Below are 115343 nucleotides of genomic sequence, written 5' to 3'. Positions count from 1 at the left end.
GATCATTGGTGTTGTCGTTTTATGAATAAAGACGGCACGGAAATAAAGCATTTAGATATAACAAGGTTGCTTGAAGCTTTAGGCAAAGCAAATATTGATTTTATCAAAGTAGAGAATTTATTTGAGTTTGACGGGGTTGCAGGGTATAGCTTGGCTCAGGGTGAGTAAAGCGTCATTGCGAGCAGCTGTAGGTTGTGTGGATTGATTTTCTGTTGTCATCCCGCGACTTGATCGCGGGATCCAGTCTTTTTTAATTTTTTTGGATCCCGTGGTCAAGCCACGGGATGACAACGATAACATAACAAAGAAATAACAAAAATGACACTATACTATATCGGAATATTATTAGTAATTATTGGATTATTTGCTATATTTTCAGGGATAATCGGTTTTTTTAGATTTCCTGATTTTTATACTAAATTACATGCAGCAAGTGTTATTGAGAGTTTTGGAGTGCCTGTTTGCTTAATAGGTTTTGCGTGCATTGAAGCAGATATTGTTAACTCCGGTAAATTAATTTTAGCGGCTTTATTGATTTTCCTATTAAATCCAGTAGCAACCCATGCACTCGGTAAAGCATCTTTGCTTTCAATGTCATCCTTTAGAAAGCAGGAATCCAGAAAAAAATTAAAAAAGACTGGATTCCCGCTTCCGCGGGAATGACATTAGACTATACAGTTAACCCCTTATAAAACTAATGAAAACAACTTTAATTTTTGATCTCGGCAATTACCTACTTAACTTAATTGCTTTTTTATTGATTTTAATATCCATAAAAATAATTTTTGCTAAAGATTTACTAAATGCAGTTATTGCTGCGTCAATATTTAGCTTATTAATCGGTGTATCTTATCTTATTATGGATGCTCCTGATGTCGCAATGACCGAGGCAGCACTTGGGGCTTGCTTATCAACATGTGTATATTTGAATTTGTTACGTAAATTACCTCCTTATTTAAAGAATATTGAGAGAACTAATATTATTCCCGCAAGTTTAATATGTTTATTGTTTGTAGTAACTCTTGCTTATATGGGGTTAGAATTACCGAATTACGGTGATGATAATGCTCCTATTCATATGTATTCAAGTAAATATTATCTCGAAAATACCTCTAGAGATATAGGTGTACCTTCTTTTGTTGCGGCTATTCTTGCAAGCTATCGTGGATATGATACTTTAGGTGAAACTAGCGTAATTTTAATTGCAGGAATTGCTGTGTTGTTGGTGTTTTCAAAGGAGGATGTCATACCGTGGCTTGACCACGGTATCCAGAAAAAAATTAAAAAAGACTGGATGCCGTGGTCAAGCCACGGCATGACAAAACTCAAAGTTTATCCGATAATAAAATATATCACTAGTTTTATAATACCTTATATAATTTTATATAGTATATATATTCAGCTTAACGGTGAGTCTTCGCCGGGTGGTGGGTTTCAAGCAGGTGTTATATTTGCATCTAGCCTTATTGCTTATGATTTAGTTCACGGCAATCGAAAATTAAGCAGATATTTTCCTCCTAACATGCTAATTTCTATTGCTGTTTTAGGTGTAGCAATATATGCAATCGTAGGAATGATATCACTATTTTTTAACGATAATTATTTAAATTATTATTCACTAACAAATTTTATAAATGATAAGTTACTTGCCCAGCATATCGCTATAGTTATTGTTGAAATAGGAATAGGTTTAACTGTTTCTGGAGTAATGTACTTAATTTATAACCTATTCAATAATCATGAGTAATCTGTTTTTACTAGTCAAGCGTGAATTTATAGTGCAGAATCGTATTAATAATATGATTAAATATTTAGTTATATTTTTTTTGTTTTGCTTAATTAGTACTGTTTTAATTAATAGTCAGAAAGATATCACCAAATTCGGCTTAATTTTTTCAGTAATTTGTTTATTAATCTCACTAATAGGTTTTTCTTCAATAATATTCAAAACTGATTTAGAAGACGGAAGCTTAGAGTTATTATTATCAATTGTTAGTCATGAAAAAATCATATTAGCTAAATTTTTTGCTATATTTATCAGTAGTACTATAGGGATGATTTTAACCTTGCCTATTATCTATATTTTTTTCGACCAAACTTTGTTTGAGGTAATGTTTTTCTTTATTAGTGTATGGATGATGTTAGTTTTATCGAGTAGTTTAGTAGTTTTATCGGGTAGCGTGCAATGTTATTTTAAGAAGAATGCTAATTTTATTGGCATGCTTATTATGCCGTTATTAATCCCAAATATTATAATGATAGGGTTAATATTACAAGGTAATAACTTACAATTAATTTTTATTATGATAGGAATTAATTTAATATTTTTACCGTTTTCATTCTTCTTAGGCTCTTATTTAATAAAAAATATTTACAATATTACGTGATTTTGCTTTATTTTTATTGATGTAGTGATATAAAATAAAGATGAATATTATTAATAAATTTTTTTGAGAAAAATATATGTGGCAGGCTTTACGAAGGTTAATTGCAGCAAATCCTATGGGATTTTTTCTGTGGTCTATTATAATTAAATGGTATTTAATTATAGCAGTTGCTTCCTTAATTACTTTATATTATACAGTATTGGGCTTAAAAAAAATTGGGTTTATAGATTATTTTACTGAAACTACAGTCGAGATATTAGATACAACTAAAGCAGTTGCTCAAAATTGTACTACAAAACTCGGTCCTAATTGGAATCATTTAGTTAGTTTTTGGAATTGCTTAAGTAATCCCGGAGAATATAAGCATGAAGAAGGAACAGGAGCAAAAGTGTTAGAAGATGAAATAAATAAGCTTACGCCAAAACAAGCAGATAGTGCTGCAGATGCTGAACCTCCTATAATAAACCCTTATGAAGAACTAGAAAATCCAAATAATCTTAATAATACCCAAAGCGGTAGTAATAATAATCGTTAATTTATGTCACTTTAATATTATATGTCGGATACTGAAGATAATAAAAACAAACAAACTACACGTCGTGATTTTATGGTTCTAACGGCTAGTAGTGTTGCAGCAGTCGGGGCTGTGTGTACGCTTTGGCCTCTCGTTGATTCCTTAAACCCTTCCGCAGACGTGCTTGCTTTATCATCAATTGAGGTTGATCTATCAAATATTGCGGTAGGGCAAACAGTTACGGTTAAATGGCAAGGTAAACCGGTTTTTATCACAAACCGTACTCCTGATAAAATAGCTGAAGCAAGAGCCGTAAAGATGTCGGAGCTTATTGATCCTGAGACTGATGAAGCACGTGTGAAAGCAGGTCATGATAATTGGTTGGTGACGATAGGGATTTGTACTCATTTAGGTTGTGTGCCGCTTGCTAATCAAGGTGAGTATGATGGATGGTTCTGTCCGTGCCATGGCTCACAATATGATTCTTCAGGTAGGGTTAGAAGAGGTCCTGCTCCTTTAAATTTAGCAGTGCCGCCTTATAGTTTTATTAGCGACAAAAAAATTAGAATCGGGTAGTTAGTTATGAATGAAGATATTACCCCTAAAAAGCCTAATGCCATTGTCGAATGGATAGATTATCGCCTACCCATTTTCTCTTTCCTAAAGCATTTTAGCCATTATCAGACTCCAAAAAATCTTAGCTATTTATGGAATTTAGGCTCTATTGCCGGTATTGCACTAGTAATTCAGATAATTACCGGTGTGGTGCTTGCTATGCACTATACCCCGCATGTAGATCATGCTTTCGATAGTGTTGAGAGAATCATGCGTAATGTTAATTACGGCTGGTTACTGCGTTATACTCATGCGGTAGGTGCATCGATGTTTTTTGCTGCCGTATACTTACACATAGCAAGAGGTTTGTATTACGGCTCTTATAAAGCACCGAGAGAACTGCTTTGGCATATCGGTATTATCATTTTTCTAACTATGATGGCTACTGCCTTTATGGGTTATGTGCTTCCTTGGGGGCAGATGAGCTACTGGGGTGCTACGGTAATTACTAATTTATTCTCGGCTATTCCATTAATAGGAGAATCCATAGTTACTTGGCTTTGGGGTGGTTTTTCCGTTGATAACCCAACATTAAATAGATTCTTTTCACTGCATTATTTATTGCCGTTTATTATTGTTGCTCTTGTGATGCTGCATTTAGTAGCCTTACATCAGCATGGTTCAAATAATCCGAAAGGTATCGACGTTAAAAGTCCTAAAGATACTATTCCTTTCCACCCTTATTATACCGTAAAGGATTTTGTCGGTTTCGGAGTTTATTTCATAATATTCGCTTATTTTATTTTTTACGAACCTAATTATTTAGGACATCCCGATAATTACGTTCCGGCAAATCCTTTAGTTACGCCTGCTCATATCGTACCTGAATGGTATTTTCTACCGTTTTATGCAATCCTTAGAGCCGTACCGTCTAAACTCGGTGGAGTGTTATTAATGTTCGGAAGTATATTCGTGTTATTCTTACTACCGTGGCTTGATACTTCAAAAGTCAGAAGTAGCAATTATAGACCGATATATAGAATTGCTTTTTGGATATTTATGGCAGATTGTTTATTGCTTGGTTATTTAGGCGGGCAGCCGGCAGAAGAGCCGTATATTACAATTAGCCGCTTTGCTGCTTGTTATTACTTTTTCCATTTCTTAGTAGCTTTGCCGTTGATAGGTAAATATGAGAAGCCACTACCGCTACCGGAGGAGTTGTAATACTGTCATGCTAATCGTCATTGTGAGCAGGTAGTTCTATGTCATTCCCGCATGGTATTGTTGCGTGGACCGGTAAATGCTCTTTTGTCATCCCCGCGTAGGCGGGGATCCAGAAAAAAGTATAAATACAGCAAATTTTTAAAATTAAAAGCTCGATTTATCTCGCTTTATGCTGGATTCCCGCCTACGCGGGAATGACATAAAACCACGCAACAATGCTTTGTAGGACTGACATCGTCACGAAGATATAAAAATTTTATGAAAACAAAACTAATTATCTCTATCATCATATTAATAACTTCTAGTGTATGCTTAGCAGGTGAAGAAGCATTACACCCAAAAAAGATGAAATGGTCGTTTGACGGCGTATTTGGCACAGTTAATCGTGAAGCAGCACAAAGAGGTTTTCAGGTTTATAAAGAAGTTTGTAGCGTTTGCCACGGTTTAAACAATTTATATTATCGAAACCTTAAAGATATCGGTTTTTCGGATGATGAGATAAAAGAGATTGCCAAAGGCTATACGGTAAAAGACGGTCCAAATGATGACGGTGAGATGTTTGACCGTCCCGCTCTTCCATCCGATCGTTTTGTACCTCCTTACCCTAATGAACAAGCAGCAAGAGCAGCTAATAACGGAGCACATCCTCCTGATTTATCATTGATAATAAAAGCACGTCATGATGGAGCTAATTATATATATTCGTTGCTTACCGGTTATACCGAACCGCCGGCAGATTTTAAGTTAATGCAAGGGGCTCATTATAATCCGTATTTCCCAGGTGAGCAAATAGCAATGCCGCCGCCTCTTACAGACGGGCAGGTAACCTATATGGACGGTACTAACGCAAGCGTAGAGCAGATGTCGCATGATGTTGCAGTATTTCTACAATGGGCAGCTGAGCCGGAAATGGAACATCGTAAATCTATGGGTCTTAAAGTTATGATGTTTTTGGTAGTGTTTACTATCTTTTTCTATATTGCAAAAAACCGCATTTGGTCTAATTTAAAGTAGTTCAAAAATCAATCGTCATTGCGAGAAAGCCTTGTTGCGTGGATCAATTTCACCTCTGTCATCCCGTGGCTTGACCATGGGATCCAGTTAAAAATACTAAAATTATTAGTATTTTTTATTGTTTTTATGGACCCCGTGGTCAAGCCACGGGGTGACACAGTGGGTTTTACCGATCCACGCTGGAATGAGACATCGAGTAGGTTTTACAGGTCCATGCAACAACGCCTTCAGTCGCTCGTAATGACGACTTGGGTATCCATGCAATAACGTTCCTCTCTTAGTATGATGACTTATCTTTGCTATACTTATCTTAAATTATATAGATAGGTATTTATGATTACTTTATGGGAGTGTTGAGCTATGAAGAGTAAAAGGTTATAATGTGATAAAAAAATAAGAAAGTAAAAAATGTCAGAGCATCAAATAACAATGGTCAGTTTAGATGAATTAGTTAGCCCGGAACATCAATATCGTAAATTTAAAAGTTAATTTAATTTCAAAGCAGTTGCAAGAGAGTTATTAGCGATAGAAACTGAAGCTAATTATAAAGGCTATGGAGCATTGAGGTTATTTAAATGTTTACTTCTACAATTTATGGAAGACTTATCTGATCGAGAATTAGAACGTTATTTGGCTGATAGTAATGCCGGCAAATGGTTTTGTGATTTTGCTCTTACAGAGACGACTCCAGATTATAGTGTGTTTAGTAAAATACGTAAGAAAATAGGTACTAACTTACTATCAAAAATATTTGCAAACTTTAGAGAACAACTACGAAAGCAAGGTTATATGAGCGAGGTATTTACCTTTGTAGATGCCTCTCATTTGATCTCAAAAGCTAGTCTTTGGACAGAACGTGATGAGTTGAGGAAGCAAAAATATGACAAGCTAAATAATGAGACTTTGCCCAAAGTTGCGAATGATAAACAAGCTAAAATTGGTTGTAAAGGAGGTAATAAGTTTTGGTATGGTTATAAAAAACATGTTAGCGTTGATATCCAATCAGGGATTATTAATAAGGTTGCAGTTACCTCTGCAAATGTTACTGATAGCAAAGGTTTTAAACACGTTATGCCACGCTCCGGTGCTGCATATGTAGATAAAGCATATTGTACAAAGTCTACCAAAGATACAGCAACTAGGCAAGAAGTGCATCTTTGTGCTGTAAAGAAAAATAACATGAAAGATAAAAATTTTGACCTTGATAGATATTATACAAAAATTAGAGCACCTTTTGAAAGAGTATTCTCACAAGATAATAAACGTGTCAGATATATTGGTATTGCCAAAAATCAATTCTCGGAATTTATGAATGCTATATGTTTTAATTTGAAACGCTTAACCGTTTTAACGGCTAGCTAATATTATAATGGATAACGCATAGATAATAACAAAATCTCCACTGATTTTTACTAATTTTGTATATATACTTCTTTTACCTGAAAAATTGGTAGTATTAGATATTAATTATCCATAAGAACATTGATTATTCGCTCATCTAAATATTCATTTTCCAACTTTTCAAGTTAAAGAAGTATATAAGAACGTATACCTCTAGTAAATGAAAAATTGTCAAAGAAGTCAGCAAGTGTTATTAAGTAAGAATGGATTTATAGAAAATTAACATCAGTAGAAAAAGAAGAATTAAAGCTTTACCATAGAAGCGAAAGGGATAAGAGGATTTGTGATAGAATCAAAGCTGTTTTCATGTATGATGATAGCTATAGTATTGATGAGATATCGAAAGTGTTATTACTGAGTGATGGGGAGGGATAAGAAAACATTTAATAGATTATCATAATGCTCAGAAGCTTAAGCCTGGAAATGGCGGTAGTGATAGTAAACTTACTAGACAGGAGGAAGCAGAGTTAATAGTTCATCTAGAAAATAATAATTATGTGTATGCTAGAGATATAGGTTTGTTCATAGAACGTCAATATGGAGTAATCTATACATTAGCTGGGGTAATCAAGCTGTTACACAGACTTGGTTTTAGTTATCAGAAACCTAAGTTAATTCCTGGAAAAATAGATTTAGCTAAGCAAGAGGAATTTAAGCTGCAATATAGTTTGCTAAAAAATAATTTAGCTAAAGATGAGTCTATTTATTTTATGGATAGTGTTCATCCTCAATACCAAACTCGAGCAAGATTTGGTTGGATTAGAAAGAATGTAGTTAAAACATTACCAAGTTTCAGTGGTTGGAAGCGTAAACATATTATTGGTGCTATTAATCTTAAGGATTTAGAGGTAGTAACAACTGACAATCCTAAGGTTAATGGTGATTATATTATTGAATTTTTAAAGAAATTAGAAGCAAATAATCAAGATAAAAGTAAGATTTATTTGATATGCGATAATGCTGGATATCATAGGTCAAAAAAGGTAAAAGAATATCTACAATACGGTAAAATAGAGTTACTATTTTTGCCAGCATATAGTCCTAATTTGAATCCAATTGAACGACTGTGGAAATTTATGCATTCTGTTGTAAGTAACAATAAATTTTATGCGAATTTTGAGACATTTACTGATTCTATACGAATATTTTTTGAAAATATTGAAAAATATAAAAATAAAATTTCTTCATTGGTAAATGACAATTTTCAAACCATTGTGCCTAATCATTTTAATAACTCTTCATGTTGAAGAAGTATATATACTGAACAAAAATTATCTTAATTTTAAACACTATTTCTTCCAAAAAAATATCCTTCCTATAATTCTCTACTTAATTTCTTATCTCTCAACACTTCCATAATATTCTTAAAAAGGCGTGCTATTTGCTCTTCATTTTTCCAACCTAATTTATTACTTCTAGGAATACCTCCATCAGCTCTATAGAAAATTTTTGCTCAAGCCTAGCTTTTTCTTTATCACGTTCGTCATATGAACTAAAACGGCGATTTTGTATATTACGTGCTATTAAGCTGCCTAGCTTCTCCCCGATATAATTATGCGAATGTCCTTTAACCAATGTCCCGTCAAAATCAAATATAAATAGTGCTATATTATCGTTCATTAATTTCTCTTATTTTAAAGTTTAAATATTCTTAGTAATTTTTATTTTGTAGTTAAATCAATTAGTTTTTCAAGAACTTTATTCCAATTTTTGGTATTTTAGTGTATAATACGGAAAACTATTGTAAACTTGAGAGAATTTTTAAAGATGACATCTATTCGTAATATAGCAATTATTGCCCACGTTGATCATGGGAAAACTACGCTTGTTGATAACATGCTTAAACAAAGCGGAACATTTAGAACTAACCAAGCAGTAGCCGAGTGTGCTATGGACTCTAACGACCTTGAGCGTGAGCGTGGAATAACAATACTAGCCAAATGCACTGCTCTTATGTGGAACGATATCCGTATTAATATCGTTGATACACCTGGACATGCTGATTTTGGCGGTGAAGTAGAACGCATATTAAGCATGGTTGACGGTGTTGTGTTACTTGTCGACGCTTCTGAAGGACCAATGCCGCAAACAAAATTCGTGCTTTCTAAAGCTTTAAATCTCGGCTTAAAACCTATCGTTGTTATTAATAAAATCGATAGAGACGACCAAAGAATTAAAGAAGTTATCGACGAAGTATTCGAGCTATTTGTGGCACTTGAGGCAAATAACGATCAGCTTGATTTCCCTATAGTTTACGCATCAGGTAGAGCAGGAAAAGCTTCTTTAACATTTGATGATAAAATTAATCCTTTAGACAATTTAGCAGAGGATCTAGCACCGCTGTTTGATCTCATAGTAAAACATGTACCAAAACCCGCAGCTGACGATAAAGCACCGTTTTCTATGCTTGTTACTACTAGAGAATATAATTCTTTCTTCGGTAGGGTTTTAACGGGGCGTGTACAAAGCGGTACTGTTAAAATCAACCAAAACGTAAAAGTATTAAATCGTGAGAATAAAGTACTTGAAACCGGACGTATCACTAAAATATTAGCATTTAGAGGTTTAGAGAGAATCGCTATAGATGAGGCTACAGCCGGCGATATTATTGCCGTAGCAGGCGTTGAAAACGCCAACGTTGCCGATACTATTTGTTCACCTGAAGTAACCGAAGCTGTACCGTCTCTACCTATTGACCCCCCAACTTTATCCATGACTTTTAGCGTTAATGACTCACCGCTTGCAGGAAGTGAAGGGACAAAAGTTACATCAAGCTTGATTGGAGCTAGGTTAATGCGTGAGCTTGAGAGCAACGTCGCACTAAAAGTTACCGAAGCTGCTGAAAAAAATGCTTTCCAAGTTGCAGGACGAGGAGAATTACAGCTTGGTATCTTAATTGAAACTATGCGTCGTGAAGGGTTTGAGCTATCTATCAGTAGACCCGAAGTATTATTCCAAACCGATGAGAAAGGTAATAAACAAGAACCGATGGAAGAAATTCAAGTTGACGTTGATGATGATTATGTCGGAGTGGTCGTAAAATCTTTAGCACTTAGAAAAGCCGAAATGACTGATATGAGACCGTCAGGCGGAGGTAAAAGCCGTGTTACGTTTATCGGACCCTCTAGAGGGTTAATCGGCTATCACAGTCAGTTTTTAACCGAAACACGAGGCACGGGGATTATGAATCGTATTTTCCACGGATATGCCTATTATAAAGGAGCTATCGAGGGAAGACGCAACGGCGTACTTATCTCTAACGGTGACGGGGCAGCAGTCGCATATGCTCTATGGAATCTAGAAGAAAGGGGAAAAATGTTTATAAACCCTAGCGATAAAGTATATAGAGGCATGATTATCGGCGAACATAATCGTGATAATGATTTAGAGGTAAATCCGCTAAAAGCAAAGCAACTCAGCAACGTTAGAGCATCGGGTAAAGATGAGGCTATAAGACTAACGCCGCCGATGCTTTTAACTCTAGAGCAGGCAATCAGCTATATACAGGATGATGAAAGGGTTGAAGTAACACCGAAATCTATTCGTCTGCGTAAGGCTCTACTTGACCCTAACGACCGTAAAAGAGCTGCGAAGTAGAAAGATATTACTAGTTAAAAATGTAACCTTGTTGCGGCGATCCCACTGTCATTCCCGCGAAAGCGGGAATCTAGAAAAAATAGCCTTAATATTGATACAAACATTATATATTTGATAAAATAAACCTAAAAAAACTAGTTTTTTATAGGTTTTACTGGATCCCCGCTTTCGCGAGGAGGCATTGTTGCGTAGACCGGTAAAACCTACTGTGTCACCCCGTGGCTTGACCACGGGGTCCATAAAAACAATAAAAAATACTAATAATTTTAGTATTTTTAACTAGATCCCGTGGTCAAGCCACGGGATGACAGAGGTAAAATTGATCCACGCAACAATGCCTAGCGGGGATGACATAAATATCCCTAAACACTATAATAACAAACCTTTTTAACGGCTTCTATTACATCGCTCTCGCTCGGCAAAGCTAATTTTTCTAAATTAATGGCATAAGGAAGCGGTACGTCTTTACCGCTGACAATCTCTATCGGTGCATCTAAATAATCAAATGCTTCTTTCATAACAATAGAGGCTATACTTGCTCCAACGCCGGCAAAAAACCAACCTTCTTCTACTATAACTACACGATTAGTTTTTTTCACTGATTCTATTATTATATCCGTATCAAGCGGTTTAATAGTGCGAAGATCAATAACTTCACAATCAATATTATCATTCTGTAAAATATTTGCGGCATCTAGGGCAAGTTTTACTTGAATCGAGAAAGTTACTATAGTGACACTACTACCTTCTCTTAAAATTTTTGCCTGACCAAAAGGTATAGGCTCGATTGTTTCCGGTACGTCAAAACTATGACCGTATAAAATTTCATTTTCTAAAAAAATAACGGGATTATCGTCCCTAATAGCCGTAAGCATAAGTCCTTTATGATCTTCGGCACTATAAGGGGCTACTACTTTTAACCCTGGAACATGAGAATAACAAGCTGTATAATTTTGGCTATGTTGAGCGGCTACTCTACTTGCTGCTCCGTTTGGTCCTCTAAATACTATCGGACATTTGACCTGCCCACCTGACATGTAATGCGTTTTTGCAGCTGAATTTACTATATGATCAAAGGCTTGCATAGCAAAGTTAAAGGTCATAAACTCCACAATCGGGCGAAGTCCCGCAAAAGCTGCTCCAACTGTAAGCCCTGCAAAACCATATTCCGTTATCGGTGTATCAATTACCCTCTTAGGACCAAATTGCTCTAGTAATCCTTGAGTTACCTTATAAGCTCCTTGATATGCTGCAACTTCCTCGCCTATGACAAAAACCTTGTCGTCTCTTATCATCTCTTCTTGCATCGCATCACGCAATGCTTCACGTACCGTTATTTGCATTTTTCTTTTTTATTTGAATTAAAGTTTGTGTCATTCTTATAGTGCCTATGTCATTCCCGCGTGAACCGAAAAATCCGTTCGGTGTCATCTAGTAGCTTGACCACGGTATCCAAAAAACAATAAAAATACTAATAATTTTAGTATTTTTAACTGGATCCCGCTACAAGTGAGCTAGGATGACAACAATGGTGGTTACTGGATACCGTGGTCAAGCCACGGTATGACAAATATTCGTATACAACTCCCTCTCATCAGGTAGTGGTGAGTTTTCTGAAAATTCTACTGCTTCTTTCACAATTTCTTTTACCGACTGTTCTATTTCTTTTAAATCCGCTTCAGTTGCATATTTATTATCGAGTATCGTTTTTCTTATTATCACTAGCGGATCACGTTCTTTATATTGCTCAACTTCTTCTTTACTACGATATTTTGCCGGATCGGACATCGAATGCCCACGATAACGATAAGTTTTTACCTCCAATATTAACGGAAAGCTATTTTCTCTAACATATTCTGCTGCTTGTTTAGCTCCATTATACACTTCTTCAAAATCCATACCGTCTAGCTGAAATCCTTTAATCCCAAACGATTCCCCTTTCTTATATAAATCACGCATAAAGGTAGAACGTGCTACAGACGTTCCCATCGAATATTCGTTATTTTCGATAATATAAACTACCGGCAAACCCCATAAAGCAGCCATATTAAAGGCTTCATATACTTGACCTTGATTAACCGCACCGTCACCTAAAAAAGTAAAGCAAATATTATTCGTACCATTATATTTCTCAGCAAAAGCAAGCCCTGTGCCTATAGGTACTTGAGCTCCGACTATACCGTGCCCACCGTAAAATTTGTTCGGTACGTCAAATAAATGCATCGAACCACCCTTACCTTTCGAGCAGCCTGTAGCTCGCCCCATAAGCTCGGCAAGAACATATTTAGGCTCTGTTCCTGCTAAAATAATATGAGCATGGTCACGATAGCTAGTAATAGTGCTATCGCCTTTTTGTTTAACCATATCTACCGCAGAAATTACTGCTTCTTGTCCTATATATAAATGACAAAAACCGCCTATTTCTCCCATACCGTATAACTGCCCGCATTTCTCTTCAAAACGACGCAGTAGTAGCATATCTTTAAAGCTTTTTATATATTCTTCCTTTGTCGGCTTATATTTTTTTGGTTTAATATCCACTAATTACTCCTTAAGATTTTTAGTTCTATGTCATTCCCGCGTAGTGTTGTTGCATGGTTCAGTTTTACCTCTGTCAAGCCACGGGGTGACACAGTAGGTTTTACCCGCTTCCGCGGGAATGACATCCAAAGTCACAAAATACGGTACATGATCCGAAGGTGGCGACCAATCACGTGCTTCCGACAACAAATGGATAGAAAATAATGCATCTTTTAAATTATCGCTAACCCAAATATGATCAAGCCTTCTACCTCTGTTAGATTTTTTCCAATCTATATTTCTATAGCTCCACCAAGTATAGAATTTTTCATCAAACGGAACAAAATGTCTACTACTGTCAATAAAACCTAACGAGTTTTGTAGCTCTACCAATAACGAGCGTTCAATATCGGTATGGCTGATAACATTTCTCAACTGCTTACTAGACCATACATCATGTTCTAGCGGTGCAATGTTCAAGTCCCCAACAATGATAATTTTATCGTTTTTAGTACGGTTAGTAGTTAACCATTCCTGCATTAACCTTACATATTCGAGCTTATGCTTAAATTTTAAGTTTACCTCTATATCAGGTATATCACCACCGGCAGGAACATAAAAATTATGTATTTCTATATCATTAACTATAGCTGCTATATGCCTTTTATCACTATTATATAACTCCAATGAAAAAACATTATTCAAAGGAAATTTTGAAATAATAGCAACACCGTTATATGATTTCTGCCCTGAATATATGACATGTTCATAGCCTATATTTTTAATAACTTCAAGAGGAAATAGCGAATCATCTACTTTTGTTTCCTGAAGTAAAATAATATCCGGCTGATGTTCATGTGCTAACTTTCTTAATAAATCGATCCGCAGACGCAATGAATTAATATTCCAAGTAACTATCTTCATTAAACTTGTTGTATAACCTCCTTCTAAAGGTAATTTGTATGTCAATCCGGTACTCGCATCCTCACGTACTAAATGTACGCTGCGGTGCTGCATTCCGTGTTTCCTTCAAATTTCTCTTTATAAGATAGGTTATACAACAAGTCTATTTAATTCTTTATAGCTGCCCCTATTATTGCATCTCTGAAATAAATTATTCCAAGTTGATTTAAAGGATTCTTCATATCAATTTTATCTTTTTCCTCTTCAGGAATTTTAATCATAGTATTGCTGAGTATAGCAAAATAAAGATTATCAGGCAAAACATATCCTACTTCACTTTGTATTCCAAGGGCTTTTCCGGTATAATGAACCATTAAATGCTTAGAATCAAGATCCGTAAGGAAAATACCGTAACCCATATAAGACTTACGCCCTTCTATATCTTTTGCTAAAAAATATTTAGTAGTCATAAGTTTATACGACTTCTTAGAAAGAATTTTCCCCTCATTTAATGCCCTATACCATTTAACTAGATCGTTTGGTGTTGATATTATACCGCCATCAGTACAAGGAACTGCTAAAAAATTAGCAGTTACAGGAGTAAATATAGGTTTATTACTATTATTAGGCGTTAAAAAATATCTTACCGGATAATTAGAACTAATAACATTTTTTTGTATTCTAGCGGCTTCACTATATGAAGCAAAGCTAGTAGATTTCATATTAAGAGGTTTAAAAAATTCATCATAAAAAAAGTTAGCTAAATCTTTTTTAGCCACCTTTTCGATAATCATACCGAGTATAACAAAATTAGTATTACTATATTTAAATTTTTTCCCTATAGATATTTCTAAAGGTTTAGGAGAAACAAATTGTAATATTTTCTTGTGAATCTCTTTCTTAGGCATATTTAAATCAAGTTTAACAAAACTAAAATATTCAGCAATACCGCTACTATGCGTTAATAAATTATGGATAGATATTTTATACGCCCAATCCGGTACTTTTCCACCCCACATTTCCGGATCAAGATATTTATAGATTTTATCGTTAATATTTAATAATTCCTGTTCTTGTAATTTTAAAATTCCTGCTGCTGTAAAAGGCTTTGTAGCAGAAGCAATAGGCATCATTTCATTTGCTTTTAATTGCTCACCGTTTAAAGCAAAGATTCCTTTAGCACCGGTTAATAAAGGTTTATAATCATCAGCAAACATAAAAACGGCATTTAAAAATCTATTACTTATATATTCTTTTTCTGCTTCATTGATTCTTTGCTGTATATCTGCAAAACAATCAATACTATTAGTAATAAAAAAAAGCAGCAATAAAAAATATCTACGAATCATAACTTCAACACTCCACAAACTTATCAGTAAAATAAAACGGTAATTTTGCTTCTAAATTAATCTCTTTACCAAAAATCTTTTCAGATAAACATATATTATTAGCATGCAAGAACATATATTTACTATACGGCATTATTTCTTTATTACCATATTTATCATCCCCAACTATCGGGCAACCTAATAATTTAGCATGCAACCTTAGTTGATGCATTCTACCTGTAACCGGTGTAAATTCAATTAAAAATAAGTTATTATCAAGTGATTTAAGTAATTTATAATAAGTAATGGCAAGTTTACCATTTTCACTATAAATATCAGTAATTTTAGGTGTACTTCCCTTACTCTTCTCTATATTACTTCTAACTTCTCCTACATTTTTAATTGGCTTTCCATAGGTTACAGCAAAATATGTTTTTACAACCAATTTTTCTTTAAAAGCATCATGAAGTTTTACACTACTTAAATAATTTTTGGCTATTAAGAGCAAACCGCTTGTTTCTTTATCTAACCTATGTACTAGCTTAAAATCAGCACCTTTATAATTCAAATATTTTAATGCAGAGTCAATGGATAAATTTATTTTACTGCCACCTTGAGTAGCAAGACCTGCAGGTTTATTTATAGCTATTAAATTATCATCTTCATATATCAGATAATCGGTAGTAATTTTTTTCGCTAGTTTAATTTCAGCATCGGTAAAAACTAATTTTTCGGGTTGCTTAACAGGTAAATTAAACTTATCGTTAATAAAAATTTTATCGCCGCCCTTTACTCTTAAACTCGCTTCTGCTTTCTGAGAATTAACGGTAATTTGTTTTTGACGTAATGCTTTCTCTATTACTCCTTGAGTCAATAACGGATATAGACGTTTTAAATATTTATCTAATCTAGAAGAAATAGGAGTATTGACATCGATGATCATTTAGAGCTTTTTATTGTGTTGTTGTATGGCATTGGCATCATTGCATGGATCGCAAAACCTACTCGATGTCATCCCCGCGTAGGCGGGGATCCAGAAAAACAACTTCAAATATCGATGTAGAAACTATTTATTTTAAAAATAAACCTATAAAAACAAGTTTTTTATAGGTTTTACTGGATTCCCGCCTACGCGGGAATGACATAAAACGATCCACACGGGTAACACCGACTTAACCACAGTAATATTTTAACTAGTTTTTATTAAAAAATAGCACCAAATTATTATAGATAAAAGGATTATAGCAAAAAGCTGATGTATAGAGGCAATTATTATAGGTACAGAGTATAAAAGAGTAATTATTCCGGTAGATATCTGCATCAATAATGCAATCATTAGAAAATACGCTATCTTATTTAATTTCGGATGTGCTATTTTTAACAAGCAAATTACCAAAACTACAACAACCAAAAATACGCTATAGCCGCCTAAACGATGTATGAATTGTATAAAAACCGGATCATGCAAATTTGCAAGATTAAAGAAATTATCTTTTATCTCCATCGGGATAAAACTATCACCCATGAGCGGAAAACTATTATATATCAGCCCTGCATCAAGCCCTGCAACCATCGCCCCTAAAAAAATTTGCACATATATTACAGTAATAGCAATACCGGAAAATATTAATGGTAATTTTAAATCTGTTTGTGACGGTATTAACAAAATATCACAATGATTTTTTATTAATTGATAAAAAAGTATGTGATAAATAATTACGGCAATAATTAAATGAAAAGCAAGCCGAAAATGACTAACGGACGGGCTATTCAATAACCCACTTTTAACCATATACCACCCCATAAAGCCTTGTACGCAAAATAATAGCAACGCAATTATATAAGGTAGTATGTCACGATTTTTTATAACATCTTTAAAATAGAAATATATTAAAGGTACAATATATATTAAAGCTGTAATTCTACCGAGTAACCGATGTATAAACTCTAACAGATAAATAAACTTAAACTGCGATAAAGTCATTCCATAATTAACGGAGTTATATTCAGGAAAAGCTTTATATTTAGCAAATTCCGCTTGCCAGCTTTCAAAACTAAAAGGCGGCAAAATACCGGTTACCGGACGCCACTCAACTATAGATAAACCAGAACCTGTAAGCCTTGTTATCCCCCCTATAACAATCATCGCTATGACCATTATACAACTTATAAACAACCATTTTGTAATTAAACTCTTCTGCACTTTTATTTTAAGTTTATGTTTTTATTTTGTTGCCTCGTCATTGCGAGCGGGTATTGTTGCGTGGATCAAGAAAAGTGTTCAATGTCATTCCTGCGAAAGCAGAAATCCACCATAAAGCAAGATATATCGAGCTTTTAAAAATCTTTAAAGTAGTATGGATTCCTGCTTTCGCAGGAATGACATATTAATCAAGACTCTACATTCTTTTCCGTATCTTCGGCGGTATTAGCAGGACGTTTCTTATTTGATTTTTTATTACGATATCTACGTTTTGTCTTTTTTGGAACAGCTTGTGCCTCTTCTAAGCCGGCATTACTTTCTACAACTTTCACCTCTTCCACAACGCTTACGGTTTGCTCTACCGGTTCTTTTACATCTAAACTCTTGTCTTTTACTTCATTAGCAATATTATTACTATTATTAGCTGTTTTCCATTTATGTTTATTTTTGCGTAACTGTTCTTTTTTCGGCTCTTCTTCAGTATAATCGGCACTATGATTCTGAATTACCGGCTTAACAGGATTAACATTATTATTATTTTTCTTCAACAGCTTCACTTTTTCAATCGAATAACTATCTGATGTAGCATTAGGATCAGAATAAAAATTAAGCTTTATATTATATTTTTCTTCAATAAATTTTATCTCAGCACGTTTATTATTAAGTAGATAAATAACTGAAACGATATTGGTAAAAACATTTATTACATCAATTCTTTCTTCAAAAATTTCATTCTCTATAGTACGTAAAATTAACATAGCATTAGCATCACTCGCTCTAATGACTCCTTTACCGTTGCAATGAGAACAAATTGCCGAATTAGTTTCTAAGAAAGAAGAACGTAATCTCTGCCTTGAGAATTCAAGTAGTCCCAACTGACTAATATTACCGGTTTGTATACGAGCACGGTCACGACTTAAAAACTCTTTAAAGGATCGTTCAATAATTTTACGATTCTTAGCTTCACTCATGTCTATAAAATCAACAACTATCAAACCTGATAGATCTCTAAGCTTTACTTGCTTCGCTACTTCTTTGGCTGCTTCTAAATTAGTTTTTAGTGCCGTTTCTTCAATATTTTTTTCAGAAGTTGATTTACCGGAATTTACATCAATTGAAATAAGAGCTTCTGTAGGATTAATAACGATATATCCCCCTGAAGGTAGTGTCACGACAGGCTGATATAATTTAACTAATTGCTCTTCTACTTGAAACTTAGTAAATATAGGAGTTTTATTTTTATGTTCTTTAAGTTTTGAAAGCTCTGAAGGTAATAAATCCTGCATAAATTTTGAAGCGTCTTCATAAGCCTCTTGTCCTTGAATTACCACCTCTTTAACATTGTGATCGCACATATCACGTATGGTTTTACGTATTATACTATCTTCTTCATGAATAAAACACGGAGCCGGAAATTTAATAGTACTTTTACGAATTTTATTCCATAACCTTGCTAAATAATTATAGTCCTTCTTCAAATCTAAGGTGCTACTCCCTCTACCAGCGGTTCTAACAATGACGCTGTAAGCATTTTTGTCACCGCTTACTATTTTATTTAAAATATCTTTCAGTCTTTTTCTTTCTTCCCCGTTTGATATTTTACGTGATATGCCGTTTTGCGAACCTTTATTAGGCATTAAAACACAATATTTACCAGCCAAGGATATATAAGTAGTAAAAGCGGCACATTTATTTCCTCGTTCTTCCTTAGTAACCTGTACTAATAATATTTGGTTTTTTCTTATTACATCCTGAACTTTATATTGTTTATATTGTGGAACGTTCTGCTCAACACCGCTTTGAATAATTTCAATATCGTCAGCCGCTTCTAAATTAAGTTCTGATTGGAATTTACTCTCTACTAAATCTTCTATGGTTTTTAGGTCAATTTCTTCACTATCAACCAAAGAATCATATATAGCAGCCGGTTTCTCTTTATCATCCTCAACCGTAATATTTGAAAGAGCTATTTCAGGAAAAGCATTAACCGGAAAATTTCTCTCTGAGGCAGATAAATTGTAATAGTTAGGATGGATTTCACTAAACGGTAAAAATCCACTTTTATCCATTCCGTACTCTATAAAAACAGCTTGTAGCGATGGTTCTATTCTTGTGACTTTTGCTAAATAAATATTACCTTTATTTTGTTGTCTTACAGTTGTTTGAAATTCAATATCTTCTATATTGTTGCTTTGTCCTAATAAAACTACTCTTGTTTCGCTTGGAAAATTAGCATCAATTATAATCTTTTTATTCATTTATCTTGCTCACTAACTTGAAGAACAAATAATTAATATAATGCTTGTATCTTAAGAAAAATCATTGTTTATCTTGTATTAATTTATTTAAATAGATAATTTATCTATGATTAAAGAGCAAAAATGAAATTCTAGATAAACTTCAAATAACACCTCTTTAAAATACTAAAAAATATATTATTATTTTTCTTACATTAAAATATTTTCATATTATTTAATTCATTAATTTTTTTAAAATTAAACAATAATTATATACAAATTATAAATAAGACTACCATACTTGATTAAAAGCTGATAATCTAATAACTATCCATATATACTTAAATAATGGAATTACGAATCTCTTTAATTTTTAAGATAATAATCTTAATCATTATAATTATGAGTTATATACCATGTATTTATGTTTAGCAAACACTTAATTTATGACTTTAAAAAACAATTATAAAACTATTTTTTTCTCGCTTTTGGGAATATTTATTTTTTCCTGTATCAATGCTATAAATTTTTATAATTTTAAAATCTTTTTACTGATAAATAAAAATCTAAGCGGAGAACAAATAAATCATATAAATCAAACTAAATTTATAGGTTCGATAATCGCAGGCTTTGCCTTAACACAGTTAATTAATAGATTAAGTAATAAGAAAATTATTTTAATTAGCTTATCTTTATTAATTATTTGTACAATAAACCTCATTTTATTAAATAATTATACTCTAATTAAAATTAATTTTATTTTAATTAATTTTGGAACATTTTTATATTTCACTTCTATAACATTAGACATTATTGAGAGTAGCAAAGAAAAGAAATATTTTTTTTTAGCTTGTATAATGTTGTTATGGGCGGGTGGAAACTTAATGGTAGATTTATTAAATCCATTTATAAAACCTACAAATAATACTATAGTAATTTGTGCATTGTTATATTGTATTAATATACTAACCGAATTTCTGCATTATAATCCCACATCTCATAAATTAAATCTAAATTCAAAATTCTCATCCTTAATAAAAAATGTCGAATTACAATTATTGACAGGTTTCGTAGTTGCTTATGTCACATTGGATATATTATGGTATTATGAAGCTTTTGCATTAAAGAAAGAATTAGCATTAATTAATTTAAGACTCATATTAAAATATATTTTCCTAGCAATATGTTTTTCTATAATTCCTATATGCTACATATTAAGCAAAGTAAATAAATATTTGGCTAATTTATTACTAACTATAATTCTGCTCGTCTGCTTTATTTTACTACCGCTTCATGGAACTAGTAAAAATCTTAATATATTATATATAATACTAATCGGTAGTTGTTTAGGATCCATTTATATTTGCAATATTTTAGTACTAATTGATAAATTTAGAGATTACGAACTTAGAACAGCTTTATTTTCGTATTTTTCAATGTGCAGCATCGGTATATATGCCGGAGCTTTATCATCTCATGTACCTTACGGCACCATTAACGGCAGTGATTTCTTATTTTCCGTTTTTGCCGTAGTCGGTAGTTTTGTAGCTTATCATTTTTGGTATTTTATTAAGTATAAACTATATAGATTTTAATTGTATACTCGTTTAATTTGAAAAATTGGCTACGTCGTATCATAAGAGCTGCGGTGCTCACGTATTAAGTATACGCTCCGCTCCTCACCTTATATACTTCTTTTACCTGAAGAATTGGTAGTATTAGATATTAATTATCCATAAGAACATTGATTATTCGCTCATCTAAATATTCATTTTCCAACTTTTCAAGTTAAAGAAGTATATAAGAACGTATACCTCTAGTAAATGAAAAATTGTCAAAGAAGTCAGCAAGTGTTATTAAGTAAGAATGGATTTATAGAAAATTAACATCAGTAGAAAAAGAAGAATTAAAGCTTTACCATAGAAGCGAAAGGGATAAGAGGATTTGTGATAGAATCAAAGCTGTTTTCATGTATGATGATAGCTATAGTATTGATGAGATATCGAAAGTGTTATTACTGAGTGATGGGGAGGGATAAGAAAACATTTAATAGATTATCATAATGCTCAGAAGCTTAAGCCTGGAAATGGCGGTAGTGATAGTAAACTTACTAGACAGGAGGAAGCAGAGTTAATAGTGCATCTAGAAAATAATAATTATGTGTATGCTAGAGATATAGGTTTGTTCATAGAACGTCAATATGGAGTAATCTATACATTAGCTGGGGTAATCAAGCTGTTACACAGACTTGGTTTTAGTTATCAGAAACCTAAGTTAATTCCTGGAAAAATAGATTTAGCTAAGCAAGAGGAATTTAAGCTGCAATATAGTTTGCTAAAAAATAATTTAGCTAAAGATGAGTCTATTTATTTTATGGATAGTGTTCATCCTCAATACCAAACTCGAGCAAGATTTGGTTGGATTAGAAAGAATGTAGTTAAAACATTACCAAGTTTCAGTGGTTGGAAGCGTAAACATATTATTGGTGCTATTAATCTTAAGGATTTAGAGGTAGTAACAACTGACAATCCTAAGGGTTAATGGTGATTATATTATTGAATTTTTAAAGAAATTAGAAGCAAATAATCAAGATAAAAGTAAGATTTATTTGATATGCGATAATGCTGGATATCATAGGTCAAAAAAGGTAAAAGAATATCTACAATACAGCAAAATAGAGTTACTATTTTTGCCAGCATATAGTCCTAATTTGAATCCAATTGAACGACTGTGGAAATTTATGCATTCTGTTGTAAGTAACAATAAATTTTATGCGAATTTTGAGACATTTACTGATTCTATACGAATATTTTTTGAAAATATTGAAAAATATAAAAATAAAATTTCTTCATTGGTAAATGACAATTTTCAAACCATTGTGCCTAATCATTTTAACAACTCTTCATGTTGAAGAAGTATATAACGGTAATTTTGATCTAGCTTTAAACTATGTTATTAGAGAAAAAGCACAAACATCTTTTATAGATGAATTAATAAATAAAAGTAAAATCTCAATGTTAAAAATTTTTCTTGCACTAGAAGAAAATAATTTAGAAATTTTACCAAAATTGCTTACAAAGATTAATATCAAGAATATTAAACCTGAAGATCATGAACGCTGCTATGAGGTAATAACCAAAAAATATGATATTGAACTAGCTAAAGAAGCTATTAAATATATAAAACAATTTAATATTACTTCAAACATTACTTTGCCTGAATTAAATGAATCTACTGAAGTTAGTAATCTCGAAAATGATCTTATGCCTGTAATAGGAGAAGAATCGGCTTTTGGCTTTACCCCAGCTGCCGGGTAATATTGGATCGTCATTGCGAGGAGCGAAGCATTGTTGCAATCTAGAAAAAGATTAAAAAAATTCTGTAAATCAGAATTTTTAACTGGATTGCTTCGTCAATTACTTACGTAATTTCCTCGCAATGACGATTTGATATCTATCAACATCTCTAAACATTCTCTTTAAACCAATCAAAAGCTTTTTTAAAGAAGCTGCTATTTTCATCAAGTCTAATATGAGCGAATTCTTTTTGCTGTTTTAGAGCATGAATTTTTAGCATTCCTATAGTTGCTGAATACATAGCCGGATTATAATCTTCTGTAAAACCGGCAATAATCTCCGGTTTACCGATTCTACTCTGTTTTTCAAAAATTTTATTTGAAAGCTCTTTAAGTCCTCTAAGCTGAGATCCACCGCCGGTAATTACAACTCTAAAAACTTCAACCTGCCCTTTTGTTGCTTTATCATATTCGGCTTTTACCATTGATAATATTTCTTCGACTCTTGCTCTTATTACCTCGGCTAATTTATAAATTGTTACGGAAGTATTTAAATTATGATGAGTATCAACCTGAAAATCATCCATATTTATAATACTATCTTTCTCAAATAAAGGTATAATTGCATTACCGTATAAAATTTTTAATTTCTCTGCCGTAACAAGATCAATACCAAAGACTTTAGCAATATCCGAGCTAATATGAAAACTACCTATATTTACATGCCCCGTATATATTAATTTACCGGCAAAAAAAATGCCGAAAGAGGTAGTTTTATCGCCCATATCTATAATAAGCGAGCCTAGATTTTTTTCATCATTCGTAAGACAGCTAATAGCAGAAGCATAAATTGCTAGAGTAATATTTGTGACTTCAACATGACATTTAGCGAAGCATTGTACAATATTTGATAACATATTTGCACTAGCTGCAATAATATGTAATTCACAACTAAGCTCTCTACCGTACATACCTATAGGATTCTCGACTGAATTATTATCAAGGGTAAATTCAAGAGGAAAATAATGAATAATTTCTTGGTTTTTAACTTTAAACTCAAGTAATGCTTTTTGTAGTAACTTTTTAATATCCTGCTGCGTTACGGTTTGCCCGTTAACTTTAATGGTATAATTAATATAATAAGATTTAGTGTCGGCACCTGATAACGATAATATAACTTTTTTTATATTTTTACCGCAATCTTTTTCAAGTGCATAAATTGCCGAAACAATGCTAGTTTCAGCATTTTTTAAATCTGATATAACTCCTGATTTAATACCTTTAGAATGATGCAAATTTTGGCTAGCTACTTTAATTTCACCTTTTTTACTAATATAGGCAGCAATTACGGCAATCTTACTACTACCGAAATCAAGTGTTACAAAATTTGATATTTTCTCTTTCATTTTTTTATTTTGATGTCATTCCCTATATATTTCAGTCTTGTTGCATGGATCGTTTTATGTCATTCCCGCGAAAGCGGGAATCCAGCATAAAGCGAGATAATTTGAGCTTTTAATTTCAAAAGCTTGCTGTATTTATACTTTTTTTCTGGATTCCTGCTTTCGCAGGAATGACATAAAAGCCACGGTATGACACAGTTTAGCTATATAGAAACTAATATTTCTCAATATAATACTTATTCTTATCCCTTAAATCCAAAGCCTTATAATTTTGGTTAAATAGCTTGTTTGCTTTATTAAGTGCATCGACATATTTTAATGCTTCTTCAAACTCTTTTTCAGGTAACTTAATACTTATATTACCTTTAAGATTTAAATCCCACCTTCTATCTCCGAGTCTTACGGCAGCCGAAGTTTTATTCATTAATGCTGGATATTTCTGTAGCTCTAGTACTAATTTACCTGCGTAGATATTTGCCCCTTCCCCTACAACATGTAATAAATGAGGAAAAGGCTGAATATTTTTACTAATTTCGTAACCTTCTTCATCGACTAAGAAAAGCTGATTATTAATTTGCCAAATAGCAATAGGTTCTCTTTCAAATAATTTTATATATACCGTATTTGGTAATCTTCTACTGACATATACTTCCTTGATCCATTTATTTTTCTTTAAATGACTTCTAATTTCGTCTAATTTAAGAGCAAAAATAGGACTGCCCTTATTCGCATTTAAAACCTTTAATATTGTAGGCTCATCGACATTTTGCTGTCCTTCGATGATAACATTCTCAAGTTTAAACCCGAGTTTTGTTGTTGTTTGATATATATTTGTTGTTAAGTAGGTTTTTATGCCGGCAAAATATTTTGTAAAAACAAATAGACATACAAAGATAATTAAAGCAATCTTAATCCCTAATATTGCTTTTTTGTAAATTAGTCCTAATTTTCGGCGTAATGAGATATTATTAGTTTTTTTTGTTTGTTTTTTTTTATTGGAGCTTGTTTTTTTTCTCATGATTCAAAGCTTGCCGTCTTTATAATTTCTTCAATTAAGTTAGTAAAATTTATCCCTGCATAAGCTGCAATTTCCAGCACTATTGATAAAGGCGTCATACCTGGGTGAGTATTTATCTCCAAAGCATATAATTTGTTTGTCTGCTCTTCTAAAATAAATTCTGCTCTAGCAGGACCTTTACAATTCATTGTTTTATAAATTTTTTCTGATTCTATAAGTAATTTTTCATATAAATTAGCAGGTAGCGGAGCAGGACAAAGATGCTCAGCAAATCCTTCGGTATATTTAGTTTCATAATCATAGAAACGATTCTTTAGTAATTTAATTTCTAAAGCCCCAAGAGCTTTGCCGTTTAATACCGCTACTTGCAACTCTCGCCCTTTTATATACTGCTCTATTATCACCTGATCACCGTAAGGGAAATTATAATCGGCAAAGTTAAAATCATCTTCCTCAAATATCACCTCAACACCAATACTTGAACCTTGCGTAAGAGGCTTAATCACATATGGGCGCTTCATAGGATCATTAGCCATCTCTCGAAACGCTACTTCTAGAGGTAATTTGTGCGTCGAGCCTAGACTCGCATCTGCACGATCGTTTTTGTACGCTGCGGTGCGAGGTGAAGTGTCTCCTACAAATTCCTCTCTATAAGCGAGTTTGGAGAGATGGCTAATATTATCGTTTTTACTTACAACGATACTTTCTGCCATATTAATATTATTCGTTAAAAACCAGCTCCTAGAATGTATTTTATCGAATGCTAAAGCTGAAGATAACACGCCGCTATGAGTATAAGGAATCCGCATTATATTAAGTAATCCAGGCAAGCAACCGTCTTCACCATATGTACCGTGTAGGCAGTTAAAAACAATATCAGGTTTTATTTCCTGTAATTTAACCGCAATATCTGCTCCCATATCAATAAAGGTAACTTTATATCCTAATTCAATTAAGGCTTTACTAACTCCTTCGCTTGATACTAAGGATACTTCACGCTCAGCAGACATACCGCCCGCTACTAACGCTATATGTTTTTTACCGGTAGTACTTAATATTTTGACTTCAGAATGTTCCACCCAATGTGTTTGATATTTCATATTATTTGCTTTTATTATTTGTCATCCTGCGACTTATTTTTCGTCATTGCGAGGAAAAGCTGTAAATTTTGACGAAGCAATCCAGTAAAAAATGCTATAGATTAGCATTTTTTTATTATTTTTGCTGGATTGCCACGCAAGTACTACGACTGCTCGCAATGACGATTTTTAAACATACCTACCCAAACGTTTTATTTCCCACTTTAATTCAACGCCGCTATCTTCAAATACTTTCTGCCGGACAAAATCGCCTAAATCCTCTAAATCCTTAGCGGTAGCATCGCCGTTATTGATCATAAAATTACAATGAAGTTCTGACATCGAAGCACCGCCTATTCTATAGCCTCTAAGTCCTGCTTTGTCAATAAGTTCCCAAGATTTAAGCCCCTCAGGATTTGCAAAAGTACTACCACCTGTACGCTCTTTAATAGGCTGCGTTGATGACCTTGCATTATTTATTTCATTCATCCGTAATAATATATTTTCACTATCGCCTTTATTTATTTTAAAAACGGCTTTGAGAATAATTAAATCCTTTGGTAACTTATTACTGCGATATTTAAAACCGATTTCTTCATTTGTGAATGTTAAAAAGTTTCCTGCAAAATCAATCGCTTCTATTCTAACTATGATATCCTTAAATTCAGAGCCGTAAGCACCGGCATTCATAACAACACCACCACCGATAGTACCAGGAATACCTACTAAAAACTCAAAACCGGAAATAGCGTTTGCTTGACAAAATTTTGCTAAATTATAATTAAGGCAGCTACTACCTACTATTAGATGATCATCTATAAACTCAATATTACTAAAATTCTGACCAAGCTTTATTGTAACTCCTTCTATCCCGCCGTCTCTTATAATAATGTTTGAGCCTGCACCAAAAGTAGTTATAGGTAATTTTTGCTTATTTTGTATTAAGAAACTTGCTAAATCTTCGCTATCAAAAGGTTTAAAGAAAATTTCGGCATTACCGCCTACTTTAAACCATGTCAGATGTTTTAAATTATAATCTTTTTTATACTCGCCTTTTAGTGTTGGTAAAATTAACATATCTTTACTGTCATCCATTTTTACTGTCATCTTCACCCTTTTGTCAGCGTTGTTGCATGGCTCGTTTCATGTCATTCCCGCAAAAGCGGGAATCCGGTAAAAGTGAATTATTGTCACCCCGTGGTCAAGCCACGGGGTGACACAGTGGGTTTTATCGGCCTACGCAACAATGCCTCCTCGCAATGACGACTTGGTATCCATGGAATGACATCAAGTGCGGGATGATAATCTCCTATCTAATTCATTAGCAAAACTTGAAATATTACCTGCTCCCATCATAATTATCATATCACCGGAAGCTGCATTATCTATAATAACCCCGACCGCATCATCTAGCTGTGCTAGAAAATTTGCTTTATCGTGATGCTTATTCTTAGCAATTTTATCAACTAAATTTTGGCTTGTAATCCCTTCTATAGGCTCTTCTCCTGCAGCATATATATCGGTAATATAAATCATATCCGCATCATTAAAGCAAAGCATAAAATCATCAAATAAATGCTGCATTCTTGAATATCTGTGAGGCTGAAAAATAGCAATAACTTTACCGTTTTGTTTATTTGCTATATTTTTAGCCGTCGCAAGTGTTGCTTTGATTTCCTCGGGGTGATGAGCGTAATCATCGATAACCACCGCCTTATTATATTCAGCTACTTTAGTAAATCTTCTCTTTACACCCTTAAAATTATTGAAACCGTTTTTAATAGCTTTAATACCGAAATCTAATTCTATCCCAACGGCAATTGCAGCAAGACTATTTAAAATATTATGTCTTCCGGGCGTTGGAATAGTAATTTTTTCAATAATCGTTGTACCTAGTACATTTGGTAGACTAATTTTTACGTCAAAAGTAGAGGAAGCAATATCAGTGTTAATATTAAACGCTATAATATGAGCATCTTCTGAATCGATTCCATAAGTAACAATCTTCCTTTCAGTAATATCATCTACTAACTTACGAACTATTTTATGATCGATACAACAAACGGCAAAACCGTAAAACGGCAAATTAGTAATAAAGCTTTTAAACGCACCAATTAATGTTTCAAAATCTTTATAATAATCTAAATGTTCAGGATCAATGTTAGTTATTATCGCAATAGTTGATGGAATATGAATAAACGTCGCATCCGATTCATCAGCCTCCGCAATTAAATAATTACTTGAACCAAGATATGCATTAGTCGATTTATTATTTATAATCCCGCCGTTAATAACTGTAGGACATAAACCGGCTGCCTCAAATAAACAAGCAACTAATGAGGTAGTAGTAGTTTTGCCGTGCGATCCTGAAACCGCTACCGAACATTTTAATCTCATAAGTTCAGCAAGCATTTCCGCACGCCTAATAATAGGAATTTTACGCTCTAATGCCTCTTTTATTTCAGGATTATTTGAATTAATTGCCGATGAAATAACAACATACGAAACATTGGTAATGTTCTGCTCGGCATGTCCTAAAAATATTTTAATGCCGTAGACTGCAAGCCTTTTAGTATTATAATTTTCTACTAGATCGGAACCTTGTATTTTATAACCTAGGTTATGTAATATCTCAGCAATACCGCTCATTCCAACGCCGCCGATACCTATAAAATGTATAGTTTCTAAGGTTTGATTAGTTTTTTTTAATTCAAGTAACAGCATCTAAGTTTAATCATTTAAAGTTGAGTTCTGCATATAGGTTTTAAGTAACATTGTCAAGCCCTAACTGTGTCATACCGCGACTTGATCTCGGTATCTAGCTTAAAATATTAAAATCATTGATATTATAAAAGTTATTTTTTCTGGATCCCGTGGTCAAGCCACGGGATGACATCGGTTCTATCAAACTTTGCTTCGGAATAGAAGTTTCCTTGTAGCCCGCCGACTTTTAAATCAATTAAAAATTTAGCTATTTCTCCGTTTTCTACAAATTCAGCTACTGTTTCAATACCTAAATCTTCTGAAATTTTAATTAATCTTTCTACGAAATACCTACTTTGTACATCACTTGTAATACTACGCACATATTTACCGTCAATTTTGATAATATCAATTGGTAAGCTTTGAAGTTGTTTAAAAGAAGTAAAACCCGAGCCAAAATCATCTAATGCAAATTTACATCCGTACTTACGTAGTTTATTAATAAATAAAGTTATTTTATCATAATTCTCATTGAAAGAAGTTTCTGTAATTTCAATAATTAAACGGTCCCGAACATTATGAGCTTTTAATAAGTTTTCTGCTATTTCCCATAAAGCTTCATCGCCTGTTCCTATATTTGAAATATTAACGGCTAACATTAAGTTTGGGTTGCTTGCAAGTTCGTTAACAGTCATTTCCAAAACAATTTGATCAATTATAAAAATTAATCCTTTATTTTCAGCAATAGGGATTATAGGACCTACGGAAATATAAACGCCGTTCTCGTCAGGTATACGAAGTAGACATTCATAATAATGAACTTTCATGGTATTGCGACCTATTATAGGCTGATAAGCAAATCGCATAATCTTTTTTGCTAAGGCTTGTCGTAATAAGTTAAGCTGAAGATTAGATTTTCTTATATTTTCCAAATCATGTTCTGTACTGCTATATTCACGGTAATAATAATTATTATTTTGTGAAAGTAACATATTTAATGTTTTTTCAATTTCTTTAGCATTATTACTTACTTTTGGAAATTTAATACTAGCAATATAACAATTCATATAAATTGCCGGCTTCTGTTCATTAATATAAAGCTGTGAAAATAAATATAATTTTCTAGCAAAATTTTTAATTAAGTCAGAATCAGTAGTATTTAGGATAAATAATATTATATCTTTCTTTATTTTCTTAAACTTTGAAAAAATATTAAGTTCTTTGCTTACATCTTCAATGATTTGATCCAAATCTTCAATTATAAAATGCTTATCCCGCTCTATAAATTCTATTTCATCATAATTAACTAATCTACAAGCAAAACATACGCCTTTTTCCAATTTATCTATCTCATCTTGTAACTCTTTATAATCCGTTATTAATTCCGACATTGCCATTTTTATCATAAAATTATATACTTAAGAATATTAGGACATTTTTCCTGTAAATGAAATAAAAATATGAGCCGCATAGAAAGGATACAAGAAAAATTAAGTGTGTTAAAACCACATTTTCAAGAAATAATAGATGAAAGCTATAAACATGCTAGTCATTATGACGGAATTCACAGCCATATAAAAATAAGAATTGCTGCAGAAACATTACAGGGAAAAAGCCTAATTGCCAATCATCGCACTATTAATAACTTACTTGCCGATGAATTTAATAGCGGCTTACATGCTTTATCTATAGAGATAATATGAAAACAAATAATATTTTAAAAGTAGCCGTTGGAGCTAGCAGCGTAGCACAAAAAGCCTTAAATAGTATAGCGGATAAAAGCTGTGGCATAATTGAGGATAAAATAATTAAAGGTAATTACGTCACTCGCGAAGAATTCGAAAAATTACAAACTTTAGTAATAAAACTAAAAAAAGAATTAACAGAGTTAAGCGGTAAATAATTAATCAACTAGCTTTAGAATTTTCTATTTTTGCTTTTAGCTCTTCTATTTCTTCTTTAGATAATCCTGTGAACTCTATTATTTGCTGAACAGTTTTACCTTGTTTTAGCATCATTTGTATTAATTCTGCTTTACCTTTTTCAAAATTTTCAGGTAAAGCTATTTCCTCGGCATCTTCCATTAATTTTGCTCTTATGTAGGCGTCGTATTCTTCGGGCGTGAGGTTGTGCATTTCAATTACATTATATATGCTTTTTTTCCCTTTATCAATAATAGGTACTTGCTCTACAGGTATAAATTCTATTTCTTTAATTCTAAACCCCTCAGGTAATTCAAGAACTGCATTGATAAATTCCTTTAACCTTTCTAAATCACGAAAGATTTTTTTAAATAAACTATCATTTGTAGGATCTAAATATCTTTGCATATTAATTATTACTTTTTAGTATTACTTATATACTTCTTCAACATGAAGAATTGGTAGTATTAGATATTAATTATCCATAAGAACATTGATTATTCGCTCATCTAAATATTCATTTTCCAACTTTTCAAGTTAAAGAAGTATGTTATATAACTTTTTAAGTAATAAGTAAATAATACTAGAATGTATACTTTTAATAGGTTCTTGCGTGCGGAAAATTAAATTAATCTATTTTTTGACAAAAATTATGTCTTTTGATCGGTTCTGATTGATACTATTGCTGACATGCCGGGGACTAGATTAGCATTTGGGGATTCAAAATCTATTAAAACAGGTACACGTTGTACGATTTTAGTAAAATTACCTGTAGCATTATCGGGTGGGATTAAACTAAATTTAGAACCGGTAGCAGGAGCGATATTACGAATCCTCCCGTAAATTATTTTTTTAGGCAAAGCATCAAATTCAATTTTGACTTTCATGCCGGACTTAAATTTCTTAATTTGCGTTTCTTTAAAATTAGCCTGAATATACATAGTATTATCTTGAACTATAGAAAACAACGCCCTACCCGGTACTATATAATTTCCGACTTCTAAACTACTATTACCGAATACACCGGGTACCATAGCAATAAGTTTAGTATTTTGTAAGCTCCTTAACTTTACTTTTTTGTTTTCCGTTAGCTCTTTAAGTTTTTCCTGTTCTGCTGCTTTTTCAAGCTCAAGAAGTTGTAAATTTTGCTTAGATATATCTAAATCTAACTGTGCTTGTTTATAATCCGTTTTGGCTTTTTGATATGCGTTTTTAGAATCATCTAACGTTTTAGAGCTAGCAAATTTTGCCTTATTTAATTCCTGCACTCTAGTAAAATCTGTTGAAACAATATCAAAGCTTATTTTAGTAAGCTTTAATTTTTCAGACGCTTGCTCTAGGCTAATCTGCCCTATTGAGATTTTCTGCTCTATAATTTCTATATTTTTTATGCAAGCTTCAATAGATGCTTCAAGTGCTGCAAGCTTTGCCTTATAATCTCTATCGTCAATTTCTCCTATCAGATCGCCTTTATTAACTTTAGTATTATCGGTAACAAATAACTTTGTTAAAACACCGCTAACTTCAGCACTAACATTTGAAATATCTGCATCTATGTAAGCATTATCCGTGGATTGTGTATTTGCCCAAACATAAATTCTATATCCCAAATAAATAAATATTATTAAGGCTATAATAATTACATATTTAGTAAATGGATGATGTTTATATTTGTCGATAGCTTGTTGTAATACACTCAGCATAATTAACTTTACCAATACCCTCTATGTTTAAAAAAATAACAAATTGGTATAGAAAGAATATATATCACTGCAATTAACGGCAGTGAATACCATGGATATATGATAAGATTTATAATAACAATAGCAACTAAAATCATTGCAAGCGATAAATATTCAGGTTTAATACTCAAATTTTTTGTTGAGATTGTAGGAAGCCTACTAGCAAGTAGAAAAGCTATAATAGCCAAATATATATTAATTGTTATAGTGTGAGTACGGGTATTGATATTTAATAACGTACCGATTTCAAAATCTATCATTACAGGCGTTAAAGCAAGTAAAGCACCGCATGGGGCAGGTACACCGGTAAAAAAATATTCAGTTTTTTTATCTTGTTTAGGTTGATAAATACCAACGTTAAAGCGAGCTAAACGTAGTGCCATACACACTATAAATAATAGCATTACTGCTGATGAAAATACCTTATATTCATATTGCTGAAAAGACCATAAATATATTAAATAAGCAGGAGCTATACCAAAATTAGCAAAATCGCATAATGAATCAAGCTCTGCACCAAATGGGCTAGCTGCATTTAGCATCCTTGCTATTCTACCATCGATACCGTCAATAATAGCTGCTACTATAATGCAATATACCGCAAGTTCCCATCTGCTATCCAAAGCAAATTTTATAGAACTCATACCGGTTACTAAACCAAGCAACGTAATAAAGTTGGGAATTAATTTTATTAGAGGTACAGGCTTAGTTATTATAGATTTACGAATTTTTAACAATTTTTATACTCCCAAGTGTCATACCATGGCTTGACCACGGTATTTATCCATAAAAACAATAAAAAATACCAGTTTACTGGATCCCGCGATCAAGTCGTTGGGATGACAAGATGGTGGAATCGATCAACACAACAACGCTGGTCAAGCCCACGGTATGATATTTAACTATCTTCTCTCAAACTTAAATTCTGCCGTCTTTTTACGTCCAAAATCAGCAATGATAGTTTCACCACCTATAGCAGTCTGCCCTTTACTCACTAATAAAGCTGTTTTCAACGGTAGATAAACATCTACTCTGCTACCGAAACGAATTATACCGTATCGCTCGCCCGTTTTAACTTCATTACCCTCTTCTAAATCACAAACTATACGCCTTGCTATAAGTCCGGCTATTTGAACAAAAACAATTTTCTGCCCTTGATCAGTTTCCATTAATACTGATTGACGCTCATTATAAATACTAGCTTTATCAAGTGAAGCATTAAAAAACTTTCCGGGATTATAATGAAGTGCTAAAATTTTTCCGTTTGCCGGGATTCTATTAACATGGACATTAAAAATATTTAGAAAAATACTAACTCTAATCATTTCCACATCACCAAGACCTAATTCCGGGGGCGGCAATGCTTCCTTAATTTCTTGAATTATTCCGTCCGCAGGACTTATTACCAGATCATCACTTATAGGCACAAAGCGATCAGGATTACGGAAAAAATAAATACACCAAGCAGTAGCAATAAATCCAATACAGCCAAGTTTTTCATTAAATGATGCTAATAAAAAACTTACTAATGCAAAGCTAGCAATAAATATATATCCTTCGCGGTGAATAATTTTAAATAAATCATTATATTGTTTCATTTTAATCTCTATGAATCTCCTTATTATTTTTAACTATGCCTGCTCTGCTTTATCCTCTTGGTTCTCACTCTCATCTTCATCTTCTTCTTGAGGGGTAGCCTGGGCTTCTTGGGCAGAACCAAGAGCATATACGCATAAATCCGGAAGTGGAACACCGTTTTTTTTGGCAAGATCATTTAGCTGTGATATTGCTTTCATAACCTCATCAGGAATAGTACCGCCTCTTTCGTCAGATAACCATTTTGCTTGAAATTGTAGCGGATGATGCCCTTCTTGAGGCGTACCTATATAAAACTTAAACTTGGCTCTTTGTCCACCAAAATCGCAGTCAAATTCAAACTCTTTATAATGTGCCATAACTTTATGAATTAATAATTATATCAATATTATTATATTCTAACAATAAAAATGCAAATCTAAAATAATTTCTGTCCAAGAGGTTACTGTATCAGTTACTTTAAAGCTAATTAAATGCTTTTTTGCTACAAATTATAAGATTTTCTTGAAATAGGAACTACTATTCTTTCTAAAATCTTATTAATTTTCGCTATAAAATCTCTTTAATTATCAATTAAAATAACTGATACATATAACCTCTAATATTTTTTAAGTTTCTTAGTAATATAACAATTTGAATATATAAATTTATCGGTAGAATCTATAATTATTCCGCCTGCTTCCTTAATAAGAAGCTCAAATGCATAATATAATGTAAAATTTAATAATGATAAACATATTAAATCCGCTTTACCTGATGCTACAAGCGTAGCCCCGTAGCAAGGAGAGCCAAAAGCTCTAATATTATCTACCTCTATCTCCTCCAAATCATTATGATTTACATCTTCAATAATTGCTAAACAGTTTTTTAAATCGACATTATCGGAAACTCTAAGTCTTAATCCTTGATAATTAGAGTTTAAATTATTTTTTTCTATCCAAGCTCCTTTACCTTTTTCAGCATAATAAATTTCATTAAGAGCAGGAAAATATATTACTGTAGAAGTAGGAGTTAAAACTTCTTGATTCCTTTTTAAATAAGTTACGGATATCGCAAAAAAAGGTATGCTTCTGGCGAAATTATTTGGGCTATCTATAGGATTAATTAAAAAGACACTCTCATAATTATTATTTAAATCGAATTGATCCTCTGGAAAAAATAAATATTGTGTATGTTTTTGTAATTCTTCACATAATAAAGTTTTTAATCTTAAATAAGATCGCTTACAAAATTCTTCGTTTCTTACAGAATTTTTTTGCAGCATTTCGAGTTCTAAAAAATCTCTATGCAAAAACTTAACTGCTTTACGCAGGGCATTAATTAATAAATTAGTTATAGGTTGCATTTTATTTTAATAGTTAATTTATTACAGCGTCATACCGTGGATAAATCGGCATTGTTGCATGGATCGAAAAATCTACTCGATGTCATTCCTGCGAAAGCAGGAATCCATTATAAAGCGAGATAAATCGAGCTTTTAGTTTTAAAAACTTGTTATATTTATACGTTTTTTTGGATTCCTGCTTTCGCAGGAATGACATTAAAATTACTTTGCCCTTTCGACATATGTCATATCATCAGTTTTAACAACAATTTTTTCTCCTACTTCTAAATATTGCGGAACCTTAACTTTAATACCGTTTTCTAAAATTGCCGGTTTATAAGAAGCGGTAGCGGTTGCTCCTTTTATTACCGGATCAGTTTCACTAATTTCAAGTATAACAGTTGGAGGAAGCTCAATATTTAAAGGCTTCTCATTATAAAATTCGACTTTAACAATCATATTTTCAGTTAAGAAAGGTAATTTTTCTTCTAAAATTTCCTTGGGAACATTTATTTGTTCAAAATGTTTGGTGTCCATCAATACCAAATCATCACCTTCAAAATATAAAAATTGATAATCTTTTTGTTCAAGTTCGGCTTTTTCTAAATAATCGGAAGAACTGAATCTTTCGTTACGCTTTGTCCCTGTTTTTAAATTTTTCATCTCAACTTGTACATAAGCTCCACCTTTCCCTGGTTGAGTATGTTCCGGTGTTTTGCTTACAACCCATAAATCATTATTATACACTAATATGTTACCTGTTCTAATTGAATTTGCTGAAATTTTCATATATTATACATTTAAGACTTAAAATTAAAGTATAAATATACAAATTATTTCCTTTAAAAACAAGAATTTAATCTTATGACCACAATATTAGTAGTAGATGATATAGAAACCAATATTAAGTTACTGACAGCCAAACTTTTAAAAGAGTATTATACGGTTCTTACTGCAAATAGCGGCAAAGAAGCACTAGCAATTCTTAAAAAAGGAAAAATTGATATTATACTACTTGATGTTATGATGCCGGAAATGGATGGATTTGAGGTATGTAAAACGATAAAAACCGATCCGGAAACTACTCATATACCGGTTGTAATGGTAACTGCACTTTCTGATATTGATGATCGAGTTAAAGGTCTTGAGGCAGGAGCTGATGAGTTTTTAACAAAGCCGATTAACGATACTGCTCTATTTGTAAGACTTAAATCGCTATCTAGAATGAAAAGCTTAATTGATGAGTTAAAGCTTCGTAATAGCACTAATTCATTATTAGGCGTAACAAATATCGAAATGCATGACACTTTTGCAGATAAAAAAATATTACTAATTAATGATGATGTGGTACAAGCTAAAAATATAAAACAAATGTTACTTAAGATTACCCAAAACGTAAAGGTAATAAGTAATTCCGATGAATTAGATATTATAAATGAATATACACCCGATTTAGTAATTATCAGTAGTACGCTCGAAAATGAAGATCCTTTGAGAATCAGTGTTATTTTAAGAGGTAAAGCAGAAATAAGCGGCGTGGTAATAATTTTACAAATTGATGAAGACGGTATGCCTTTAGTTGTGAAAGGTATTGAACTCGGTATTAATGATTATTTCGTTTATCCTATAGAGGAAAGCGAATTACTTGCTAGAATTAGAACACAATTAAGGCGTAAGCAATATCAAGACAATCTACGTAATGATCTTGAACAAAGTGTTAATTTAGCAGCTAAAGACGGCTTAACCGGCTTATTTAATCGTCGCTATTTCGATATACACCTCAAACAAATGATTGAGAAAGCTAATAAAGAAAGTATTAAATTATATTTACTTATGTGCGATATCGACAATTTTAAACACGTAAACGATACTTACGGTCATCAAGCAGGCGATAAGGTTTTAATGATTGTATCCCGTATTTTGAAGAATACTCTCAGAGTAACAGACTTAATAGCAAGATTCGGCGGTGAAGAATTTACTATACTTTTAACGGATATAGATATTTCTAAAGCAATTGAAACTGCGGAGAGAGTTAGAGTTAAACTAGAATATATGGATTTTCACATTGAAGATCAAATTGAACCTTTAAAAAAAACTATTTCAATCGGAGTTACGGAATATAAAAAAGAAGAATCAATAGAATCTTTCATTGAACGTGCTGACAAAGCTATGTATGAAGCTAAAACAACGGGTAAAAATAAAGTAGTAAAATTATAATTGATTTTTTAAAGTAACAAAATAATGAGAACTTCTTCCAAAAAACATCTTGATTTACCATATAGACCAGGAGTCGGCATGATGATATTAAATGCCGATAACCATATATTCGTCGGTAAAAGAATAGATACAAAAATATCTGCATGGCAAATGCCGCAAGGTGGGATAGTTCCCGGCGAAACACCAAGTATTGCAGCAATGCGTGAGATGTTAGAAGAAATAGGAAGCGATAAAGGATATATTATTGCCGAAAGCAAATGCTGGTATAGTTATGATGTACCAAGCTTTTTAATACCTAAATTGTGGAACGGTAATTTTCGTGGACAAAAACAACGCTGGTTTTTAATTAGATTTACCGGAAATAACGAAGATATTAATATAAATACCTCTAATCCGGAATTTGACCAATGGCGTTGGGCATCACTTGACGAACTATTATCTATTATAATTCCTTTCAAACGGAAACTTTATCAAGCCGTGGTAAAAGAATTTGAATCATTAATTCAGTAAAAATTTTATATACACCTCTCATAAATGAAGAGTTGGTAGACGAAGTTTAATTTGGAAAAGAGCAAGGCATCTTGAAGCTGATAAACGCAGCGTACATACTAGTACGTGAGGATTATCAGCAAAAGATAACGTAGCCAATTTTTTAAATTAAACGAGTATACTTAATTATTTAGAGCCTCTTGATCCTCTATTTGACCTAAACATATATTATGTTGATCACTATCATCATGGTAATCAGAATTTATATGTACCTTAATTTTATTAGCCAGGTATCTTACGCCTAATATACTTAATGTTACTGCTGTTGTAATACAGATAAATATAGTACTTGTAGCAGCACTATTTACCTCTCTATCACCTTCAATTAATTCATTTATAGCACTAAATAATGAAGTACCCGTATCATTGCCTAAAGTACATACAGCACATTCATTTGTTCCTCTAGACAATAAACTAATATCTTTATTGCAACTAGATTCAATCATATAATATGTACTATCATTCTTTATTAAGTGATAATTATTATCACCGATTATATGTGCAGTAAATACATTTGCTAGGTTAGATATAGTTATATACTTCTTTAACTTGAAAAGTTGGAAAATGAATATTTAGATGAGCGAATAATCAATGTTCTTATGGATAATTAACATCTAATACTACCAATTCTTCAGGTAAAAGAAGTATATAATAAGATTTAGACCGATTATGATGACTACCCTAGCTGCATTAATGGGAGCTATGCCTATTGCTCTTGGAGTCGGAGCAACGGGAGCAGAGAGAAGATCGTTAGGACTTGCCGTAGTTGGCGGTCTACTCACATCACAATTACTTACTCTTTATATTACACCGATAATTTTCCTATATTTAGAAGCAGCTAAGAGATGGTTAAAAAATAGCAATTACAAAGCTGAAATTTAGAAGCTATCCGGAATTAAATTGGAAAGATTAACATTGTTGTATGGCTCGAAAAACCCGTTCGGTGTCATACCGTGGCTTGACCGGTCTTGTCGCATGGCTCAGTTTTTCGTCATTGCGAGAAAGCATTGTTGCGTGGTTCAATTTTACCTCTGTCATCCCACGGCTTGATCGCGGGTTCCAGTTAAAAATACTAAAATTATTAGTATTTTTTATTGTTTTTATGGACCAAGTGGTCAAGCCACAGGGTGACACCGTAGGTTTTACCAGTCCACACAACAATGCCTCCTCGCAATGATGATTTGGTAGCCATGCAACAAGGCTAGCATTTTACAGGAATGATATATTATATCGAACAAGCATTACTGCTGTTATCATCATCTTCACGGATAAATTTTTGCTTTACTTTAGAATTATTATTATACGGCTTACTATTTTTTACCGGTGGATAATTTACAGGTTCATAATTTGTAACGGGCGGTGCATAATTTTGGTTTACCGTAGCATTTGGACAAGTATATTTTGATATATCACGCTTAGTTTCTCTAAGCATTGCTTTTATCTGATTTAATTCCTCTTGCATCTTTTTTTCTTTATCGCTATCGTCTTTTCTAACTTTTTTATTCGCTCTATTTAAAGTCATATCGTCGTCGGATTCAGCGAAGCCTGATTCTGCTTTTTGCCTTGCTATATCCCTTTTAATCATCTTAAGATACATTTCACGATTTCTCTTTACAGGATCGATGCTTTCTCCTCTTAAAGGACTATCACTATCATAGTCATCATCATCGTCGTTATCATAATCAAGATTATCTTCTACTATATTCTTTTTAGCCAAAGTAATATATTTATTATTATATACAGGTTTTCTTTTGCCGCCTTTAGCACCTTTACTATCAACCAATCTATTATTTGCGGATCTTTGAAAATAGCTTCTAAAATTATCGGTACAAGCCGAAAGTAAAAACATTCCTAAAAATAATATTATAATTTTTTTTAACATATATTTATATTATTCCAAAACTTTTATTATGATTAATGCCACATAATAGCTAAACTTGCAAGGATAAAGCACTAAAGTTCTGTGTGCTTAATTAAATTATTGTTATTCTGAGGTATTTTTGGTCTTGTTGTATGTTTCCCATCACGTCATTGCGAGGGGGCATTGTTGCATGAATCGTTTTATGTCATTCCCGCGTGGCCTTGTTGCGTGGACCTGCTTTTCCGTCATTGCGAGAAGAATTACGTAGTAATTCGACGAAGCAATCCAGTAAAAAATTCTGATTTACAGAATTTTTTTATTATTTTTTCTGGATTGCCGCGTCGCTTTGCTCCTCGCAATGACGATTAGATATCCACGCAACAAGGCCTTCCCGCGTGGATCGGAAAACACTTTCAGTGTCATACCGTGGCTTGTCCAAGGTATCCAGTAAAACAACTAAAAATACTAATATTTTTAATTGGACCCCGTGGTCAAGCCACGGGGTGACAAATCACTCTTTCTATTAAATCACTTAATAACACCTGCCCTTCTTTTCTTCTTTTTAATAAATTTTGTGAAGCATCCTCTAATATCTTAGGATTATTTATCAAATCGAGTATTTTATCTGCTAATTTTCCTGCAGAGATATTACTCTGCTCTAAACACCATCCGGCTTTTTTATCTGCAAGCAATTTTGCATTATAATATTGATGATTATCCACAGCACTAGGCAGTGGAATAAAGATTGCCGGCAACCCTATATAGCTCAATTCTTCTATAGTAGATGCTCCTGCTCTTGAAATCACTAAATCAGTTTCTTTATATTTTAATGCCATATTATCAAAGAATTCGGCAAATTCATAATTAATGTTTAATTTAGAGTATATATCTTTTATTTTTACTTGATCATCTAATGCTGCTTGCTGGATTATATTTAATTTAAGATTTGGCTGTTTTTGCATTAAAATTTGAATACTTGCAGGTATCAGCTCTGAAAATAGCTTAGCTCCTTGACTACCGCCAAAGATGAATATAGTAAAAAGCTTGTCATTCCGTGGCTTGACCACGGAATCCAGTCTTTTTTTTATTTTTTTGGACCCCGTGGTCAAGCCACGGGGTAACACTGAGTACACTACAGAATCCAACTCCCTAATATTCCTTCTAACTACCCCACCGGTAACTACTATTTTACTTTTTGCAAATTCCGGTAAATTTTTTACGTCTTCATAAGAAATAGCTATCTTTTTAGCAAAGCTTGCAAAAAATTTATTAACTTTTCCAAGGTAAGAATTCTGTTCATGAATTATAATCGGTACTCTTAAAAAAATTGCCGCAAACATTGGAGCTATAACAGGATAACCGCCAAATCCTATAATAGCTGAAGACCTGATATTATATAATAATTTAATAGCTTTTAAGATTGCAATTGATAAGTTTGGTAAAAATAAAAAAATATTATCTGAGCGTTTTAAATCTAAGATATGAAAAATGAACCCCATATTCTGATTTATATATTTTTGGCATCTTAAATCAGTAATAAAATGAACTTCATAGCCACGCTTGATTAATTCTTCTCCAAGAGCAACAGCCGGAAAAAAATGCCCGCCCGTACCACCTGCTACTAAAATTATTTTTTTCATATTTCAATATTACGAATTTTGTACGAATTTAAAGGTGTTCTGTGTCTTGTAAAGCCAAGAAGCATACCGGTAGCGATAGCTATTGCAAGCGTTGAAGAACCACCGTAACTAATAAACGGTAATGTCATACCTTTAGTAGGAAGTAAATGCAAGGTCACACCCATATTAATTATTGCCTGAAGCCCTAATTGTGCAATTATACCGCTAGCAGCGAATTGTACAAATTTATCTGTTTCGTTTAATAACTTAATAAGACTTCTTAATACTATAAAAGCAAATATACCTATAACAATAAGGCAAATAATAGCACCAAATTCCTCACCTGCTACGGCAAAAATAAAATCCGTATGCGAATCGGGTAGTACCTGCTTTACTGCTCCCTCCCCTGGACCGCGTCCATATAAACCGCCATGCTCAAAAGCCTTAAGAGACTTACTAACTTGATAATTCTCGCTACTATCAGGATCTAAAAATGAATTAATTCTTTGCGTTACGTGAGGTAACCAAAAATAAGCAATAGTTACTCCTATCATGCCTAAAAAACCGGCTAGCACAATCCAAAATATCGGCATACCCGCAATAAACAGCTGAATACCGAAAACTGCCGTAATCATTACAAGCATTCCAAAATCCGGCTGAATAATTAAGAGAATAGCAACAATAGAATAAAGTATTACACAAATCGTAAAACTTGGAAAATCATCATTAAATTTTAGCGATAATATCCAGCCCGTAACAACTGCAAAAAACGGTTTGATAAATTCCGAAGGCTGAATAGATAGACCTAAAATATTAATCCATCGCACTGCCCCTTTTACTTCATAACCAAAAAATTTAACTGCTATTAATAAAACTATACTAGCAATAAACCCAACTATTGCAAAACGCCTTAACCATTTTTTATTAAGACATGAAACTAATAATATAAGCCCTGAAGCGGCAGCTAAATAAAACATTTGTCTAGATGCAAAATAACTTTCCTCAAGCCCTATTCTACTTGCTACTACTGAACCTGAGGTAGTAACAAGCATTAGACTAAAAGCAAATAAGATAATTAAAGAAATTATTATTTGCCTATCGGTACTCCGCCACCATAATTTTATAAAATTATTAGATATTTCGTTATTCATGACTATATTTATGTTATCGCATGGATTGGAAAACGTGCTCGATGTCATACCGTGGTCAAGCCACGGGGTGACAGTATACTACACAACCTCATAAACAACTCGCCACGCTCTTCAAAATTTTTAAACTGATCATATGAGCTACAACTAGGTGCTAACAAGATATTTTTCACCTCCGCGTTATCACCCACTGCATCCTTATAAGCCAGATCAAAAGCCTGCTCAAGATTATCACATATTACAAAATATACTATATTCTTAGCAGTATTTGCAAATATTTCTTTAGCTTGACCATAAAAATAAGCTTTCTTAATTTTACTGAAATAAGGCTTTATTTCCTCAATACCGCCCTCTTTAGGGATTCCTCCCGCAAGCCAGTAAATATTATCTAGTGCTTTAATTGATTGCACGGCAGATATGGCATTTGTTGCTTTACTATCATTATAAAAACTTATATTATTTATACTACCTATATATTGCATTCTATGAGGTAAACTTTGAAAACTACTTATAGACTCAAGTATTTTTTTAGACTCTATTCCTATTATTTTAGCTACTGTATAGCTTGCAGCGATATTCTCATAATTATGAGTTCCTTGCAAATGTTTATTAAACGATAATTCATAACTTATATCATTATCGTTAATTTTATCATCAACTACCGAAATGCCGTTTTCAAGAATTTTAGTAACCGAAAAAGGAATTAGTTTTATACGCTGCTCTTGCTGCAATGTCATAAAAATTTCACGGCAATAATCATTATCAATATTAATTACTGCATAACTATCTTTATCCATTCTATCAAAAATCTTAGATTTTGCTGCAATATAACCGGTCATGTCTTGATGTCTATCCAAATGGTCGGGAGTTATATTAAGAAGCACGGCTATTTTAGCTGTAAAGGTTTTTACTAGATCTAGCTGAAAAGAAGACAATTCAAGTATATATCCATCCTTACTTGCTTTAGCTTGCAAAGCAGGAACTCCAATATTACCGGCAACCGGATAGTCTAAACCGTTACTATTTAAGATATGGCTTATTAAAGCAGTAGTAGTACTTTTACCGTTTGTACCGGTTACGGCGATAAAGTTTAAATTTTTTGATTTTTCAAATAATAAATCTATATCGGAAATGATTGAAATATTAAAATTTTTTGCAATACCTACTATCTTATGCGTTAAAGGAATTCCAGGGCTTAAGACAATTTTATCTAAATTTTGCCATCTTGAATCAGATAAAGCAGCAATTGAGTTGTTGGTATATAATTCTTCAAATATATCTCTATTTGCTTTTAGATCATCATAAACAATTACGTCACATTTACCTTGCAGCTCTTCATAAACCGACATACCGGTTTTACCAAGCCCAAAAACACCTATTTTTTGTTTTGTATGAGAATTCATGATTTTGTAATTGAAAGGTGGTTGTCATCCTAGCTCACTTGTAGCGGGATCCAACTTAAAATACTAGCATTATGAGTATTTTAGATTATTTTAATGGATCCCGTGGTCAAGCCACGAGATGACATTATATGCTTTACTGGATTCCCGCTTTCGCGGGAATGACATAGAAAAACCTTAGTTTATCTCTTGCATTAAAGCTTGTTCACCTTCATTAAATTCACCCTGTCCTTTTATATTATTATAGGTCGATTTACTATTCCCGGGATCAGGCAAATAATAATGAGGCGGAACTTCTAGTGCTTTAGCACGCTGTACTTGATACTCATTAGGTCCGGCTGTTGATATACCTACGGTTTCTTTTAACTTTTTACTACAAGCAGAAGTAATTAATATGACAGTAACTAATAAAAAAATCTTTTTCACTTAATACACCTTTAATTAAAATTATATTTTATTAGACCTCTTGCATAACCTCCTTCTAAAGGTAATTTGTACGTCAATCCGGTACTCGCATCCTCACGTATGTCTATATGCGCTGCGGTGCTGCGTTCCGTGTTTCCTTCAAATTCCTCTTTATAAGATAGGTTATGCGAGAGGTCTATTGTCACCGTTATGACCGGTGTTACGAATTTTTTCAGCCATAGCTTCAATTTGAGCATTATCATAATTCCCTTTAGCCTTTTCTTCAATAACTTTTTTAGTACTATCATAATCTTCTATTAAGATAATTACTCCTATTGTAATAAAGCAATCAGCTAAATTAAATACGGGGAAGCTATAATTCTGATAATGAAAATGGATGAAGTCAAAAACTGCTCCTCTAAAAAATCTATCAATTAGATTACCAACAGCTCCGCCGATTACAAAGCTATAACCTGCAAAACTCCCTATTGTTTTTGAACGTATCATCAAATAATATAAATAACAGACAATAAGCGTGTTAGTTATTAAAAAAACAGCATTGCTATATTGATAATATTCACGCATTAGACCAAAACTAATACCGTAATTCCAAGTATAAACCATATTTAAGAAAGAAGTAACCTTGAGCATTAAGCCTGGTTTCCATCTCAAATTATCAATAAACCACCATTTACTTAACTGATCAATAATCACTAAGGTTATTATTATACGACTACTACGAGCAAATGTTATATATAGTTTTTTTAGGAGTAGGAACATAGATGTTTTGTAAATGAGTAATGAATAGATGGCCCTTATGTCATTCCCGCTTTTGCGGGAATGACATAGATGCCTAGTAATAAACGATACTACAAAGAAGTTTCAACTGCTTTACCGACTTGCAATTCCTTATCAAGCTTAACATTTAAAGTTTTTATTTCTTTTTTAAATTGTTTAAATTTCTCTAAATTTTTTCCGTTTAATTCTACACCCGGTGTTGTTTTAACCGACATAGGATTAACATGTTTGCCGTCAATTTTAACTTCATAATGCAAATGTGGACCTGTAGCTCTGCCGGTACTCCCGACATATGCTATAACCTGCCCCTGTTTTACTATGCTTCCCACTTTTAAATTTTTTGCAAAATTTGAAGCATGAGCATAAGCAGTAGATAGCGTACCACTATGTTTTACCTGAATAAATTTTCCATAACCCGACTTCCAACCTATCTCCGTTATAACTCCGTTTCCTGCGGAATATATAGGCGTACCGGTTGGAGCTGCAAAGTCAACTCCTTTATGCATTTTAGTATAACCGAGTATCGGATGCTTTCTATTACCGTAATGTGAAGAAACTTTTATAACTTTTAGCGGAGTTTTAAGTAAGCTTCTTTTTACGCTTTTACCGTCTTCGGAAAAAAATGCATGATTATTTGCATTATTGTCATGAGAATAACGATATATATTATATTCTTTCCCTGAAAGATTTAATGAAACATATAGAATTTTACCGTGGTGAGAAAATTTACCGTCTTCCGTTACGTATTTTTCCGTTATTACGGTTGCGGTATCACCGCTTTTTATTTGACGCTGAAAATCGATTTGATAAGCATAAGCATTAATCAGCTCTATTATACTATTATTCGATAAACCTAGTTTTTTAAGGGCTGACATAAAATTTGATTCAATACTGACCGACGATTTAGCAACTTTTTTACTTAAAGGTATTACAATTTCTTCAACTTTAAAATTATCACCTTCTCTAATTACTTCAATAGTTTTTAGCTTATCGATAATTATAACGATTTTATTTAAGAATGTTACCTCTGAAGTTAAATCTTCATCTTCGTTTTCGGTAATTTTTGTTTCATATTCAAAAGTAATCTGCTGCCCTATTTTAAGAGCAGAAGATAATTTTCCCTCTTTTATTAAACTTACAATTTTTTCTATTTCATTTTTAGGGATATGTTGTTCTATCAAAATTGACTTTATAGTATCGCCTTTTTTTACTACTACTTCTTTAAATGAAATTGTTTCTTCTTCACTACTATCAGGTTGTACTAAAGTTATGGATAAAGTATCGTTAACATAATTATTAACGGCAAAAGAGACAAAAACAACTAATGCTATAAATAATAATAAGGAGGAAAAGGTGAGAATTTTCCTGAGACGTGCACTAATAAAAGATGATGGTAATATGCCATTAAAATCATAAGATAGTGCTGTATCATTCATTAAAATTGCTCTGAAGATTATTTGAATCAATTTTTCATTACTAATAATAATATGAACTATATACAAACAAATTACAATAGAAAATTGTAAAATTTTGTTTTATTTCTGTTTTATTAGTTTTTTATTGATTAAAATTAAATTTTTTATATAAGTTAATTTTCATTAACTTATATAGAGAAAGATTATGCCTAGACTTTTCCTATTTCTATTAATTTTTATAAATCTTATGTCCTGCTCATCTAACCACAATGCTGTCAAATTGCCCAAAATAGAATATTATGAGAATATTTCTTTAAATAAAAACTGTCCTATAAATAGTAAAATAGTTCTAGTAGGCGGTTGTTTTGATTTATTACATTACGGTCATATAGAATTTCTACGCAAAGCTAAAAAACAAGGTCAATACTTAATCGTTGCTTGAGAGCCGGATGAAACAATTATTAAATATAAAAAACGTCAACCTATTCATAATCAATTACAACGAGCAAAAATTTTAAGTTCTTTCACATTTGTTGATAAAGTACTTATATTACCTAAACTAAAAGATTTTAATGATTACGCTCGGTTAGTGCAAAATATTTGTCCTTCTGTAATCGCTGTAACAAAGCACGATCCTCAGTTAATAAATAAACAAATTCAAGCAAAATTAATAAATGCGAAAGTAATAGAAGTTATTGACTTACTGCAACATCCTAATATAGGCACACTTTCTAGCTCAAATATTATTAAAAATATGTAGTTTTTACAAAAATTTATCGATTTTTACTTTAATAAAACTGTATATACATTTATATTATATATAGAAATAACTTTTATATGTGCTATGAAAAATATTATTAGACATCTTTCCAAACCAGCTTATAGAGAGGAATTTAAAGGAGACACTGCACCTCGCACCGCAGCATACATAAGCAATCATGCAGATGCGAATCTAGGCTCGATGTATAAATTACCTCTAGAAGCGAAGTTTTGGAAGATGTCTATTGCTTTAATTTGTTTTTTGATTGTTAGTAGTAATTGCTTTGCCTCCGAGCCGTTACCTTGGCAAGTAACGTTCCAGCCGCCGGCAAGCCCGATTATGGAGGAATTACATCATTTTCATAATTTTCTGCTTTATATCTCAACAGCTATTGTTTTATTCGTTGCCGGATTACTTGGCTTTGTATGTATCAGATTTAATGCAAAAAATAATCCAGTACCGGCAAAATTTTCACATAATGTTTTAATAGAAATAATTTGGACTGTAATACCTATAATAATTTTAGTTATTATTGCAGTGCCGTCTTTTAGAATATTGCGTCATGCCGAAAAAATACCCGAAACGGATTTAACTATTAAAGTAGTAGGGTATCAATGGTATTGGCATTATATATATCCTGATCATGATAATTTAGAATTTGATAGCGTAATGATCTCTGATGAGAATCTAAAACCTGACCAGAAAAGATTATTAGATGTTGATAATCGTATTGTTATACCTGAAAATGCTACCGTAAGGTTTCTCATTACCGCAGGTGACGTAATACATAGCTTTGCCGTTCCGTCGCTTGGGTTTAAAATAGATGCCGTGCCTGGAAGAATTAACGAAACATGGACAAGAGTTGCCAAGAAAGGTGTATATTACGGACAATGCTCGGAGCTTTGCGGCATTAATCACGGCTTCATGCCGATTGCTATAGAAGTAGTAAGCAAAGAGGATTTCGACAATTGGATTGCAAGCAAGAACAAGACGGCCATGAATGGCGAGAATCCAAAATTAGCGGCTAACTAATTATATGATAATGAGTGAGGAAGAATATAGAAATCAACCGGATGTACTTAATGACCCTGAATGGAAAAAAGCTTTTTTTTATATTTTGTATGTGGGACATTGTGCAGATTACGATGAGGGAATGGCTTATATTGAAGAAAAATTAAAAAATACTGAAGAAAATTGTCACAAGCTGCAACTTGTCAAGCTTTAGGTATTTTAGTACGTAGATTTTATAATATTAAAGAGGATTTAATATTACCATTATTATTTGAAAACTTGAAAAGCAATAATAAACGTGTTTATGGTGAAACTTTTAGTTTATTGAAAGATATTAAAGGTTATGTACCAAGACTAAAAAGAAAAATTTACTTAGCATATGTTAAAAATGGATTTGATTTTTTTACTGGTAAAAAATTAAAAATATTTACCGATAAAGGTTTAATCTATTCTTTAAATAATGAGGAAGAAAAAATAGAGTTTATTTTAAGTTTTTGTCAGAATTCTAAAAATTATCAAGAATCTTTAGAAGTTTGTTTATATTTTCTTAAGAAGAATGAAAGTGAGGAAATAAATATAGCAGCTTTTAAAGGACTTACCTATATAGTCTTTAGGTTCAGAAAAATAGAGTTTAAGACCGTGTTACCTTTTATCAGAAAATATTTGAGTTATTCTAGGGAATGGAAACAAAATGTGAATATCTATATGCTGAATCACTTTTGCAGGATATAGCAATTGTAATACCGAAATTACGTATAAAAGCAATTACATTTTTAAAAAAATATTCTTATATCCATTTAATATCATCAACATTTGTAAATTACGTAATAGCTAAAAACAAACCAAAAAATCAAATAAAGCTTGAGAAAATACTAAAATTAAATGTAAATAACCTTAAAAGGGAAAAAATTAAGTATAACTTTGATTTTTAAATTTGATTAAAAAGATTAACACAAGCAGCAGAATAATAATTATGGATATAACTACTAACGACCTAAACCACGATGACCACCATACCCCTCACGGTTGGAGGCGGTGGCTTTTTTCGACCAATCATAAAGATATCGGCATTATGTATATCATATTTGCCGTTTTTGCCGGAATTGTCGGAGGGTTATTTTCTCTTCTCTTTAGGTTAGAGCTTGCAATGTCCGGCGGCACTTTCTTAAATCATGATTTCCAGCTATATAACGTGCTTATTACCGCACATGCGGTTATTATGGTATTCTTTATGATTATGCCGGCTTTGTTCGGTGGTTTTGGTAACTATTTCGTACCTCTGTTAATAGGGGCACCCGATATGGCATTTCCACGCCTTAACAATATCAGTTTTTGGCTACTAGTTCCTGCTTTTCTCTTACTTATGGGTTCGGCTTTTGTTGACGGCGGACCGGGAACGGGCTGGACGCTCTACCCTCCTTTAAGTAATTTGAGCGGTCACCCGGGGGCAGCCGTTGATATGGCTATTTTCAGCTTACATTTAACCGGTCTATCGTCAATCCTTGGGTCAATTAACTTAATTGTTACTATCTTTAATATGAGAGCTCCGGGCATGGGACTTTTCAAGATGCCGTTATTTGTTTGGTCTATATTAGTTACTGCATTCCTTATAATCTTAGCTATGCCGGTACTTGGCGGAGCTATAACTATGCTGCTTACCGACCGTAACTTTGGAACTAATTTCTTTAAACCGGACGGCGGCGGTGATCCCGTATTATTTCAGCATCTATTTTGGTTTTTCGGTCATCCTGAAGTATATATCGTAATACTTCCGGGCTTTGGTATAGTTAGCCAGGTTATCTCAACTTTTTCACGCAAACCTATATTCGGCTATCAAGGAATGGTCGGAGCTATGGTAATAATCGGATTCGTCGGGTTTATCGTATGGGCTCACCATATGTTTACTGTTGGTCTTTCTTATAATGCACTTATATATTTCACTGCCGGAACAATAATTATAGCAGTTCCGACGGGCATTAAAATATTTAGTTGGATAGCGACTATGTGGGGTGGCTCGATTACATTCCCGACTCCTATGCTATTTTCAATAGGATTTATTATATTATTCACGATTGGCGGCGTAACTGGCATAATCCTATCAAATGCGGCACTTGATAGGGTACTGCACGATACTTACTATGTTGTTGCACATTTCCATTATACGATGTCGCTCGGTGCTTTATTTACGGCATTTGCAGGCTTTTACTACTGGTTCGGCAAAATATCCGGTAAACAATACCCGGAAATTTTAGGCAAAATCCATTTTTGGATTACCTTTATAGGCGTTAATTTAACTTTCTTCCCACAGCATTTCTTAGGGCTCGCAGGTATGCCAAGAAGAATACCTGACTACCCCGAAGCTTTCGCTGGTTGGAATATGGTTTCGTCGATAGGAGCAGGTATCTCTATGTTTGCTGCTCTTTATTTTGTATTTATCGTTTTCTATACTTTAAAATATGGAAAAGATTGTCCAAATAATCCTTGGGGTGACGGTGCTGATACGCTTGAGTGGACACTTACCTCACCGCCACCGTTCCATACTTTTGAAACACCACCACATATTGAGGGGTAATTTGTGATATTATATGTCATTCCTACGGAGATGTTGTTGCATGGATTATTTTCCCTGCTGTCACCCCGTGACTTGATCACGGGGTCCAGCTTAAAATACTAATATTAGTATTTTAAATTGTTTTTCTGGATACTGTGGTCAAGCTACGGTATGACACCGAACACATTTTTTAATCCACGCAAGAATGACATAGCTGAAAGAAAAATAATAAAACGATAACAAAATGAAAAAGAAACCGATAATAGGTATTACACCTGATTTAGCTCAAAATTGTGAAAAATATACTTACGCTGCTTTTCCATGGTACGCCTTGCGAAGAAACTATACCGATGCAATTATTGCAGCCGGTGGTATACCGCTATTATTACCTTATCAAACTGATACAATAAATCAGCTTATGGAACTTGTTGACGGTGTTGTAATTCCAGGCGGTGATGAGGACATACATCCTAAATTTTATGAACCGGAATACGCCGAAGATGTAGTAATTTCTAATGAAGAACGTGATAATTTTGAGATATTAGTTTTAAAGAAAGCATTAGAGAGAGATATTCCGGTTTTAGGAATATGCCGAGGCATGCAGTTATTAAACGTTATTTTTAAGGGCACGCTTATTAAACATATTCCTGATTATATTAGACACCTTTCTGAACTCGCTTATAGGGACGAATTTGTAGGAGACACTTCACCTCGCACCGCAGCGTACAAAAGTGTACGTGAGGATGCGAGTACCGGATTGACGTACAAATTACCCCTAGAAGTAGAGTTCAGAAAGGTGTCTATTGGAACTGTAATTAATCATACACAGCCTCCTCCTAAAAACATAGTTTCGCATGCAATTAATATAGAAGCAAATACTAAACTTGCTAAAATAGCTAATAATCAGCTACAAACTATGGTTAATTCTACTCATCACCAGGCTGCTAAACAACTTGGTAATAATCTTATCGTATCTGCAAAAGCAGAAGACGGCATAATTGAAGCCATTGAATCAACGAAACATAAATTTGTTATCGGCGTTCAATGGCATCCTGAATATCTTAACGATAATGGAGTAGATTTAGAATTATTTAAAGAACTTGTAAAAGCTAGTATAATTTAAACTGTAGAATTTATACCTCACCCATTATTGTAGATTCTTCGTCTTCTACGATAACGCAATTACCTAAATCTTCACTTAACGATTTAGGTATATCTGTATTTTTAATAGTGAAATTATCAAATGATTTAATTGTTAATAATGCTAGATTTTTTAGTGTAATAAAATCATTAATTAAAGCTTTTAGTGCAGGATTATTATAGGAAAATTTTTCTAGATTTTTTAACTCATCATATAAATGATTTTTATCTTTAAAATATTCTATTTTTGGACTAAATTTATTTTCCATTACCTTATTCCTTAATTTTAGTTAATGATTTATGCACATAATAGTTAATAAAAATTAATAATCAAGGATTATTATCATGAATTATGATTTTTAACAATATTTGTTTCATTTTATAAATGTGTTATACTAAGCATAAAATAAATATTTATGGCTTATTTAGAGATATTTGCTGAGTATATCATTGATAAATTAGAGAAAGGTACAGAAGTTCAAATAATATTGCCTAATAATTTCTCATGCCTAGAATTAAAGAAGATTTTAACCGATAAATATAAAATTAAATTACCTATCATTATTCCTTTTAATTCTCTTATTTCAAAAAAAACCGATTCGGATTATGTATCTAAAATAGAAGAACTTCTTATTATATCAAAAATAATTACAGAATATAAAGACTTACAATTTAATAAAAATGAATCATTAAAAGCTGCAGAAATTCTAAGAAAATCATTTAATGATCTTATAATCAATAATATCGATATAAAATTAATTGAAGTCTATCACAATTCTAACTATTGGCAAAAGATTTATAAATTTCTAGAATATTGCTTTTTAAGATGGCAAGAAGAAATATCGTTTACTCAAAAACAAACTAGACCTCTTCAGAAACGAGGATTTAGGGAGGAATTTGAAGGAGACACGGAACGCAGAACCGCAGCGTATATAGACATACGTGAGGATTCGAGTACCGGATCGACGTACAAATTACCCCTAGAAGTAGAGTTTCCGAAGAGGTCTAGTAAAGCAGCTTATAAATTGAAGCTATTACAAGAAGAAATAATAAGAATAAAGAATAGGAATAAGCAAATAATACTTGCCGGAATATTCAAACCTAATGTTTTTTTTAAAAGATTTGAGGAAGACTTAAAGGACTACATAGTGCACTATCACCCTGGCTCAAAGCAGATTAGCAACGATATATCTTATTTAGAACCCGCAAATATTTATGAAGAGGCTAAACAAATAGCTTATATATGTAGCCGTAATAAAGATAAACGAATAGCAATCGTTACGGATAATAATAAGCTTAAAAGAGTATATTGTAATTTTTTAGACAGATACGAAGATCTACTAGGTAATGACTTAAGGCTTACTAATATAGGTGAATTACTAACTTCCATTATTAAAATATTATGTAATAATTTTGATTTAAAACTCCTATTTTTATTACTTAAAAATCCTTTAATTAACTGCTCTGCCGTACAAAAGTTAGAGATGATACTATCTAACAAAAACCGTTTTATACCCTCGCCTAAATATTTATTGCAATTACAATTTGTTAACGAGGATACAAAAGAATATTGCCGTAACTTAATAGATATTTTATTTACCGATAACCCGCATAATATATTAGATATTCTGACCTTAACTAAAGAAATAGCTGAAAAACTTTTGCCTACTATTTGGGAAAAAGAAGGAGGAGCAGAACTAGTTGAGTTTTTAACAAATTTAACTGCATATAGCAAATATATAAATTCAACGGATACAAAGGATTTTCCTAAAATTTTTTCTTTTTTACTATCTAATATCAAATATTATAAAAATACTGACTCTGCCAATATTATTATGGCACCACCGGAAGATTTAGCATTATGTGCATTCGACTTAATTATATTACCGCATTTTAATAGTGAAAACTGGACACCTACCACTAAATCTCACCCATGGCTTAGCAAGAAAGCTTTGCAGATACTACATATAGATTACAATGAAACCGCCTCTACTCTATATTCAGATTACTTCAATTTATTTCTACAAAATAAACAAGTAATTATACTAAACGCTAAAAAATATGATGGTAAGTTGTCAGTGCCGAGTAATTTATTTTTGAAATTACAGGATGTCATTCCTGCGGAAGCAGGAATCCACCTAGATATGGATTTCCGCCTACGTGGGAATAACATAAGGAAGGATGACATAGGGGACGAGTCCACAGCACATAGCCTCTCTTTCCCAAGCATCTTATCAGTAACCGACATAGAAACATTAATAAGAAACCCATACGGGTTTTATGCTAAGAAAATCCTTGGACTACGTAAAAAAGATAATATATGGGAAGAGCCTAAAATATCGGATTTCGGTAATTTTATTCATAAAGTTTTAGAGGAATATTCTAAAAATTACGACAAACAATTTATTAATTTAAATTTGCTTGATAAACAAAATGCTTTAATAAATATCGGTAATCATATTTTATATGGCACTATTTTACCAAACTACACAAAAAAAACTTGGCAAATAAAACTCATGGCTTTCAGCAAAGCTTTTATTTTATTTGATATAGAACGCCGAAAAAACTGCAAAGAAATCTATTTTGAAACTAAAGGGGAATTACGACTAAATATTGCAGGTCAAGATATAAAAATAATCGGTATAGCTGATCGAATTGAAATAAGTAAATCAAATAATATAACTATACTGGATTATAAAACCGGTACTATCCCAACTAAAAAAGAAATAGCACTAGGACTCTCTCCACAACTTATTATAGAAAGTTTAATGTTACTAGAAAACGGATTCCTGGAATGTCGTTCTCTGTCCCTTTTATGTCATTCCCAGCCTCTTTTATGTCATTCCCGCGAAAGCGGGAATCCAATCACCATTGCCTATGTAAAAATAACCAGTACCGAACCTTATGTGCAAACAACAGAAATAGCTTTAAGTATCGAGACTTTAAATAAACATAAAGCAGGATTAATAAAATTACTTGAATATTACATTACAAATAAGTCTTTTTCTTATGATTTGAATTTATCAAAATATAGTGATTATTTGCATTTGAGTCGATGTCACCCCGTGACTTGATCACGGGGTCCAGTTAAAAATACTAATAATATTAGTATTTTTAGTTGTTTTTTGGATACCGTGGTCAAGCCACAGTATGACACCGAGCGGGTTTTTTGATTAATTTACAATGAATCTTACAATCCCATCACTAACTTAAATCCTTTATTCTTCCCCATGATAATCTTACTATTCGTATTATAAATAATCGGATCATTAATTTTTTCATGACCGAATCTATTTGTTTTAAATACCGGAATATTTAAATTATCTGCAAAATTACGAAGCACTAACATTGTGGCGTCAAGATCTTTACCGAATGAACCGAACATTATAGCCTTAACATCCTCAAGTAACCCTGCTTGCTTTAAGTGTAAAAGCTCACGATCTAATCTAAAAGGAGCTACATTCACATCTTCTAAAAAAAGAATTTTGCCTTTAGTCTTTATTTGCCAACTCGTTCCTATACTAGTCTGCACCATAGTTAAGTTACCGCCTGTTAGTTTACCGTTAACAAGATCACTTGATTTTGCTATATCGTTAAGCGGACTCAAATTATCTATAGTAACCTGCTTTACCTTACCTTTTAATATTTCAGCAAGCTTGGTAAAATTACTTTGTTCTTTATCAGGTTTTAATAAATCAGCTATATTACTGCCGTGAATAGTTTTCCATCCCCATTCTTGTGATAGAAAAAGATGTAACGCCGTTATATCGCTATATCCTATAAAGAATTTCTCTTTACTTGGTTTTGATAGCTTTAGTAAATCGGGAATTATTCTAGCAGAACCGTAACCGCCTCGTAAACTCCATACTACATTATCAGACTCATCAAATAATGTATCCCGCAGGCAATTAAATCTTACTTCATCGCTACTTGCAAGAAAGGGTAGCTTACCTTTAGCAAAACACTTAGAAGGAATTTGTAAATTTAATCCATTAATATTTTTTAAATCCGATAAGGTCTTATTATCACCACCTGTTGCCGGAGCAACAACAGTAATAGGAATATTTTTTAGGTTAGTAGCAGCAGAAAAAGCTGATATTGAAAAGAATAATATTATTAGTAAAGATAAGTTTTTAAGAATCATGAATATAATTGATCGGTTATATGAACAGGTAAACCTACTCTGTCATGCCGTGGTTTATCCACGGTATGACAGAGGAAAGCAATTATGCTAAATACGAATATTCACCACCCGTAATATTAACTTCTTCATTTCTTAATTGTACAAGGCTAAAGTCAGTGTAATTATTGAACTCCTCACTAATACCTAATGTTTCAGATATAGCACTTACTACGCTTAACTCTTTAGAATCATTATATAAATCGTAAGCTAATTTTAATGCTATTTCTTTTTTCACAAGCTGATTGGTTTCAGGAGTTAACTTCCTTAAATAAAAATCTAAATCTTGTGGGTTATATATTGCATCTATAATTTTCTTAACTTCAATTTTTTTACCATTATTAAGCGTTACTTTAGATTCTAGTAATTGTGATATAACCTCTATATCATCATCGGAATCTTCATCTGACGTGTTACCTTTAAAGTCACTAGAATTTATACTCTCTGATGAAGCCTGAGAGGTTGTAGCTTTATTTGAATCATCGCTTATTCTAAGATTTTCCATTTTAGTCCATGGCTGCTCAGCTGAATCACAACCACTATCAGCTAGATATTTGTTACTTTCCTCTCTAGGTGGTACAAAAGCATTATCAATAAATTCTTTAACTATCCATTTATTGTTAAATTTATTAAAAGCACTTTCTATAAACTCTTCTAAATTATTAGAACCTAACTCTAAGAGTTTTTGCTTAAGTTCTAGAGGGATATGACTTTTTGTATCTAGCCATGTTTGCATTCCTGATAATATTTCTGATATTACCTTATTAGTGTCTTGTGTCGGTACAGTAATATTATGCTTCTTAATATTAACATCAAGTGCATTTTTGGTACTAGAATCCAATTTAGATACTAAGTTTTCATACTGGGCTGGGTTATTTTTAGCTTCTTTTAAAGTTCTTACTATTTTCTTAAATATTTGTACTATTTCTGAATGACTACTCGTAGTGCTTGTCATCCAATCCCATTTAAAATATTCAAACCCGCCGGTAGCATGATTTGGAACTTCAACATGTGCAGATTTATGGTCATATCTAATGCCGATTACATCAAGATCTTTTTTATATTTCTTTACTTGAGTATCGGTATCATTACGCTGTTTCTTAAAGTGTTGCTCTAATTTTTTCATACTCTCCTCCTTAATTCATATTGTTAATTAGTTTCCATGTCATACTTATATATTACTATATGTCAAAATAAAACACTAATAAAAATTAACTTTTTACTATATCACAAGCATGTAAGTCACGCTTAAAGTACAAGTTACTATTCTTATTTAAGATTACCCTATAAATCTGAACATTTTCAAGTACTCTTTGAACGTAATCTCTTGTTTCTCGATAAGGTATAAGTTCTATCCAGTCAATAACTTTTCTTGTATCTTTTATATCCCTTGGATCACCAAACCTATCTATCCATTTTACTACGTTATGACTTCCGGCATTATAAGAAGCAATGGATAGAATATAAGAACCTTTATGATCATCTAATAATTTTTTGAAATGATGCGAACCAAGTTTAATATTATATACCGGATTCCTAGTTAAATCTGCTACATTACATTTCATATTTATAGATTTTGCGGTATCATAAGCAGTACCCTTAATAAGTTGCATCAGCCCCATGGCGTTTGCATAACTCACGGCCCTATGGTCAAAGACCGATTCTTGTCTAATTATTCCATAAGTTAAATGAGGTGGGATAGGCAAACCTCCTAGATTATAAGGCGTTGGAAAAGCACAATCCGGAATAAAAGCGTTATTTTGGGCAGCAATTTTTGCTACCTCAACCATATGGTTAGTATTATTATTTGCTTTAATAATATTCGCAATTATTTGAATTTCTGCAGGATTTTTAGTGTTTTTAATCGCTGCTTTGGAATATATCATGGCTAAATTATTCTTATTATATTTAACCAGTAACCTTATTGCTTTAATAATTTCTTTATTTTCTATAGTTTTCCTTTCTTCAGAAGTTATTACGGGAATAGGAGGTAAAACTAATTTTGTCCTATTTAATTCAATATTTGCTACCTGCCCATAAAAGGTAAAAGAATATTTGGCCGCCTGCTCGTAAAATTTTCTAGCTGTTTGCTTATCGCCTTTTGCTTCATAAGTACGACCTAGCCAATAAAATCCACGTGCCAAACTAATCGGGGTTTTAACAACTTTGATAAACTTATTAAAATGTACTAATGCTCGATCAGGCTTTTTTAAAAAGCTTAAAGAAAGCCAGCCCGCAAGCCACTCCTGCTCCCTTATAGTTTCAGGACAAGTAGCAAAAGGAAGCGTTGCCATTCTATAGCTATTAGCAAAATCTTTGTAATCGATGAATTCACGAGCATAATAGGATTGAATACGACACCATTTAGCAAAATGTTTACGGTTATTTTTAGCTTTCTTAAACAAAGTAATAACTTCCTTTGTCGGCTTTTGCATTTTTTTAAAATCTAAATAACGATATAATAAACCAGAACTATAGTATTTTTCAGGAACACTTTTAAAAAGCTTTTCAGCATTTGGCGATTTACCTATAATCGCAATTTGGACTTTAAAAGAATTACGGTAACCTTGATCTACATATTTTAGTGACTGCTCAGCAGATCTAATATCATTTTTCCATAAATGTTCTTCTATTCGTTCTAAATGATCATTTGCAGTTAAATATTTATGCCACTTATTGTAATATACATTTTCTTCTTCAGGAGTGAAATTGGCATATACCCAAGCCTCTTTAATAATAGGTAGTAATATCTTCTGATCTTTGATTAAACTACTTGCAGCTGCCGCATAAAATTTATAACCTTTGCCGGTAAGAGGAGGATGTTTACTAAACCAATCAAAAATTACTTTTTTATTTGTATTATTATTTAGATATTCTTCCACTCTTTCTTCAAGCAGCTTGTTTTGAGGCCAATCCGGGTTATTGCGTAAAAATCTTATTACATGTTCAAAACTATTATCTGAATATTTATTATCTAAATATTTCTGAGAAAGTACAATTTTTGTTAAAACTTTACTATTTACCTCTAGAGCTAAATCTTCAGCTTGTGACCAATTTTTTTGATCGATATAGGTAAAAACTTGCTTAACATTATCTACAGCATCAGAATTTACCCCAGTTGTCATCCCGTAGCTTGACCACGGAATCCAGTTCAAAGCTAATAAAAATATAGAAGTTAATAATTTTATTGTGATTTTCATAAGTTTTATGATTTGTTGCAGTTGTCATCCCGTGGCTTGACCACGGGATCCAGTACCTTTATGTCATCCCGCGACTTGATCGCGGGATCCAGTTAAAAATACTAATAATTATTAGTATTTTTATTGTTTTTTGGATACCGTGGTCAAGCCACGGGATGACACCGAACGGATTTTCCGATCCACACAACAATGCCCCACAGGATGACAACTGTCAAACACCCGTAGAACCGAAGCTGCCGCTACCACGCATCGTTTCCGTAAGGCTACTACTTTCTTCCCATAATATGCGTTCGTACTTAGAAATTATCATCTGAGCAATTCGCATCCCTTTCTCTATAACGAAATCTTCTTTACCGAGATTAATAAGAATCACCTTTATTTCGCCTCTATAATCTGCATCAATAGTACCTGGGGAATTAGCAACCGTAATACCGTGTTTAACGGCAAGACCCGAACGAGGTCTTATCTGTGCTTCAAATGAGTCAGGTAATGCTATAGCGATGCCGGTTGGAATTAGCTGTATTTCACCTGCTTTTATTGTTATAGGTTGCTCATTTGCGGCTATTAAATCCATCCCCGCACTATGCTCTGTAGCATATTCCGGCAAACTACCTGAAAAATTTTCTAATTTCTTAATTTTAACTTGCGTTATAGTCATACTACCTTATATCAAATTTATCGTTAATAATTTTATTTTCTACTGCATCAATTAAAGAATTAGCCAGATTATCGGTTAATATCTTACTTCCCATGCCAAGTTTCTTTTTAAGCCAAGGCTGTTTAGCACACAGATATTGAAACTTAATATTATCGCCGAATTTTTCTTTCATTACGCTATACATATCACCTATGCCGTCAATTAAGCCGTAATCAAGAGCCGTTTGTCCTGCCCAAAATTCACCGTTAAATAAAATCTCGTCTTGCTGTGTTAACTTCCCTATTCTTCTTGTTTTTACATATTCTACAAAATGCTCGTAAACCTGCTTTTGCAAATCTTTGATAATTTTAAGGTCCTCTTTATTAATAGGTTTAAAAGGATCTAAAATTGCTTTATTTTTTCCTTCCGTATAAACTCTACGCTCTATTCCAAGTTTATTAATCGCTTCATGGAATCCGAATCCGCTTGACACTACTCCGATACTACCTATAACCGAACTATAAGAAGCATATATCCGGTCACCGCTGCAAGCAAGCCAATATCCGCCTGAAGCCGCCATATCTTCAATAAAACTATAAATTTTTATTTTATTTTCTTTAGCAAGGTCACGAATACGTTTCGCAATAAGTTCAGATTGTACCGGAGAACCGCCGGGAGAATTAATAATTAAACATAATGCTTTTAATTTCTTTATTTTAAAAGCTTTTTCTATTAGTTCATTTAATGATTCTAAAGTAAGTCCCGATTGCATAGTACTTACTTTACCGATAACACCGCTAAGGCGTAAAACGGCGATCACTTCTTTAGAATCACCAAAAACCGAAGCAAATAATTGATCTAATTTACTTATCTGCCGTTTGGTTATTATCTGATCAAATTCTGCATTCGCCATAGTTGATTTATTTACTTCATTCATTATTCTGCTCGTTTTTAATTATATCCTTTTTTATTGGCGGCAAAGGCTTAGCCGGTTTATTCAGAGATTGCTCATTATAACTATTTTTAGGTTCAGGATAATTTCCGGGAATGGCAGATAAAATAGTATCTCTAACTTTTTCGTCATACCAATTTGTATTGCCGACAAAGCTAGTTACTATTTTGCCGTTTGGGTCTATTAATATACTAGTCGGTAAACTAACAACCCCTAAGGCTTTAAATAATTCATTTCTATAATCATGATAAATCGGCAAATATCTTATTTGATAACTTTTAAAATATTCTTTAACAACTTTTATGTCTTGATAATCTTCTGAAATTGGAATTACTGCAAAAGGTAATTTCCTAAAATCTTTTTGTAACATATCAAGGTCAGGCATTTCTTTGACACAAGGAGCACTCCAAGTAGCCCAAAACACTAACAATATAGTCTTTCCTTCAAACTGATCAAGAGAATATTGATTTTTTTCTTCATCAAAAAAAATTATATTATCAGGTACGCTTGAACCTCTTAAAAATTCTAATTTATCCTGATGCTTAGCATAAATTTTAGGAATAGGGGTTATTATAGATAATAAAAACACTATAATATATATAAGATATTTATTATAATTTCTTAAGGTCATATAATAATTTATAGTAATGAAAACATTTTATTTATTCGTATTAGCACTTACATTATGTAGTTGTGGTATAAAAAAACCTTTAGAAGCACCGCAGAAAGAGGCAATATTGTTATCCCGTGGCTTGACCACGGGATCTAAAAAAATTAAAAAAGACTGGATCCCGCGGTCAAGCCGCGGGATGACAAAAGTCTTCTAATACCTCTTCAGTGTCGTACCTTGTAATACTAAGTCAAAACAATAAGACGGCATATTTTCTTGCGGTTCGATCAATATCGGATTTACTTCACCGCACTCATTATCACACATATTTTTATCAGATAAATCTAAGCGTGTTTCAAGAGTAGTAAGACTGGGATGCTCTATTCTTATGTTTGCACTTCTCAAATAACGAGAAGATTTATAAGGCAACATGCTAATAAAGTAATATTCTCCTTTATTATTAGTAGTAGCAATACCGGAACCGGTAAAGCTTGAATCGCTTTTACTTGTAAATCTTCTTTTATCAACTCTAGTTTTTAAAGGTTCATAAGAGTATTTACCTCCGCTTCCTACTTGCCATAAATAAACTTTAGCATCTGCAACCGGCACACAATTTTGATCTAATATTTTTCCTTTAATTAATATCCTTTCACCGTAAAATTTTGATAATCTTCCTGTTTTACGTAATAAATTATTAGTAGTCTCAAAAACTTTCGGTTCATAATCATTAAATACATTTCTAGTAATTTTACAACGATTAAGCTTATTAGGGTAGCTTTTAGAAGCAGCAAATATGTTTAATGTCCATAAACATAAAAAACAAAATATAAATTTTTTCACTTTTCACCACTATATTTATAAAATTCTGCATCTAAATTTAAATCAATTATTTTTATTAATCAAATTATTTTTATTCTCATTTGATTATTAAGTAATTGATTGTTATAGTAAACTTTGTTGTACTAAAACATATACTCCTGATAAATGACAGAGTGGTTGGAAAAGAGCAAGGAGTATATAAGGCAAGGAGCGGAACGTAGATAAACTACGTGAACTTATAATCCGACATACAGCTTATTTCAGAAAATTCTCTTGTATTGAGCTTTCTGAAATAGCTGCAGCCAATTTTTCAAATTAAACGAGTATATATGCAAAAATTTTTATCTTTAATAATTGTAATCCTGATACTTTACAATATAGTAAAGTTAAAAATATCTCCCGACAACAATAATTCTACAACTATAGAGCAAACGGCTTCAAATAATTCATCTAACGGTGAAAACCAAACTAGTATAAATAATGAACCCCCTATTTCATTAAACGGTAATTTATTTGAACGTACGGTTTCAAAAATCGTAATAAATGCTCTTAAAACCGAAGAAGGGAAAGCATTTTTTGAAAATATTTTACAACCGTTAAATGGACCTATCAATCCTAATGATTACACTATTGAAGTACGTAAGGATTTAGTAAAAACACTGTTCAAAATTAATACGCTCGGTAGCGGTAATCTCGGTCCCGCTTCTTGCGGACATGTAGTTACCGTATTTTATCAAATATCAGATATGAACAATACTTTAATATCTGAAGATACTAAAACTTTTACTTTAGGCTCTGCTCCTGTAATGCTTGGCTTAGATAATGTAATAATCGGTATGATGGTAGGAGAAGCACGAGAAGCTATTATTCCGGCAAAATACGCCGTTAATAATAGTAATAATATTATCTTCGATGATGCTTATAATTATAAAATTAATGTAATTTTAAAATCCATATTACCGCAAAATTTTGTCAAAAATAATGAAGTAAAAATTTATGATGATGAGATAGCTTATCGTGTTCCTTTATTATGTGGTGAAAAAGTAAGCTTTAACGCTAAAATTACTCGCTTATCAAACGGTAAAATATTATATGATTCTAAAGAAAAAGGACAACAAATAGATATGAAAATCGGTGATATTACATATCCTTTAATTTTTTCTTACGCCTTGCAAGGTAAAGTAACGGTTGGAACACGCAGTGTTATTGCCGAAGGCAAAACATTTAAAGCTTTAGGTTCTAACATAAATAAAATTATTTCTCATGAATCATTACCGATAAATGAATATCTTTTGCTTGAACTAGGAGACTTTAAACAAAATTAAATAAATATGAAACAAAATAAAATTCAAAGACAAAAAAATTATATTCTATTATCTATCCTTGTCATAATGATAATAATTGTATATCTTATAGCATTAATAAAAATTGCAGGATAAATTTTGTAATTATTAAAAATTTAAAACTCAAATTAAATGAGTATATAAGAATCTTACTTTAAACTTTAATTAAGCTAGGAGTTTAGTATGGAAATTATTAAAAAAAACAAAAATATTATTGTACTAGTAGGTTTGATATTTTTAGCAGTAATTATTTATATCTCTACAAATAAGAGTTCCGATAATAAAACAAATGATAATATATTAGAAGTAAAGATAACTATAAAAGATCATAAATTTGTTCCGAATATAGTTGAAGTACCAAAATCTACTAAGATAAGGTTAATTGTTCATAATGAAGATGATACAGTAGAAGAGTTTGAAAGTCATGATTTACATCGTGAAAAAATAGTTATGCCGAATGAGTCAATAACTATTATACTGGCACCGCTTAAACCCGGAAAATATGAAATTTTTGGGGATTTTCATCAAGATACGGCTCAGGGTATTATAATTGTTAATGATTAGATAAAAAATATGTTTAAAATTGCTTTAGTAGTGTTTCGTGAATGTTTAGAAATATCCTTATTACTTGGTGTAATACTCGCCGTAACAAAACAAATAGAAAAATCTCGTCTTTATATTATTGCCGGAGTAATGCTTGGAGTAGTATTTGCTTCGATTTTTGCATTTTTTACCCGTAAATTATCTTTATCTTTTGGCGGAATAGGCGACGAGCTATTCGATTCCGGAATTATGATACTAATAACAATTCTGATTAGCTGGACAATAATATGGATGCAAGGTTACGGTATAAAAGTAAAGCAACATATAAACGACTTATCAGTAAAAATTCATGAAGGTAACGCCAGTTATTTCATGTTGGTTTTTTTAGTTGCCACTACCATATTACGAGAAGGTGCAGAAATTATTATTTTAGTATATAGTATATCTTCAGTTGAAACAATATCAAGCAGTATTTACTTGCAAGGAGTGATAATAGGTGCTACAAGTGGCTTCTTACTTGGTTTAGTAATATATTTCGGTTTAATTAAGATTGCTAATCAAAAATATATTTTTAAAATCTCTACTGTATTATTAATGCTAATAGCAGGCGGATTTGCAGCAAGTGCTGCAGGTATTTTAACCTCTTCCAGTCTAGTTATGTTTTTATCCGATCAACTTTGGGATAGTTCATGGTTAGTAGCAGATAGAAGTATGATAGGTAAAATCTTAAATATTGTTACCGGTTATATTGCAAGACCTAACGGGCTACAAGTACTTGCCTATTTTACTACTATATTACTGATAAATATTTTCATACAAATAAAATTAAGATATTCCAAAAATAACTTAATATCAGTACAAAAAAATGAATCAAATTAATTTGATCAAAGAGAACAATTAAATTAAATATGTTAAAACTTTTATCAGAAATTGGTCCGGTAATAGCATTTTTTGCAGGCTTTTTTTATGGAGGCGGTATACAAAACGCTACTATTTATATGCTTATTACCTCTGTTATTTGTATTACCCTTTGTTATGTTATCGATAAGAAAGTATCCAAGCTTTCTATTATTTCTACGACTGTTTTATTAGTTTCGGGAAGCATTACTTTAATTAGCGGCGATTCAATGTATATAAAAATCAAACCTACTATATTATATGTTATTTTTGGAATAATATTTCTCATGAGCGGTATAAGAAAAAATCCTTTTATCAAATATGCTTTAGAGAGTATAGTACGTCTTAAAGAAGAAAGCTGGATAACTTTAAGCTATAGAACAGCGGCTTTTTTCTTTTTTATGGCTGTAGTTAATGAAATAGTTTGGCGTAATTTCTCAGATGGAACATGGGTAAAATTCAAAGTATTCGGTGTAATACCTATTACTTTTATATTTATTTTACTGCAATTACCTCTTTTATTAAAGAATAAATTACCGGATAGTAAGATATAATACCTTACTATTTTTACTCTATATCATTACCGCGTGGCATTATTGCGTAGACCGGTAAAACCTACTGTGTCATCTAGTTCGCTTGCTAACTAGGTCCATAAAAACAATAAAAAATACTAATAATTTTAGTATTTTTAACTGGATCCCGTGGTCAAGCCACGGGGATCAGAGGTAAAACTGATCCACGCAACAACACCCGCTCGCAATGACGACTCGGTATGTACGCAACAAGGTCCGGTACTATAGGGAATGACATAAACAAACCGTTAATTCTTAAACAAATACAATCTTTTAAAAATCGTAGGGTACTATTATTATGATGTTACGAGTTCTAATTTTTATAGCTCTTTCTTTTAGTCTATCTGCTTGTTTACCTGCTATTTTTACTGCAGCAATCACTACCGGAATTGTTGCTTCAAAAGATCAACCAATGTCTGAAACATTAAATGATTCAAGGATTTCTGCCGGTATTAAAGCTGATTTAGTAAAAAATAATTTTAGAGATTTAGGAGCTAAAATAAAGGTTGAAGTATCACAAGGAAGAGTATTATTAACAGGAAATATTCAAAAAGAATCTGATGCGTTAAAAGCCGTAGAAATTGCTTGGAATCAAAAAGGCGTAAAAGAAGTTATTAATGAGTTGAAAGTAAATAAAAATAGTAATCATTTTGACTTAGCCCAATATACTAAAGATAGTATGATAACCACACAAATTAAAGCTAAAAACTTAGTCAGAAAAGACATTAAATTTGCTAATTATACTATTCTAACTATAGATAATATTGTTTATTTATTTGGAGTTGCAAGATCAGAAGAAGAGCTAGAAAAGCTTACTTCTATTGCATCAAAAATAAAAGGTGTTGAAAAAGTTGTGTGTTACGCTAAAATAATGGATAATTTTAATAAGCATGATAATGATACGACGCCATAAACTTATTGTATTAATTTTTTTATTGATTTTTTGTCTAAGCGGTTGTAATACCTCAAAAAGATTACCTTATTCCCATAAATATTCTTACAAAGAATTATCAAAGGATGATCCTCATAATCTAACTTATAAAGGACATTATAAAGTTGGAAAAAATTATAAAATAAAAGGAAAGACTTACAAACCTCACAGTCCTAAATCTTTTACCGAAACAGGTTATGCTTCATGGTACGGGGGACGTAAAGACGGTTTTCACGGTAAAAAAACAGCTAACGGTGATAGCTTTAATAGAAATTTATTAACTGCCGCACATAAAACTCTCCCGCTTCCTTGCTTAGTTAAAGTTACCAACAAAGCCAATAATAAATCAGTAATTTTAATGGTTAATGATAGAGGTCCTTTTAAGAAAAATCGTATAATAGATGTTTCTCAAAAAGCAGCCGAAATTTTAGCATTTAAAAATCAAGGTATAACTAAAGTAAAAATAGAATATTTACCTAATGAAACTGAGAAATTTCTAAAAAATATTAATCTAAAAAAACCACAAAGTAAAACTTTAGCTAAAAACTCTAAAAAATCTTCATCTACTAAAGTTACAAGAAACGCTAAATGTAGTGTTAATTGTCATATAAAACTTGTAAATCTAAAATATAAGCTGGCAGTGAATCCTTAGGTAAGTCAATAGACTTCTTGCATAACTTGCTTCTAAGGGCAATTTGTACGTCGATCCGGTACTCGAATCCTCGCGTACCAAGTGTACGCTGCGGTTCGAGGTGAAGTGTCTCCTTCAAATTTCTCCTTATTAGCTACGTTATGCAAGAAGTCTAATATTGATACCGCTTTTATGTCATTCCCGCGTAGGCGGGAATCCAGTAACCTCATTGTCATCCCATAGCTTGACCATGGGATCTTGTGCCACAAATTGTATCCTAGGATCCCGCGATTAAGTCGCGGGATGACATATACAAGAACTGGATTTCCGCCTCCGCGGGAATGACATAAAACGATCCACGCGGGCAATGCCTCTCGCAATGACGATACATATCAACTACGTATATTCTTTTTCTTTATTATTTTTGATTTAGCTTTTGTAGTAGATTTATTATTAGAGGCAAGTTTGATTGAAGGTTTAGAGACTATAGGCTTAATATTAAAATGCTGATCTAGTAGCCCCATCATTTTTTGATCACGAGATGCGGCACTTTTGCCGCCTGTAACAACGGCAATCAATGATTTACCGTTCCTAGAAGCAGTAGTTACTAAATTATAACCTGCCGGTGTATGAAAACCTGTTTTCATACCTTCTGCACCTTGATAATTTTTAGTAACCCTATTATGTCCGTTTACTATGTTTCCACGGAATACAAAGCTGGTTTTAGCAAATAAAGGATAATATTTAGGATAATCTCTCTTTAAGGCCATAGCAAGTTTAGCCATATCTCTTGCGGTAGTTTGCTGCAATGGGTCATGCCAACCTGAAGCATTTTTAAAATAGGTATTCTTCATACCGAGCTGTTTAGCTTTAACATTCATTAAATGAGCAAAAGCTTTTTCGGAACCTTTCATATTCTCAGCGACCGTTACAGCAGCATCATTAGCCGACTTAATAATTAGTGCATTAATTGCTTCTCTGACCGTTATAGTTTCTCCTGTTTTTAAATCAATTCTAGTAGGAGGCATCTTTGCTGCTTTTGCTGATACAAGTAATTTTTTATCTAAAGGCAACTTACCTGCTTCAATTGCTTCAAACATTAAATATAAGGTCATGAGTTTGGTTAAAGAAGCAGGATAAACTCGAATTTGTGAATTATGAGCCTGCAGCACTTTACCGCTTTTTGCATCAATTACTAAACTAGTTTGAACAGGAGGTTTAGGGATATTTTTTACAGCTTTCTTCGCTTCGCTTATGGGAGCAAAGAAAAATGTTGCAATAAAAATATAAGGTAATAAAAATTTACTAAACATTTTAAATAAATAAAATATTATTCAAATTAAATCAAGTGGGATTTTGCGTCATTGCTCAAAAATCGGCTCGATGTCATTCCAGCAACGGCGGGAATCCAGGATAAAGCGAGATAAATCGAGCTTTTAGTTTTAAAAGTATACTGTATTTATACTTTTTTTACTGGATTCCCGCCTACGCGGGAATGACATAAAAAGCCGGAAATGACGTTAAAAACAAATACTTACTACACATTAACCTTTTTATTAAGATACATTAATATAAACAAAGCAGGCAAGGCTAAAATTATAGTAAAGATGAAAAAATCGTCCCAACCCATCATATTTACAAGTTTTCCGGCATAAATAGTGACAGTATTGTTACATAAACTACTGCTACTGCTAAGTAAAGCATATTGTGTTGCCGAATATTTTTTATTACATAAATTACCTATATAGCCGACTAAAGCAGTAGCTCCCATAGCAGCAGCAAAATTCTCTATAGTAATAGCAATTAATAAAGCTTCAAAAGAAGGAGGTTGGTGATTAAGCCAAATAAATGCAAAATGTGTTAGACTTTGAGCAATACCGGTAATAATCAAACCTTTAAAATTCCCTACCCTATACATTACAATACCACCGGCAAAGCCTCCGACTAAGGTCGCAATCAACCCGTAAAGTTTAGCAATTATTGCTATTTCGCCTTTTGTATAACCAAGCTCTATATAAAACGGTGAAGCAACCGCTCCAAGCATAGCATCGCCTAATTTAAAAAATATTACTGCAAGTAAAATAGTTACGGCAAATTCTCTTTTGAAAAAATCCTTGAAAGGATTAATTACTGTAGAAATCCATGAAGTAATAGAAGTAATATTAATTTTTTCTCTTACTAATTCTTTTTCTTTTACGGTTATTATAAATATCGTTGCAACAGCAAATATTATAGCTATAACAAAGAAAGTTAGTTGCCAATTATTTCCGGTTATTTCTGCAAGGTACAAAGCACCTGCACCGGTAATTAGCATACCGATTCGATAACCCAGTACGGCAATTGCACTAGCTATGCTTTGAGTTTCCTGATCAAACTTATCAATACGCAACGCATCAACAGCAATATCGAACGTGCTGGATAAAAAGCCTAATGCTATAGTCAAAAAATATAAAGAAGTTAAAGAAACCTTAGGATTTTCCCTGCTTATAACAATTAATACTAAAGCCATTAAAGAGCTACATAATATAAGCCAGCTTTTACGATGTCCCCACTTACTTAAAAAAGGTATTTTAAAACTATCGACTAACGGCGACCAAAATACTTTTAATGAATATGATAATCTTGCAACCGCAAAAGTAGTAATAACAGCGATATCTATTCCGGATTCTTTTAACCATACCGAAAGAGTAGAAAAAATTATAACCAGCGGCATACCGCTAACTATTCCTAAAATAAATATTTCAAATAATCTATAGTCTTTAAAAATCTTGGTAATGAGCATTGTGGTATTCCTTGAGTTGAGGTCATTCCTGCGTGGCATTGTTGCATGAATCGAAAAACGCATTCGGTGTCACCCCGTGGTCAAGCCACGGGATGACAGAGGCGGAATTGATCCACGCAACAACGTCTCCTCGCAATGACAAAGAATATTAGTTAACAAAAATTAAGAAATATAAACTATTTACTTTATAAATCAACCATTTTCTCTTAACTCCTTATTATACAACCTATAATATTCATCTTTATTCTTAAGTAATTGAGTGTGAGTACCCTGCTCACAAATCTCACTGTTTTTCATGACGATAATATTATCAAGGTTGGTAATACTACTTAAACGATGCGTAATGATTAAAGTGGTTTTTCCTTGGCGTAATTTCTTTAAAGATTCTAGAATTTTCTGTTCAGAAGCTTGGTCTAAGCTACTTGTTGCTTCATCCCAAATTAAAATAGGTACGTCTTTTAAGAAAGCTCTAGCAATAGATAAACGCTGACGCTGACCGCCTGAAAGAGTTGTCCCCTGCACTCCTATCTGCGTGTCGTAACCGTTCGGCAGATGCATAATAAACTCATGAGCATCTGCATATTTTGCTGCTTCAATTATTTCTTCTCTTGTAGCGTTTTCCTGACCGTATGCTATATTTTCGGCAACGCTTGTATCAAATAAATGAGTATCTTGAGTAACTAAGGAAATCTGACCTCTAAGTGAAGTAAGCTTAATATCTTTAATATCATGATTATTAATTAAAATTCTTCCTTCATTTGGATCATAAAAACGCACTAATAAATTACTAAGGGACGTCTTACCGCTACCTGAACGCCCAACAAACGCAATCATTTTATGAGGCTCTAGCTTTAAATCTATATATTTTATAGCTATTTTACTCTCAAAACTTAAAGCCAGTTTTTCAAAAGTAATTTGTGGATTATATAAATCTACTTCTTTAGCATCTTCATGATCTTTAATAATAGGTTCGGTATCTAAAATACTAAATACCCTCTTAGCTGCGGCTATTCCTTCTTGCAAATTAATATTTAACGATACCAAACTTTTAAATGGTCTATAAGCTGCAGCAAAAGCAGCTAAAAAAGCAAATAATGCACCGGGTGTTGTTTTACCATCAAGAACTAGATTACCTCCGTACCAAACCATCCCTCCGACTGCAAGACCGCTTAAACCCTCCATAATCGGTGAAACCATCGCATCTAGCTTAGATGTTTTTTTGTAGAACTCTAAAATATTATTAATAATCAACGACGCTCTATTACTTTCTATTTTTTCGCCTACAAAAGATTTAATAATCTTAATTGACTGAAATGTTTCATCAAGCCTAGAAGTATAATGCCCAAGCGCCTCTTGGGATTGTGAAAATATTTTTCTTATCTTTCTACCCATCCTTTGCACCGGATAAACAGCCAAAGGGAACACAAGAAAAACTACGCAAGATAATAGCGGTTCTAAATGAAACATAGTTATTATTAAACATACTACAGTTAGGAAATGTTTAGCACATCCGACAAGTAAATTAGAAACAGCCCCACGCATCAAAGAAATATCATTAGTAAAACGAGATATTAGACGTCCTGAAGATTGATTTTGAATAAAAGAAATATCGGCAAGTAACAAATGCTCATACATTTTTATCTGCAAATCATTTAGTACCCTCTGCCCAACAAATTTTATTAGATAATTCTGATAATACTCTGAAATTCCTTTTATAAAAAAAGTTACAGTAAGCACTATAGGCATTATTATAAGCATTTTCTTATCATGCGTTAAAAAAATCTTATCAATAATAGGTCTAACCGCATGTACAATCACTGCCGTACAAAGTGCTGCAATAACCATGCAAAATATCGAAAAATATATTTTATTTGCGTAAGGTTTAACATGATCTTTTATCAGCCTTTTTATAACATCTGCGGCTGTATAACTATCATTTAAATTATTATTACTCATTCTCGTTAAAAATATTAAATTGATGATGTGATTGATTAGGTATCGGCATTTTCAAATGCTCAAAAGCGGCAATCGTGATTACCCTACCTCTATGAGTTCTTTGTAGTAAACCTATCTGTATAAGATAAGGCTCTATGGTTTCTTCAAGTGCATCACGCTGTTCGGATAAGGCAGCAGCAATCGTTTCAATTCCAACGGGACCACCGTTATAATTATCCGCTATGAATTTCAAATAACGATAATCATTACTATCAAGTCCTATGCGATCAACTTCCAAACGATTTAACCCAAAATCAGAGATTTCTTTATCTACTCTTGATTTACCGTCAACTACTGCAAAATCTCTTATACGACGAAGCAATCTTAATGCAATTCTTGGCGTTCCTCTACTTCTTTTTGCTATCTCTTCCGAACCTGAATCGGTCAAATCAATATCAAATAATTTACTCGCTCTATTTAGAACTTTCTTCAATTCTTCAGTATTATAAAAATTAAGCCGCATAGGAATACCGAACCTATCACGCAAAGGATTACTAAGCAGCCCAAGGCGTGTAGTAGCCCCGATTAAGGTAAATTTCGGCAAGGTTATTTTCACTGACCTTGCCGCAGGTCCTTCACCGATAACTATATCAATCTCAAAATCCTCCATAGCAGGATATAAAACCTCTTCAACTGCAGTATTTAAGCGGTGGATTTCATCAATAAATAATACGTCGTTCTTTTCAAGATTGGTAAGAATAGCAGCAAGATCAGCTGCCTTAAGTATAGCAGGACCGGAGGTGGATTTGAAATTACCGCCGATTTCATTAGAGATAATCTTAGCAAGCGTAGTCTTACCAAGACCGGGCGGACCGTAAAATAAAGTATGGTCAAGATGCTCATTCCGAGATTTTGCAGCTTTAATAAATACAGAGAGATTTTCTTTAATCTGCTGTTGACCGACAAATTCTTGCAAATATGACGGTCTTATCGGCAATTCTTGATCATTTTCAATTTTTTCAGGCGATAATATATTAGTCATTATTTTAAATCGAATATAATGACTAATAATAGCTAAAAAATAGTTTTATGCTATAAATTATTTTAAGATTCTATATCACTTGATTTATTTATTATATTAGATAAATCCCCAATACAAGATGCGATGTAACTAGTTATATCAGTAGGCACAAATAAACCATCAGCATATACTTCTTTTGCAATTCCCACCATCTCAAAAAAATGCTCATTAATATGTTTATCTGCGTTTTCTAGAATAAAGTTTGCATCAGTTACTTTTAACTTTTCTAACTCTTCTATAACACTATCTTTATTTAACTTTTGATATAATTTTAAGTAACTATGAATTGTACCCTTATGCAAATCGTTAGGCGTTTCAGACCAATCTTTTAAAACTTGTGCTACTTCTTCTAGAATACTCTGATTTTTATCAGTTCTCTCATAAACTTTACACTTATCCATTCTTTTTTTTCTTTTTTCTCTTGCGGTGACATATCATTTGGACCCGTAACCGAACAATTAATAAGAGATTTATTACTTTTTATAGAAGTTAATAATTTTTCTTTTGATTTATCACTGATTTCTCTACCTAAAGAAAATCCAAGTTCATTAATTTTGCTATGTTTTATTACTTCACAAAAAATATCTATATCGCTATTGTTTAGATTTATTGTTTGTATCACTTTCAATAATTCTATTTTACTTTCTTGTGTTATATCGGTGTTTAATAGAGCCAAGTTTTTAATATTACTTTTTGTAAGAAAATCAATAAACTTATTTCTTACTTCTTTTGTCTCTAATTTTATTTTTGTTTGCGAAAAACTTAAACTTTCTATATTTTCTTTAGATAAATTTTCTAATAATGCGGATAGTTCTACATCTCCTAAATTAGAACCGCTATCTGAATTATTATCACCAACTACCCTAGAACCACTAAAGGTAATTTCTTTTATAGTATTATTTTTGCAAAATGCTTGTGTAAGTAAATTTACACTGTGAGCATCAGTTAAAATCTTCCCTCCAAATTCAATACTAGTAATAAGACATCCTGGATCTGTAACAAACTCAACAAAATTTGTTAATGATTCTGAATTACACACAAAACCATCAATCTTTAGATTTTTTACCGTACCGTCTCCTTTTAAAGTTTCTAGTAAAGCTTTAAAATTATTGTGTGATACCGTATTATTAGGAGTATTAGTAATATCTAATGTAGCCGGGTTTTTTGCTAGTTCCCCAAGTAATTCATTAGCATTTATACCCGTTAAAAATGTTTTTAATTTTGACATAATTTTACCTATTAATTTTAATGATATTTTTTTTGAATATGTATTATACTTCTTTAACTTGAAAAGTTGGAAAATGAATATTTAGATGAGCGAATAATCAATGTTCTTATGGATAATTAATATCTAATACTACCAATTCTTCAGGTAAAAGAAGTATATATATCAAAATTAAACAAAAGTAAGGAAAATTTTAATAAATTAATATTTAATTTAGAGACTGGCATTTCGATTTTTTAGAACTGTTTTGATTAATTCATCAATAGAGATTTCGGTATTTTGGGTAATGATACCTTGAACGGTGTTTTTAAATTGCTAAATTGCACCAATTATGGTACATTATCACAATGCTTAATATATCAAAAACTCTTACTGTAAAATTTTATCAATCTATAACCAAAAAAGTATAGTACAGGACAGTTTTTTGAAAAGCCCTTGATGTCATCCCTGCGAAAGCAGGGATGCAGGCTAAAAAATCTTGATTTTAAAGATTTTTTTAAGTAAAGCTTTGAAGTACTGGATTCCTGCTTTTAGCTAGGAATGACATCAAATAAAAATTGACAGTAATAGCTCACAAGCGTATTCTTGCAGAGCAAATAAAGCAAATTATGGAACAAAAACATATAACAAAGTCAGAAATGGCAGAAAAAATGGAAACTAAGTAGATCAGCTGTAGATAGGCTCTTAAACCCTAATAATCCTAATGTCACCCTTGATACTTTAGACCGTGCTGCCATAGCTCTAGGTATGAAATTAAATATTTCCTTAAACTAATTTTAGTCTATATTTCTAAAAATTAGAATTTCGATTTTTCAGGGCTGTTTTGATTAACTCATCAATAGAAATTTCGGGGTTTTGGATAATGATGCCTTGAACGGCGTTTTGAGCTTCAAATCTAGAAAAGCCTAGATTTACTAGAGCTTTTATTACTTCATTACTTGCAACGGGCGTAATATTCTTGATATTCAAGCTATCTTTAATAATAGCTGAACCGCTGGATATTTTCGCTACTTTACCTTTCAGCTCTAACACTATACGCTCAGCAAGTTTAGCCCCTACTCCCGATATTGCTTTAAATATATTTTTATCTTCATTATTTATAGCAATTTGAATATCTGAAGGTGTAAGGCTTGATAAGATAGATAAAGCCATTCTTGTACCGATACCGTTTACTGATTGTAACAAATTAAAAAAATTTTTCTCTTCTAGAGTCAGAAAACCGTAAAGATGAATATGCTCCTCTCTAACATGGGTTTCGATAAATAGTTTATAAAACTCACCTTCAGCAAGTTTACCTAAAGTTTTACCTGAAGCATAAACAAGATACCCTACCCCATTTACGTTAATTATAATGTAATCATCGCCTTGGGAATCAATCTTACCGCTTAATTTACCGATCATATAATTTATTTCTTCTTTTTCTTACTTCTACTATATATTAAAATTAGTGCCGGTAAAGCGGTAATAATTGCTGCTAAAATGTAATGAATAACAAGCGGTCTATCCATCATATGACACTGCCCATCATTAGGAATAGTTTGAGCCAAAACCATATACGCAACTATCATCGTTACTACTATATATAGACCGGTAAAAAACAAATATTTTATAAAATTTTTCATGTTAATTTCCTGTAAATCAACTGTGTCATACACTCATTTCTCTTACAGTATATTTTGTTAGAAAATGTTTTTTAATAACTTATACACTTCAGAATCGTTACGTTTTCCAACTAATATCACGTAAATTGTAGTTTCATTAAAACGTTATTCTATATTCTCCAATAGACCTCTTGCATAACGTAGTTAATACAAAAGAATTTGAAGGAAACACGAAGCACAGAACCGCAGCGTACACTATAGTACGTGAGGATTCGAGCATCGGATTGACGTACAAATTACCTTTAGAAACAAGTTATGCAAGAGGTCTATTATCACATCTATAGAAATCATGGTAGCCTACTAATAATTTACTATCATTGGGGTACCGGATTATTTATTAAAGAGAGAATCTTATTTTTAATTTGACGCTGACGCTTTTTCGGGATAACGTTCTAATATTTTTATTACCCTTTTTTCTAAAATTATTTCTTTCATTAGCCTTTAAGAAATTTTTCTGATTCTTTTGCTGATAACCATTCCGGCTGTTTTGTAATATTTGTTGCTGCCTTCCCCCAATAATCATCTTCAAGTTTAGTAAAGTATTCATAGTCTACTAAAACAACGGTAGGCCTACCTTGCTTATTAATGACTATTGGCTCTCATAGTGCTTGATCAATGATTTTTCCAGGATTTTTATTTAACTCAGTTGCAGATATATTCATATATTTTACGTATTATATTTAATATACCTATAATACTATCTCAAAGGAGTTTATAAGTCAATGAGCGGAGCGTATATTAAACGTTCAGCATCATTGAGCTTATAAAACGACATAACCAATTTTTAAAGTTCTATCTTAGTATACCTATAATAACTCTGATTCTTGTTGCCTTTACTCTCTAGTATCCCCTGCTCTAAACCATATAACAAATCTCTACTAGCCGTTGCCGTAGAAATATTTTTATGTATATTAGTATAATCTTTTCTAGAAAACCATTTATCTATTAAATTAACCTTAGCAAATTCAATTCTAGCTAAAGGCGTACTTGCTTCATATGTTATATTATTACTATATAATCTTAATGCTGCAACTATTTTATCAAGCATAAACTCGATAAATAACGTCGATTCACCAAGCTTATCACACTTACTTAAAACACTATAATATTCACTTTGATTATTCCTTATCAAACTTTCAACGGAAATATATTCAAAAATTTCATTAGTTTGCATTAGTAATAATTGTTGCCATAATCTACCGATTCGCCCATTACCGTCAGAAAAAGGATGGATAAATTCAAACTCATAATGAAATATACAAGCCTTAATTATTCCGGAAATGTTCTTATCTTGTGTTATAAACTCAAATAAATACTGCATTAATAAAGAAACGCGACTTGCCGGAGGTGCAAAATGTACAGCATAATTTAGAAAGCTTGATACAAGCGAATTTTGCATGACTCGCCTGTGCTCACGTATTTTTATACGCTGTGCAGGCTCGCATTTAAATTCATCTTGTCTGAAGCTTTCTAAATTATGCTGTATAATTTCTGTGCCTTTAAATATAGCGGCATTACCTTTACGCCACTCCCCATTATCTTCTACTAATCCTTGCATTAATATCTCATGTGCTTTTAGCAATGATTCAACTTTAAAAGGATTAAATATAGTCAGATCATTATATAATTTTATAGCATTTTTTACTTCTAAAATATCCTTTTCCGGTGCAAGTACCCTTTTTCCGTCTATTAAATCTGCTATCTGTTTTATACTTAAATTATTTCCTTCAATTGCTAAAGAAGAGTGGATAGTTTTAATTTGATTATTTTTGCGAAGTTTTATAGGCTGAGAATAAATCTTGCTACCGGCTAAAACACCAAGCTCATAAGAAATATCTTGTGATAGCTCCAAGATTTTATTAGTTATTTGAAAATGCGGTCTGTTACTCATTATATGATAGTATCATATGATACTATCATTGTCTACGAAGAAATTTTATTTTTATATTTTTCAATATTTTCAAAAAATATTCGTATAGAATCAGTAAATGTCTCAAAATTCGCATAAAATTTATTGTTACTTACAACAGAATGCATAAATTTCCACAGTCGTTCAATTGGATTCAAATTAGGACTATATGCTGGCAAAAATAGTAACTCTATTTTACTGTATTGTAGATATTCTTTTACCTTTTTTGACCTATGATATCCAGCATTATCGCATATCAAATAAATCTTACTTTTATCTTGATTATTTGCTTCTAATTTCTTTAAAAATTCAATAATATAATCACCATTAACCTTAGGATTGTCAGTGGTTACTACCTCTAAATCCTTAAGATTAATAGCACCAATAATATGTTTACGCTTCCAACCACTGAAACTTGGTAATGTTTTAACTACATTCTTTCTAATCCAACCAAATCTTGCTCGAGTTTGGTATTGAGGATGAACACTATCCATAAAATAAATAGACTCATCTTTAGCTAAATTATTTTTTAGCAAACTATATTGCAGCTTAAATTCCTCTTGCTTAGCTAAATCTATTTTTCCAGGCATTAACTTAGGTTTCTTATAACTAAAACCAAGTCTGTGTAATAGCTTGATTACCCCAGCTAATGTATAGATTACTCCATATTGACGTTCTATGAACAAACCTATATCTCTAGCATACACATAATTATTATTTTCTAGATGAACTATTAACTCTGCTTCCTCCTGTCTAGTAAGGTTACTATCACTACCGCCATTTCCAGGCTTAAGCTTCTGAGCATTATGATAATCTATTAAATGTTTTCTTATCCCTTCATCACTCAGTAATAACACTTTCGATATCTCATCAATACTATAGCTACCATCATACGTGAGAACAGCTTTGATTCTATCACAAATCCTCTTATCCCTTTCGCTTCTATGGTAAAGCTTTAATTCTTCTTTTTCTACTGATGTTAATTTTCTATAAATCCATTCTTACTTAATAACACTTGCTGACTTCTTTGACAATTTTTCATTTACTAGAGGTATACTACTTTTTCTATAGTCGGATTTGATACTTTGCTCTTATTCTTCATATTAGCCTCATGTAAGTTGTTTTAATTAATTTTATTCTTAACTATTTTTACAACTTACACAAACTTTCTGACACCCTCCTTTTAGAAAAGTGATTTTGTAAAAAATATTGCTTATTTAGATACCGTAAGCTATTTGTAGATTATATTTAATATTTACCTGTAGTTATGAATTCTACTAATCACTCACAAAATAATAGCTTAATTATCTCGTGGCTCAAACTCGGTATTTTATCTTTGGGGTTTGCAGGTTTATATTCGGTTATTTTGGTAGTGTTACGTACTCCTCAATTATCGAGCTTTTTTCCAAACCCGCATATTTTCAAATCTGCTTTAATTATTCATGTTAATTTATCGGTATTAATTTGGTTGTTGTCTATTACGGCTAGTGTTTGGTCTATGTCATTCTCGCAACCCTTTTTGTCATTCCCGCGAAAGCGGGAATCCAGTATATTTTTTCTAGATTCCCGCTTTCGCGGGAATGACATACTATGCAAACTTGCTTTCCTAAGTACGATACTTATAGCCGTATCCCCAATAGCCGGACACAATCCAGTGATGAATAACTATATACCGATGCTTGAAAATATTGTCTTTATTTTGGGGTTAAGCTTATTTGGCGTTACGTTGCTGTTATACGCTATAAGTGCTTTATATTTCTTCGATTGGGTGAACTTAAATAGTCTAGTTAATTTTACAATATTATCGACTATTATAATGTTTATTTTAAGCTTCGTTTGCTTTGGATTATCTTATAACGGCTTACAAAATATCATTCAAATTATTCCTATCGAGATAGAATTCTATTATGAATTACTTTTTTGGAGCGGAGGTCATTTACTGCAGTTTATATATACTCAAATATTAATATTTATTTGGGTTGGCTTATTTCAGAAGCTAATAGGTAGAGAATTAAAATTTCAAAAATTCTATCTGTTCTTACTTTATTTGAATTTTGTTTTCGGCATTCTTATAGTTTGCGGTCATATATCTTATGATATTATTGATGGTAGTTTTAAAGAGTTTTATACAAACCATATGAAATATCTAGGCGGTATTGCTCCTGTTTTATGTTTGATAGGTATGGGGTTTGAGTTCTTGGGTTATTGCTACGTGCCTTTATGTCATTCCCGCGAAAGCGGGAATCTAGAAAAAAAAGAATGGATTCCTGCTTCCGCAGGAATGACATTGAGGGCGGATGGCAATATCATCAAAACAATCTTACTTTGCTCCATTACTTTATTTCTACTTGGCGGACTTATAGCAATGAATATAACAGGTATAAATGTAGTAATCCCCGCTCATTATCACGGGTCTATAGTGGGGATTAGTATTGCTTGTATGGGTTATAGTTATTTGGGTATCATAGTGTCTAAAAATAACAATGTCATCCCGTGGCTTGACCACGGGATGACATTTGTAATCTACCTCCTAACATTCGGGCAGATTCTGCACATACTCGGGCTAGCATTCGCCGGTGGTTACGGGGTTATGCGGAAAGATCCAAACAGCGTAATGCCAATGTCAGCTAAGCTATTAATGGGTATGATGGGCGGGGGAGGGCTTATTGCTATAGTAGGCGGCTTGATGTTTGTTTATATTTGTGGTAAAACAATGTTTTTAAAAAGTATAAAACTAGAACATGAGTAAACCAACTAGAGAAGAAGCTAAAGAAGCGGTAAGAACATTACTAAAATTCATTGGTGAAGATCCAAATAGAGAAGGGTTACTTAAAACTCCCGAGAGAGTAATTAATAGCTATGAAGAGATATTTTCCGGTTATGAAAAAGATATAGCTGAAATATTAAGTACTAAATTTTACGATACTTGTAATTTTCAGGACTTTATCTCGCTGGAAGGTATAAAATTTACCTCTTTTTGCGAACACCATATGTTACCTTTTAACGGTATGGTACATATAGCTTATATTCCCGATAATTGTATTATCGGTATAAGTAAGCTAGCACGAATAGTAAATATTTTTGCTAGAAGATTACAAATTCAAGAAAAAATGACGGTACAAATAGCAGAAAGCGTACAGGAGAATTTAAAGCCGCTTGGCGTTGCAGTTAAGATTTCTGCCCTGCATAGTTGTATGTCGATGCGTGGAGTGATGCAAGATAATAGCGTAATGAACACTATGCATTATACGGGTATATTTGCCGAGCAGCAGAAATATCGCCATGAGTTTTTAAACCTTACTGCTAAAAGGTGATATGTTATAATGTCATTTTATCCGTTATCGGTGTCATACCGCGACTTGATCGCGGTATCCAGAAAAAAATTTAAAAAGACTGGATCCCGTGGTCAAGCCACGGGATGACGTAGGAGTAGCTTATATATTAAACTAAAAAAATTCTATGTTATTATCAAAATATTTTTTACCTGTTTTAAAAGAAGAGCCGAGTGAAGCTCAAGTCACTTCCCATAAATTAATGCTTAGAAGCGGAATGATTAGGCAACAAGCAGCAGGTATTTATACATGGCTTCCGCTTGGTTTAAAAGTACTGAAGAATATCGAGAATATAGTACGCTCAAACATGAATAAAGCGGGAGCTTTGGAAGTTCTAATGCCTTGTATTCAACCCGCACATTTATGGATGGAATCGGGACGTTTTGATAATTACGGTAAGGAAATGCTAAAATTTCAAGATCGTCACGATAATATTTTACTATTTGGTCCTACTAACGAAGATATGATTACGGATATTTTCCGTCATAATATTAAGTCATATAAGGATTTGCCGAAAAATCTTTATCATATCCAATGGAAGTTTCGTGATGAGATTAGACCCCGTTTCGGTGTTATGAGAGGTCGGGAGTTTCTTATGAAAGATGCTTATTCTTTTGATATAAACGAAGAAAATGCCATTAAGACCTATAATCAGATGTATCAGGCTTATATAAATACTTTTCGGGATTTAGGTGTTTTTGCTATTCCTGTTATTGCCGATAACGGTCCGATAGGCGGTAATTTAAGCCATGAGTTTCATATTATCGCCGAAACCGGTGAAAGCACTATTTATTACGATAAAAGATTTAAGATTTTAAAAGATAATCCTAATATTGATGTAGAGGAAATTAAAAGCTGGTACGCAGCAGCCGAAGAAAAGCATGACGTGAATAAATTGCCTATATCCGAACAAGAAATAACTAGCAGTAAAGGAATAGAAGTCGGGCATATTTTTTATATCGGCTCAAAATATTCGGTTAATATGAATGCTCTTATTAATGACGAACACGGTAAACTAACTCCCGTAGAAATGAGTTCTTACGGCATAGGTATTTCAAGATTAGTAGCGGCTATTATAGAAGCAAATTGCGATGAGAAAGGTATTATATGGCCTTTGAGCGTTGCTCCTTTTAAAGTTTCTTTAATTAATTTAAATATTCATGATAGTAAATGCGTAGAGCTTGCGGCAAAGGCTTATAAAGAGCTATCTGCTCAAAACATAGAAGTGCTATATGATGATACCGAAGCACGTGCCGGCAGTAAATTTGCAACGCACGACCTTATCGGTTCACCTTATCAAATTATAATCGGTCCTAAAAAAGCAGCAGATTATATTGTTGAACTAAAAAACCGTAAAAGTGGGGTGATAGAAGACGTTAAGATAGAAAATCTTAAAAAGTCAATTATGTTATTCCGTTAATTGCAGGAATCTTGTAGTTTTCTAATGTCATCCCGCGAGTTGCTCGACATTGTTGCGTGGATCAATTTCACCTCTGTCATCTCCCGTGGCTTGACCACGGGATCCAGTTAAAAATACTAAAATATTAGTATTTTTTATTGTTTTTATGGACCCCATGGTCAAGCCACGGGGTGCCACAGTAGGTTTTACCGATCCACGCAACAAGACCTTCCCGCGTAGGCGAGAATCCAGAAAAAAAGAGTCTTAATACTGACAAAATAAACCTAAAAAAACAAGTTTTTTATAGGTTTTACTGGATTCCAGCTTTCGCGGGAATGACATAAACGAGCCATGCAGCAACACCGGTCAAGCCATGAGATGATACCCAGGGTATTTTTAGATATACCTCTAGTAAATGAAAAATTGTCAAAGAAGTCAGCAAGTGTTATTAAGTAAGAATGGATTTATAGAAAATTAACATCAGTAGAAAAAGAAGAATTAAAGCTTTACCATAGAAGCGAAAGGGATAAGAGGATTTGTGATAGAATCAAAGCTGTTTTCATGTATGATGATAGCTATAGTATTGATGAGATATCGAAAGTGTTATTACTGAGTGATGAAGGGATAAGAAAACATTTAATAGATTATCATAATGCTCAGAAGCTTAAGCCTGGAAATGGCGGTAGTGATAGTAAACTTACTAGACAGGAGGAAGCAGAGTTAATAGTTCATCTAGAAAATAATAATTATGTGTATGCTAGAGATATAGGTTTGTTCATAGAACGTCAATATGGAGTAATCTATACATTAGCTGGGGTAATCAAGCTGTTACACAGACTTGGTTTTAGTTATCAGAAACCTAAGTTAATTCCTGGAAAAATAGATTTAGCTAAGCAAGAGGAATTTAAGCTGCAATATAGTTTGCTAAAAAATAATTTAGCTAAAGATGAGTCTATTTATTTTATGGATAGTGTTCATCCTCAATACCAAACTCGAGCAAGATTTGGTTGGATTAGAAAGAATGTAGTTAAAACATTACCAAGTTTCAGTGGTTGGAAGCGTAAACATATTATTGGTGCTATTAATCTTAAGGATTTAGAGGTAGTAACAACTGACAATCCTAAGGTTAATGGTGATTATATTATTGAATTTTTAAAGAAATTAGAAGCAAATAATCAAGATAAAAGTAAGATTTATTTGATATGCGATAATGCTGGATATCATAGGTTAAAAAAGGTAAAAGAATATCTACAAACGCCAGTTTAGGATAAGAAGAGTTTAAGATTATCGAAAAAAGAGTTTAAAATATTAGTTTTAGTAATATTAAAAGCATTAACACAAGCTAGAATATGAACTAAAAAATTAGTAGGTGATCGATGCCTTGAGTGTTCAAGATTCATATTATTTTTTAGGACATTAAATACTGACTCAACCAACGACCTTTTTCTAAGCTGTATTTTATCTTCCATTTCCAATAAATGATTCTTCATATCTTTTCTAATTCCTGTAAATAAGCGTAATCCACGACCTAATAATTTAGTAAATAATTCCTTAGAAATATATCCCTTATCACCAAAGAGTTTACCTTGTAATCCATCAGTTATATCGTCTGCTACCGATAAATCACTATTATTTGCTTTGGTAATTTTGATCGCCATAATCGCTCCCTTATTGTTAATTACTATATGCAACTTAAACCCCATAAACCATCCATAACTACTCATCCCTATTTTAGCTATATACTTCTTTAACTTGAAAAGTTGGAAAATGAATATTTAGATGAGCGAATAATCAATGTTCTTATGGATAATTAATATCTAATACTACCAATTCTTCAGGTAAAAGAAGTATACCACTAAATACTTTATTGCTATTTGTACGTTTTGTATGACATATCGATAATTTAGTTGAATCTATGCAATAAATTCCTGTTTCCTCTCCTCTAAATAGTTGCAACATTATAACCAAGCGGTAGAATTAATCTTGACCATAATTGTATTATTCGACTATAACTTGGTAATTTAAAATAACCTCTATATTTATATGATAAGTGATATAAATAATAATTCTTAAAATCTTTGCACGGCGATATATAAAAATATAATACGATAGTTAAAAGCTCTGAAAGGCTTAAATTCCCTTCTCTCCGGCGTTTTCTATCTGTTGGTATTAATTTTTGCTTCTCCCATTCTTCATATATTTCACAAAAATTGTCTAGTATCTAAAATAAAGTTGTGATATATTTTTTCATTGTTGGGTTCTTGTTTTTTTGTTGAAAAACTTCAGTAACCCAACACTCTTAACTTGTAAATACTTTATTCTTATTCCATGCTTCTCTTCTTCCTTATCCTAAATTCGCGTTAATAGGTTCTATAGAGCAATATAGCAATCAAGAACTATCTAAACTAATAGAGGATATATCAGAAACACAAAAGCTAGTAACAGAGATGAGTAGTATAGAGGCAAATAGTGTACTTGCACCTTATATGAATTGTGGTTTGGAATCAAGGGAGGATATATCTCTTGAAGGAGAAGATGATATAGAAGATCATGCCGGTTATAATGGGATAATAGCTTAGTCTAACGGTATAGTCTAATTTTAGATAAAAATAATAAATTATAGGTAAAGATAAAAAATAAAGAGGAATAAAATGATAGAAGATAAAGTGATTATAATTAACAAGATATAAAAGGATTGATACATGCCTAAAGATTTATATTATTTTTATGAAAGTGATTTAAACAAAGGAAGCTGGACAGATTTTGTCAATAGTTTACCACACCATTTACAGGAAATGTTTAAAAACTCAATGGGAGAGGGGGTTGTTGGTAAAGGTCCTGCTAATGTGCTGCAAGGCTATCGTGGTCCTCATAATAATGGAACTAGCGGAGATAGTGGATATTTAGGTGCTAGTAATGGTTTACAAGAAGTAAGATATTGGTGGGGAGCATCAAAGCATATGAACTGGGTGCCTATAAGTGGATGGATAGCTTATGGTACTTGTAGAGCAATAGGAGATACTAATTGGCACAGTCTTTATTTTGACAGTAAAACTGGGGAGTGTTTAAGTCATAATAAAAATCAAGCGACTGAAAAACTCAATAACAAAGGTTGGCAATTATTTCAGGAGAGAAAATACAGTGAAGCTGCTGAATATTTCAATAATGCTTATCAAGCCTGTTCTTTTGGCTATCAAAATGAACAAACATTTAAAAATAATATAGACAAGGCTAAGGCCGAACTAGATGCTATAAACATGAAGCTTATGATAAATCTCAAATTACAAAAGAGAAAAACATATACGCAATTAATCAAGAAAAAGCCCAAACTATCATAAATAAATTATCAAAACTTGAGACCTTATGGAATAATGCTTGGGAAGCTGAAAATGATACAGAAGACGATAGATCTAAAGAAGCAGGAGAAGTTTTTCAAGAAGTCCTGAGAGAAGCCAAAGATGGTTTAAAAATAGTTCCTAATGATCCCAAATTTAAACAATATGAAACCCTTGCTTCTTTTAAAATAGAAGGAAATGAACTATTCAATGAAGGTCTTGAATCGCAACAAAATGGGTTTGAGTTGCTACAAGAAGCACACGAACTAAAACAACAACAAAAATATGAGCTAGCTAATAACAAATTTCATGAAGCAAAAGATAAATTCTCTAATGCAAAAGATAGATTTGAGATAGGAAGTAACGAAGATCAACGATTTGTATCTTGTGTTGAGTTGATACAGGAGCAACTTAATGAGGTTATGGAATCAATAAAAAATACTGCACAATATATGCTAGCTTCAGGGTTATCTAACTTAGATATCAATATTAGTAATAGCAGTTATTTAGAAACCGATTCTCTTGAGACTAATATAACTGGAGAACATAATAATTATTATGCACAAATTTAGTGGAGATCACTTATGAAAAGAAAGTTAGCCCAGAACGTCAATAAATGTAATAAAGAACTTAATGCACAAGTAAAAACAACTCATTCAAATGTAAGTGATATTGGTAACAAACTTTTAACAGATGATGCATTAACTCTTGATAATATTAATGCATTAGGACAACGTATTGCCGAGCAACAAAAATACGATAAAAATCAACTTATTGTTTGTGATATTACCGCATTAAATGAACGATTAGAGTTACATAAGAATGATGATATTAACGAAAAACCAATTTTTATTATTTGTCATAGTGAGAACAATGTTAGAGCTACTTTTTGTATTGTAAAACTATTAGATAAAACTGTTTGTTTGTATCAGGATTTTTCAAATACCCAAATTCCAGAAAATATAAAAAATATTTTAAAACAGTATTTTGATAAAGATATAGAGTTTAAGATACATGCTAAAATAGCAGAGATAAACAATCAAAAAGATGAGGATATTTTATCTTTAACAACTCTAAAAACTATGATGGTTTATTTAAAGTCAGATAATAAGAAGGATTTTATTGAAGGTTTTGCTAATCCTAAAAAAACATTTTTTGGATGGTTCAAAAATGGAATTACAAGTTTAAAAAAAGAGTTATTTTCCCTAGTGGAAGAAGGTTATTATAAAATAATTGCTAGTGATATTGAGCAACTATCAAGAGAAACAGAGTTCAAAAAAGCAATTAAAGAACTTATTAATAATATTCCATTAATAGAAGTAGTCGATAACTTCAAAAGCTATCAAACTCTTTTAAAAAAATTCGTAGAAATAGAAGAAAATGAAATCGATACTGATACTGTTAAAATCAAAGAACTAGAGAAACAACTAGAGGGAGCAAAAGAGAAGGCTTTTAGTAAAACTAAGGAACTAAAAATAGGGATGTCTGAAAATAAAGAAGGTAATCAACAATTAGACATTGTTAAAAATTTTCCAACTCAAATGGAAAAATTTACAAAAATTTTTGAGCCACTTACAAAATCTGCAGTAGATGAAAAGTTAGATAAGGCACTTAAAGAGATTAGCTCAAAGTTAGATCTTGAGTATGACAAGTTAAAAGGTTTTTTTAGAGTCACAGAAGAAAAAAAACAAGATAATCAAGATAATAATTATAATACTTCTGGTGTCAGAAATATTGAAGATGTTATTAGTGCTTTACCAAAAGCTAAATCTTACGATATTAACCTGATAAATACAAACAAACCGTTTGAGAAGCTATTATCAGAGATAATAGAAAAATCAGATGTTTTAAATATTAAATCTTCAGAAGAAGGTTATAACAAAGTCAAAGAGTTTTATGAATTATGGAAAAATAAGGAAGCATTGGAAATTAATCAATGGGCAGTTTCTAAGAAGGGACAACTTGCTGGCACTGAAATTTATGAAGCATTAGCTATAATGGATAGGGCTAATGAGCTTGTGACGGGAGGGCATAAACTTCGCGATACTCAGATTTTAGCTATACTTACATTTTTACAACAAAAAGATAAGGGGCAATTATCTCAAATTCAAACAGGAGAAGGAAAAACTACTATTGTATCAATACTTGCAGCTATTAAGGCTTTACAAGGTGAAACTGTAGATGTTATCACTAGTAATCCTATTTTAGCATCTGAAGGAATTAAAGATAAAAAGCTCTTTTATGACTTATTGAATTTGAATGCGACAACAAATAATTTAGATGAAAACTATAAAAGCGGTGAAAGAGAATGTTATAAATCTGACATTGTATACGGAAGTATTAGCAATTTTCAGTTTGATTATCTAAAAGATTCATTTTTAGGTCTTGGAACACGTGCAGGTAGGGCATTTGAGAGTATTATTCTTGATGAAGTAGATAGTATGATTATTGATAATGCAAGTCATATTGCTAAATTATCTGGACCATTAGCCGGCATGGAAAGCTTAAAATATGTTTATATAAAGATATGGCAAGCACTTTATAAAGCAGAAGAAAAGATTGTAGAAGAATTTCAAAAAGAATTAAAACGAAAAGCTCAAGAACTACAAGAATTACCAGATAGTGAAGAAGCTCAACTATTATACAAAAAATTTAAGAATGAATTACAAGACTCAATAATTCCAAAAATCAAAAATTATATTAAATCATCTAATCCAACAAAAATTGATATTATTCCTTCACATATTCAAGAATATGCTGACAACTCGCTAGATAGATGGATCAATAGTGCTATTGATGCAAAATTTAATTATCATGAAGATGAACAATATATTATTCGTAGTAAAGACGGAGAGGAAATAATACAACCGTTAGATTATGCAAATACAGGTATTACTTTAAAAAATACCATATGGCAATATGGTCTTCACCAATTTTTACAACTAAAACATAATTTACACTTAACATCTGAAAGCTTAACTAGTTGCTTCATTTCTAATCTTAGTTACATTAATAAATATGGGGATAAAATATTTGGTCTGACAGGTACTTTAGGTTCTACAGCAGAACAAGAATTATTATCTTCAATTTATAATGTAGGTTACGCAAAAATTCCAACTTATAAAGAAAAGAAATTTATCGAAATTGATGGTGAGGTTGTAGATGATGAAATCTTTAGTAAGAAAGTTGCAGATGATACTATAGCTGAAATAAAGAAAGATCGATCTTCTTTAATTATTTGCGAAACAATAAAAGATGCAAAAACAATACAAGAAGTATTAAAAAGCAAAAATCAAGATATCATTATTAGGATTTTTTTTGATGAAGAAAATGCACATATTACTGAAAAAGAAATAAAGCCTGCTGAAGTAGTTATAGCAACAAATATAGCCGGTAGAGGAACAGATTTTAAGACTTCCGGCGAACTTGAAAATAATGGTGGACTACACGTATGTATTGCTTTTTTACCTTGTAATAAAAGAGTAGAAGATCAAGCTTTTGGTAGAACAGCACGTCAAGGTAATAATGGTACTGCTAAATTAATTATCAAGAAAAGTGAAGTTGAAAAATTAGGTATTAATTCTTATAGCTTTACAGACATTAAACTTGTAAGAAATTTAAGAGAAGAGGACAGAATTGCACAAATTAAAGAAATTAAAATACTGGAACTTAAATTTCAAGATAGATTATTTGAACTTTTTTCTGATCTGTATAGAAAATTAAAAAGAGAGGGGCAAAGCAAAGGAGAGTATAAATATGTTTTGGATGATTTAAAAGAGTTTTGGGCTTTTTGGTTAGAGAAAAAGAGTTTTAAAGGATTGGAATTAGCTAATAAAAGCCCGGAAGAAGAATTTAGAAATTTTGAATCTGAAGCATGTAAGACAATTAATGGAGAAATTAAATTTAATCCATATTACAGTATACAACAAGCTGAACATTTCATTTCAAATGAAGAATTAGATAAAGCAGAACAAGCCCTAAACCATGCTATTGCAATAAGTAAAAATCCAGAAATATTACATAGTGCTTACATAAAGCTTTTTGAAATTGCGATTGAAAAAGGCAGAGTTTTTATAGAAAAATGTCAAAAAGCTGTAGGAGATGTTTTTGTTATTCCGGCGATTGGTAAACCTGATGGGGGATATAAAGAAAATGCTAAAAAATATTTAGAACAAGCAAAGGCAGCATTGAAGAAGGAGCTAGATTACATTGAAAATCTTTTTAAAACTGAAGAATTTACAAACATTCTGAAAAGTGATGATAATAATGAATCACGAAACTTATTTATAAAGCACATAGTGTCAAAACAGCAAGCTTTAAATCTTAACATGCAGCATGCAGATAGCTTGGTCCAGCAAATTGATAAGCATGAAGGTGGTATTTCTATAGGCGGTCGTGTTTCTGATTATTTTGCTAATTTGAAACCACAAAATGGTCATGAAAAGAAAATAAAAGATACCATTACTAACTCTGAATTATCTGAGCTTGCGGCTGTTGGTACAAATACAACTTATGTTCTTAGAGAAGTGCATGATGTTTGTCCGGAAATAGCTAAAGGAGCCCAAATTCAAATAGGAGGAGGAATTGCATTAATTGCTACTGGATTTTGTTTTCCACCGGCTCTGCCTGTAACATCTGCAATCGGCGGTACAATGATTACGGAAGGAATATGTGATGTTGCAATTGAATTAATTAACAAAAATAGTGACGGTAAATTTCATAAAGAAGCTTATATTAAGGGTAAAGTCATTAGTTATGGTGTGTCTATTCTGACTATGGGTATTAGTGCCGCTATGCAATGCCCTAAGATTTTAAATACAGCAAAGAAAGCATGTCGGTGGATATCGGAAACTTTACGTAAATGTCCTTTTTTACAGACAGCATGCGAATCTTTAGCAACTAAATTTGATAAACTTGGTAATTGGTTCGAGAAAATGGAGACTATAGCTAAGTTTAATAAAATGAGCAAAGTTGAGAAGTTAAAATATGTTCATGATTTAGAGAAATCTAAAGATGTAACACAATTAAAATATTTAGGGGAAAATCTAAAACAAATTCAAGATTTAATGAAAGAGTTACAAGAAGTAGGTAAATTAACAGAATTAACGCATTTTGAAAAATGTATATCAACTCTGCAGCAAGTGGCAATTAGTACTGTTAAAAACGTAACAACTAGAACTGTAGAAAATGCAATAATGGGTAAAGTTGTTACTCCAGCCCTTAGTTCATTAATGTCAGGATTAAAACCAACAATCAAAAAACATGTTGATAAATCTATAAGAGAAAATATAGACCAAGAAAAGTTAAAGTCTAGCTCTTATGAAGATATGCAAAATATAATTAAAGAAATAAGAGAGTCTATAGATTATGAAACTGTAATGGGTATTTTTAAAGACGCCGTCTTAGGAATAACCAAGTATTGCAGTAATTGGAAAGTTCAGCTAGGGGCTTTAGCAGTAGATCAATATATTTCCTGGAAAGAGGTTTATAATTACGCTAAAGATCTATGTAAAAAAATAAACGATAAGTTAAAATCTACTGGTAAGTCTATAAATCAAAATATTGATGAGCTAATAAATCAGTTAATTGAACAACTATCAGAAGAGATGTATGCTCAGGTTGTAAGTACTACAACAAAAACATGTAAGGATGTTTATTTGGTAGGAAAATCAGCATACACAAATTATAAACAAGAAAAACAAGAAGAAGCAAAATGTCTTGAAGTAAATAAAGATTTTAAAGAAGTTGGGTTAGCAGGGCAAGAACAAGCTAAAGCTTTAAGTGATGTGATAAAAAGACCTGTTCATATTTATGAAGAAAACGGTAACATAATTATTATAGGAGAGCAATATTTAGGTGACCCTATAAAGGTTAGTTATTTTCCTGCAGATGAGAACAATCCTACTGGTCATTACGTTCCTTATGGCAAGAATGAAAACTGGTCTTCAGGCAACGGTAAAAATAATTGTTTTTTTGATGCTGTTGCATCACAAATTGGAGAAGATCCAAATGAATTAAGAACACAAACTATACAACAAATAGAATCTGATGCAACAAGTTATATGGCTCCGTATGTCCATGCAATCACGCCTGAAGCAAAAGTTAATGACCTAATAATGAGTGGGGGGCCAAAAGAATTAATGTGCCTGATGGTAATGCGCGTTATAGTGCTACAGAACGTATGGCAATAAAAGATGCTATGATAAAGCATTATGCTGATGGAACAGATGATTTTTGTGATCTAATTTTTCGGTCCGCAAAGCTAAAATCGGAAAATCCAAATGTTGAGTTTGAGGTAAAAAAAGCATCAACGTTCCAAATTAATAGAGGAATAAGACAAAATGATACAGCACAGAATGACTTAGCTGATCTTAACAAAGTAGTAGGGAATTGTAGTAAAACAGATGCAGCTCATACCATTGGATTTACTGTAGAGATACATATTCCAAAGATACGTAGTAGTTGTAGTGAAAAAGATATTGGACATATAAAACATATAACTGCAAGAACAAATATTATGCCTCATGCAATAAATAATAGTGGAAATTTTGATAAAGCAAGAGATAATGTCGGGTTTGAGCTGTATAAAGGGTTTATTGAACAAGGTGCAAAAATCTCAGATATAGAAACTTATCAGCAACAATATGTAACAAGGTTGTTAGAAACTTTTCAATCAAAGAGTATTACGAGTACAACAGAAATTGATAATACGCTAAAAAATGCAGCGATACAAGGCATACAAAATGCATGGAACAACCGAAATGCAGAGGTGGAATTAAAAGGTTTGCACCATTTGCAACCAGTACATATAAATCATATTAATTCTTATTTTGGTGAATATACTCTTGATGCGATTAAGCATATATTAGAATTAAGAATCAATAACATTGGTTTAGAAGGTGTAAACATAGTAAGAGGTTATGTATTGCAAGAAAATTATAATAATCTACAAAAAATGATTTCTGATTTAATCCATACTACATCAAAAATTACACTAGCTCCACTAAATTTGTACAATAAGCACGCTGTTGGAGTTATATGTATTAAAGATCAAGGAAATAATTTGCAATTGTATTATCTCGATTCGTCAAATGAACACATACCAGAGCAGTTAAAGCAAATGTTTATAGACAACAGCTTGCAAATCATACAACTACCGACTAAACAACAAAGTTATGCTAACTGCGGTCCTGAATTGATCGAAAATTTTATATTATATTTAACTGGTGCTAGGGCTTCAGAAGATAAAGCTATAGAGCTGCACTCAAAATTAGTTGAAAATGAACTACTTGCAAAAGATGATTTACAATCGTACTTATTATTTGGACAAAGTACTGAATTATTAGGAGGTATTAGTAGCAGTCCTGTCCCGGAATTTGTGTAAAAATTTCATAGAGCATTAAATTCTTGTGTCAAAGGTAAATCATAGTTCATTTCAGAATTACTCTAAAAAGCAATGAATAAGATAAAGATTTTGCCAATTTTTTAGTAAAGTCAGCAAAGATTAGGTTTTTAGGTTATCGAAAGCATTTTTGCCAATCTGAGTCCATTGATTTTGTATATTTGGATGACTGGTTAATTCATGTTGCAGCGAAAGCAAAGCACCAAGTAAGCTGTTAGTAGGTAAATCATCAAGTTTAGCTTTAACCACTAAGCCACCGATTTTATAATGGTACCCAAAAACTGGACTACTAAAATGATAGAATGAGATATAATTTTCAAAAACAAAAGAGAAATTATATGTCTAAAAAAGCGAAACAATATAGTGCAGCAGAAAAAACAAAGATAGTTTTAGAAACAATAAAAGCTGAAATGACAATAGCTCAAATTAGTAGCAAATATGGAGTTCATCCGACACAAATACAAGCGTGGAAAAAAAGAGGTATAGAAAATTTAATTAGTGGTTTTCAAATTAAGCCACAATCCAAGGATCCAGATCATCAGGATTTAATAAAACAATTGTATGAACAAATAGGCCAGTTAACTGTTGAACGTGACTGGTTGAAAAAAAAGAGTCTTCTGAATTAAGTTGTATTAGTTGACATTTGATCTTAGTGCGCCACGAAGTGTAGATAAACTAGCTGTTAAAAGAACAGTCTTAGAAGTGTTGACCTAGCACGCTAAGTATTGATCCTTGGGCAGAAATTGGCCACAATTATGCTAAGTGTAGGCAGAGATATTGCAGGCCGTAGTGATTGAGCCACGTTAAAAATGTTATATGAGATCGCAGACTTTGTGAAGATAAAGGAATGCAACATTATCTATACTTCTTCAACATGAAGAGTTGTTAAAATGATTAGGCACAATGGTTTGAAAATTGTCATTTACCAATGAAGAAATTTTATTTTTATATTTTTCAATATTTTCAAAAAATATTCGTATAGAATCAGTAAATGTCTCAAAATTCGCATAAAATTTATTGTTACTTACAACAGAATGCATAAATTTCCACAGTCGTTCAATTGGATTCAAATTAGGACTATATGCTGGCAAAAATAGTAACTCTATTTTACTGTATTGTAGATATTCTTTTACCTTTTTTGACCTATGATATCCAGCATTATCGCATATCAAATAAATCTTACTTTTATCTTGATTATTTGCTTCTAATTTCTTTAAAAATTCAATAATATAATCACCATTAACCTTAGGATTGTCAGTTGTTACTACCTCTAAATCCTTAAGATTAATAGCACCAATAATATGTTTACGCTTCCAACCACTGAAACTTGGTAATGTTTTAACTACATTCTTTCTAATCCAACCAAATCTTGCTCGAGTTTGGTATTGAGGATGAACACTATCCATAAAATAAATAGACTCATCTTTAGCTAAATTATTTTTTAGCAAACTATATTGCAGCTTAAATTCCTCTTGCTTAGCTAAATCTATTTTTCCAGGAATTAACTTAGGTTTCTTATAACTAAAACCAAGTCTGTGTAACAGCTTGATTACCCCAGCTAATGTATAGATTACTCCATATTGACGTTCTATGAACAAACCTATATCTCTAGCATACACATAATTATTATTTTCTAGATGAACTATTAACTCTGCTTCCTCCTGTCTAGTAAGTTTACTATCACTACCGCCATTTCCAGGCTTAAGCTTCTGAGCATTATGATAATCTATTAAATGTTTTCTTATCCCTCCCCATCACTCAGTAATAACACTTTCGATATCTCATCAATACTATAGCTATCATCATACATGAAAACAGCTTTGATTCTATCACAAATCCTCTTATCCCTTTCGCTTCTATGGTAAAGCTTTAATTCTTCTTTTTCTACTGATGTTAATTTTCTATAAATCCATTCTTACTTAATAACACTTGCTGACTTCTTTGACAATTTTTCATTTACTAGAGGTATATATCTCATCTATTCTATTTAATATATTTAAATTATAGCTACTAAGTGATCGTTCTTTATAATATGTTGAAGAACGGTTAACCCCTAATAATTCACATTGTCTTGTCTTTGGTAACTGTTCTAGCTTGGATATGACAAGACTCTTTCTATTTGATAAATCCAAGCTTCTGAGCTTTCCCACAGCCCAATCTCTTTCAATTGTAGTTTTTCCTAAAGCCTTTGCCAACGCATCATTTTGCTCCTTAAGTTCTTTAATTTGTTCTTGATATTCACTCACTACCTTAGCTGGTTCAAATGCTATTGATGCATTTGATAAAAATTGTTTCTTCCAATGTGATATATACTTCTTTTACCTGAAGAATTGGTAGTATTAGATATTAATTATCCATAAGAACATTGATTATTCGCTCATCTAAATATTCATTTTCCAACTTTTCAAGTTAAAGAAGTATACCTCTAGTAAATGAAAAATTGTCAAAGAAGTCAGTAAGTGTTATTAAGTAAGAATGATTTATAGAAAATTAACATCAGTAGAAAAAGAAGAATTAAAGCTTTACCATAGGGGAGTGTTGAGCTATGAAGAGTAAAAGGTTATAATGTGATAAAAAAATAAGAAAGTAAAAAATGTCAGAGCATCAAATAACAATGGTCAGTTTAGATGAATTAGTTAGCCCGGAACATCAATATCGTAAATTTAAAAGTTAATTTAATTTCAAAGTAGTTGAAAGAGAGTTATTAGCGATAGAAACTGAAGCTAATTATAAAGGCTATGGAGCATTGAGGTTATTTAAATGTTTACTTCTACAATTTATGGAAGACTTATCTGATCGAGAATTAGAACGTTATTTCGCTGATAGTAATGCCGGCAAATGGTTTTGTGATTTTGCTCTTACAGAGACGACTCCAGATTATAGTGTGTTTAGTAAAATACGTAAGAAAATAGGTACTAACTTACTATCAAAAATATTTGCAAACTTTAGAGAACAACTACGAAAGCAAGGTTATATGAGCGAGGTATTTACCTTTGTAGATGCCTCTCATTTGATCTCAAAAGCTAGTCTTTGGACAGAACGTGATGAGTTGAGGAAGCAAAAATATGACAAGCTAAATAATGAGACTTTGCCCAAAGTTGCGAATGATAAACAAGCTAAAATTGGTTGTAAAGGAGGTAATAAGTTTTGGTATGGTTATAAAAAACATGTTAGCGTTGATATCCAATCAGGGATTATTAATAAGGTTGCAGTTACCTCTGCAAATGTTACTGATAGCAAAGGTTTTAAACACGTTATGCCACGCTCCGGTGCTGCATATGTAGATAAAGCATATTGTACAAAGTCTACCAAAGATACAGCAACTAGGCAAGAAGTGCATCTTTGTGCTGTAAAGAAAAATAACATGAAAGATAAAAATTTTGACCTTGATAGATATTATATACTTCTTTAACTTGAAAAGTTGGAAAATGAATATTTAGATGAGCGAATAATCAATGTTCTTATGGATAATTAATATCTAATACTACCAATTCTTCAGGTAAAAGAAGTATACAAAAATTAGAGCACCTTTTGAAAGAGTATTCTCACAAGATAATAAACGTGTCAGATATATTGGTATTGCCAAAAATCAATTCTCGGAATTTATGAATGCTATATGTTTTAATTTGAAACGCTTAACCGTTTTAACGGCTAGCTAATATTATAATGGATAATGCATAGATAATAACAAAATCTCCACTGATTTTTACTAATTTTGTATATATACTTCTTTTACCTGAAAAATTGGTAGTATTAGATATTAATTATCCATAAGAACATTGATTATTCGCTCATCTAAATATTCATTTTCCAACTTTTCAAGTTAAAGAAGTATATAAGAACGTATACCTCTAGTAAATGAAAAATTGTCAAAGAAGTCAGCAAGTGTTATTAAGTAAGAATGGATTTATAGAAAATTAACATCAGTAGAAAAAGAAGAATTAAAGCTTTACCATAGAAGCGAAAGGGATAAGAGGATTTGTGATAGAGTCAAAGCTGTTTTCATGTATGATGATAGCTATAGTATTGATGAGATATCGAAAGTGTTATTACTGAGTGATGAAGGGATAAGAAAACATTTAATAGATTATCATAATGCTCAGAAGCTTAAGCCTGGAAATGGCGGTAGTGATAGTAAACTTACTAGACAGGAGGAAGCAGAGTTAATAGTTCATCTAGAAAATAATAATTATGTGTATGCTAGAGATATAGGTTTGTTCATAGAACGTCAATATGGAGTAAGCTATACATTAGCTGGGGTAATCAAGCTGTTACACAGACTTGGTTTTAGTTATAAGAAACCTAAGTTAATTCCTGGAAAAATAGATTTAGCTAAGCAAGAGGAATTTAAGCTGCAATATAGTTTGCTAAAAAATAATTTAGCTAAAGATGAGTCTATTTATTTTATGGATAGTGTTCATCCTCAATACCAAACTCGAGCAAAATTTGGTTGGATTAGAAAGAATGTAGTTAAAACATTACCAAGTTTCAGTGGTTGGAAGCGTAAACATATTATTGGTGCTATTAATCTTAAGGATTTAGAGGTAGTAACAACTGACAATCCTAAGGTTAATGGTGATTATATTATTGAATTTTTAAAGGAATTAGAAGCAAATAATCAAGATAAAAGTAAGATTTATTTGATATGCGATAATGCTGGATATCATAGGTCAAAAAAGGTAAAAGAATATCTACAATACAGTAAAATAGAGTTACTATTTTTGCCAGCATATAGTCCTAATTTGAATCCAATTGAACGACTGTGGAAATTTATGCATTCTGTTGTAAGTAACAATAAATTTTATGCGAATTTTGAGACATTTACTGATTCTATACGAATATTTTTTGAAAATATTGAAAAATATAAAAATAAAATTTCTTCATTGGTAAATGACAATTTTCAAACCATTGTTCCTAATCATTTTAACAACTCTTCATGTTGAAGAAGTATATACAAACGTATGTGAAGATTTGGTTACCTACTCGACATATAAATTATCCCTAGACGTAGAGTTTCAAAAGAAGCATATTGTATTAAGTTATAATTTGATTGATGCTCTTAATGGATCTGTCAATTTTTCTAGGGTTTTACTCAGATTATTAAATGTTAAGCCTTTATAGCCTGTTTCTTTAACAACTCTCCGTAGTGTTGGAGTAGGTTTTACCATATGATTGATTTTATTTTTTGCAGGAAATACCCATAAGCTATTACTTTTTTGTTTTCTTCTATATAAAATCTGAATTGCCTCATCAGTAAGAGATAAAGAACGTGATTTTTCTTTTTTAATATTTGATATATTCCATATCTTATTTTGTAAATCGATATCACCCCATGCCATTGATAATAAAGTAGTTAGTTTTTCTGACGTATGAATAAGTAATAGAAAAAGATCTTGCACTTGAGAAGTAGCTGTCTTTATTCAATGTATTAAGAAAGATAGGTAATTCTTCGTAAGTTAAATATCTCTTGTCAGTTTTTTTCTTAGGTTTGTGTATTTTTATTTCTAATAGTTCCTCTTCAATTGATGTATTTATACTATCAGCTAATTTTTTTCCTGCTGCAAAGTCTTTTTTATCTGAAAAATCATCAGAAAGTTTTTTCAGTTTTTTATACACTTGAAGCGAAAAAGCTTTATTATGAAAAGGTAAACTCTTTTTTTCTATCTCAGTTTCTCCCAACTTAAGTTGTAGATATTCGGCAGGCTTAGCAACAGACGCTTTAAGGTTTGTCTTGAAATTTTTCTTAACATTTTTAATTGAAGAATATGTTTTATTAGTGGAATATTCACCCATAGCTATCTTTAAGTTTAGCTGCTTTTAATCTTGCTTCTTCAACAGGTAAATCAGGAAAACGACCTAGTTTGAGCCTTTTATATTTAACTTCTACCATTTGGGCTAGGTAAAAAGTTTTACTGCCGCCGTAAGATACTATTAAGATACTATAAGTACCAATCCTTTTTCTTTAGTATCTTTGTAAAGGGTTCTTTTTTCTCTAGGGGGTTCGATTTTTAAAAGATTATTTTTAGTAAAATTAAAACACAATGGTTGTTTTCTCATTTTTATGCTTCTTATATGCTGTTATTGATTTATAATTAATAACTTAAACCAGCATAATATGCAAGTGTAAAATTACACAAAAAGTTGAAATGCTATAAATATAAAAATAAATTTTTAAAATTGCCTACCTTAATCCTTTTAAATAGATTACTATTATACTATAATCCTTAAAATTATAAAATTTGAAGAAAAATTAGAATGATAAATATATCTTTTCCCGACGGTAGTGTAAGACAATTTGAAAAAAACATTACCGCCTATGAAGTAGCAAATGCAATTTCAATGTCGCTTGCTAAAGCAGCAATGGTTGCTGAAATAAAAGGTGAGCTTAAAGATTTAAGTACCGTAATTGAAAATGATTGCAAGCTTCGTATTTTAACTGCAAAAGACCCTGAATGTCTTGAGATAATAAGGCACGATGCGGCACATTTAACTGCTGAAGCAGTAAAGGAACTATTCCCTGAAACTCAGGTAACGATTGGTCCTGCAATTGAAAACGGTTATTATTATGATTTTGCTCGTGATAAACCTTTTACCACTGAAGATTTAGCCGTTATAGAAGCTAAAATGCAAGAACTTTCAAAGAAGAACGAGAAAGTAACAAGAGAGCTATGGGATAGGGATAAAGCCGTAGAGTTTTTTAAGTCGATAGGAGAGCATTATAAAGCCGAAATTATTGCTTCAATTCCGGCAGGTGAGCAAATTACTTTATACAGGCAGGGTAATTTTATTGATTTATGCCGAGGCCCGCATGCTACCTATACAGGTTTTGTTAAGCATTTTAAGTTGATGAAAGTTGCAGGAGCTTATTGGCGAGGTGATAGTCGTAATGAGATGTTGCAGCGTATATACGGTACGGCGTGGGCTACGAAAGAGCAATTAGACAATTATCTTTTTATGCTGGAAGAAGCTGAAAAGCGTGATCATAGAAAGCTTGGGCGTGAGCTTGATTTATTCCACTTCCAAGAAGAAGCTCAAGGGATGGTATTTTGGCATGATAAGGGTTGGAGTATATATAATACTATTGAGCAGTATAGTAGGAAAAAGATTCGTAAAAACGGTTATACTGAGGTTAAGACTCCTGTTTTGGTGGATAAAAGCCTTTGGGAGGCTTCAGGACACTGGGAAAAATTTCGTGATGATATGTTCTCGTTAGAAACAGATGACAAGACATTAGCTTTAAAGCCGATGAATTGCCCTTGCCACGTGCAGATTTTCAAACAAGGTATTAAGAGCTATCGTGATTTACCGCTTCGTATGTCGGAGTTTGGTTTGTGTCATCGTAATGAGGCGTCCGGTGCATTACACGGTTTAATGAGAGTGCGTAGCTTAGTGCAAGACGATGCTCATATATTTTGTGCAGAGGAGCAAATTACCGATGAAACAGTTAGTTTTTGTAAATTACTGACGGAAGTTTATAAAGATTTCGGTTTTACCGATATAAAGGTAAAATTCTCTGATCGCCCTGAAGTTCGTGCAGGTAGTGATGAAGTTTGGGATAAAGCTGAGAATGCTTTAAGAGAAGCAGTAGAAAAAGCAGGTTTTACCTATACGCTAAACCCGGCTGAGGGAGCATTTTACGGACCGAAGCTTGAGTTTGTATTAACCGATGCGATAGGGCGGCAATGGCAATGCGGAACACTTCAGATGGATTTTGTATTGCCGGAGCGACTCGATGCTAGCTATATTGCAGCAAGCGGTGAGAAAAAAAGACCGGTAATGCTCCATAGAGCAATCCTTGGTTCGCTTGAGCGTTTTATCGGTATATTGATTGAAGAATATGCCGGGCGTTTTCCTCTTTGGCTTGCTCCTATACAAGTCGCTATTGCAACAATCACCAGCGATTTAAACGATTACGCTTTAGAAGTGCAAAAAGCTTTAATTGATAATGGCGTAAGAACGGATATCAATATCTCACCTGATAAAATTAACTATAAGATTCGTGAGTTTTCTAAGCAAAAAATACCGATGATTGCCATAATCGGTAAGCAGGAAAAAGAAAATAAACAAGTAACGATTAGAAGACTCGGAACTATCGAGCAGGAAGTCTTATCAGTTGAGCAGCTGGTAAAGTTAGTTAAGGAGGAGAATGAGAAGTATTTGTAGTATCTCGTATGTCATTCCTGCGAAAGCAGGAAGCTAGAAAAATAGTCTTAATATTCACAAAATAAACCTCAAAAAACAAGTTTTTTGTCGGTTTTACTGGATTCCTGCTTTCGCAGGAATGACATAGGAGTCATGCAACAAAGTCACCGCTTAATATAAAATGAAGGCTACAATTATATCGCCGATTATATTTTCCTTCAAATATTTCGCAATGAAAACCTAAAGCACGATAAAAATTTACTGCACTATCATCAGTTTCAGCTGTTATTTTCTTTAAAGTAAAATGACTAATTATATATAAAATTAATTGTTTTCCGATTCCTTGAGATCGAAAAGTTTTTAATACGCTAATATGCCTAATTATAGCCTGTATAGATAATACTCCAATTATACCAATTAAGTTTTCTTCTATAAAACATCCGATAAGATGCAGCTTAGTATTTTTATAACTTTCTAATACTTGGCTAATTTTTTCAGTAGTAGGATTACTATGCTATCTGCTATAAGAATAGATAAATCTTTTTCGGTAAAATTTACCACTCTAAATGTAAATATCGGTTGCATAATAATATTGTAGAATTAAAGATTAATTGATATACTTCACTGCTTTTTGCTATAAGTATAATTTTTCTTTAAGTTTTTAACAAATTTATTTATGAAAACAACATCTCATCCCGTCTCTTTTTTATGGTCGGTTGTATAAATATTGCTATCTTATTATGATGATGGCACCGTTTGCGAGTGCTTTTTATTCTATTTTATATAACTATGCCATAAAGCTTTTGCTGGATTTATTTACTCAAAATGAACATTTGCACAAAGTTATAAACCGGTAATGGTTTTTATAGCTGCACAAGCAATACTTGATGTAGCTTGGCGTGTTCACAATTTTGCCCAGCTTAAAGCAATGCCTTATATCTTTCAAGATATGATGAATAAAATATGTCATCACTGTTTTAATTTGTCATATACCTATTTTCAAAATAACCTTTCCGGTTCTATAGTCGGAAGAGTACGGGGCATAGGTGATAATTATTCTAAAATGCACCAAGCAATTGAGTATAAATTAAGCCAAACTCTACTTATTACATTATTTTCCGGTGTTACTCTTGCCTATATTAATATTAAAATATTTATTATTATTGTTGGTTTTATTGCTGTTTATTTACCTCTTGCATTACGGTTTTTTATCAAACTTGCAAGAATGGAGCAAGATAAGCAAGATTCTTGGTATAATTTATTTGGTATCGTAGCTGATTGTATACCTCTAGTAAATGAAAAATTGTCAAAGAAGTCAGCAAGTGTTATTAAGTAAGAATGGATTTATAGAAAATTAACATCAGTAGAAAAAGAAGAATTAAAGCTTTACCATAGAAGCGAAAGGGATAAGAGGATTTGTGATAGAATCAAAGCTGTTTTCATGTATGATGATAGCTATAGTATTGATGAGATATCGAAAGTGTTATTACTGAGTGATGGGGAGGGATAAGAAAACATTTAATAGATTATCATAATGCTCAGAAGCTTAAGCCTGGAAATGGCGGTAGTGATAGTAAACTTACTAGACAGGAGGAAGCAGAGTTAATAGTTCATCTAGAAAATAATAATTATGTGTATGCTAGAGATATAGGTTTGTTCATAGAACGTCAATATGGAGTAATCTATACATTAGCTGGGGTAATCAAGCTGTTACACAGACTTGGTTTTAGTTATCAGAAACCTAAGTTAATTCCTGGAAAAATAGATTTAGCTAAGCAAGAGGAATTTAAGCTGCAATATAGTTTGCTAAAAAATAATTTAGCTAAAGATGAGTCTATTTATTTTATGGATAGTGTTCATCCTCAATACCAAACTCGAGCAAGATTTGGTTGGATTAGAAAGAATGTAGTTAAAACATTACCAAGTTTCAGTGGTTGGAAGCGTAAACATATTATTGGTGCTATTAATCTTAAGGATTTAGAGGTAGTAACAACTGACAATCCTAAGGTTAATGGTGATTATATTATTGAATTTTTAAAGAAATTAGAAGCAAATAATCAAGATAAAAGTAAGATTTATTTGATATGCGATAATGCTGGATATCATAGGTCAAAAAAGGTAAAAGAATATCTACAATACAGTAAAATAGAGTTACTATTTTTGCCAGCATATAGTCCTAATTTGAATCCAATTGAACGACTGTGGAAATTTATGCATTCTGTTGTAAGTAACAATAAATTTTATGCGAATTTTGAGACATTTACTGATTCTATACGAATATTTTTTGAAAATATTGAAAAATATAAAAATAAAATTTCTTCATTGGTAAATGACAATTTTCAAACCATTGTGCCTAATCATTTTAACAACTCTTCATGTTGAAGAAGTATATACAAATACTCCTATCAAATATACCCAATATACTAAGTTCAATATTATAGAGATAATGAGATCATATTTATAATATCTAGTTGTTAAAATATTATGCACATTATGATAATAATCTTCTATTTTATTTAATTCTCTCTGTTTTGCTGCAAATGAAAAAATAGTAAAGATATTTGTTATATACTTCTTCAACATGAAGAGTTGTTAAAATGATTAGGCACAATGGTTTGAAAATTGTCATTTACCAATGAAGAAATTTTATTTTTATATTTTTCCATATTTTCAAAAAATATTCGTATAGAATCAGTAAATGTCTCAAAATTCGCATAAAATTTATTGTTACTTACAACAGAATGCATAAATTTCCACAGTCGTTCAATTGGATTCAAATTAGGACTATATGCTGGCAAAAATAGTAACTCTATTTTACTGTATTGTAGATATTCTTTTACCTTTTTTGACCTATGATATCCAGCATTATCGCATATCAAATAAATCTTACTTTTATCTTGATTATTTGCTTCTAATTTCTTTAAAAATTCAATAATATAATCACCATTAACCTTAGGATTGTCAGTTGTTACTACCTCTAAATCCTTAAGATTAATAGCACCAATAATATGTTTACGCTTCCAACCACTGAAACTTGGTAATGTTTTAACTACATTCTTTCTAATCCAACCAAATCTTGCTCGAGTTTGGTATTGAGGATGAACACTATCCATAAAATAAATAGACTCATCTTTAGCTAAATTATTTTTTAGCAAACTATATTGCAGCTTAAATTCCTCTTGCTTAGCTAAATCTATTTTTCCAGGCATTAACTTAGGTTTCTGATAACTAAAACCAAGTCTGTGTAACAGCCTGATTACCCCAGCTAATGTATAGATTACTCCATATTGACGTTCTATGAACAAACCTATATCTCTAGCATACACATAATTATTATTTTCTAGATGAACTATTAACTCTGCTTCCTCCTGTCTAGTAAGTTTACTATCACTACCGCCATTTCCAGGCTTAAGCTTCTGAGCATTATGATAATCTATTAAATGTTTTCTTATCCCTCCCCATCACTCAGTAATAACACTTTCGATATCTCATCAATACTATAGCTATCATCATACGTGAGAACAGCTTTGATTCTATCACAAATCCTCTTATCCCTTTCGCTTCTATGGTAAAGCTTTAATTCTTCTTTTTCTACTGATGTTAATTTTCTATAAATCCATTCTTACTTAATAACACTTGCTGACTTCTTTGACAATTTTTCATTTACTAGAGGTATACGCGGCTGTTCAAGATGAAGTGTGTCTTTCAAATTCTTAATTATAAACGAATGAGTGTTCACGGATTTTTCACTGCCACCCTACAGCTTAACCATGAGATCAAGAAAAATAACTTCAATATTGATATAGAAGTTACATATTTGATAAAATAAATCTATAAAAAACAAGCTTTTTATAGGTTTTACTGGATTCCCGCTCCTAGCTAGGAATGACATAAAACGATCCACGCAACAATATTGATTAAGTTAGGTAGGATGACAATTTCTCTAACTGAACAATACTTTAAATTATTTACCGACAACTTGTTTTCTTTCTTGATCTATCATAGCCATGGCATTCATAAATTCTAATACTCTAGCATCACCAAAAATCTGATCTATAGTTTTATCATTAAAGGTTAGTCCGGTATCTTTACCTTTCACGTCAACTACTAAAGATTCACCATTTTTTAATTCAGAGTTTTTACTAAAAGCTTCTATTGCCCTAAAGCCGTATTGCTTTATTACTGAAGATTGTTTTCCTAGATTTAAAGCAAATTCCTTAGAATCTTCTATTTTATTAAGCACCGGTACAATAGCATCATTAGTATAATTCACAAAATTATTTATAACCGCATTTGGATCCGATAATTTTATTACACTTTCTAGATTCAGAGGATTATCTAAATTAGGCATATCAATATCAATAGCAAAATTAAAATCATCCATCACAAGATTAGTTTTACCGGATAATTTTTTTGCTTCAGGAGCAAACTCACCTTTTAAATTAAATTCGGAATTATTTATTTTTGCAAAAACACCCATTACTTTTTCTCCGTCTTCTTGAGTAATAGGGCTAGTTAGTTTAAAAATTTTATCTAACTCGGCTCTTTTATTTAAACCATTACTAAAGTAGCTTCCTAAAGCTTCAACTGCTGTTTTTTGGTATGTTTCAGAAGGTTCTATAGTAGATTTAATATTTAAAGCAAAATCAAAAATTTTATCTTTTTCTATATTTAATTTATATAAATTACTTTCTACTTTTCCTTTTCTTTCAATATCGCAAGAGAATAAAAACGGTTTACCTTTTACTAATTCTCCTAACATCTGCATAAAAATAACAGCATGCATATTTTCATCTTGCTTTTGATTTAGAGAAAAGTTTTGAATTAATAATTTTCCAAGAGCTAATAGCTCATCACTATATTTAAGCTTTAATTTGGAATTGTAAGAAATAGGTAAATTCAATATATCTAACTTTGTCAAACCATACTCAAAGGAAGCAGTATCAGAGTCATTAGCTATTTTATCTCTAAAAAATTCAAAAATTTTATCATATAAATTTCTTCTATAATTTTCAGAAATAAAAGAAACAGTATTTTCTCCATCCAAAATTAACAAATTAAGGTTATCTGATGTTTTAGTATTAGTAATTACAGAATTGCTAATATCACTTTCTGCTAATTTTTCTGCATCTAAAGAACTATAAAGAGTTGATTTATTGTCACTCAAGCTTAATTTCCAATAATCAGGCTCTCTATTAAATAAAGATTTTCTAAACCAAATTGTTGTATGATGATCAGGCGAGTAAAAAATATTTTTTTCATCTTGAGCGGTAGTAATTTTTACGTCATTTCCGTAAGAATCAATTTTTGTAATATTTAAAAACGGTATATGCCTAATAGCTATTTCATCAAAATAAAAATCTATAGGTTTTAACATTACTTTATTTAAAGTAATACTAAATCCATATTTATTAACTTTTATTGAATCATAAGTTATATATTCCCCGTATTCATCGAGAATAGAGATAATATTCTCTTTACTTTGATGTTCAAATTTATAGGCAGCATATCCCCATCCCACTAAGATTAGAGCTATAAAACTTATTATAATAAATCGTATTTTCATCTTTTTTACTGTAAAAAATTATTAAAAATCAAAAATGTTATCCTTGTGTGGATATCAAATCGTCATTGCGAGGAAATTTACAATAGTAAATTGACGAAGCAATCTCAGGAATTTGTTATTATTTCATGAGATTGCCACGTCGCCTACGGCTCCTCGCAGTGACGATGAAACCGAACCATGCAACACCGGTATGACATCGGAGTGTTTTTCAAGTCCAAAATAGCATATATCGCTTTAAAAATATATTTATTTTTCTTTTAAACGATCAGCTATTAGCTGATATGATTCAAAAGCTTTATTAGGCTCGTTTTCAAGCAATTCAAATCCCAATTTTTCATTACTGTTAATATGCCATAACCTACAATTATCCGGACTAATTTCATCAGTTAACATAATGATAGATTCTTCACCGTTAAACACACGCCCAAATTCTAATTTACATTCAACAAGACGAATCCCGACACCGATAAATAAGCCGCTTAGAAAATCATATATACGCAAAGCTTGCTCTTTTACCGCTTTAATTTCATCCCTAGTTAACCAGCCGAAATTTAATATTTGATACTCATTAACTATCGGATATTTAAATTCACGACTTCGGACCTTAAAATCAATGATTGGTTTATCAAATACATACCCTTCATCCATACCGAATTCTTTTACAAATCTACCGCACGCTACCGATGATATTATTACTTGTACCGGAAAAACCTCAACATATTGAATTAATTGCTCCCTCATATTTATTTTTTCAATAAAATGATTTTCAATGCCGTTCATTTCCAGTTTATCCATTAGAAAGGAAGAAATATTATTATTAAGTACCCCCTTGCCTGAGACCTCAATAATTTCACCGCTTTCTAAGGTAACATTATCGGAAAAGGCCATTATAAGTAAAAAATCTTCTTCGGCGGAATATAAAATTTTATTTGAACCTTTGTAAAGTTGTGTTTTCATTTGTTATTTTCTCAAAATTTACTTAAGTAGTCCGTGCCACCCCGTGGCTTGACCACGGGGTCCAGTTAAAAATACTACGATTATCAGTATTTTTAGCTGCATTTCTAGATACCGTGGTCAAGCCATGGTATGACATACTGACACTTTGCGATCTATGCATCTACTCGAAGATCATTTGGACCGATAATTGCCGATGTAGTAATACCACTAAATATTTTATTTGCCGTATTAATAATGTCATCGGCTTTTATATGCGTAATAATTTCCATAATCTCTTCAGGAGAAATATATTTACCAAAAGCTGCATAATTTTTACCAATTTCTTCTGATTTATAAGCTACTTTTTCTTGTGCCATCAACAAATTACTTCGTAGTTGCGTTTTAGCTCTAATCATCTCTTCTTCATTAACTTTCTCAGTCATCTTGTTTATTTCGGTTTTAAGCTCTTTGTATAATAACTCCAATTTATCATGTGCGGTACTTGCATAAATAGTAAATACACCACTATCAGAATATGTACTATTATAACTACCCACTGCATATGCAAGACCTAATTTTTCACGAATATGCTGAAATAAACGTGAAGACATACCACCTCCGAATATTATAGCAAGTAACTGGGTTCGGTAAAGCCTTTCTAAGTTAATATAAGGCGTTCCTTCAAAACCAAGAATTAAAGTAGTCTGCTCTAAATCCTTATTGATAAAGCTATTACCTCCTATATATTTTGCAGGAAGAAAATTACTTTTTTCTCCTTGCTTTAAAGAGGAAAACAATCGCTCTGCACTACTTACTATTTTATCGTGATCAACATTACCGGCAACCGATAAATACAAATTTCCAGCGTTATAATGTTTATCTATAAAACTCAAAAAATGCTCTTTAGTAAAACTAGATAATGTTTTGCTTGTTCCAAGAATCGGTTTACCAAGCGGCTGATCCTTATAAACACTGCTATAAAACTTCTCATATATCAAATCATCCGGATTATCTTGACTATGTGCTATTTCCTGTAATATTACCTGATATTCCTTTGCTATCTCTTCTTCAGCAAAGATAGAATTTTGTATTATATCGCCAAGTATATTAAGTGCTTTATCACAATTTTCGGATAATACTCGTGCATAATATATTGTTTTTTCATGACCTGTATAAGCGTTAAAATGACCGCCTATTTCATCAAATTCTTCGGCTATTTGTTTTGCCGTTCTTGTTGTTGTACCTTTAAAAGCCATATGCTCAAGAAAATGAGAAATGCCCTCTTCTTCAGGATTTTCATAACGGCTTCCGACTTTAACAATTAAATTTATTGCTACCGAATTAACATAAGGCATATTATAGGTTAAAATTGTCAAGCCGTTTTTTAATTTACTAACGTTAAAATTTTCTTTCATAATTTATTTTTTACTTTCTAAATCGTCATTGCGAGGAGGTGTTGTTGCGTGGATCAATTTCACCTCTGTCATCCCGTGGCTTGACCACGGGTTCCAGTTAAAAATACTAAAATTATTAGTATTTTTTATTGTTTTTATGGACCTAGTTAGCAAGCCACGGGGTGACACAGTGGGTTTTACCAGTCTACGCAACAATGCCTTGCGAGGAGGCGTTGCTCACGTGGATCGGTTTTCCGTCTGAGCTAAGAAGAATTACATAGCAATCAAGGCGAAGCAATCCAGTTAAAAATTCTGTAAATCAGAATTTTTTTTATTATTTTCTGGATTGCAGCAAAGCTTCGCTCCTCGCAATGACGATTTAGTATCCATGCAATAATGCCCATAGTCGCTCACAATGACGTTTTTTGATTTAAGCGATGACTCTCTTAACTTCGCAAGCCTTAGAAATCTTGCAAAGGCAAAAATCATTGAATCTACAAAGCCGTCAAAACCGAATACAAAATAGCGTCTGATAAAAAACGCTTTAAAAAACCACCATATAATTTCAGTTGTTAAACGAAAATTTGAAAGCTTTTTTCCTTGCTTAACTAAATCTTTTGCTTGCTCGCTAGAATAAAAATTTGCTTTAGTTACCAACTGCTCAACTGAAGTACCGGAATAATGATAAGCAGTTTCATTTAATAGATAAATTTTACCTGCAAAATCGACATCTTTGTTAAATACCACCGAATCATGAGTAGTACTATTTACGGTATTTGCAAAACTTGCAAATTTTTTATTATACAACCGAGTACATTTATTAAACGGAGCAAACATTCGTGGCTTTTGGTCATTACGATGCATTATTAACAGCTTTATTTGATAAGCCAAATAACGATCTTGATTATGAGAGGCAAAAATATACTCTATTTCGTCTTGTAACTCTTTAGACAACTCCTCATCGGCATCAATATTAAGAATCCAATCATTTACGCAAAGACTTTCGGCAAAAGATTTCTGCCCTACATAGCCAAGCCACGGCTTTACTATTACCTTTGCTCCTAATTTTTCAGCTATATTAACCGTATCATCTGTGCTTTCGCTATCGACTACTATAACTTCATCGACAATATTTTTTACGCTATTTATAGCTCGTGCTATTCTTGCAGCTTCATTTTTGGTAATAATAAATGCTGAGATTTTTTCCATATATCTATACTTTAAATGTCATTACATATATTTAATGTCATTCCTGCGAAAGCAGGAATCCATCATAAAGCGAGCTTTTAATTTCAAAAAATTGCTGTATTTATATTTTTTTTGGATTCCTGCTTTCGCAGGAATGACATCGAACACTTTTCTCAAACCATGCAACAAGACCTCTTTTAGCTAGGAATGACATTACTGCACTGTACTAACAATAATTTTACCCTATCATCCTAAACACCAACTTAACTACATAAGTTAAAAGTAGCGTGGATAATAATCCGCTGAACCATAGAATAATAAACCATTGCCACCCTTTTAGACAAGAGGTTATTTTTTTAATATATCGGATGATGAGATGATTTGCCACGGAATATATAATAACAATAGAAAGTATAGCCAAGTATGACAGGTAGGAATATCCCAGCCCCTATCAACAGTAAAGACTGTGACTCCGGTGCTGCTGCTGCGGTTTCGAGCGTAACTTTATAAGGAACGATATATGGCCATATACTTATCGCAAGCCCTAAATATCCTAATAAAAATAACAAGATCGTATAAATAAACGGCTTTACTTCTTTTTTTTGCTTAACGGCTTTAATTAACTTAATAAATATTAAAGCAGTTACAATAGGTACAATCGATAAATAGTACATATTAGGTACACTAAACCAACGATGATTTATGTGGTTATTTAAGAAAGGAACCCATAAGCTTACAAGTCCCATAAAAAGTGCAACGTAAAATAAAATATATAAAGCAGATTTATAAGCCCAATCTTGTGTTTTCTTTTCTGTTTTCAGAATAAGCCAAGTAGCACCCAAGAGTGCATAACCGAATATTAATGCTATCCCCGTCATAACGGAGAAGGGAGTAAGAAAATCAAAGCTCCCTCCTGCAAATTCTCGTCCTTCTATCTCTATTCCTTGGACAAACGTACCAAGCATTAAACCTTGACAAAAAACAGCAATCATAGAACCGAAATGAAAAGCATAGTCCCAAATATAACGATGACCTATATGAGCCTTAAAACGGAATTCAAAAGCTACACCACGAAATATTAGGCCCAGTAACATTAATATAATAGGAATATATAAAGCCGGCATTAATAGCGAATATGCCAACGGGAAAGCTGCAAATAAACCACCGCCGCCAAGTACTAACCAAGTTTCGTTACCATCCCAAAAAGGAGCAATAGAATTGATCATTTTATGACGGCAATCATCGGTAGGGGCAAACGGAAATAAGATTCCTACTCCTAAATCAAAACCGTCTAATAAAACATATAAACAAATAGCGGTAGCTATAAGACCACCCCAAATAAGCGGTAAATCTATATAAGGTGCAAAGTTTAACATTAGGTTTTTCTTTAAATTATATCATTTACGATATTAGTATATACATTTTTTTCTTCTTTTTGTAGAGTTCTTTTAGATAAGGTTACAAATATTCTTGCTAATGTATCTCATTTGTGCTACTAATATAGTAGTAATCATTGTTAAATTTCAAGTAATTGTATGACTAAATCAGCTTTCATAAGAGCGCGAGTTGAACCGGAATTAAAAGAAGAAGCAGAAAACGTGCTTGATGAGCTTGGCATCACTCCTACACAAGCGGTTACTATGCTATATAAGTACGTAGCACGCGAACATAAATGGCCTACTACAATAAAAATTCCCAATGCCGTTACTCTAAAAACATTTGAATCAACTGATAATAAAATCGGACTAATTGCCTCTAATAACACAAAGGAAATGTTTAAAAAACTTGGTATTTAAGTTGTGTTTAGATCTATCTATACTAAATCTTTTGAAAAAGATATAAAACTAGTAATTAAGCGAGGCAAAGACCTAAATAAACTAAAAATGCTTATAGAATTATTAGTTTATAAAACAGCTTTACCTACCAAATATCGAAATCATCAACTAATCGGAAATTTTATAGGTCGAAGAGAATGTCACATAGAACCCAATTGGTTACTAATCTATAAAATTGATAATGAATGTATAATTTTTGAACGCACAGGCACTCATTCTGATTTATTTAAGTAAAAACTATTTTACTTTTCTAATAATGGGTTATTCAAACCGATCTCTCCGTACGTTTCTTTATTATCTATCGCTTCTATACCTTTCTTTATTAAATGCATTATATAATATATACCCGCTCCAAAAATGATCACATATACTACTACAAAAGCAATTAGAGAAATAAATACATATTTGCCGAGTACCGGTGATACCGTATCTACGGTTTTTAAAAAATTATATACTATATAAGGTTGTCTACTGTCTACCTACCTCGGTTACAAACCAACCGGCAAGTACTGCAATAAAACCTGAAGGTGACATTAATATATACCAATATTGAAACCAGTGCGTAGTATATAATCTTTTCTTCAAGTAAAGATATAACCCCGCAATACCTGTAAATACCATTAAGAAACCGATTCCTATCATAATACGGAAGCTAAAAAATACGACTAGCACCGGCCCGCGGACGCTCTTCTTTTGTCCATTCTTTTAACCCTTTCACTTCACCGTCTAAGCTATGCGTTAAGATTAAACTACTAACATAAGGTATTTCTATAGCATATTTTGTTTTTTCTTCTTCCCCGTCAGGAAAGCCGATAAGATTAAAAGCTGCTCCTTTTTCCGTATTCCAAATACCTTCCCCATAGCCGAAACTTTAACCGGCTGATATTTAAGAGTATTTAAACCATGCAAATCACCGATAAATATTTGAATAGGTGCAACGACTAACGCTATTAACACCGCCATAAAAAGCATAATTTTAGCATGCTCTTTATAACGATTATTTAGTAAATAAAAGCTAGCTACACCACCGATAACAAAAGAAGTAGTTAAATAAGCCGCCGTAATCATATGGAAAAAGCGATATGGGAAAGAAGGGTTAAAGATAATTTCTAGCCAATTTAAAGGGAAAAAGAACCCATCGCCTCGCAGTTCAAAACCAGCAGGCGTATGCATCCAACTACTAGCTGCAAGTATCCAAAAAGCTGAGATTACAGTACCAACAGCAACTATTAACGTAGAAATAAAATGTACTTTTTTACTGACTTTATTAAAGCCGAATAACATTATACCTAAAAAAGAAGATTCGAGGAAAAAGGCAGTAAATACTTCAAAACCGAGAAGCGGACCGAGGACATTTCCAACCTTATCTGAAAAATTCGACCAATTAGTACCGAATTGATAAGACATTACAACGCCCGAAACTACTCCCATACCGAAAGTAACGGCAAAAATCTTCACCCAAAATTTGTATATTTCTTGATAAACCGGCTTTTTTGTTTTTAACCATAACCCTTCAATTACCGCTAAAAAGCTTGCAAGCCCTATAGTAAAAGCAGGAAATATTATATGAAAACTTATGGTAAAAGCAAACTGAATCCTCGATAATAATACTTGATCAAATTCCATATTTAAGCTGCTGTTTTAAGATAATAAGCTTTTTGACAATAACAATATACTCCAAGTATAATGAATTAAGTAGACGAAGTTTAATTTGGAAAAGAGCAAGGAGTCCATAAGACGAGGAGCGGAGCGTATACTTAAATACGTGAGCACCACAGTACTTATAGGACGACGCAGCCAATTTTTCAAATTAAACGAGTATACAGTATTTGATTTAATCAGCCACCTTTGCTATTATTAAATTCTATCTGATTAGTTTTAATAAATTTTCCTTTTTCGGAGTTCCAATTATAATGAACATTTACTATTCTTACTTCTGTAACATTAATATCACCATTGGGCAATTGAGTTACATCATACCCTTTTCGGATAGAATTCGTAATTAATAAACTTGCTTGACAAATATATTTTACATCAAAGAACGGAGAATCGTCTTCCTTAGACTTT

Annotated in this window: 120 protein-coding genes and 10 pseudogenes (2 of these 130 running past the window's edge); 56 read left to right on the top strand and 74 right to left on the bottom strand. The window is 32.2% G+C overall.

From position 1 onward, the window contains the following. On the top strand, positions 1-168 hold the 3' end of the coding sequence (locus tag AC5584_RS02540) for an NADP-dependent isocitrate dehydrogenase (protein WP_499216744.1). 1284 nt of this gene lie to the left of the window's left edge; the window shows 168 of its 1452 coding nt (coding positions 1285-1452); its start codon lies beyond the left edge, outside the window; the stop codon is at positions 166-168. Here the strand turns inward: AC5584_RS02540 and AC5584_RS02535 are convergent. Beyond that, entirely contained in the window at positions 118-291 is a 174-nt protein-coding gene (locus AC5584_RS02535) for a palindromic element RPE4 domain-containing protein (RefSeq protein ID WP_499216743.1), read from the bottom strand. The genes AC5584_RS02540 and AC5584_RS02535 overlap by 51 nt on opposite strands. Positions 292-318: 27 nt before the next feature. Here AC5584_RS02535 and AC5584_RS02530 point away from each other — a divergent pair, with 27 nt between their 5' ends. The 7 genes from AC5584_RS02530 to AC5584_RS02500 all read left to right on the top strand — a co-directional run bounded on the left by AC5584_RS02530 (position 319) and on the right by AC5584_RS02500 (position 5694). Beyond that, on the top strand, positions 319-663 hold the full coding sequence (locus tag AC5584_RS02530; protein ID WP_041077822.1) for a Na+/H+ antiporter subunit G: 345 nt from the start codon (positions 319-321) through the stop codon (positions 661-663). A gap of 34 nt (positions 664-697) precedes the next feature. Next, positions 698-1747, top strand: a complete 1050-nt coding sequence (locus AC5584_RS02525; RefSeq protein WP_499216742.1) for a DUF4040 domain-containing protein — start codon at positions 698-700, stop codon at positions 1745-1747. Continuing rightward, positions 1740-2387 carry a heme exporter protein CcmB gene (locus AC5584_RS02520; protein ID WP_499216741.1) on the top strand — a complete coding sequence of 216 codons (648 nt, stop codon included), beginning with the start codon at positions 1740-1742 and terminating at the stop codon, positions 2385-2387. Before AC5584_RS02525 ends, AC5584_RS02520 begins: the two co-directional genes overlap by 8 nt. A gap of 76 nt (positions 2388-2463) precedes the next feature. Beyond that, positions 2464-2922 (top strand): DUF2670 domain-containing protein, encoded by a 459-nt coding sequence (locus tag AC5584_RS02515; RefSeq protein WP_410527677.1) that lies wholly within the window; start codon positions 2464-2466, stop codon positions 2920-2922. 21 nt (positions 2923-2943) lie between these two features. After that, on the top strand, positions 2944-3477 hold the full coding sequence (gene petA, locus AC5584_RS02510; protein ID WP_410527676.1) for a ubiquinol-cytochrome c reductase iron-sulfur subunit: 534 nt from the start codon (positions 2944-2946) through the stop codon (positions 3475-3477). A gap of 6 nt (positions 3478-3483) precedes the next feature. Further along, complete coding sequence (locus tag AC5584_RS02505; RefSeq protein WP_499162737.1) at positions 3484-4680, top strand: cytochrome b; 1197 nt, start codon at positions 3484-3486, stop codon at positions 4678-4680. 258 nt (positions 4681-4938) lie between these two features. After that, the gene (locus AC5584_RS02500; protein WP_499162739.1) at positions 4939-5694 is read left to right on the top strand and encodes a cytochrome c1; all 756 of its coding nucleotides are present in this window, start codon (positions 4939-4941) and stop codon (positions 5692-5694) included. 8 nt (positions 5695-5702) lie between these two features. On the opposite strand, the gene AC5584_RS02495 is transcribed toward AC5584_RS02500, so the two are convergent. Further along, positions 5703-5852 (bottom strand): hypothetical protein, encoded by a 150-nt coding sequence (locus AC5584_RS02495; protein ID WP_499216740.1) that lies wholly within the window; start codon positions 5850-5852, stop codon positions 5703-5705. Between the two features lie 367 nt (positions 5853-6219). On the opposite strand from AC5584_RS02495, the gene AC5584_RS02490 reads away from it, so the two are divergent. Beyond that, positions 6220-7056 carry a transposase gene (locus AC5584_RS02490; RefSeq protein WP_499216920.1) on the top strand — a complete coding sequence of 279 codons (837 nt, stop codon included), beginning with the start codon at positions 6220-6222 and terminating at the stop codon, positions 7054-7056. A 410-nt stretch (positions 7057-7466) separates the two neighbouring features. Continuing rightward, on the top strand, positions 7467-8342 hold the full coding sequence (locus tag AC5584_RS02485; RefSeq protein ID WP_499216919.1) for an IS630 family transposase: 876 nt from the start codon (positions 7467-7469) through the stop codon (positions 8340-8342). A gap of 154 nt (positions 8343-8496) precedes the next feature. Here the strand turns inward: AC5584_RS02485 and AC5584_RS02480 are convergent, their stop codons facing one another. Next, positions 8497-8715, bottom strand: a complete 219-nt coding sequence (locus AC5584_RS02480; protein ID WP_499216739.1) for an HAD family hydrolase — start codon at positions 8713-8715, stop codon at positions 8497-8499. Positions 8716-8862: 147 nt separating this feature from the next. Here AC5584_RS02480 and typA point away from each other — a divergent pair, with 147 nt between their 5' ends. Further along, complete coding sequence (gene typA / locus AC5584_RS02475; protein WP_499216738.1) at positions 8863-10692, top strand: translational GTPase TypA; 1830 nt, start codon at positions 8863-8865, stop codon at positions 10690-10692. A 172-nt stretch (positions 10693-10864) separates the two neighbouring features. Continuing rightward, positions 10865-11041 (top strand): annotated as a pseudogene (locus tag AC5584_RS02470) (tRNA lysidine(34) synthetase TilS); the annotation flags it as partial. Positions 11042-11054: 13 nt separating this feature from the next. Here the strand turns inward: AC5584_RS02470 and AC5584_RS02465 are convergent. The 7 genes and pseudogenes from AC5584_RS02465 to AC5584_RS02435 form a co-directional block, all read right to left on the bottom strand. Then, entirely contained in the window at positions 11055-12035 is a 981-nt protein-coding gene (locus tag AC5584_RS02465) for a pyruvate dehydrogenase complex E1 component subunit beta (RefSeq protein ID WP_499216737.1), read from the bottom strand. 208 nt (positions 12036-12243) lie between these two features. After that, on the bottom strand, positions 12244-13233 hold the full coding sequence (gene pdhA, locus AC5584_RS02460; protein ID WP_499216736.1) for a pyruvate dehydrogenase (acetyl-transferring) E1 component subunit alpha: 990 nt from the start codon (positions 13231-13233) through the stop codon (positions 12244-12246). 30 nt (positions 13234-13263) lie between these two features. Further along, positions 13264-14136, bottom strand: coding sequence for an exodeoxyribonuclease III (xth, locus tag AC5584_RS02455; protein WP_499216918.1), 873 nt, complete (start codon positions 14134-14136; stop codon positions 13264-13266). A 36-nt stretch (positions 14137-14172) separates the two neighbouring features. Further along, positions 14173-14282, bottom strand: a pseudogene (locus tag AC5584_RS02450) (palindromic element RPE1 domain-containing protein); the annotation flags it as partial. Beyond that, positions 14283-15464: a serine hydrolase domain-containing protein gene (locus tag AC5584_RS02445; protein ID WP_499216735.1), complete on the bottom strand. Its 1182-nt coding sequence runs from the start codon at positions 15462-15464 to the stop codon at positions 14283-14285. It abuts the pseudogene before it with no gap. 4 nt (positions 15465-15468) lie between these two features. Continuing rightward, positions 15469-16386: an RluA family pseudouridine synthase gene (locus AC5584_RS02440; RefSeq protein WP_499216734.1), complete on the bottom strand. Its 918-nt coding sequence runs from the start codon at positions 16384-16386 to the stop codon at positions 15469-15471. Positions 16387-16632: 246 nt separating this feature from the next. Next, positions 16633-17646 (bottom strand): COX15/CtaA family protein, encoded by a 1014-nt coding sequence (locus tag AC5584_RS02435; protein ID WP_499216733.1) that lies wholly within the window; start codon positions 17644-17646, stop codon positions 16633-16635. Between the two features lie 53 nt (positions 17647-17699). On the opposite strand from AC5584_RS02435, the gene AC5584_RS02430 reads away from it, so the two are divergent. Further along, entirely contained in the window at positions 17700-17834 is a 135-nt protein-coding gene (locus tag AC5584_RS02430; protein ID WP_499216732.1) for a hypothetical protein, read from the top strand. Here the strand turns inward: AC5584_RS02430 and AC5584_RS02425 are convergent, their stop codons facing one another. Beyond that, complete coding sequence (locus tag AC5584_RS02425) at positions 17835-19904, bottom strand: Rne/Rng family ribonuclease (protein ID WP_499216731.1); 2070 nt, start codon at positions 19902-19904, stop codon at positions 17835-17837. It abuts the gene before it with no gap. Between the two features lie 425 nt (positions 19905-20329). Between AC5584_RS02425 and AC5584_RS02420 the strand changes: the two genes are divergently transcribed. The 4 genes from AC5584_RS02420 (at position 20330) to AC5584_RS02405 (ending at position 23200) form a co-directional block, all read left to right on the top strand. Next, a complete protein-coding gene (locus AC5584_RS02420; protein ID WP_499216730.1) occupies positions 20330-21478 on the top strand; it encodes an MFS transporter in 1149 nt (382 codons plus the stop codon). Between the two features lie 565 nt (positions 21479-22043). Beyond that, complete coding sequence (locus AC5584_RS02415; RefSeq protein ID WP_499216729.1) at positions 22044-22424, top strand: winged helix-turn-helix domain-containing protein; 381 nt, start codon at positions 22044-22046, stop codon at positions 22422-22424. Continuing rightward, entirely contained in the window at positions 22405-22794 is a 390-nt protein-coding gene (locus AC5584_RS02410) for an IS630 family transposase (RefSeq protein ID WP_499216917.1), read from the top strand. Before AC5584_RS02415 ends, AC5584_RS02410 begins: the two co-directional genes overlap by 20 nt. Further along, the gene (locus AC5584_RS02405) at positions 22742-23200 is read left to right on the top strand and encodes a hypothetical protein (protein ID WP_499216728.1); all 459 of its coding nucleotides are present in this window, start codon (positions 22742-22744) and stop codon (positions 23198-23200) included. Before AC5584_RS02410 ends, AC5584_RS02405 begins: the two co-directional genes overlap by 53 nt. A 148-nt stretch (positions 23201-23348) precedes the next feature. Here AC5584_RS02405 and ftsA read toward each other — a convergent pair whose 3' ends face one another. The 6 genes from ftsA to AC5584_RS02375 all read right to left on the bottom strand — a co-directional run bounded on the left by ftsA (position 23349) and on the right by AC5584_RS02375 (position 30787). Beyond that, positions 23349-24584 (bottom strand): cell division protein FtsA, encoded by a 1236-nt coding sequence (gene ftsA, locus AC5584_RS02400; protein ID WP_499216727.1) that lies wholly within the window; start codon positions 24582-24584, stop codon positions 23349-23351. A gap of 211 nt (positions 24585-24795) precedes the next feature. After that, positions 24796-25599 (bottom strand): cell division protein FtsQ/DivIB, encoded by an 804-nt coding sequence (locus AC5584_RS02395; protein WP_499216726.1) that lies wholly within the window; start codon positions 25597-25599, stop codon positions 24796-24798. Beyond that, positions 25596-26699, bottom strand: a complete 1104-nt coding sequence (locus AC5584_RS02390; RefSeq protein WP_499216725.1) for a palindromic element RPE1 domain-containing protein — start codon at positions 26697-26699, stop codon at positions 25596-25598. Before AC5584_RS02390 ends, AC5584_RS02395 begins: the two co-directional genes overlap by 4 nt. Before the next feature lie 168 nt (positions 26700-26867). Continuing rightward, entirely contained in the window at positions 26868-27755 is an 888-nt protein-coding gene (gene murB / locus AC5584_RS02385) for a UDP-N-acetylmuramate dehydrogenase (RefSeq protein WP_499216916.1), read from the bottom strand. A gap of 210 nt (positions 27756-27965) precedes the next feature. Further along, the gene (murC, locus tag AC5584_RS02380; protein WP_499216724.1) at positions 27966-29402 is read right to left on the bottom strand and encodes a UDP-N-acetylmuramate--L-alanine ligase; all 1437 of its coding nucleotides are present in this window, start codon (positions 29400-29402) and stop codon (positions 27966-27968) included. Positions 29403-29533: 131 nt separating this feature from the next. After that, a complete protein-coding gene (locus AC5584_RS02375) occupies positions 29534-30787 on the bottom strand; it encodes an EAL domain-containing protein (RefSeq protein WP_499216723.1) in 1254 nt (417 codons plus the stop codon). Positions 30788-30841: 54 nt separating this feature from the next. Here AC5584_RS02375 and AC5584_RS02370 point away from each other — a divergent pair, with 54 nt between their 5' ends. After that, positions 30842-31084: a BolA family protein gene (locus tag AC5584_RS02370; RefSeq protein ID WP_499216722.1), complete on the top strand. Its 243-nt coding sequence runs from the start codon at positions 30842-30844 to the stop codon at positions 31082-31084. Continuing rightward, entirely contained in the window at positions 31081-31284 is a 204-nt protein-coding gene (locus tag AC5584_RS02365) for a hypothetical protein (RefSeq protein WP_410527152.1), read from the top strand. Before AC5584_RS02370 ends, AC5584_RS02365 begins: the two co-directional genes overlap by 4 nt. Positions 31285-31288: 4 nt before the next feature. Here AC5584_RS02365 and AC5584_RS02360 read toward each other — a convergent pair whose 3' ends face one another. From AC5584_RS02360 to AC5584_RS02350, 3 genes are all read right to left on the bottom strand, one after another. Continuing rightward, the gene (locus AC5584_RS02360; RefSeq protein ID WP_499217106.1) at positions 31289-31711 is read right to left on the bottom strand and encodes a nuclease/transposase family protein; all 423 of its coding nucleotides are present in this window, start codon (positions 31709-31711) and stop codon (positions 31289-31291) included. Positions 31712-31953: 242 nt separating this feature from the next. Then, positions 31954-33006 carry an HlyD family secretion protein gene (locus tag AC5584_RS02355; protein ID WP_499216915.1) on the bottom strand — a complete coding sequence of 351 codons (1053 nt, stop codon included), beginning with the start codon at positions 33004-33006 and terminating at the stop codon, positions 31954-31956. Between the two features lie 8 nt (positions 33007-33014). Then, positions 33015-33782, bottom strand: a complete 768-nt coding sequence (locus AC5584_RS02350; protein WP_008580317.1) for a CDP-alcohol phosphatidyltransferase family protein — start codon at positions 33780-33782, stop codon at positions 33015-33017. A 15-nt stretch (positions 33783-33797) separates the two neighbouring features. Here AC5584_RS02350 and AC5584_RS02345 point away from each other — a divergent pair, with 15 nt between their 5' ends. Continuing rightward, positions 33798-33947 carry a hypothetical protein gene (locus tag AC5584_RS02345; RefSeq protein WP_499216721.1) on the top strand — a complete coding sequence of 50 codons (150 nt, stop codon included), beginning with the start codon at positions 33798-33800 and terminating at the stop codon, positions 33945-33947. On the opposite strand, the gene AC5584_RS02340 is transcribed toward AC5584_RS02345, so the two are convergent. The 4 genes from AC5584_RS02340 to efp form a co-directional block, all read right to left on the bottom strand. Further along, positions 33948-34643 carry a phosphatidylserine decarboxylase gene (locus AC5584_RS02340; protein WP_499216720.1) on the bottom strand — a complete coding sequence of 232 codons (696 nt, stop codon included), beginning with the start codon at positions 34641-34643 and terminating at the stop codon, positions 33948-33950. Positions 34644-34676: 33 nt separating this feature from the next. Then, on the bottom strand, positions 34677-35000 hold the full coding sequence (locus AC5584_RS02335) for a DUF2610 domain-containing protein (RefSeq protein ID WP_410527155.1): 324 nt from the start codon (positions 34998-35000) through the stop codon (positions 34677-34679). A gap of 239 nt (positions 35001-35239) precedes the next feature. Further along, positions 35240-35986, bottom strand: coding sequence for an inositol monophosphatase family protein (locus AC5584_RS02330; RefSeq protein ID WP_499216719.1), 747 nt, complete (start codon positions 35984-35986; stop codon positions 35240-35242). Positions 35987-36187: 201 nt separating this feature from the next. Then, a complete protein-coding gene (efp, locus tag AC5584_RS02325; protein ID WP_499162142.1) occupies positions 36188-36754 on the bottom strand; it encodes an elongation factor P in 567 nt (188 codons plus the stop codon). A 75-nt stretch (positions 36755-36829) separates the two neighbouring features. Here efp and AC5584_RS02320 point away from each other — a divergent pair, with 75 nt between their 5' ends. Beyond that, positions 36830-38182: a PleD family two-component system response regulator gene (locus tag AC5584_RS02320; protein ID WP_499216718.1), complete on the top strand. Its 1353-nt coding sequence runs from the start codon at positions 36830-36832 to the stop codon at positions 38180-38182. Between the two features lie 24 nt (positions 38183-38206). Continuing rightward, entirely contained in the window at positions 38207-38692 is a 486-nt protein-coding gene (locus tag AC5584_RS02315) for an RNA pyrophosphohydrolase (protein ID WP_499216717.1), read from the top strand. A gap of 161 nt (positions 38693-38853) precedes the next feature. On the opposite strand, the gene AC5584_RS02310 is transcribed toward AC5584_RS02315, so the two are convergent. Then, positions 38854-39177, bottom strand: a complete 324-nt coding sequence (locus AC5584_RS02310) for a hypothetical protein (protein ID WP_499216716.1) — start codon at positions 39175-39177, stop codon at positions 38854-38856. A 223-nt stretch (positions 39178-39400) separates the two neighbouring features. On the opposite strand from AC5584_RS02310, the gene AC5584_RS02305 reads away from it, so the two are divergent. Further along, a complete protein-coding gene (locus AC5584_RS02305; protein ID WP_499216715.1) occupies positions 39401-39613 on the top strand; it encodes an efflux RND transporter permease subunit in 213 nt (70 codons plus the stop codon). Positions 39614-39640: 27 nt separating this feature from the next. On the opposite strand, the gene AC5584_RS02300 is transcribed toward AC5584_RS02305, so the two are convergent. Then, on the bottom strand, positions 39641-39892 hold the full coding sequence (locus AC5584_RS02300) for a hypothetical protein (RefSeq protein ID WP_499216714.1): 252 nt from the start codon (positions 39890-39892) through the stop codon (positions 39641-39643). 64 nt (positions 39893-39956) lie between these two features. After that, a complete protein-coding gene (locus AC5584_RS02295) occupies positions 39957-40613 on the bottom strand; it encodes a hypothetical protein (protein ID WP_499216713.1) in 657 nt (218 codons plus the stop codon). A 395-nt stretch (positions 40614-41008) separates the two neighbouring features. Between AC5584_RS02295 and AC5584_RS02290 the strand changes: the two genes are divergently transcribed. Beyond that, positions 41009-41119, top strand: coding sequence for a proline/betaine transporter (locus tag AC5584_RS02290; protein WP_499216712.1), 111 nt, complete (start codon positions 41009-41011; stop codon positions 41117-41119). On the opposite strand, the gene murG is transcribed toward AC5584_RS02290, so the two are convergent. The 6 genes from murG to AC5584_RS02260 all read right to left on the bottom strand — a co-directional run bounded on the left by murG (position 41084) and on the right by AC5584_RS02260 (position 47398). Then, entirely contained in the window at positions 41084-42232 is a 1149-nt protein-coding gene (gene murG, locus AC5584_RS02285; RefSeq protein ID WP_499216711.1) for an undecaprenyldiphospho-muramoylpentapeptide beta-N-acetylglucosaminyltransferase, read from the bottom strand. The two genes, AC5584_RS02290 and murG, sit on opposite strands and share 36 nt — an antisense overlap. Continuing rightward, complete coding sequence (gene ftsW / locus AC5584_RS02280; RefSeq protein ID WP_499216914.1) at positions 42229-43362, bottom strand: putative lipid II flippase FtsW; 1134 nt, start codon at positions 43360-43362, stop codon at positions 42229-42231. The genes murG and ftsW overlap by 4 nt, the downstream gene beginning before the upstream one ends. Before the next feature lie 44 nt (positions 43363-43406). Beyond that, positions 43407-44762, bottom strand: coding sequence for a UDP-N-acetylmuramoyl-L-alanine--D-glutamate ligase (gene murD, locus AC5584_RS02275; protein WP_499216710.1), 1356 nt, complete (start codon positions 44760-44762; stop codon positions 43407-43409). Between the two features lie 174 nt (positions 44763-44936). Next, positions 44937-45185 carry a DUF3035 domain-containing protein gene (locus tag AC5584_RS02270; protein ID WP_499216709.1) on the bottom strand — a complete coding sequence of 83 codons (249 nt, stop codon included), beginning with the start codon at positions 45183-45185 and terminating at the stop codon, positions 44937-44939. Positions 45186-45347: 162 nt separating this feature from the next. After that, positions 45348-45944, bottom strand: coding sequence for a signal peptidase II (gene lspA, locus AC5584_RS02265; RefSeq protein WP_499216708.1), 597 nt, complete (start codon positions 45942-45944; stop codon positions 45348-45350). Positions 45945-46033: 89 nt separating this feature from the next. Continuing rightward, a complete protein-coding gene (locus tag AC5584_RS02260) occupies positions 46034-47398 on the bottom strand; it encodes a M23 family metallopeptidase (RefSeq protein ID WP_499216707.1) in 1365 nt (454 codons plus the stop codon). Between the two features lie 226 nt (positions 47399-47624). Between AC5584_RS02260 and AC5584_RS02255 the strand changes: the two are divergent. From AC5584_RS02255 to AC5584_RS02230, 6 genes and pseudogenes are all read left to right on the top strand, one after another. Then, a pseudogene (locus tag AC5584_RS02255) lies at positions 47625-48137 on the top strand (FAD synthase family protein). 84 nt (positions 48138-48221) lie between these two features. After that, positions 48222-49169 carry a cytochrome c oxidase subunit II gene (gene coxB, locus AC5584_RS02250; RefSeq protein ID WP_499216706.1) on the top strand — a complete coding sequence of 316 codons (948 nt, stop codon included), beginning with the start codon at positions 48222-48224 and terminating at the stop codon, positions 49167-49169. Between the two features lie 10 nt (positions 49170-49179). Further along, positions 49180-49362 (top strand): hypothetical protein, encoded by a 183-nt coding sequence (locus AC5584_RS02245; protein WP_499216705.1) that lies wholly within the window; start codon positions 49180-49182, stop codon positions 49360-49362. Then, positions 49332-49880 carry a hypothetical protein gene (locus tag AC5584_RS02240; protein ID WP_499216704.1) on the top strand — a complete coding sequence of 183 codons (549 nt, stop codon included), beginning with the start codon at positions 49332-49334 and terminating at the stop codon, positions 49878-49880. Before AC5584_RS02245 ends, AC5584_RS02240 begins: the two co-directional genes overlap by 31 nt. Before the next feature lie 241 nt (positions 49881-50121). Then, positions 50122-51720: a cytochrome c oxidase subunit I gene (gene ctaD, locus AC5584_RS02235; protein WP_499216703.1), complete on the top strand. Its 1599-nt coding sequence runs from the start codon at positions 50122-50124 to the stop codon at positions 51718-51720. Between the two features lie 223 nt (positions 51721-51943). Beyond that, entirely contained in the window at positions 51944-52822 is an 879-nt protein-coding gene (locus AC5584_RS02230; RefSeq protein ID WP_499216702.1) for a gamma-glutamyl-gamma-aminobutyrate hydrolase family protein, read from the top strand. Positions 52823-52832: 10 nt separating this feature from the next. Here the strand turns inward: AC5584_RS02230 and AC5584_RS02225 are convergent, their stop codons facing one another. After that, a complete protein-coding gene (locus tag AC5584_RS02225) occupies positions 52833-53108 on the bottom strand; it encodes a hypothetical protein (RefSeq protein ID WP_499216701.1) in 276 nt (91 codons plus the stop codon). A gap of 147 nt (positions 53109-53255) precedes the next feature. On the opposite strand from AC5584_RS02225, the gene AC5584_RS02220 reads away from it, so the two are divergent. Beyond that, on the top strand, positions 53256-55913 hold the full coding sequence (locus AC5584_RS02220) for a palindromic element RPE1 domain-containing protein (protein ID WP_499216700.1): 2658 nt from the start codon (positions 53256-53258) through the stop codon (positions 55911-55913). A gap of 116 nt (positions 55914-56029) precedes the next feature. Here AC5584_RS02220 and AC5584_RS02215 read toward each other — a convergent pair whose 3' ends face one another. From AC5584_RS02215 to AC5584_RS02185, 7 genes are all read right to left on the bottom strand, one after another. After that, on the bottom strand, positions 56030-56983 hold the full coding sequence (locus AC5584_RS02215; RefSeq protein WP_499216699.1) for an LD-carboxypeptidase: 954 nt from the start codon (positions 56981-56983) through the stop codon (positions 56030-56032). A gap of 82 nt (positions 56984-57065) precedes the next feature. After that, the gene (srfF, locus tag AC5584_RS02210; protein WP_499216698.1) at positions 57066-58145 is read right to left on the bottom strand and encodes an SrfF family effector protein; all 1080 of its coding nucleotides are present in this window, start codon (positions 58143-58145) and stop codon (positions 57066-57068) included. Positions 58146-58230: 85 nt separating this feature from the next. Continuing rightward, positions 58231-60219 (bottom strand): lytic transglycosylase domain-containing protein, encoded by a 1989-nt coding sequence (locus AC5584_RS02205; RefSeq protein ID WP_499216697.1) that lies wholly within the window; start codon positions 60217-60219, stop codon positions 58231-58233. A 58-nt stretch (positions 60220-60277) separates the two neighbouring features. Then, entirely contained in the window at positions 60278-60409 is a 132-nt protein-coding gene (locus tag AC5584_RS02200; RefSeq protein ID WP_410526535.1) for a hypothetical protein, read from the bottom strand. A 21-nt stretch (positions 60410-60430) separates the two neighbouring features. Continuing rightward, positions 60431-60877, bottom strand: coding sequence for a dUTP diphosphatase (gene dut / locus AC5584_RS02195; protein ID WP_499216696.1), 447 nt, complete (start codon positions 60875-60877; stop codon positions 60431-60433). Between the two features lies 1 nt (position 60878). Then, positions 60879-61793 carry a S49 family peptidase gene (locus tag AC5584_RS02190; protein WP_499216695.1) on the bottom strand — a complete coding sequence of 305 codons (915 nt, stop codon included), beginning with the start codon at positions 61791-61793 and terminating at the stop codon, positions 60879-60881. After that, complete coding sequence (locus AC5584_RS02185; RefSeq protein WP_499216694.1) at positions 61786-62439, bottom strand: TlpA disulfide reductase family protein; 654 nt, start codon at positions 62437-62439, stop codon at positions 61786-61788. Before AC5584_RS02185 ends, AC5584_RS02190 begins: the two co-directional genes overlap by 8 nt. Before the next feature lie 16 nt (positions 62440-62455). Between AC5584_RS02185 and AC5584_RS02180 the strand changes: the two genes are divergently transcribed. Further along, the gene (locus AC5584_RS02180; RefSeq protein WP_499216693.1) at positions 62456-62635 is read left to right on the top strand and encodes a hypothetical protein; all 180 of its coding nucleotides are present in this window, start codon (positions 62456-62458) and stop codon (positions 62633-62635) included. Here AC5584_RS02180 and AC5584_RS02175 read toward each other — a convergent pair. Further along, positions 62632-63258 (bottom strand): dioxygenase family protein, encoded by a 627-nt coding sequence (locus tag AC5584_RS02175; RefSeq protein WP_499216692.1) that lies wholly within the window; start codon positions 63256-63258, stop codon positions 62632-62634. The two genes, AC5584_RS02180 and AC5584_RS02175, sit on opposite strands and share 4 nt — an antisense overlap. A gap of 308 nt (positions 63259-63566) precedes the next feature. On the opposite strand from AC5584_RS02175, the gene AC5584_RS02170 reads away from it, so the two are divergent. The 6 genes from AC5584_RS02170 (at position 63567) to AC5584_RS02145 (ending at position 68175) form a co-directional block, all read left to right on the top strand. Beyond that, positions 63567-64562, top strand: a complete 996-nt coding sequence (locus AC5584_RS02170) for an FKBP-type peptidyl-prolyl cis-trans isomerase (RefSeq protein ID WP_499216691.1) — start codon at positions 63567-63569, stop codon at positions 64560-64562. 201 nt (positions 64563-64763) lie between these two features. Next, positions 64764-65144: a cupredoxin domain-containing protein gene (locus AC5584_RS02165; protein WP_499216690.1), complete on the top strand. Its 381-nt coding sequence runs from the start codon at positions 64764-64766 to the stop codon at positions 65142-65144. A gap of 9 nt (positions 65145-65153) precedes the next feature. After that, positions 65154-66002, top strand: coding sequence for an FTR1 family protein (locus AC5584_RS02160; RefSeq protein ID WP_499216689.1), 849 nt, complete (start codon positions 65154-65156; stop codon positions 66000-66002). Between the two features lie 29 nt (positions 66003-66031). Next, positions 66032-66574, top strand: coding sequence for a septation protein A (locus AC5584_RS02155; protein WP_499216688.1), 543 nt, complete (start codon positions 66032-66034; stop codon positions 66572-66574). Between the two features lie 316 nt (positions 66575-66890). After that, entirely contained in the window at positions 66891-67505 is a 615-nt protein-coding gene (locus tag AC5584_RS02150) for a BON domain-containing protein (RefSeq protein WP_499216687.1), read from the top strand. 22 nt (positions 67506-67527) lie between these two features. Further along, positions 67528-68175: a septal ring lytic transglycosylase RlpA family protein gene (locus tag AC5584_RS02145; protein ID WP_499216686.1), complete on the top strand. Its 648-nt coding sequence runs from the start codon at positions 67528-67530 to the stop codon at positions 68173-68175. Positions 68176-68181: 6 nt separating this feature from the next. Here the strand turns inward: AC5584_RS02145 and AC5584_RS02140 are convergent. The 10 genes and pseudogenes from AC5584_RS02140 to AC5584_RS02095 form a co-directional block, all read right to left on the bottom strand. After that, a pseudogene (locus AC5584_RS02140) lies at positions 68182-68390 on the bottom strand (palindromic element RPE1 domain-containing protein); the annotation flags it as partial. Positions 68391-68546: 156 nt separating this feature from the next. After that, positions 68547-69467, bottom strand: a complete 921-nt coding sequence (locus AC5584_RS02135) for a D-alanyl-D-alanine carboxypeptidase family protein (RefSeq protein ID WP_499216685.1) — start codon at positions 69465-69467, stop codon at positions 68547-68549. Between the two features lie 224 nt (positions 69468-69691). Continuing rightward, positions 69692-70936, bottom strand: a complete 1245-nt coding sequence (locus AC5584_RS02130; protein WP_499216684.1) for an AmpG family muropeptide MFS transporter — start codon at positions 70934-70936, stop codon at positions 69692-69694. A 192-nt stretch (positions 70937-71128) separates the two neighbouring features. Further along, entirely contained in the window at positions 71129-72892 is a 1764-nt protein-coding gene (locus AC5584_RS02125) for an ABC transporter ATP-binding protein (protein ID WP_499216683.1), read from the bottom strand. Then, positions 72885-73913 carry a Holliday junction branch migration DNA helicase RuvB gene (gene ruvB, locus AC5584_RS02120; protein WP_499216682.1) on the bottom strand — a complete coding sequence of 343 codons (1029 nt, stop codon included), beginning with the start codon at positions 73911-73913 and terminating at the stop codon, positions 72885-72887. The genes AC5584_RS02125 and ruvB overlap by 8 nt, the downstream gene beginning before the upstream one ends. A 62-nt stretch (positions 73914-73975) precedes the next feature. Then, positions 73976-74353 (bottom strand): hypothetical protein, encoded by a 378-nt coding sequence (locus AC5584_RS02115; protein ID WP_499216681.1) that lies wholly within the window; start codon positions 74351-74353, stop codon positions 73976-73978. Then, complete coding sequence (locus AC5584_RS02110) at positions 74302-75180, bottom strand: hypothetical protein (protein WP_499216680.1); 879 nt, start codon at positions 75178-75180, stop codon at positions 74302-74304. Before AC5584_RS02110 ends, AC5584_RS02115 begins: the two co-directional genes overlap by 52 nt. A gap of 210 nt (positions 75181-75390) precedes the next feature. After that, positions 75391-75486: pseudogene (locus AC5584_RS02105) on the bottom strand (Holliday junction branch migration protein RuvA); the annotation flags it as partial. Between the two features lie 480 nt (positions 75487-75966). Beyond that, on the bottom strand, positions 75967-76578 hold the full coding sequence (gene ruvA, locus AC5584_RS02100; RefSeq protein WP_499216679.1) for a Holliday junction branch migration protein RuvA: 612 nt from the start codon (positions 76576-76578) through the stop codon (positions 75967-75969). Between the two features lie 5 nt (positions 76579-76583). Beyond that, the gene (locus tag AC5584_RS02095; RefSeq protein ID WP_499216913.1) at positions 76584-76799 is read right to left on the bottom strand and encodes a Holliday junction ATP-dependent DNA helicase RuvA; all 216 of its coding nucleotides are present in this window, start codon (positions 76797-76799) and stop codon (positions 76584-76586) included. Positions 76800-76960: 161 nt separating this feature from the next. Here AC5584_RS02095 and AC5584_RS02090 point away from each other — a divergent pair. After that, positions 76961-77110, top strand: a pseudogene (locus AC5584_RS02090) (palindromic element RPE1 domain-containing protein); the annotation flags it as partial. A gap of 162 nt (positions 77111-77272) precedes the next feature. On the opposite strand, the gene AC5584_RS02085 reads toward AC5584_RS02090, so the two are convergent. From AC5584_RS02085 to AC5584_RS02075, 3 genes are all read right to left on the bottom strand, one after another. Then, complete coding sequence (locus tag AC5584_RS02085; protein ID WP_499216912.1) at positions 77273-77431, bottom strand: hypothetical protein; 159 nt, start codon at positions 77429-77431, stop codon at positions 77273-77275. Positions 77432-77622: 191 nt separating this feature from the next. Then, positions 77623-78729, bottom strand: coding sequence for a palindromic element RPE3 domain-containing protein (locus AC5584_RS02080; protein WP_499216678.1), 1107 nt, complete (start codon positions 78727-78729; stop codon positions 77623-77625). 32 nt (positions 78730-78761) lie between these two features. Next, complete coding sequence (locus AC5584_RS02075; protein ID WP_499216911.1) at positions 78762-79658, bottom strand: IS630 family transposase; 897 nt, start codon at positions 79656-79658, stop codon at positions 78762-78764. A gap of 356 nt (positions 79659-80014) precedes the next feature. Between AC5584_RS02075 and AC5584_RS02070 the strand changes: the two are divergent. The 3 genes and pseudogenes from AC5584_RS02070 to proS all read left to right on the top strand — a co-directional run. Continuing rightward, positions 80015-81211 (top strand): annotated as a pseudogene (locus tag AC5584_RS02070) (hypothetical protein); the annotation flags it as partial. A 277-nt stretch (positions 81212-81488) separates the two neighbouring features. Then, positions 81489-82061 (top strand): GTP cyclohydrolase I FolE, encoded by a 573-nt coding sequence (folE, locus tag AC5584_RS02065; protein WP_410527399.1) that lies wholly within the window; start codon positions 81489-81491, stop codon positions 82059-82061. 145 nt (positions 82062-82206) lie between these two features. Further along, positions 82207-83499 (top strand): proline--tRNA ligase, encoded by a 1293-nt coding sequence (gene proS / locus AC5584_RS02060; protein WP_499216677.1) that lies wholly within the window; start codon positions 82207-82209, stop codon positions 83497-83499. Positions 83500-83526: 27 nt separating this feature from the next. Here the strand turns inward: proS and AC5584_RS02055 are convergent, their stop codons facing one another. Continuing rightward, entirely contained in the window at positions 83527-83703 is a 177-nt protein-coding gene (locus AC5584_RS02055; RefSeq protein WP_499217105.1) for a hypothetical protein, read from the bottom strand. 237 nt (positions 83704-83940) lie between these two features. Here AC5584_RS02055 and AC5584_RS02050 point away from each other — a divergent pair, with 237 nt between their 5' ends. Continuing rightward, positions 83941-84744, top strand: a complete 804-nt coding sequence (locus AC5584_RS02050; RefSeq protein ID WP_499216910.1) for an IS630 family transposase — start codon at positions 83941-83943, stop codon at positions 84742-84744. On the opposite strand, the pseudogene AC5584_RS02045 reads toward AC5584_RS02050, so the two are convergent. Next, positions 84741-85699: pseudogene (locus AC5584_RS02045) on the bottom strand (IS982 family transposase). The gene AC5584_RS02050 and the pseudogene AC5584_RS02045 sit on opposite strands and share 4 nt — an antisense overlap. 226 nt (positions 85700-85925) lie before the next feature. Between AC5584_RS02045 and AC5584_RS02040 the strand changes: the two are divergent. The 5 genes from AC5584_RS02040 to AC5584_RS02020 all read left to right on the top strand — a co-directional run bounded on the left by AC5584_RS02040 (position 85926) and on the right by AC5584_RS02020 (position 94197). Next, positions 85926-86057: a hypothetical protein gene (locus AC5584_RS02040; protein ID WP_499216676.1), complete on the top strand. Its 132-nt coding sequence runs from the start codon at positions 85926-85928 to the stop codon at positions 86055-86057. A gap of 123 nt (positions 86058-86180) precedes the next feature. Next, a complete protein-coding gene (locus tag AC5584_RS02035) occupies positions 86181-86816 on the top strand; it encodes a hypothetical protein (protein ID WP_499216675.1) in 636 nt (211 codons plus the stop codon). Positions 86817-87058: 242 nt separating this feature from the next. Beyond that, positions 87059-87385, top strand: coding sequence for a hypothetical protein (locus tag AC5584_RS02030; protein WP_499216674.1), 327 nt, complete (start codon positions 87059-87061; stop codon positions 87383-87385). A gap of 12 nt (positions 87386-87397) precedes the next feature. Further along, entirely contained in the window at positions 87398-93004 is a 5607-nt protein-coding gene (locus tag AC5584_RS02025; RefSeq protein ID WP_499216673.1) for a preprotein translocase subunit SecA, read from the top strand. Continuing rightward, positions 92956-94197, top strand: a complete 1242-nt coding sequence (locus tag AC5584_RS02020; RefSeq protein ID WP_499216672.1) for a hypothetical protein — start codon at positions 92956-92958, stop codon at positions 94195-94197. The genes AC5584_RS02025 and AC5584_RS02020 overlap by 49 nt, the downstream gene beginning before the upstream one ends. 120 nt (positions 94198-94317) lie before the next feature. On the opposite strand, the gene AC5584_RS02015 is transcribed toward AC5584_RS02020, so the two are convergent. Next, entirely contained in the window at positions 94318-94524 is a 207-nt protein-coding gene (locus AC5584_RS02015) for a conjugal transfer protein TraD (protein ID WP_499216909.1), read from the bottom strand. A 29-nt stretch (positions 94525-94553) separates the two neighbouring features. Here AC5584_RS02015 and AC5584_RS02010 point away from each other — a divergent pair, with 29 nt between their 5' ends. Next, positions 94554-94841: a transposase gene (locus AC5584_RS02010; RefSeq protein WP_499216671.1), complete on the top strand. Its 288-nt coding sequence runs from the start codon at positions 94554-94556 to the stop codon at positions 94839-94841. Between the two features lie 243 nt (positions 94842-95084). Here the strand turns inward: AC5584_RS02010 and AC5584_RS02005 are convergent, their stop codons facing one another. Then, positions 95085-95945 carry an IS630 family transposase gene (locus tag AC5584_RS02005; RefSeq protein ID WP_499216908.1) on the bottom strand — a complete coding sequence of 287 codons (861 nt, stop codon included), beginning with the start codon at positions 95943-95945 and terminating at the stop codon, positions 95085-95087. 222 nt (positions 95946-96167) lie between these two features. Continuing rightward, positions 96168-96461: a hypothetical protein gene (locus AC5584_RS02000; protein WP_499216670.1), complete on the bottom strand. Its 294-nt coding sequence runs from the start codon at positions 96459-96461 to the stop codon at positions 96168-96170. Positions 96462-96925: 464 nt separating this feature from the next. Between AC5584_RS02000 and AC5584_RS01995 the strand changes: the two genes are divergently transcribed. Beyond that, positions 96926-97627, top strand: a complete 702-nt coding sequence (locus AC5584_RS01995) for a transposase (RefSeq protein ID WP_499216907.1) — start codon at positions 96926-96928, stop codon at positions 97625-97627. A gap of 493 nt (positions 97628-98120) precedes the next feature. Next, positions 98121-99158 carry an IS630 family transposase gene (locus AC5584_RS01990; protein WP_499216906.1) on the top strand — a complete coding sequence of 346 codons (1038 nt, stop codon included), beginning with the start codon at positions 98121-98123 and terminating at the stop codon, positions 99156-99158. A gap of 96 nt (positions 99159-99254) precedes the next feature. On the opposite strand, the gene AC5584_RS01985 is transcribed toward AC5584_RS01990, so the two are convergent. Further along, positions 99255-99554 (bottom strand): tyrosine-type recombinase/integrase, encoded by a 300-nt coding sequence (locus AC5584_RS01985; protein ID WP_499216669.1) that lies wholly within the window; start codon positions 99552-99554, stop codon positions 99255-99257. Then, on the bottom strand, positions 99541-100008 hold the full coding sequence (locus AC5584_RS01980; RefSeq protein ID WP_499216668.1) for a hypothetical protein: 468 nt from the start codon (positions 100006-100008) through the stop codon (positions 99541-99543). The genes AC5584_RS01985 and AC5584_RS01980 overlap by 14 nt, the downstream gene beginning before the upstream one ends. Positions 100009-100470: 462 nt before the next feature. On the opposite strand from AC5584_RS01980, the gene thrS reads away from it, so the two are divergent. Continuing rightward, entirely contained in the window at positions 100471-102378 is a 1908-nt protein-coding gene (gene thrS / locus AC5584_RS01975; RefSeq protein WP_499216667.1) for a threonine--tRNA ligase, read from the top strand. 130 nt (positions 102379-102508) lie between these two features. On the opposite strand, the gene AC5584_RS01970 is transcribed toward thrS, so the two are convergent. Beyond that, entirely contained in the window at positions 102509-102811 is a 303-nt protein-coding gene (locus AC5584_RS01970; RefSeq protein ID WP_499216905.1) for a GNAT family N-acetyltransferase, read from the bottom strand. Positions 102812-103213: 402 nt separating this feature from the next. On the opposite strand from AC5584_RS01970, the gene AC5584_RS01965 reads away from it, so the two are divergent. Both AC5584_RS01965 and AC5584_RS01960 read left to right on the top strand, forming a co-directional pair. Next, the gene (locus tag AC5584_RS01965) at positions 103214-103693 is read left to right on the top strand and encodes an ABC transporter transmembrane domain-containing protein (protein WP_499216666.1); all 480 of its coding nucleotides are present in this window, start codon (positions 103214-103216) and stop codon (positions 103691-103693) included. Between the two features lie 170 nt (positions 103694-103863). Next, positions 103864-104739 (top strand): IS630 family transposase, encoded by an 876-nt coding sequence (locus AC5584_RS01960; RefSeq protein ID WP_499216904.1) that lies wholly within the window; start codon positions 103864-103866, stop codon positions 104737-104739. On the opposite strand, the gene AC5584_RS01955 is transcribed toward AC5584_RS01960, so the two are convergent. The 9 genes and pseudogenes from AC5584_RS01955 to cydB all read right to left on the bottom strand — a co-directional run bounded on the left by AC5584_RS01955 (position 104731) and on the right by cydB (position 112817). Continuing rightward, on the bottom strand, positions 104731-104940 hold the full coding sequence (locus AC5584_RS01955) for a hypothetical protein (protein ID WP_499216665.1): 210 nt from the start codon (positions 104938-104940) through the stop codon (positions 104731-104733). The two genes, AC5584_RS01960 and AC5584_RS01955, sit on opposite strands and share 9 nt — an antisense overlap. After that, on the bottom strand, positions 104934-105794 hold the full coding sequence (locus AC5584_RS01950; protein ID WP_499216903.1) for an IS630 family transposase: 861 nt from the start codon (positions 105792-105794) through the stop codon (positions 104934-104936). The genes AC5584_RS01955 and AC5584_RS01950 overlap by 7 nt, the downstream gene beginning before the upstream one ends. Positions 105795-106321: 527 nt before the next feature. Next, positions 106322-107923, bottom strand: coding sequence for a phosphoribosylaminoimidazolesuccinocarboxamide synthase (locus tag AC5584_RS01945; RefSeq protein WP_499216664.1), 1602 nt, complete (start codon positions 107921-107923; stop codon positions 106322-106324). Between the two features lie 246 nt (positions 107924-108169). Further along, positions 108170-108880: a phosphoribosylaminoimidazolesuccinocarboxamide synthase gene (locus AC5584_RS01940; protein ID WP_499216663.1), complete on the bottom strand. Its 711-nt coding sequence runs from the start codon at positions 108878-108880 to the stop codon at positions 108170-108172. Between the two features lie 22 nt (positions 108881-108902). Next, positions 108903-109016: a proline/betaine transporter gene (locus AC5584_RS01935; protein WP_499216662.1), complete on the bottom strand. Its 114-nt coding sequence runs from the start codon at positions 109014-109016 to the stop codon at positions 108903-108905. A gap of 16 nt (positions 109017-109032) precedes the next feature. Further along, positions 109033-110274: a M16 family metallopeptidase gene (locus AC5584_RS01930; protein WP_499216661.1), complete on the bottom strand. Its 1242-nt coding sequence runs from the start codon at positions 110272-110274 to the stop codon at positions 109033-109035. Between the two features lie 36 nt (positions 110275-110310). Then, positions 110311-110475, bottom strand: a pseudogene (locus tag AC5584_RS01925) (tRNA lysidine(34) synthetase TilS); the annotation flags it as partial. A gap of 81 nt (positions 110476-110556) precedes the next feature. Then, entirely contained in the window at positions 110557-111462 is a 906-nt protein-coding gene (locus AC5584_RS01920; RefSeq protein ID WP_410527471.1) for a glycosyltransferase family 2 protein, read from the bottom strand. Between the two features lie 335 nt (positions 111463-111797). Next, complete coding sequence (gene cydB, locus AC5584_RS01915; protein ID WP_499216660.1) at positions 111798-112817, bottom strand: cytochrome d ubiquinol oxidase subunit II; 1020 nt, start codon at positions 112815-112817, stop codon at positions 111798-111800. A gap of 159 nt (positions 112818-112976) precedes the next feature. Here cydB and AC5584_RS01910 point away from each other — a divergent pair, with 159 nt between their 5' ends. Beyond that, complete coding sequence (locus tag AC5584_RS01910) at positions 112977-113237, top strand: type II toxin-antitoxin system RelB/DinJ family antitoxin (RefSeq protein ID WP_040257140.1); 261 nt, start codon at positions 112977-112979, stop codon at positions 113235-113237. A 3-nt stretch (positions 113238-113240) separates the two neighbouring features. Further along, positions 113241-113510: a type II toxin-antitoxin system YafQ family toxin gene (locus AC5584_RS01905; RefSeq protein WP_499216659.1), complete on the top strand. Its 270-nt coding sequence runs from the start codon at positions 113241-113243 to the stop codon at positions 113508-113510. Positions 113511-113518: 8 nt separating this feature from the next. Here AC5584_RS01905 and AC5584_RS01900 read toward each other — a convergent pair. Together AC5584_RS01900 and AC5584_RS01895 are read right to left on the bottom strand one after the other, a co-directional pair. Continuing rightward, a pseudogene (locus tag AC5584_RS01900) lies at positions 113519-114902 on the bottom strand (cytochrome ubiquinol oxidase subunit I). A gap of 212 nt (positions 114903-115114) precedes the next feature. Beyond that, positions 115115-115343 carry the 3' portion of a DUF2671 domain-containing protein gene (locus AC5584_RS01895; protein ID WP_499216658.1) on the bottom strand. It continues 44 nt past the right edge of the window, so the window shows 229 of its 273 coding nt (coding positions 45-273); the start codon falls outside the window, past its right edge — the gene reads right to left on this strand; its stop codon occupies positions 115115-115117.

Origin of the sequence: Rickettsia endosymbiont of Villa modesta, from assembly GCF_964026485.1 — a bacterium.
Classification (GTDB): Bacteria; Pseudomonadota; Alphaproteobacteria; order Rickettsiales; family Rickettsiaceae; genus Rickettsia; species Rickettsia asembonensis.
The sequence above is the reverse complement of the archived record's forward strand: the minus strand, read 5'-3'. Positions and strand labels throughout refer to the sequence as shown.

What these genes read in the sequence shown, in the direction of transcription:
- AC5584_RS01940 (WP_499216663.1), bottom strand. Translation starts at nt 108,880, where the DNA reads ATGAAAACACAACTTTACAAAGGTTCAAATAAAATTTTATATTCCGCC.
- ruvB (WP_499216682.1), bottom strand. Translation starts at nt 73,913, where the DNA reads ATGACTAATATATTATCGCCTGAAAAAATTGAAAATGATCAAGAATTG.
- lspA (WP_499216708.1), bottom strand. Translation starts at nt 45,944, where the DNA reads ATGTTCCTACTCCTAAAAAAACTATATATAACATTTGCTCGTAGTAGT.
- AC5584_RS02170 (WP_499216691.1), top strand. Translation starts at nt 63,567, where the DNA reads ATGCAAAAATTTTTATCTTTAATAATTGTAATCCTGATACTTTACAAT.
- AC5584_RS02515 (WP_410527677.1), top strand. Translation starts at nt 2,464, where the DNA reads ATGTGGCAGGCTTTACGAAGGTTAATTGCAGCAAATCCTATGGGATTT.
- AC5584_RS02095 (WP_499216913.1), bottom strand. Translation starts at nt 76,799, where the DNA reads ATGAAAAATTTTATAAAATATTTGTTTTTTACCGGTCTATATATAGTA.
- srfF (WP_499216698.1), bottom strand. Translation starts at nt 58,145, where the DNA reads ATGAAAAAATTAGAGCAACACTTTAAGAAACAGCGTAATGATACCGAT.
- AC5584_RS01920 (WP_410527471.1), bottom strand. Translation starts at nt 111,462, where the DNA reads ATGGAAAAAATCTCAGCATTTATTATTACCAAAAATGAAGCTGCAAGA.
- AC5584_RS02405 (WP_499216728.1), top strand. Translation starts at nt 22,742, where the DNA reads ATGACAATTTTCAAACCATTGTGCCTAATCATTTTAACAACTCTTCAT.
- AC5584_RS01935 (WP_499216662.1), bottom strand. Translation starts at nt 109,016, where the DNA reads ATGTCATACCATGGCTTGACCACGGTATCTAGAAATGCAGCTAAAAAT.
- AC5584_RS01945 (WP_499216664.1), bottom strand. Translation starts at nt 107,923, where the DNA reads ATGAAAATACGATTTATTATAATAAGTTTTATAGCTCTAATCTTAGTG.
- AC5584_RS01930 (WP_499216661.1), bottom strand. Translation starts at nt 110,274, where the DNA reads ATGAAAGAAAATTTTAACGTTAGTAAATTAAAAAACGGCTTGACAATT.
- proS (WP_499216677.1), top strand. Translation starts at nt 82,207, where the DNA reads ATGTTATTATCAAAATATTTTTTACCTGTTTTAAAAGAAGAGCCGAGT.
- AC5584_RS02420 (WP_499216730.1), top strand. Translation starts at nt 20,330, where the DNA reads ATGACTTTAAAAAACAATTATAAAACTATTTTTTTCTCGCTTTTGGGA.
- AC5584_RS02505 (WP_499162737.1), top strand. Translation starts at nt 3,484, where the DNA reads ATGAATGAAGATATTACCCCTAAAAAGCCTAATGCCATTGTCGAATGG.
- ftsW (WP_499216914.1), bottom strand. Translation starts at nt 43,362, where the DNA reads ATGAATAACGAAATATCTAATAATTTTATAAAATTATGGTGGCGGAGT.
- AC5584_RS02530 (WP_041077822.1), top strand. Translation starts at nt 319, where the DNA reads ATGACACTATACTATATCGGAATATTATTAGTAATTATTGGATTATTT.
- cydB (WP_499216660.1), bottom strand. Translation starts at nt 112,817, where the DNA reads ATGTTAAACTTTGCACCTTATATAGATTTACCGCTTATTTGGGGTGGT.
- ctaD (WP_499216703.1), top strand. Translation starts at nt 50,122, where the DNA reads ATGGATATAACTACTAACGACCTAAACCACGATGACCACCATACCCCT.
- xth (WP_499216918.1), bottom strand. Translation starts at nt 14,136, where the DNA reads ATGAAGATAGTTACTTGGAATATTAATTCATTGCGTCTGCGGATCGAT.
- AC5584_RS02320 (WP_499216718.1), top strand. Translation starts at nt 36,830, where the DNA reads ATGACCACAATATTAGTAGTAGATGATATAGAAACCAATATTAAGTTA.
- AC5584_RS02185 (WP_499216694.1), bottom strand. Translation starts at nt 62,439, where the DNA reads ATGACCTTAAGAAATTATAATAAATATCTTATATATATTATAGTGTTT.
- AC5584_RS02340 (WP_499216720.1), bottom strand. Translation starts at nt 34,643, where the DNA reads ATGAAACAATATAATGATTTATTTAAAATTATTCACCGCGAAGGATAT.
- murB (WP_499216916.1), bottom strand. Translation starts at nt 27,755, where the DNA reads ATGTTAATTTTACCAACACTAAAAGGCGAGTATAAAAAAGATTATAAT.
- AC5584_RS02180 (WP_499216693.1), top strand. Translation starts at nt 62,456, where the DNA reads ATGAAAACATTTTATTTATTCGTATTAGCACTTACATTATGTAGTTGT.
- AC5584_RS02220 (WP_499216700.1), top strand. Translation starts at nt 53,256, where the DNA reads ATGGCTTATTTAGAGATATTTGCTGAGTATATCATTGATAAATTAGAG.
- AC5584_RS02390 (WP_499216725.1), bottom strand. Translation starts at nt 26,699, where the DNA reads ATGAAATATCAAACACATTGGGTGGAACATTCTGAAGTCAAAATATTA.
- AC5584_RS02135 (WP_499216685.1), bottom strand. Translation starts at nt 69,467, where the DNA reads ATGTTTAGTAAATTTTTATTACCTTATATTTTTATTGCAACATTTTTC.
- typA (WP_499216738.1), top strand. Translation starts at nt 8,863, where the DNA reads ATGACATCTATTCGTAATATAGCAATTATTGCCCACGTTGATCATGGG.
- murC (WP_499216724.1), bottom strand. Translation starts at nt 29,402, where the DNA reads ATGCTGTTACTTGAATTAAAAAAAACTAATCAAACCTTAGAAACTATA.
- AC5584_RS02155 (WP_499216688.1), top strand. Translation starts at nt 66,032, where the DNA reads ATGTTAAAACTTTTATCAGAAATTGGTCCGGTAATAGCATTTTTTGCA.
- AC5584_RS02125 (WP_499216683.1), bottom strand. Translation starts at nt 72,892, where the DNA reads ATGAGTAATAATAATTTAAATGATAGTTATACAGCCGCAGATGTTATA.
- AC5584_RS02025 (WP_499216673.1), top strand. Translation starts at nt 87,398, where the DNA reads ATGAAAAGAAAGTTAGCCCAGAACGTCAATAAATGTAATAAAGAACTT.
- AC5584_RS02445 (WP_499216735.1), bottom strand. Translation starts at nt 15,464, where the DNA reads ATGATTCGTAGATATTTTTTATTGCTGCTTTTTTTTATTACTAATAGT.
- AC5584_RS02160 (WP_499216689.1), top strand. Translation starts at nt 65,154, where the DNA reads ATGTTTAAAATTGCTTTAGTAGTGTTTCGTGAATGTTTAGAAATATCC.
- AC5584_RS02130 (WP_499216684.1), bottom strand. Translation starts at nt 70,936, where the DNA reads ATGCTCATTACCAAGATTTTTAAAGACTATAGATTATTTGAAATATTT.
- AC5584_RS02330 (WP_499216719.1), bottom strand. Translation starts at nt 35,986, where the DNA reads ATGCAACCTATAACTAATTTATTAATTAATGCCCTGCGTAAAGCAGTT.
- AC5584_RS02440 (WP_499216734.1), bottom strand. Translation starts at nt 16,386, where the DNA reads ATGATCATCGATGTCAATACTCCTATTTCTTCTAGATTAGATAAATAT.
- AC5584_RS02080 (WP_499216678.1), bottom strand. Translation starts at nt 78,729, where the DNA reads ATGAGTAACAGACCGCATTTTCAAATAACTAATAAAATCTTGGAGCTA.
- AC5584_RS02425 (WP_499216731.1), bottom strand. Translation starts at nt 19,904, where the DNA reads ATGAATAAAAAGATTATAATTGATGCTAATTTTCCAAGCGAAACAAGA.
- AC5584_RS02230 (WP_499216702.1), top strand. Translation starts at nt 51,944, where the DNA reads ATGAAAAAGAAACCGATAATAGGTATTACACCTGATTTAGCTCAAAAT.
- ftsA (WP_499216727.1), bottom strand. Translation starts at nt 24,584, where the DNA reads ATGAAAGAGAAAATATCAAATTTTGTAACACTTGATTTCGGTAGTAGT.
- AC5584_RS01910 (WP_040257140.1), top strand. Translation starts at nt 112,977, where the DNA reads ATGACTAAATCAGCTTTCATAAGAGCGCGAGTTGAACCGGAATTAAAA.
- efp (WP_499162142.1), bottom strand. Translation starts at nt 36,754, where the DNA reads ATGAAAATTTCAGCAAATTCAATTAGAACAGGTAACATATTAGTGTAT.
- AC5584_RS02150 (WP_499216687.1), top strand. Translation starts at nt 66,891, where the DNA reads ATGATGTTACGAGTTCTAATTTTTATAGCTCTTTCTTTTAGTCTATCT.
- coxB (WP_499216706.1), top strand. Translation starts at nt 48,222, where the DNA reads ATGAAAAATATTATTAGACATCTTTCCAAACCAGCTTATAGAGAGGAA.
- AC5584_RS02305 (WP_499216715.1), top strand. Translation starts at nt 39,401, where the DNA reads ATGATGACTACCCTAGCTGCATTAATGGGAGCTATGCCTATTGCTCTT.
- AC5584_RS02215 (WP_499216699.1), bottom strand. Translation starts at nt 56,983, where the DNA reads ATGATTCTTAAAAACTTATCTTTACTAATAATATTATTCTTTTCAATA.
- AC5584_RS02360 (WP_499217106.1), bottom strand. Translation starts at nt 31,711, where the DNA reads ATGCAAAGATATTTAGATCCTACAAATGATAGTTTATTTAAAAAAATC.
- thrS (WP_499216667.1), top strand. Translation starts at nt 100,471, where the DNA reads ATGATAAATATATCTTTTCCCGACGGTAGTGTAAGACAATTTGAAAAA.
- AC5584_RS02465 (WP_499216737.1), bottom strand. Translation starts at nt 12,035, where the DNA reads ATGCAAATAACGGTACGTGAAGCATTGCGTGATGCGATGCAAGAAGAG.
- AC5584_RS02370 (WP_499216722.1), top strand. Translation starts at nt 30,842, where the DNA reads ATGAGCCGCATAGAAAGGATACAAGAAAAATTAAGTGTGTTAAAACCA.
- AC5584_RS02315 (WP_499216717.1), top strand. Translation starts at nt 38,207, where the DNA reads ATGAGAACTTCTTCCAAAAAACATCTTGATTTACCATATAGACCAGGA.
- AC5584_RS02035 (WP_499216675.1), top strand. Translation starts at nt 86,181, where the DNA reads ATGCCTAAAGATTTATATTATTTTTATGAAAGTGATTTAAACAAAGGA.
- AC5584_RS02040 (WP_499216676.1), top strand. Translation starts at nt 85,926, where the DNA reads ATGAGTAGTATAGAGGCAAATAGTGTACTTGCACCTTATATGAATTGT.
- ruvA (WP_499216679.1), bottom strand. Translation starts at nt 76,578, where the DNA reads ATGATCGGTAAATTAAGCGGTAAGATTGATTCCCAAGGCGATGATTAC.
- AC5584_RS02310 (WP_499216716.1), bottom strand. Translation starts at nt 39,177, where the DNA reads ATGATTGAATCTAGTTGCAATAAAGATATTAGTTTATTGTCTAGAGGA.
- AC5584_RS02110 (WP_499216680.1), bottom strand. Translation starts at nt 75,180, where the DNA reads ATGTCAAAATTAAAAACATTTTTAACGGGTATAAATGCTAATGAATTA.
- AC5584_RS01955 (WP_499216665.1), bottom strand. Translation starts at nt 104,940, where the DNA reads ATGTTGAAGAAGTATATAACAAATATCTTTACTATTTTTTCATTTGCA.
- AC5584_RS02165 (WP_499216690.1), top strand. Translation starts at nt 64,764, where the DNA reads ATGGAAATTATTAAAAAAAACAAAAATATTATTGTACTAGTAGGTTTG.
- AC5584_RS02205 (WP_499216697.1), bottom strand. Translation starts at nt 60,219, where the DNA reads ATGAAAATCACAATAAAATTATTAACTTCTATATTTTTATTAGCTTTG.
- AC5584_RS02260 (WP_499216707.1), bottom strand. Translation starts at nt 47,398, where the DNA reads ATGAATGATACAGCACTATCTTATGATTTTAATGGCATATTACCATCA.
- AC5584_RS01965 (WP_499216666.1), top strand. Translation starts at nt 103,214, where the DNA reads ATGGTTTTTATAGCTGCACAAGCAATACTTGATGTAGCTTGGCGTGTT.
- murD (WP_499216710.1), bottom strand. Translation starts at nt 44,762, where the DNA reads ATGAATTCTCATACAAAACAAAAAATAGGTGTTTTTGGGCTTGGTAAA.
- AC5584_RS01980 (WP_499216668.1), bottom strand. Translation starts at nt 100,008, where the DNA reads ATGGGTGAATATTCCACTAATAAAACATATTCTTCAATTAAAAATGTT.
- AC5584_RS02295 (WP_499216713.1), bottom strand. Translation starts at nt 40,613, where the DNA reads ATGTTAAAAAAAATTATAATATTATTTTTAGGAATGTTTTTACTTTCG.
- petA (WP_410527676.1), top strand. Translation starts at nt 2,944, where the DNA reads ATGTCGGATACTGAAGATAATAAAAACAAACAAACTACACGTCGTGAT.
- murG (WP_499216711.1), bottom strand. Translation starts at nt 42,232, where the DNA reads ATGAAAAAAATAATTTTAGTAGCAGGTGGTACGGGCGGGCATTTTTTT.
- AC5584_RS02375 (WP_499216723.1), bottom strand. Translation starts at nt 30,787, where the DNA reads ATGATAAAAATGGCAATGTCGGAATTAATAACGGATTATAAAGAGTTA.
- AC5584_RS02365 (WP_410527152.1), top strand. Translation starts at nt 31,081, where the DNA reads ATGAAAACAAATAATATTTTAAAAGTAGCCGTTGGAGCTAGCAGCGTA.
- AC5584_RS02480 (WP_499216739.1), bottom strand. Translation starts at nt 8,715, where the DNA reads ATGAACGATAATATAGCACTATTTATATTTGATTTTGACGGGACATTG.
- AC5584_RS01985 (WP_499216669.1), bottom strand. Translation starts at nt 99,554, where the DNA reads ATGGCATGGGGTGATATCGATTTACAAAATAAGATATGGAATATATCA.
- AC5584_RS02355 (WP_499216915.1), bottom strand. Translation starts at nt 33,006, where the DNA reads ATGCTGAGTGTATTACAACAAGCTATCGACAAATATAAACATCATCCA.
- AC5584_RS02245 (WP_499216705.1), top strand. Translation starts at nt 49,180, where the DNA reads ATGAGTGAGGAAGAATATAGAAATCAACCGGATGTACTTAATGACCCT.
- AC5584_RS02520 (WP_499216741.1), top strand. Translation starts at nt 1,740, where the DNA reads ATGAGTAATCTGTTTTTACTAGTCAAGCGTGAATTTATAGTGCAGAAT.
- folE (WP_410527399.1), top strand. Translation starts at nt 81,489, where the DNA reads ATGAGTAAACCAACTAGAGAAGAAGCTAAAGAAGCGGTAAGAACATTA.
- AC5584_RS02010 (WP_499216671.1), top strand. Translation starts at nt 94,554, where the DNA reads ATGTCTAAAAAAGCGAAACAATATAGTGCAGCAGAAAAAACAAAGATA.
- AC5584_RS02115 (WP_499216681.1), bottom strand. Translation starts at nt 74,353, where the DNA reads ATGGATAAGTGTAAAGTTTATGAGAGAACTGATAAAAATCAGAGTATT.
- AC5584_RS02500 (WP_499162739.1), top strand. Translation starts at nt 4,939, where the DNA reads ATGAAAACAAAACTAATTATCTCTATCATCATATTAATAACTTCTAGT.
- AC5584_RS02525 (WP_499216742.1), top strand. Translation starts at nt 698, where the DNA reads ATGAAAACAACTTTAATTTTTGATCTCGGCAATTACCTACTTAACTTA.
- AC5584_RS02190 (WP_499216695.1), bottom strand. Translation starts at nt 61,793, where the DNA reads ATGAATGAAGTAAATAAATCAACTATGGCGAATGCAGAATTTGATCAG.
- dut (WP_499216696.1), bottom strand. Translation starts at nt 60,877, where the DNA reads ATGACTATAACGCAAGTTAAAATTAAGAAATTAGAAAATTTTTCAGGT.
- AC5584_RS02225 (WP_499216701.1), bottom strand. Translation starts at nt 53,108, where the DNA reads ATGGAAAATAAATTTAGTCCAAAAATAGAATATTTTAAAGATAAAAAT.
- AC5584_RS02395 (WP_499216726.1), bottom strand. Translation starts at nt 25,599, where the DNA reads ATGAGAAAAAAAACAAGCTCCAATAAAAAAAAACAAACAAAAAAAACT.
- AC5584_RS02335 (WP_410527155.1), bottom strand. Translation starts at nt 35,000, where the DNA reads ATGGCACATTATAAAGAGTTTGAATTTGACTGCGATTTTGGTGGACAA.